At 71.7% G+C, this 92,844-nt stretch carries 90 protein-coding genes, 1 pseudogene and 1 riboswitch; of the genes and pseudogenes, 35 read left to right on the top strand and 56 right to left on the bottom strand.

The features are described from left to right. Positions 1-65: 65 nt before the first annotated feature. On the bottom strand, positions 66-1,475 hold the full coding sequence (locus tag AB0C84_RS28380) for an MFS transporter (protein ID WP_258941860.1): 1,410 nt from the start codon (positions 1,473-1,475) through the stop codon (positions 66-68). A gap of 106 nt (positions 1,476-1,581) precedes the next feature. Then, a complete protein-coding gene (locus AB0C84_RS28375; protein ID WP_361072346.1) occupies positions 1,582-2,286 on the bottom strand; it encodes a hypothetical protein in 705 nt (234 codons plus the stop codon). A 292-nt stretch (positions 2,287-2,578) separates the two neighbouring features. On the opposite strand from AB0C84_RS28375, the gene lpdA reads away from it, so the two are divergent. After that, the gene (lpdA, locus tag AB0C84_RS28370; protein ID WP_179846565.1) at positions 2,579-3,982 is read left to right on the top strand and encodes a dihydrolipoyl dehydrogenase; all 1,404 of its coding nucleotides are present in this window, start codon (positions 2,579-2,581) and stop codon (positions 3,980-3,982) included. A gap of 64 nt (positions 3,983-4,046) precedes the next feature. Here the strand turns inward: lpdA and AB0C84_RS28365 are convergent, their stop codons facing one another. From AB0C84_RS28365 to AB0C84_RS28355, 3 genes are all read right to left on the bottom strand, one after another. Continuing rightward, entirely contained in the window at positions 4,047-4,655 is a 609-nt protein-coding gene (locus AB0C84_RS28365; RefSeq protein WP_179846564.1) for a hemerythrin domain-containing protein, read from the bottom strand. 52 nt (positions 4,656-4,707) lie between these two features. Then, complete coding sequence (locus AB0C84_RS28360; protein WP_361072342.1) at positions 4,708-5,682, bottom strand: DUF2637 domain-containing protein; 975 nt, start codon at positions 5,680-5,682, stop codon at positions 4,708-4,710. 114 nt (positions 5,683-5,796) lie between these two features. After that, on the bottom strand, positions 5,797-7,035 hold the full coding sequence (locus AB0C84_RS28355) for an FAD-dependent oxidoreductase (protein WP_339155143.1): 1,239 nt from the start codon (positions 7,033-7,035) through the stop codon (positions 5,797-5,799). Positions 7,036-7,167: 132 nt separating this feature from the next. Here AB0C84_RS28355 and AB0C84_RS28350 point away from each other — a divergent pair, with 132 nt between their 5' ends. Then, positions 7,168-8,700, top strand: a complete 1,533-nt coding sequence (locus AB0C84_RS28350; protein ID WP_361072338.1) for a helix-turn-helix domain-containing protein — start codon at positions 7,168-7,170, stop codon at positions 8,698-8,700. 16 nt (positions 8,701-8,716) lie between these two features. On the opposite strand, the gene AB0C84_RS28345 is transcribed toward AB0C84_RS28350, so the two are convergent. Continuing rightward, a complete protein-coding gene (locus AB0C84_RS28345) occupies positions 8,717-9,376 on the bottom strand; it encodes a hypothetical protein (RefSeq protein ID WP_361072335.1) in 660 nt (219 codons plus the stop codon). A 145-nt stretch (positions 9,377-9,521) separates the two neighbouring features. Between AB0C84_RS28345 and AB0C84_RS28340 the strand changes: the two genes are divergently transcribed. Next, on the top strand, positions 9,522-10,526 hold the full coding sequence (locus AB0C84_RS28340; protein ID WP_361072332.1) for a DUF1259 domain-containing protein: 1,005 nt from the start codon (positions 9,522-9,524) through the stop codon (positions 10,524-10,526). Positions 10,527-10,587: 61 nt separating this feature from the next. Here AB0C84_RS28340 and AB0C84_RS28335 read toward each other — a convergent pair whose 3' ends face one another. Next, a complete protein-coding gene (locus AB0C84_RS28335) occupies positions 10,588-11,583 on the bottom strand; it encodes a hypothetical protein (protein ID WP_361072329.1) in 996 nt (331 codons plus the stop codon). A 246-nt stretch (positions 11,584-11,829) separates the two neighbouring features. Here AB0C84_RS28335 and ddaH point away from each other — a divergent pair, with 246 nt between their 5' ends. Beyond that, positions 11,830-12,669: a dimethylargininase gene (gene ddaH / locus AB0C84_RS28330; protein WP_361072326.1), complete on the top strand. Its 840-nt coding sequence runs from the start codon at positions 11,830-11,832 to the stop codon at positions 12,667-12,669. A 147-nt stretch (positions 12,670-12,816) separates the two neighbouring features. Here the strand turns inward: ddaH and AB0C84_RS28325 are convergent, their stop codons facing one another. Both AB0C84_RS28325 and AB0C84_RS28320 read right to left on the bottom strand, forming a co-directional pair. Further along, the gene (locus AB0C84_RS28325; RefSeq protein WP_361072323.1) at positions 12,817-14,052 is read right to left on the bottom strand and encodes an MFS transporter; all 1,236 of its coding nucleotides are present in this window, start codon (positions 14,050-14,052) and stop codon (positions 12,817-12,819) included. Positions 14,053-14,137: 85 nt separating this feature from the next. Next, positions 14,138-14,710 (bottom strand): XRE family transcriptional regulator, encoded by a 573-nt coding sequence (locus AB0C84_RS28320; RefSeq protein WP_179846552.1) that lies wholly within the window; start codon positions 14,708-14,710, stop codon positions 14,138-14,140. 64 nt (positions 14,711-14,774) lie between these two features. On the opposite strand from AB0C84_RS28320, the gene AB0C84_RS28315 reads away from it, so the two are divergent. Together AB0C84_RS28315 and AB0C84_RS28310 are read left to right on the top strand one after the other, a co-directional pair. Then, the gene (locus AB0C84_RS28315) at positions 14,775-15,701 is read left to right on the top strand and encodes an NAD(P)/FAD-dependent oxidoreductase (protein WP_361072319.1); all 927 of its coding nucleotides are present in this window, start codon (positions 14,775-14,777) and stop codon (positions 15,699-15,701) included. A gap of 148 nt (positions 15,702-15,849) precedes the next feature. After that, complete coding sequence (locus AB0C84_RS28310; RefSeq protein WP_361072316.1) at positions 15,850-16,839, top strand: hypothetical protein; 990 nt, start codon at positions 15,850-15,852, stop codon at positions 16,837-16,839. Between the two features lie 5 nt (positions 16,840-16,844). On the opposite strand, the gene AB0C84_RS28305 is transcribed toward AB0C84_RS28310, so the two are convergent. After that, positions 16,845-18,293, bottom strand: coding sequence for a wax ester/triacylglycerol synthase family O-acyltransferase (locus AB0C84_RS28305; RefSeq protein WP_361072313.1), 1,449 nt, complete (start codon positions 18,291-18,293; stop codon positions 16,845-16,847). A gap of 256 nt (positions 18,294-18,549) precedes the next feature. On the opposite strand from AB0C84_RS28305, the gene AB0C84_RS28300 reads away from it, so the two are divergent. Next, entirely contained in the window at positions 18,550-19,227 is a 678-nt protein-coding gene (locus AB0C84_RS28300) for a uracil-DNA glycosylase (RefSeq protein WP_361072310.1), read from the top strand. Between the two features lie 208 nt (positions 19,228-19,435). Here AB0C84_RS28300 and AB0C84_RS28295 read toward each other — a convergent pair whose 3' ends face one another. Next, complete coding sequence (locus tag AB0C84_RS28295; RefSeq protein WP_361072307.1) at positions 19,436-20,293, bottom strand: hypothetical protein; 858 nt, start codon at positions 20,291-20,293, stop codon at positions 19,436-19,438. A 133-nt stretch (positions 20,294-20,426) separates the two neighbouring features. Here AB0C84_RS28295 and AB0C84_RS28290 point away from each other — a divergent pair, with 133 nt between their 5' ends. After that, positions 20,427-21,224, top strand: a complete 798-nt coding sequence (locus AB0C84_RS28290) for a lysophospholipid acyltransferase family protein (RefSeq protein WP_179846546.1) — start codon at positions 20,427-20,429, stop codon at positions 21,222-21,224. Positions 21,225-21,298: 74 nt separating this feature from the next. Beyond that, the gene (locus tag AB0C84_RS28285) at positions 21,299-22,456 is read left to right on the top strand and encodes a DUF5925 domain-containing protein (protein WP_312879464.1); all 1,158 of its coding nucleotides are present in this window, start codon (positions 21,299-21,301) and stop codon (positions 22,454-22,456) included. Here AB0C84_RS28285 and AB0C84_RS28280 read toward each other — a convergent pair. Continuing rightward, entirely contained in the window at positions 22,453-23,634 is a 1,182-nt protein-coding gene (locus AB0C84_RS28280; RefSeq protein ID WP_361072302.1) for an aminotransferase class I/II-fold pyridoxal phosphate-dependent enzyme, read from the bottom strand. The two genes, AB0C84_RS28285 and AB0C84_RS28280, sit on opposite strands and share 4 nt — an antisense overlap. A 326-nt stretch (positions 23,635-23,960) precedes the next feature. Next, positions 23,961-24,743, bottom strand: a complete 783-nt coding sequence (locus tag AB0C84_RS28275; RefSeq protein ID WP_361072299.1) for a DUF2470 domain-containing protein — start codon at positions 24,741-24,743, stop codon at positions 23,961-23,963. A 66-nt stretch (positions 24,744-24,809) separates the two neighbouring features. Here AB0C84_RS28275 and rpsD point away from each other — a divergent pair, with 66 nt between their 5' ends. Continuing rightward, positions 24,810-25,415 carry a 30S ribosomal protein S4 gene (gene rpsD / locus AB0C84_RS28270; RefSeq protein WP_339155156.1) on the top strand — a complete coding sequence of 202 codons (606 nt, stop codon included), beginning with the start codon at positions 24,810-24,812 and terminating at the stop codon, positions 25,413-25,415. Here rpsD and AB0C84_RS28265 read toward each other — a convergent pair. From AB0C84_RS28265 to AB0C84_RS28220, 10 genes are all read right to left on the bottom strand, one after another. Continuing rightward, the gene (locus AB0C84_RS28265) at positions 25,412-25,900 is read right to left on the bottom strand and encodes a MarR family transcriptional regulator (RefSeq protein WP_361072295.1); all 489 of its coding nucleotides are present in this window, start codon (positions 25,898-25,900) and stop codon (positions 25,412-25,414) included. The two genes, rpsD and AB0C84_RS28265, sit on opposite strands and share 4 nt — an antisense overlap. Positions 25,901-26,038: 138 nt before the next feature. Then, positions 26,039-27,037, bottom strand: coding sequence for a hypothetical protein (locus AB0C84_RS28260; RefSeq protein ID WP_361072292.1), 999 nt, complete (start codon positions 27,035-27,037; stop codon positions 26,039-26,041). Positions 27,038-27,061: 24 nt separating this feature from the next. Beyond that, positions 27,062-28,354, bottom strand: coding sequence for an MCE family protein (locus AB0C84_RS28255; protein WP_179846540.1), 1,293 nt, complete (start codon positions 28,352-28,354; stop codon positions 27,062-27,064). Beyond that, positions 28,351-29,457 carry an MlaD family protein gene (locus AB0C84_RS28250; RefSeq protein ID WP_361072288.1) on the bottom strand — a complete coding sequence of 369 codons (1,107 nt, stop codon included), beginning with the start codon at positions 29,455-29,457 and terminating at the stop codon, positions 28,351-28,353. Before AB0C84_RS28250 ends, AB0C84_RS28255 begins: the two co-directional genes overlap by 4 nt. Then, positions 29,457-30,548: an MCE family protein gene (locus tag AB0C84_RS28245; RefSeq protein ID WP_361072285.1), complete on the bottom strand. Its 1,092-nt coding sequence runs from the start codon at positions 30,546-30,548 to the stop codon at positions 29,457-29,459. The genes AB0C84_RS28250 and AB0C84_RS28245 overlap by 1 nt, the downstream gene beginning before the upstream one ends. Continuing rightward, positions 30,548-31,570 (bottom strand): MCE family protein, encoded by a 1,023-nt coding sequence (locus AB0C84_RS28240; RefSeq protein WP_179846537.1) that lies wholly within the window; start codon positions 31,568-31,570, stop codon positions 30,548-30,550. Before AB0C84_RS28240 ends, AB0C84_RS28245 begins: the two co-directional genes overlap by 1 nt. Next, entirely contained in the window at positions 31,570-32,649 is a 1,080-nt protein-coding gene (locus tag AB0C84_RS28235; RefSeq protein WP_361072281.1) for an MlaD family protein, read from the bottom strand. The genes AB0C84_RS28240 and AB0C84_RS28235 overlap by 1 nt, the downstream gene beginning before the upstream one ends. Further along, positions 32,646-33,737 carry an MCE family protein gene (locus AB0C84_RS28230; RefSeq protein ID WP_361072278.1) on the bottom strand — a complete coding sequence of 364 codons (1,092 nt, stop codon included), beginning with the start codon at positions 33,735-33,737 and terminating at the stop codon, positions 32,646-32,648. Before AB0C84_RS28230 ends, AB0C84_RS28235 begins: the two co-directional genes overlap by 4 nt. Beyond that, positions 33,734-34,588 carry an ABC transporter permease gene (locus AB0C84_RS28225; RefSeq protein ID WP_179846536.1) on the bottom strand — a complete coding sequence of 285 codons (855 nt, stop codon included), beginning with the start codon at positions 34,586-34,588 and terminating at the stop codon, positions 33,734-33,736. The genes AB0C84_RS28230 and AB0C84_RS28225 overlap by 4 nt, the downstream gene beginning before the upstream one ends. Then, positions 34,588-35,391 (bottom strand): ABC transporter permease, encoded by an 804-nt coding sequence (locus tag AB0C84_RS28220; protein WP_179846535.1) that lies wholly within the window; start codon positions 35,389-35,391, stop codon positions 34,588-34,590. The genes AB0C84_RS28225 and AB0C84_RS28220 overlap by 1 nt, the downstream gene beginning before the upstream one ends. A 287-nt stretch (positions 35,392-35,678) precedes the next feature. Here AB0C84_RS28220 and AB0C84_RS28215 point away from each other — a divergent pair, with 287 nt between their 5' ends. From AB0C84_RS28215 to AB0C84_RS28205, 3 genes are all read left to right on the top strand, one after another. Then, the gene (locus AB0C84_RS28215; protein ID WP_258941830.1) at positions 35,679-36,257 is read left to right on the top strand and encodes a MarR family transcriptional regulator; all 579 of its coding nucleotides are present in this window, start codon (positions 35,679-35,681) and stop codon (positions 36,255-36,257) included. Positions 36,258-36,443: 186 nt separating this feature from the next. Continuing rightward, a complete protein-coding gene (locus tag AB0C84_RS28210; RefSeq protein WP_361072274.1) occupies positions 36,444-37,217 on the top strand; it encodes a lytic transglycosylase domain-containing protein in 774 nt (257 codons plus the stop codon). A 36-nt stretch (positions 37,218-37,253) separates the two neighbouring features. Then, a complete protein-coding gene (locus tag AB0C84_RS28205; RefSeq protein WP_361072271.1) occupies positions 37,254-37,925 on the top strand; it encodes a helix-turn-helix domain-containing protein in 672 nt (223 codons plus the stop codon). A 71-nt stretch (positions 37,926-37,996) separates the two neighbouring features. Here the strand turns inward: AB0C84_RS28205 and AB0C84_RS28200 are convergent, their stop codons facing one another. Further along, positions 37,997-38,572, bottom strand: coding sequence for a hypothetical protein (locus AB0C84_RS28200; RefSeq protein ID WP_361072268.1), 576 nt, complete (start codon positions 38,570-38,572; stop codon positions 37,997-37,999). A gap of 94 nt (positions 38,573-38,666) precedes the next feature. Here AB0C84_RS28200 and AB0C84_RS28195 point away from each other — a divergent pair, with 94 nt between their 5' ends. Further along, a complete protein-coding gene (locus AB0C84_RS28195) occupies positions 38,667-38,849 on the top strand; it encodes a hypothetical protein (protein WP_361072265.1) in 183 nt (60 codons plus the stop codon). Positions 38,850-39,277: 428 nt separating this feature from the next. Here AB0C84_RS28195 and AB0C84_RS28190 read toward each other — a convergent pair whose 3' ends face one another. The 6 genes from AB0C84_RS28190 to AB0C84_RS28165 all read right to left on the bottom strand — a co-directional run bounded on the left by AB0C84_RS28190 (position 39,278) and on the right by AB0C84_RS28165 (position 47,340). Continuing rightward, positions 39,278-40,570: a helix-turn-helix domain-containing protein gene (locus AB0C84_RS28190; protein ID WP_258941826.1), complete on the bottom strand. Its 1,293-nt coding sequence runs from the start codon at positions 40,568-40,570 to the stop codon at positions 39,278-39,280. Between the two features lie 251 nt (positions 40,571-40,821). After that, positions 40,822-42,021, bottom strand: coding sequence for a helix-turn-helix domain-containing protein (locus AB0C84_RS28185; protein WP_361072262.1), 1,200 nt, complete (start codon positions 42,019-42,021; stop codon positions 40,822-40,824). A gap of 313 nt (positions 42,022-42,334) precedes the next feature. Beyond that, on the bottom strand, positions 42,335-43,135 hold the full coding sequence (locus tag AB0C84_RS28180) for a hypothetical protein (RefSeq protein ID WP_361072259.1): 801 nt from the start codon (positions 43,133-43,135) through the stop codon (positions 42,335-42,337). Between the two features lie 492 nt (positions 43,136-43,627). Next, positions 43,628-45,739, bottom strand: coding sequence for a hypothetical protein (locus AB0C84_RS28175; RefSeq protein WP_361072256.1), 2,112 nt, complete (start codon positions 45,737-45,739; stop codon positions 43,628-43,630). 80 nt (positions 45,740-45,819) lie between these two features. Continuing rightward, on the bottom strand, positions 45,820-46,521 hold the full coding sequence (locus AB0C84_RS28170) for a hypothetical protein (protein WP_258941821.1): 702 nt from the start codon (positions 46,519-46,521) through the stop codon (positions 45,820-45,822). Positions 46,522-46,884: 363 nt separating this feature from the next. After that, positions 46,885-47,340, bottom strand: coding sequence for a hypothetical protein (locus tag AB0C84_RS28165; RefSeq protein WP_361072252.1), 456 nt, complete (start codon positions 47,338-47,340; stop codon positions 46,885-46,887). On the opposite strand from AB0C84_RS28165, the gene AB0C84_RS28160 reads away from it, so the two are divergent. Continuing rightward, positions 47,327-47,491 carry a hypothetical protein gene (locus tag AB0C84_RS28160; protein ID WP_361072249.1) on the top strand — a complete coding sequence of 55 codons (165 nt, stop codon included), beginning with the start codon at positions 47,327-47,329 and terminating at the stop codon, positions 47,489-47,491. The genes AB0C84_RS28165 and AB0C84_RS28160 overlap by 14 nt on opposite strands. 169 nt (positions 47,492-47,660) lie before the next feature. On the opposite strand, the gene AB0C84_RS28155 is transcribed toward AB0C84_RS28160, so the two are convergent. From AB0C84_RS28155 to AB0C84_RS28095, 13 genes are all read right to left on the bottom strand, one after another. Then, positions 47,661-48,212, bottom strand: coding sequence for a hypothetical protein (locus tag AB0C84_RS28155; protein ID WP_361072246.1), 552 nt, complete (start codon positions 48,210-48,212; stop codon positions 47,661-47,663). 19 nt (positions 48,213-48,231) lie between these two features. Next, complete coding sequence (locus AB0C84_RS28150) at positions 48,232-48,984, bottom strand: hypothetical protein (protein ID WP_361072243.1); 753 nt, start codon at positions 48,982-48,984, stop codon at positions 48,232-48,234. 19 nt (positions 48,985-49,003) lie between these two features. Continuing rightward, a complete protein-coding gene (locus AB0C84_RS28145; RefSeq protein WP_361072240.1) occupies positions 49,004-49,597 on the bottom strand; it encodes a hypothetical protein in 594 nt (197 codons plus the stop codon). Further along, the gene (locus AB0C84_RS28140) at positions 49,594-50,151 is read right to left on the bottom strand and encodes a hypothetical protein (protein ID WP_361072237.1); all 558 of its coding nucleotides are present in this window, start codon (positions 50,149-50,151) and stop codon (positions 49,594-49,596) included. Before AB0C84_RS28140 ends, AB0C84_RS28145 begins: the two co-directional genes overlap by 4 nt. Further along, entirely contained in the window at positions 50,148-51,398 is a 1,251-nt protein-coding gene (locus AB0C84_RS28135) for an MlaD family protein (protein ID WP_361072234.1), read from the bottom strand. Before AB0C84_RS28135 ends, AB0C84_RS28140 begins: the two co-directional genes overlap by 4 nt. Position 51,399: 1 nt before the next feature. Then, the gene (locus AB0C84_RS28130; RefSeq protein ID WP_361072231.1) at positions 51,400-52,704 is read right to left on the bottom strand and encodes an MCE family protein; all 1,305 of its coding nucleotides are present in this window, start codon (positions 52,702-52,704) and stop codon (positions 51,400-51,402) included. Continuing rightward, entirely contained in the window at positions 52,704-53,942 is a 1,239-nt protein-coding gene (locus tag AB0C84_RS28125) for an MCE family protein (RefSeq protein ID WP_361072228.1), read from the bottom strand. The genes AB0C84_RS28130 and AB0C84_RS28125 overlap by 1 nt, the downstream gene beginning before the upstream one ends. A 1-nt stretch (position 53,943) precedes the next feature. After that, complete coding sequence (locus AB0C84_RS28120; RefSeq protein WP_361072225.1) at positions 53,944-55,077, bottom strand: MCE family protein; 1,134 nt, start codon at positions 55,075-55,077, stop codon at positions 53,944-53,946. Continuing rightward, the gene (locus AB0C84_RS28115; RefSeq protein WP_361072222.1) at positions 55,074-56,132 is read right to left on the bottom strand and encodes an MCE family protein; all 1,059 of its coding nucleotides are present in this window, start codon (positions 56,130-56,132) and stop codon (positions 55,074-55,076) included. Before AB0C84_RS28115 ends, AB0C84_RS28120 begins: the two co-directional genes overlap by 4 nt. Then, positions 56,129-57,406 carry an MCE family protein gene (locus tag AB0C84_RS28110; RefSeq protein WP_361072219.1) on the bottom strand — a complete coding sequence of 426 codons (1,278 nt, stop codon included), beginning with the start codon at positions 57,404-57,406 and terminating at the stop codon, positions 56,129-56,131. Before AB0C84_RS28110 ends, AB0C84_RS28115 begins: the two co-directional genes overlap by 4 nt. 49 nt (positions 57,407-57,455) lie before the next feature. Further along, positions 57,456-58,292 carry an ABC transporter permease gene (locus tag AB0C84_RS28105; protein WP_179846518.1) on the bottom strand — a complete coding sequence of 279 codons (837 nt, stop codon included), beginning with the start codon at positions 58,290-58,292 and terminating at the stop codon, positions 57,456-57,458. A 1-nt stretch (position 58,293) separates the two neighbouring features. Continuing rightward, the gene (locus tag AB0C84_RS28100) at positions 58,294-58,995 is read right to left on the bottom strand and encodes an ABC transporter permease (protein WP_361072349.1); all 702 of its coding nucleotides are present in this window, start codon (positions 58,993-58,995) and stop codon (positions 58,294-58,296) included. Positions 58,996-59,150: 155 nt separating this feature from the next. Further along, a complete protein-coding gene (locus AB0C84_RS28095) occupies positions 59,151-60,140 on the bottom strand; it encodes an ATP-binding cassette domain-containing protein (protein ID WP_361072215.1) in 990 nt (329 codons plus the stop codon). A 474-nt stretch (positions 60,141-60,614) separates the two neighbouring features. On the opposite strand from AB0C84_RS28095, the gene AB0C84_RS28090 reads away from it, so the two are divergent. The 3 genes from AB0C84_RS28090 (at position 60,615) to AB0C84_RS28080 (ending at position 63,469) form a co-directional block, all read left to right on the top strand. Continuing rightward, a complete protein-coding gene (locus AB0C84_RS28090; RefSeq protein WP_361072212.1) occupies positions 60,615-61,823 on the top strand; it encodes a helix-turn-helix domain-containing protein in 1,209 nt (402 codons plus the stop codon). Positions 61,824-61,929: 106 nt separating this feature from the next. Further along, positions 61,930-62,577 (top strand): TetR/AcrR family transcriptional regulator, encoded by a 648-nt coding sequence (locus tag AB0C84_RS28085; RefSeq protein WP_179846514.1) that lies wholly within the window; start codon positions 61,930-61,932, stop codon positions 62,575-62,577. A gap of 103 nt (positions 62,578-62,680) precedes the next feature. Further along, the gene (locus AB0C84_RS28080) at positions 62,681-63,469 is read left to right on the top strand and encodes an NAD(P)-dependent oxidoreductase (RefSeq protein WP_361072209.1); all 789 of its coding nucleotides are present in this window, start codon (positions 62,681-62,683) and stop codon (positions 63,467-63,469) included. Positions 63,470-63,527: 58 nt separating this feature from the next. On the opposite strand, the gene AB0C84_RS28075 is transcribed toward AB0C84_RS28080, so the two are convergent. The 3 genes from AB0C84_RS28075 to AB0C84_RS28065 all read right to left on the bottom strand — a co-directional run bounded on the left by AB0C84_RS28075 (position 63,528) and on the right by AB0C84_RS28065 (position 67,001). Further along, positions 63,528-64,193, bottom strand: a complete 666-nt coding sequence (locus AB0C84_RS28075) for a PAS domain-containing protein (RefSeq protein ID WP_361072206.1) — start codon at positions 64,191-64,193, stop codon at positions 63,528-63,530. Next, a complete protein-coding gene (locus tag AB0C84_RS28070) occupies positions 64,190-65,365 on the bottom strand; it encodes a threonine synthase (RefSeq protein WP_361072203.1) in 1,176 nt (391 codons plus the stop codon). Before AB0C84_RS28070 ends, AB0C84_RS28075 begins: the two co-directional genes overlap by 4 nt. Positions 65,366-65,537: 172 nt before the next feature. Beyond that, positions 65,538-67,001 carry an NAD(P)/FAD-dependent oxidoreductase gene (locus tag AB0C84_RS28065; protein WP_361072200.1) on the bottom strand — a complete coding sequence of 488 codons (1,464 nt, stop codon included), beginning with the start codon at positions 66,999-67,001 and terminating at the stop codon, positions 65,538-65,540. An 83-nt stretch (positions 67,002-67,084) separates the two neighbouring features. Between AB0C84_RS28065 and AB0C84_RS28060 the strand changes: the two genes are divergently transcribed. Beyond that, the gene (locus tag AB0C84_RS28060) at positions 67,085-67,720 is read left to right on the top strand and encodes a TetR/AcrR family transcriptional regulator (RefSeq protein ID WP_361072197.1); all 636 of its coding nucleotides are present in this window, start codon (positions 67,085-67,087) and stop codon (positions 67,718-67,720) included. On the opposite strand, the gene AB0C84_RS28055 is transcribed toward AB0C84_RS28060, so the two are convergent. Continuing rightward, entirely contained in the window at positions 67,677-68,345 is a 669-nt protein-coding gene (locus tag AB0C84_RS28055; protein WP_179846509.1) for a TetR/AcrR family transcriptional regulator C-terminal domain-containing protein, read from the bottom strand. The genes AB0C84_RS28060 and AB0C84_RS28055 overlap by 44 nt on opposite strands. A gap of 125 nt (positions 68,346-68,470) precedes the next feature. Between AB0C84_RS28055 and AB0C84_RS28050 the strand changes: the two genes are divergently transcribed. From AB0C84_RS28050 to AB0C84_RS28040, 3 genes are read left to right on the top strand one after another with little or no spacing between them, the layout of a single operon-like run. Next, entirely contained in the window at positions 68,471-69,580 is a 1,110-nt protein-coding gene (locus tag AB0C84_RS28050; protein WP_258941803.1) for a ferritin-like domain-containing protein, read from the top strand. A 44-nt stretch (positions 69,581-69,624) separates the two neighbouring features. Further along, entirely contained in the window at positions 69,625-70,485 is an 861-nt protein-coding gene (locus AB0C84_RS28045; RefSeq protein WP_258941802.1) for an SDR family NAD(P)-dependent oxidoreductase, read from the top strand. 53 nt (positions 70,486-70,538) lie between these two features. Next, a complete protein-coding gene (locus AB0C84_RS28040) occupies positions 70,539-71,510 on the top strand; it encodes a diiron oxygenase (protein WP_361072192.1) in 972 nt (323 codons plus the stop codon). 328 nt (positions 71,511-71,838) lie between these two features. Here the strand turns inward: AB0C84_RS28040 and AB0C84_RS28035 are convergent, their stop codons facing one another. Next, positions 71,839-72,588 (bottom strand): hypothetical protein, encoded by a 750-nt coding sequence (locus tag AB0C84_RS28035; RefSeq protein WP_361072189.1) that lies wholly within the window; start codon positions 72,586-72,588, stop codon positions 71,839-71,841. A 123-nt stretch (positions 72,589-72,711) separates the two neighbouring features. On the opposite strand from AB0C84_RS28035, the gene AB0C84_RS28030 reads away from it, so the two are divergent. Further along, the gene (locus AB0C84_RS28030; RefSeq protein WP_361072186.1) at positions 72,712-74,271 is read left to right on the top strand and encodes an ATP-dependent DNA ligase; all 1,560 of its coding nucleotides are present in this window, start codon (positions 72,712-72,714) and stop codon (positions 74,269-74,271) included. Here AB0C84_RS28030 and AB0C84_RS28025 read toward each other — a convergent pair. Continuing rightward, a complete protein-coding gene (locus tag AB0C84_RS28025; RefSeq protein WP_361072183.1) occupies positions 74,261-75,400 on the bottom strand; it encodes a hypothetical protein in 1,140 nt (379 codons plus the stop codon). The genes AB0C84_RS28030 and AB0C84_RS28025 overlap by 11 nt on opposite strands. A gap of 81 nt (positions 75,401-75,481) precedes the next feature. On the opposite strand from AB0C84_RS28025, the gene AB0C84_RS28020 reads away from it, so the two are divergent. Next, positions 75,482-76,582, top strand: a complete 1,101-nt coding sequence (locus AB0C84_RS28020) for a PLP-dependent cysteine synthase family protein (RefSeq protein ID WP_361072180.1) — start codon at positions 75,482-75,484, stop codon at positions 76,580-76,582. Here the strand turns inward: AB0C84_RS28020 and AB0C84_RS28015 are convergent. Beyond that, positions 76,572-77,870 (bottom strand): site-2 protease family protein, encoded by a 1,299-nt coding sequence (locus AB0C84_RS28015; RefSeq protein ID WP_361072177.1) that lies wholly within the window; start codon positions 77,868-77,870, stop codon positions 76,572-76,574. The genes AB0C84_RS28020 and AB0C84_RS28015 overlap by 11 nt on opposite strands. A gap of 238 nt (positions 77,871-78,108) precedes the next feature. Between AB0C84_RS28015 and AB0C84_RS28010 the strand changes: the two genes are divergently transcribed. The 5 genes from AB0C84_RS28010 (at position 78,109) to AB0C84_RS27990 (ending at position 83,383) form a co-directional block, all read left to right on the top strand. After that, complete coding sequence (locus AB0C84_RS28010; RefSeq protein ID WP_361072174.1) at positions 78,109-78,456, top strand: hypothetical protein; 348 nt, start codon at positions 78,109-78,111, stop codon at positions 78,454-78,456. Positions 78,457-78,866: 410 nt separating this feature from the next. Further along, a riboswitch (glycine riboswitch) is annotated at positions 78,867-78,962 on the top strand. A gap of 167 nt (positions 78,963-79,129) precedes the next feature. Next, entirely contained in the window at positions 79,130-80,224 is a 1,095-nt protein-coding gene (gene gcvT / locus AB0C84_RS28005; protein WP_361072171.1) for a glycine cleavage system aminomethyltransferase GcvT, read from the top strand. A 72-nt stretch (positions 80,225-80,296) separates the two neighbouring features. Continuing rightward, positions 80,297-80,686, top strand: a complete 390-nt coding sequence (gene gcvH / locus AB0C84_RS28000; protein WP_179846499.1) for a glycine cleavage system protein GcvH — start codon at positions 80,297-80,299, stop codon at positions 80,684-80,686. After that, the gene (gene glyA / locus AB0C84_RS27995; protein ID WP_258941795.1) at positions 80,683-81,939 is read left to right on the top strand and encodes a serine hydroxymethyltransferase; all 1,257 of its coding nucleotides are present in this window, start codon (positions 80,683-80,685) and stop codon (positions 81,937-81,939) included. Before gcvH ends, glyA begins: the two co-directional genes overlap by 4 nt. A 70-nt stretch (positions 81,940-82,009) precedes the next feature. After that, on the top strand, positions 82,010-83,383 hold the full coding sequence (locus AB0C84_RS27990) for an L-serine ammonia-lyase (RefSeq protein WP_258941794.1): 1,374 nt from the start codon (positions 82,010-82,012) through the stop codon (positions 83,381-83,383). Between the two features lie 9 nt (positions 83,384-83,392). On the opposite strand, the gene AB0C84_RS27985 is transcribed toward AB0C84_RS27990, so the two are convergent. Then, positions 83,393-83,854: a nuclear transport factor 2 family protein gene (locus tag AB0C84_RS27985; protein ID WP_361072167.1), complete on the bottom strand. Its 462-nt coding sequence runs from the start codon at positions 83,852-83,854 to the stop codon at positions 83,393-83,395. Positions 83,855-83,943: 89 nt separating this feature from the next. Between AB0C84_RS27985 and AB0C84_RS27980 the strand changes: the two genes are divergently transcribed. From AB0C84_RS27980 to AB0C84_RS27965, 4 genes are all read left to right on the top strand, one after another. Further along, a complete protein-coding gene (locus AB0C84_RS27980) occupies positions 83,944-84,519 on the top strand; it encodes a TetR/AcrR family transcriptional regulator (RefSeq protein WP_361072164.1) in 576 nt (191 codons plus the stop codon). A gap of 35 nt (positions 84,520-84,554) precedes the next feature. Continuing rightward, positions 84,555-85,304 (top strand): SDR family oxidoreductase, encoded by a 750-nt coding sequence (locus tag AB0C84_RS27975; RefSeq protein WP_361072161.1) that lies wholly within the window; start codon positions 84,555-84,557, stop codon positions 85,302-85,304. Positions 85,305-85,351: 47 nt separating this feature from the next. Next, positions 85,352-85,723, top strand: a complete 372-nt coding sequence (locus AB0C84_RS27970; protein WP_361072158.1) for a MerR family transcriptional regulator — start codon at positions 85,352-85,354, stop codon at positions 85,721-85,723. Between the two features lie 75 nt (positions 85,724-85,798). Further along, positions 85,799-86,419, top strand: a complete 621-nt coding sequence (locus tag AB0C84_RS27965; protein WP_361072155.1) for a LysE family translocator — start codon at positions 85,799-85,801, stop codon at positions 86,417-86,419. A gap of 58 nt (positions 86,420-86,477) precedes the next feature. Here AB0C84_RS27965 and AB0C84_RS27960 read toward each other — a convergent pair whose 3' ends face one another. The 5 genes from AB0C84_RS27960 to AB0C84_RS27940 form a co-directional block, all read right to left on the bottom strand. Next, the gene (locus AB0C84_RS27960; protein ID WP_179846493.1) at positions 86,478-86,921 is read right to left on the bottom strand and encodes a helix-turn-helix domain-containing protein; all 444 of its coding nucleotides are present in this window, start codon (positions 86,919-86,921) and stop codon (positions 86,478-86,480) included. A 46-nt stretch (positions 86,922-86,967) separates the two neighbouring features. Then, the gene (locus AB0C84_RS27955) at positions 86,968-88,131 is read right to left on the bottom strand and encodes a thiolase family protein (RefSeq protein WP_361072151.1); all 1,164 of its coding nucleotides are present in this window, start codon (positions 88,129-88,131) and stop codon (positions 86,968-86,970) included. A gap of 377 nt (positions 88,132-88,508) precedes the next feature. Continuing rightward, positions 88,509-88,670 (bottom strand): hypothetical protein, encoded by a 162-nt coding sequence (locus tag AB0C84_RS27950; protein WP_179278653.1) that lies wholly within the window; start codon positions 88,668-88,670, stop codon positions 88,509-88,511. Between the two features lie 48 nt (positions 88,671-88,718). Next, positions 88,719-89,390, bottom strand: a complete 672-nt coding sequence (locus tag AB0C84_RS27945) for a response regulator (RefSeq protein WP_361072148.1) — start codon at positions 89,388-89,390, stop codon at positions 88,719-88,721. After that, complete coding sequence (locus tag AB0C84_RS27940; protein WP_361072145.1) at positions 89,387-91,081, bottom strand: sensor histidine kinase; 1,695 nt, start codon at positions 91,079-91,081, stop codon at positions 89,387-89,389. The genes AB0C84_RS27945 and AB0C84_RS27940 overlap by 4 nt, the downstream gene beginning before the upstream one ends. Before the next feature lie 305 nt (positions 91,082-91,386). Here AB0C84_RS27940 and AB0C84_RS27935 point away from each other — a divergent pair, with 305 nt between their 5' ends. Both AB0C84_RS27935 and AB0C84_RS27930 read left to right on the top strand, forming a co-directional pair. Then, positions 91,387-92,763 (top strand): cation:dicarboxylase symporter family transporter, encoded by a 1,377-nt coding sequence (locus AB0C84_RS27935; RefSeq protein WP_361072142.1) that lies wholly within the window; start codon positions 91,387-91,389, stop codon positions 92,761-92,763. A gap of 28 nt (positions 92,764-92,791) precedes the next feature. Next, positions 92,792-92,844: pseudogene (locus tag AB0C84_RS27930) on the top strand (hypothetical protein); the annotation flags it as partial.

Genomic DNA, 92,844 nt, shown 5'->3' with positions numbered 1-92,844 from the left:
ACATACCTCTCCCCCCCCCCGCGGCCGGCCCCGGGCCCGCCCCCCCGGCCCCCGGCGCGCTCCGTTCAGCTCCGCCGCGCCCCGGAACCCACCGGTTCCGGGGCGTCCTCTTCCCCGGCCCGCTCGATCGGCACCCCGGCGGTCTCCCGGATCTTGATGATCGGCAGCAGCGCCACCAGCGCGACGATCATCAGGTAGTAGGCCGGGACGGAGTTGGAGCCGGTGGCGTCGATCAGCGAGCCCACGAGCACGGCCGCCGTCCCGCCGAACAGCGACGTCGAGATGTTGTAGCCGATGGCGAAGGCCCCGTACCGGACCTTGGTCGGGAACATCGCCGGGAACGTCGCGCCGATCACCGCCAGCATCATCACCAGCAGCCCGCCGATGATCGCGTACCCGACCACGACCCCGGCCGGGTCGTGCGTCTGCATGAGCGCGAACGCCGGCCAGGACAGCACGAGGAAGCCGACCGCGGCGGCGATCAGCAGCGGCTTGCGGCCGATCCGGTCCGACAGCGCGCCGAGCGGGAGGATCACCACCATCATCGCCGCCTCCACGCCGATCGTGGTGAGCTGCGACGAGGTGTCGTCCATGTCCAGGAAGTCGACGAGGTAGGACGGCATGAACGTCAGCAGCGTGTAGACGGCGACGTTCAGGAGGATCACGATGCCGATGAGGTTCAGGATGGTGCGCCAGTGGTGCTCCACGGTCTCCCTGAGCGGCGACTGGGCCTTCCTGCCCTCCGCCTCCATGTGCTGGAAGGTCGGGGTGTCCTCGATCCGCGTCCGGACGTAGAGCCCGACGGCGCCGAGCGGCAGCGCGATGAGGAACGGGATGCGCCAGCCCCAGCTCTGCATCGCGTCCTCGCTGAGCAGGAGGTCGATCAGCAGCACGAGCCCGGCGCCCATGATGTAGCCGCCGAGCGTGCCGAACTCCAGGAACGCGCCGTAGAACCCGCGCCGGTTCGTCGGCGCGTACTCGGCGATCATCGTGGCGGCGCCGCCGTACTCGCCGCCCGTCGAGAAGCCCTGGACGAGCCGGACGCCGAGCAGCAGCAGCGGCGCGGCGAGCCCGATCGTGGCGTAGCCGGGCAGGACGCCGATCACGAACGTCGAGCCCGACATCAGGATGATCGTGGCGGCCAGCACCCGCTTGCGGCCGAGCCGGTCCCCCAGCGGGCCGAAGAACATGCCCCCGAACGGGCGGGCGAGGAACGCCGCGGCGACGAGCGCGAACGAGCGCAGCGTGGCGCTGCCGGACGCGTCCTCGGGGAAGAACACGGTGCCGACGATCGACGTCATCACCCCGGCGCTGAACACACCGAAGTCGAACCACTCGATGCAGTTGCCCATCGCCGACGCGGTCACGGCCTTGCGGACGGCGCCCTCGTCGGGCGCCGCGCCTTCCGGCGGTCCGGTGCCCTCGCCTCCGCGTCCCGGATCCGCTCCCTGCCGCGCGTTCGTCGAGTCGTTCACGGCTTGCCTCTGCCCGAAGATCAGCAAAAGTAACGCCGGGTTGGGACTCCGATGACTCTGCGGTAGAAGGCCCTGGTCAGGGCGGGGCAGGACGGGTGCCGACCGGTCAGGCCCTGCGGGACCGGCGCGGGGTGCGCGCGGTGTCCTCGTCCTCGTCGGCGCCGCCGAGGAGGTCGTCCGGCAGCGGGGGCAGGACGGTGGTGCGCTGCGGGTCGCCGTCCAGGGGATCGGCGGCGCGCCGCGGGGCCTTGCCCCGTCCGGGAAGCTCGTCGGTGGTCTGCGGGTCGCCGGTGGCCTGGGGGTCGCCGCCGGCCGGCGGGTCGACGGTGGTCCCCGGGTCGTCCGGCAGCTCGTTGGTGGTCTGCGGATCGCCGCCGAGCAGCTCGTCGAGGGACGCGGTGGTCTGCGGATCGCCGCCGAGCAGCTCGTCGAGGGACGCGGTGGTCTGCGGATCGTCCGGGGCGTCCAGCAGGTCGTCCTCGGGGATGGCGACGAGCGCCTGCGTCTCCTGCGCCTCCCGAGTGATCACACCGCTGGCGAGGACGGTGTTGCGGTGCCGCAGCGCGCCGTTCTCGCGGAGCAGGTTGTCGTTGTCGGAGCGGGCGCGGGCGATGCGGCGGCTCAGCCGGAGGTGCACGACGAGGCCCCCGGCGGCGGCGCCGAGGACGAACCCGGCGACCGGGAGGCCGACGGCCGGCGGCGCGAGCGTGGAGACCAGCGCGACCACGACCAGCGCGACGACGACCGCGAACGCGAGCAGGTGCTGTTCCACCCAGTCCAGGACGGTGTTGACGCGCTTGGGGATCCTCACTCGCCTTCTCCTCCACTCGGCTCGGAACGGGGACAACGACCGGGCCGAGGCGGGATGTTCCAGCGCCGCGGCACCGCCGTTCCAGGGGACGCCGCCGGGCTCCGCGGCCGGGACGGCACCGGGCTCGCGCCCTCGCGCGCCGCCCTGTCAGTCGACGGGCTCCCAGGGATCGTGACCGGAGGGAGACCTTGCCGAAACCCTAACAGGATGTCCCGGCCGCCTCCGACCCGGCGCCCCGCGCGTCGCCCGCCGGGATGCGAGCACAGGGTCGCGGCGAATATCGTCTTCGGATATGAGCGAACACTTTGACGTCGTGGTCCTGGGCGCGGGCCCGGGTGGATATGTCGCCGCGATCCGGTCGGCGCAGCTCGGGCTGAAGACGGCGATCATCGAGGAGAGGTACTGGGGCGGGGTGTGCCTCAACGTCGGCTGCATCCCCTCGAAGGCGCTGCTGCGCAACGCGGAGCTGGCGCACATCTTCACCCACGAGCAGAAGACGTTCGGGATCAACGTCGAGGGCAGCGTGTCCTTCGACTACGGCGTCGCCTACCAGCGCAGCCGCCAGGTGTCGGACAAGCTCGTCAAGGGCGTCCAGTTCCTGATGAAGAAGAACAAGATCACGTCCTACGACGGGCGCGGCACGTTCACCGACCCGAACACCCTCGAGGTGGCGAAGCAGGACGGGTCGAGCGAGACGGTCACGTTCGACAACTGCATCATCGCGGCCGGCGCGCACACCAAGCTGCTGCCGGGCACGTCGCTTTCGGAGCGCGTCGTCACCTACGAGGAGCAGATCCTCAGCTCCGAGCTCCCGGGCAGCATCGTCATCGCGGGCGCCGGTGCGATCGGCGTCGAGTTCGCCTATGTGCTGCACAACTACGGGGTGAAGGTCACGATCGTCGAGTTCCTGGACCGGATGGTCCCGAACGAGGACGCCGACGTGTCCAAGGAGCTGGCGAAGCGGTACCGCAAGCTGGGCGTGGACGTCCTCACCTCGACCCGGGTGGACGCGATCGACGACTCGGGCGAGAAGGTCAAGGTCACCGTCACCGGCAAGGACGGCGCGCAGCAGGTGCTGGAGGCCGACAAGGTGCTCCAGGCGATCGGTTTCCAGCCGAACGTCGAGGGCTACGGGCTGGAGAAGACCGGCGTCGCGCTGACCGAGCGCGGCGCGATCGACGTCGACGGCCGCTGCCGCACGTCCGTCCCGCACATCTACGCCATCGGCGACGTCACCGCGAAGCTGATGCTCGCGCACGCCGCCGAGGCCATGGGCATCGTCGCGGCCGAGACCATCGGCGACGCCGAGACGATGGAGCTCGACTACGTGATGATCCCGCGCGCGACCTACTGCCAGCCGCAGGTCGCCTCGTTCGGCTGGACGGAGGCGCAGGCGAAGGAGCAGGGCTTCGAGGTCAAGACCGCCAAGTTCCCGTTCAGCGCCAACGGCAAGGCGCTCGGGCTGGGCGAGGGCGACGGCTTCGTCAAGGTGATCAGCGACGCGAAGTACGGGGAGATCCTCGGCGCGCACATGATCGGCCCCGAGGTGACCGAGCTGCTGCCCGAGCTGACCCTGGCGCAGCAGTGGGACCTCACCGTCAACGAGGTCGCGCGCAACGTGCACGCCCACCCGTCCCTGGGCGAGGCCATGAAGGAGGCCGTGCACGGCCTGGCCGGCCACATGATCAACCTCTGATCCGCGGAACGGCACGAGGCCGCCGCCACGGTTCGAACGTGGCGGCGGCCTCGCCGTCGCGGGGTCAGGACGCCGGCCAGCGCTCCAGGGCCTTGTAGGCGGGCTGCCACTGCGTGTCGAACGCGGTGCGGGCCGGCGCGGGCAGGACTGACAGCGTGGTCGCGACCGTCTCCTCGTCCACGCCGTCGAGGAGCCAGGGCAGCACGCGCGGCGCGTCGGGGCCGACGTGGCGGCCGTGGGCCTGGCCGAAGGCCTGGAACTGCTCCGGCGTCAGGGTGGCGTCGATCAGCGGCAGCGCCTCCTTCTCCTCGTGCGCGAGGTGCGCGGTCAGGGCGGTGGCGAGGGCGTCGACGAGCTCGCCCACGGGTTCGGCGCCGGTGTCGATGGCCTCGATGAGGGGGTCGACGGCGGCGTGCTCGGCCTCCATCGCGTCCAGCAGGGCCAGGTCGTCGGCCTGCCCGGCGAGCGTTCCCCGCAGGACCGGCCAGAGGGCCTCGTCCTCGGCGGTGTGGTGGGCGTGCAGGGACACCTTGAACAACTCCCAGCCCGCGGCCGCGGCGAGGAGGCGGCGGGGGTCGTCGTCCTCGCGCGCGGTCACCTTGGCGAGATGCTCCAGTTCCCTCCTCAGCGCGTCGTGCATGACGTACATCAGGGTCCAGTCGTATTCGCTCATCGCTCCTCCTTCTTCACCGCGTTGACGGAGCGGCCGGAGGAAAGGTGACGGCTCAGGACGAATGCGTCGGCGCAGGCCGGTTGAGGCGGCTGAGGAGGCGCTGACCCTGGCGGGAGCTGATGTCGAGGCGGCGGGCGAGTTCCGCGCCGGTGATGCCGGGCTCGGCGTCGAGGATGGTGAGGGCGCGGGCCTCGTTGTCGGTGGCCACGCCGCGCGGGGCCTTCCGGGCCGGGGCTTCCTGCGGCGTCTCGGAAGGGGCCTTCTGAGGCGGCGCCTTCTGGGCCGGTTTCCTCGGGGCGGGCGTCGTCGCGGGCGGAGGCTCCTCCACGGGTTCCGGCTTCGGCGCGGTCAGCTCGGTGACGCGGGCGAGGGCCTGGTCGAGCATGACGCCGTCGGTGAGCATCCAGACGACGTCGGCGGGGGCCCTGCTCCTCCACCTGCGGCCGTAGTGGTCGTCCAGGAGGGCCAGGGCATGGCGGCGGCGCTGCTCGGCGGTCAGGGCGTGCGGGTAGGAGGTGATCTGCCACAGCACCATGCGCCGCCACAGCCGGAACGTCGAGAACGGGGCGAGCAGCCAGCGGGCCAGGGGGACGCCTTCGCGGACGGTCCCGGCGGCGATCCCGGCGCGGCGGCGGATGGCGTGCCGGACGGCTTCGATGAACGTGATGAACAGCACCGGCATCGCGGCGTGCATCACCATGCCGGTCGGGTCGCCGTGCGCGGCCGAGACGTTCAGCCAGACGGTGGCGGCGGTGAAGGCGAACGCCATCCAGCGCAGCGCCGGCATCGGCATGGCCAGCCACTCCAGCAGCAGCGCGACCGACACCAGCGCGAGGATGCCGAGGTCGACGCCCGCCGGGACGATCCACGCCTGGCCGCCGAACCAGGGCTCGGCCACGTCCCGGACGGAGGCGAACGACCCGTAGCCGCCGAGCCCGGCGAGGCCGGCGAAGAACAGGCCGCCGACCCCGGCCAGGACCCGCTGGGCCCGGGTCAGCGGCACGGCGGCCGCGCGCTGCTCGTCCATCGGCGCTCCTCCGTCACGGGGTCCGGATCACCCCGAGACGGTAGCGCCTCGCGACCGCCCGTCCGGACGAAAGCGCCATAACCACCCAGAAGCCGCAGGCTGACGGGGGGCGGGTCAGCGGAGCGGGTCGAACGGGTCCAGCTCGCCGGGACGGCGCCCGGTGGCGATCATCTCCGCGAGGAGGCTTCCGGTGGCCGGGCCGAGCGTGATGCCCCACATGCCGTGGCCGCCCGCGGCGAACACCCGCGGCGACCGGGTGGCGCCGATCAGCGGCAGGCCGTCGCGGGTGCAGGGCCGCGACCCGACCCACTCGTCCCGCCGGGCGTCGAGGTCGGCGCCGCGCAGCAGCGGGCGCGCGGCCTCGACGATCGCCCGGATCCGGCGCGGGTCGAGCGGCGCCTCGGGGCGGCGGAACTCCATCATCCCGGCGACGCGGAGACGGTCGCCGAGCGGCGTGCAGGCGACCCGCTGCGCGGGGAAGTACACCGGCCCGTCGGGGACGCGCTCCATCGGCACGCTGAAGCTGTACCCGCGGCCCGCCTGGACGAGCGCGCCGACCCCGAACCGCCGGGCGAGGCCGCCGAGCCACACGCCGCTCGCGAGGACCACCGCGTCGAACGTCTCGAAGTCGCTGCCGCCCGTGCGGACCGCCACCCCGCCCGGCTCGTCCCGGACGTCCGTCACGTCCGCGCCCGCGCGGATCTTGCCGCCGCGGTCGCGGACCGAGTCGGCGAGGGCGTGCACGAACACGCCCGGGTTGATGAAGCGCTGCCCGCGCAGCAGGATCGCCGCGCCGATCTCCCCGGACAGGGCGGGCTCCACCCGGCGCGCCTCGTCGCCGGTCAGCACCTCGTACTCCAGCTCCTGGCCGGCCGCGCGGATGTGCTCGATCTCCTCCAGCAGGACGCGCCGCTCCTCCCGCGTCCGGTAGGCGGCGAGGAACGACCCGGCCTCGCTGGTCTCCGCGCGGACGCCGCCGTCCAGCAGCGCGTCGAAGCTCGGCAGCGCCCGGCCGTTGATCGGCACCAGCGCCTCCATCGCGCGCCGCCACCGCGCCGCCGTGCTGTTGCGGGCGAACCCCGCGAGGAACCGCAGCAGCCGCGGGTTCGCGCTCGGCGGAACGTAGACCGGCGACGACGGGCTGAGCACCGCGCGCACGCCGTAGGAGAGGACGGCCGGTTCGGGCAGCGGGGTCGCCAGGCCGGGGGTCAGCCACCCGGCGTTGCCCCAGGACGCCCCGGCCGCGACGTCCCGCCGGTCGAACACGGTGACGTCGTCGCCGTGCTCCTGCAGGAACCATGCGGTGGACAGACCGACCATGCCGGCCCCCACGACGGCGACTCGGCGCGCCATGGCCTCTCCTCTCCTCGTGAAACGGGTCACTTCGATGGTGATGCGTCCGCGAGCCGATGCCCCTGTCGTGTTCGGACAATCGAGGAGCCCGCCATGATGCGAAGCGCACAATGGGGGGAGAGAGGAGAACGCATGATCAGCGTGAGCGGCCTGGTCGACGCGCTGGGCCCGGGCCTGCTGCGCCTGGTCGCGCCCGGCCGCGACGCGCAGGTGCACGACGTCGTCCTGGCCGAACCCGGCGAGGCCGCCGGGCAGCCGGGAGAGATCGTCCTCGGCGCCGGGGTGGCGGACCCGGACGCCGCCGTCGCGCTCCTGGAACGCGCCGGCGCGGCGGGGGCGAGCGGCGTCGTGTTCAAGTCGCCCCTCGCCGGCGCCGCCGAGGTGACCGCCGCCGCGCGCCGCCTCGGACCGGCCCTCGTCGAACTGCAGCGGGACGCGTCCTGGACGCACGTCATCTGGCTGGTGCGCGGCGCCGTCGACCGCGCCCACGCCCCGCTCCCCGGACCGTCCGGCCCGCGGGACGACCTGTTCGCCCTGGCCGACACGGCCGCCGAGATCGCCGACGCCCCGGTGACGCTGGAGGACGCGCGCTCCCGCGTCCTCGCCTACTCCGGCCGCCAGGACAGCACCGACCCGGCCCGCGTCTCCACGATCGTCGGCCGCCGCGTCCCGCCGCAGGTCATCGCCCATCTGCGCGCCTCCGGGGTGTTCCGCAAGCTGGCCCGGTCGAGCGACCCGGTCCTCGTCCCCGCCGGCCCGGACGGCATGCTGCCCCGCCTCGTCATCCCCGTCCGCGCCGGCGGCGAGTGGCTCGGCTCGATCTGGGTCGTGGCGCGCACGGCGATCTCTCCCGACCGCGTCCGGCGCCTGGCCGACCTGGCGTCCGTCCTGGCCCTGCACCTGCTCCGCCTCCGGGCCGAGGCCGGAGTCGCGCGCCGCCTCACGGCGGACCAGGTGCGCGCCGCCCTCCAGGACGGCTCCCGGCCCGTCCCCGCTCCGCCGCCCTGGCGCGTGATCGCGCTCGGGAACCGGGGCGGGACCGAGGACGTCCGCCGGCGCCTCGACCTCTGGGACGCGATCACCCGCCGCTACGGCTGGCACCGCCCCCTCCTCACCGACCTCGCCGGCACGATCTTCGCGGTCCTGGCGGAACCGGGACGCGACACCGCCGAGTCCGGAACGATGCCCTGGCTGCGCCACGTCCTCACCCGCGCACGCGCCCACGACCGCACCCTGTACGCGGCGGCGGGCGGCCCCGCCCACTCCCCCGCCGACCTGCTCCGCTCCCGCACCGAAGCGTCCGAGCTCGCGTCCCTCGTCGAGTCCGGCGGCCTCGCCCCCGGCACCGTCCTCCTGGAGGACGCCTGGGACGCCGTGGTCGTCGAACGCGCCCGCAAGGCAGTCGGCACCGACCCGCTGGGCGGCCCCCTCCCCGCCCTACGCGCCCACGACGACGAACACGGAACGTCCTACCTCCCGACCCTCGCCGCCTGGCTGGACCACTACGGCGACCCCAAGGGAACCGCCCAGGCTTTGGCCGTCCACCCCAACACCCTCCGCCATCGCCTACGCCGCATGAACGAGGTGACCGCGGTAGACCTCTCTACCCCCCACCGCCGCCTAGCCCTCCGCCTCCAACTCGCCGCCCTCGAAGCCCGGCCATAGCCCGCGAGTCCGTTCCTCAGCCGACGGCGCGCTCCACGTAGGGGCGCAAGGCCTTGCGCAACTTGGCCGCGTGCGGTTCCTGCCCGATGGAGGCCCGGTCGTCGAGCTCGACGCTCCCCGGGCACGCCGCGTCGCCGGGCACCGTGAAGCGGCCCAGCGGCCTGGCGGTCCTCGCCTCGTAGATCTCGAAGACGTAGGAGGCCTTCAGGAGCGAGATCTTGGTCGTGCCCCGAGCCCCCGTGCGCCCCGACAGCCGCCAGTCCAACCGCGCGACGGACTCGGGAAGGTACTCGCAGACCCGCGTCTCCTGTGCCGTCTCCTGGTAGCCGCAGGCGACGAGCTGGACCCGGGGCTTCGCGCCGGCATCGCTCCCGCCATCGTCCGCCGTCCAGCCTGAAGGGAACTCGCCGGCGTCCTCGCCGGTGTTGGCGTTCACGAACAGCAGCCTCACCGCGTGGGGGCCCTTGCCCCGGTAAGGCCCGGCGATCTCCTTGAAATACGTGTCGGCCCGCGCCCTGCCGCCCGGTTCGGTTGGGCAGAACATGTCCATGGTGTGCGGGGAGGGCGGCTCCGGAGGAGGCGGATCGGCCAGCATGCCGACGACCCCGACACCACCGAAGACCGCGACGATGCCGATGCCGAACGTCCACCATGCGATCCGATCCGACCTTCGCATGCCCACGATTCTGGACGATCGGCCCGCACTCCTCCACCGGGCCGCGCCTCCGCGCCTTTCCTTCCGGTAGCAATTCCATGATCTTCGCCCGCGTTCGCGCTTGCCCGTGCCAGGGGAGAGCTTGGAACGAACGGGGGAAAAACTCATGATCATAATCAGTTCATCGGAAACGGCGCGGAGGAGGACGGTCGGCCGGTTCTGCCGTGCCGCCGCGCTTCTCGCGGGCCTGGTCGCCACCGGAGTGGCGGCGCCCGGCGGGACCGCCACGGCCGCGGGCCCGGAGCGCCCGCGGGCGGCGGCATCGCAGACCAGAGCCGGGACGCAGCGGCTTCCGGTCAAGGCGATCGAGAAGATACTGCAAGCCGACGGGCAGGTGAGCAAAAGCGGAGTTCTCGAAGTCGACATCGACCGCAAGGACCTCCATGTCATCGGGGGCAATCCCCCGGTGAGATTCAAGGACGGCTTCCAGCTTCAGCACGAGTTGTTCTTCCAGTCGCTCGGGCGCGGAAAGGCGATCCTCAACGGCGATCTGACCCTGCGTCCCCAGGAGATCCAGCCGGTCATCGACGCGTTCATCGCCCACGGGCTGACGTTCCAGGCGCAGCACCAGCACCTGTATGACATGCGGCCGATGGTGTGGTTCGTGCACTTCCGTGCGATCGGTGACCCGATCCGGCTGGCCGGCGCCGCGCGCGCCGTCATCGGCAAGACGTCCACGCCGCTGCCGCAGCACTCGCCGCCGCATCCCAGGACCCCGCTTCCCGTGCGGAAGCTGGAGAGGGTCCTCGGCGGCGACGCGACGGTCGGGGAGAACGGGATCGTCACGGTGACCGTGCGGCGCACCGACAAGATCAGGCTCGGCGGTGTGGTCGTCGATCCGGACCTCGGGGTGTCCACCAACATCCAGTTCCAGCCGCTCGGGCGGGGCAGGGCGGCGGTCATCCCCGACTTCTCGATGACGGCGAGCGAGACGCAACCGGTCATCTCGGTCATGCGTCGCCATCGCTGGGAAGTGGGGTGCCTCTACAACCAGGAGACCGACGAGCACCCGCAGCTGTACTTCTCGCACATGTACCGCGTCGGCGACCCTGTCGAACTCGCCCGGCAGATCCGCGAAGGACTCGACCGGACGGCGGCCAAGCGCGCCTGACCCGCGGCCCACGGCATTCACGCTGAGGTGCGGCCGGCGGAAACCCTCGCCGGCCGCGCCCTCAGCGCGCCAGATGCTCTCTCAGGCCGGGTGGCCAGGCCTCGATGTCCCGGTTCACCAGCGACTCGGCGTGCTCAGGATCCCCTTCCACCCGGAACAGCACGATCCGTCCCTCCGGCTCCGGGGCGGCCACGGTACGGTGCGCGATCTGCGATGCGTCGAACGGGAAGTCCCAGTGCACCAGCCGGCCGTACACGCGGCCGTCGGCCACCAGTTCGGATCGCCACACCCACCGGGTCCGCGGGCTGCGCACCACCGCACGGAGCAGGAAGCTTCCCTGGTGCGTCCATCCCGGATCGTCCACGATCACGGCCGAACCCGTCCGCAGCCGCAGCGGCTGCGTGGTGGCCTCGGCCAGAGCCTCCCGCAGATCCTCGTCCGCGACGGTGATCCGGTCGAGCAGCGCTGCCGCCTCCACGGCGTCCACCTGGCCGTACACGTCGTAGAACGAACCCGTGAGGCCCCTGGCGAGCGCGGGATGCAGCGCCGGGACCTCGGCCGCCTCCCGGAACACGCCCCGCTTGGCGTCCCAGGGCACCGGACCGGCACCACTGATCAGGCACTCCCAGTGGGATCGCGGCATCTGGGATGCCAGCGCGGTGAAGACCTGCGACACCTCGGCCGATTCGAAGTAGTCGACCCAGAGCCCGTACTCGGCCGACTCGGCCACCGGGCCCGGGCCGTGCGTCAGCATCGCGGCGAGCTGGCGCACGACCCAGTTCTGGAGGACGTGGTCACCGTCCGACCAGCACATTCGCAGGTACACCAGGATCCCGTAGGACGGGAACCGCTGGTGCAGAAGGACCCAGACGGCCGCACTCTCGGCATCCGTCTCAAGTTCCAGGTCGTGCGGGTCGAACTGGTCGCCGGCGGCCACGGACTCCAGCGCTTGATCCACCCCGGCGTCGACCTGGGGCCGGTCCAGCCCGATGCCCGCGAGTTCCCGGTCCCAGCCGGGGGTCCCGATCGGCGGCGGAGGTGATGTCGGCTCTGACATCCCGCAACTCTAGGGTGCCGTCCGCGCGGCGGCAGGACCGTGCGGTGGGCGCAGGCGCCGGAGGGGCGGGGATCGGTGGCCGCGGGCCGGTGCGACGCCGCGGGGACGCGCAACGAATAGCGCGCAGCAGGCGGAAAGACGCAACGAAACGCCAGCTCAGAGCAAGGTTGACGCATTGGATTGCGCGTGGCTGGTTCTTAGGCTTTCGCTGAGTCGTTCGCCCTTCGGATGTCCTTGGAGACACGTATGACCGTCATGCCGGCGATGGAGCCGACCGCCGTCCGGACCGCGCTGCGGCGGCACTACCTGATGTGCCGTCCGGACCACTTCGCCGTCACCTACGCGATCAACCCGTGGATGGACCCGGTGGCCGGCGCCGAGGCGGCGAAGGCCGTGGCGCAGTGGGAGGAGCTGCGGGCGGCGTACGTCGCGCTCGGGCACGAGGTGAGCCTCATCGACCCCATCGAGGGGCTGCCCGACATGGTGTTCGCGGCCAACGGGGCGCTGGTGGTCGGCGGGCGCGTGTACGGGGCGAAGTTCACGCATCCGGAGCGGTACGCCGAAGGGCCCGCCTACGCCAGGTGGATGCTGGAGAACGGGTTCTCCGAGGTGCTGGAGCCGCAGCACACGAACGAGGGCGAGGGCGACTTCCTCACGCTCGACCACGTCATCCTGGCCGGGACGGGGTTCCGGACGGAGATCGCCGCACACCAGGAGGCGCAGGAGTTCCTCGGCCGCCCGGTGGTGACGCTGCGGCTCGTCGACCCGCGCTTCTACCACCTGGACACGGCGCTGTTCCCCCTCGGCGGCGACAACGTGGCGTACTTCCCCGGCGCGTTCTCCCCCGGGAGCCGGGCGGTGCTGGAGCGGCTGTTCCCGGACGCGGTCCTCGCGAGCGAGGCGGACGCGGCGGTGCTCGGGCTCAACGCCGTGTGCGACGGGCGCAACGTCGTCATCAACGCCGAGGCGCTCGGGCTGATCGACACGCTCCGAGTGCACGGGTACGAGCCGCTGCCGGTCGACCTGTCGGAGCTGCGCAAGGCGGGCGGCGGCCCGAAGTGCTGCACCCTGGAACTCCGCTCCTAGTCGGCCAGGGCCAGTGCCTGTCTCGAAGGGGCCTCGCCCCCGCGCGAACGCGTGAGCTGCCCGGCGGAGCGAAGCCGGAGGCGAGCGGAGCCGGGCAGATCGCGAAGCGATGCCGCGTTCGCCAAGGCCCGGTCGCGCAGCGAGCCGCTAGGCGAGCGAAGAGGGCCGGGACTTCGAGACGCGGCGGCGGGCGAGGGTGCGGGTGCGGAGGACGCCTGCGACGCCGATCGCCCAGATGCCGATCTGGACGGTCCAGGCCGCCCGGAACGCTCCAGGCGTGAACTCGCCTCCGGGTGACAGGGCGTCCAGGACGAACCCGATCAGCAGGATCGTGACGAGTGAGGCGACGAAGCCGCCGATGTTGACGATGCCGGTGGCGGTGCCCTGCCGTCCGGGCGGGTTGAACGTCCGGGCGTAGTCGAAGCCGATCATCGAGCCGGGGCTGCCGGGCGCGACGCACAGCACGAGCAGGACCAGCAGCCAGGGCGGCGCGGGCGGCGGCACGGCGAGGACGGCCGCCCACGCCGTCGCGTTGAGGGCGACGATGCCGAGGACGAGCCAGGACCGGCGCAGCGGGTAGCGGGCGACGAGACGTCCGATGAACGGGCCGGACACGACGTTGACCAGCACGAACAGCGTCAGCAGGGTCGAGGCGGTCGCGGGGCGCAGGCCCTGCCCGGACACCAGGTACGGGAAGCCCCACATCAGCGCGAAGGTGTTGGACGAGAACTGCGTGACGAAGTGCGACCAGAAGCCGAGGCGCGTGCCGGGGTGGCGGAACGCCTCGACGAGGTTGGTGCCGGTCTCGCGCAGGGACGGGACGTCCGCGCGGGCGGGGCCCCCGCGCAGGACGGCGACGGCGAGCACCGCCATGAGGGCGCCGAGCGCGGCGGCGGAGCCGAACGCGGTGCCCCAGCCGGGGCCGTGCAGGAGGGCGACCAGGGGGATCGCGCTGAGCACCTGGCCGAGCTGTCCGAGCTGCCCGGTGAGCTGCGTCACGACCGGGACGTAGCGTCCTGGGAACCAGGTCGCGACGATGCCGAGGACGCTGATGAACGTCATGGCGTCTCCGGCGCCGACCATCACGCGGGCGGCGACGGCCGTCCCGACGCCGGTGGAGACGGCCATGAGCGCCTGGCCGCCGGCCATGAGCAGCGCGCCGCCGGCGACCATCCAGCGCGGGCCGACGCGGTCGAGCAGGAGTCCGACGGGGATCTGCAGGCCCGCGTACACGAGCAGTTGCAGGACGGTGAAGGACGCGAGGATCCCGGCGGACGCGTCGAACCGGTGCACCGCGTCCAGGCCGGCGACGCCGAAGGACGTCCGGTGCAGTACCGCCACGGCGTAGGCGAGGACGCCGACGCTCCACAGCACCCACGCCATGGGGGCGGGCTTCTGACGGGCAGGGGTTTTCTGGGGAGTTTGGGCGGTCTGCACGTTCACCCAATGTATGTCACGCCCGTGGGCGTCATGACCGGCGGGGCTTCGCGCGCAGGTGCATTCGCTCACCCTGCGGGCCGAACAGGCTGAGCACCTCGACCGGCCCGCCCGCGCCGCCGAACCAGTGCGGGAGCCGGGTGTCGAACTCGGCCGCCTCCCCCGGTTCCAGCACCATCTCGCGCCCGGCGAGGTGCAGGCGCAGGCGCCCGTTCAGCACGTAGAGCCACTCGTAGCCCCCGTGGGTGCGCGGCTCGGGCGGCGGGATCCGCTCGGGCACGACCATCTTGAACGCCTGGACGCCGCCGGGCCGCCGGGTCAGCGGCAGCACGACCATGTCGTGCATCCGCAGCGGCCGCGGCCTGATCCGCGGGTCGCCGACGGCCGGGGCGCCGACCAGCTCGTCCAGCGGGACCTGGTGGGCCTGGGCGAGCGGGAGCAGCAGTTCCAGGCTCGGCCGCCGCTTGCCCGACTCCAGCCGCGACAGCGTGCTGACCGAGATGCCGGTGGCCTCCGCGAGCGCGGTGAGCGTGACGTTCCGCTCCTGCCGCAGCCTGCGGAGCCTCGGCCCGACCCCGGCCAGGACCTCCTCGGTCGTCTCCATGCCCTCATTGCAGGATCGGCAAAGAGGTTTGTCAAATCCGGAAGGCGTCGCGCACGCTCGGGGCATGACCGAACGAGACGTACTGATCATCGGCGGCGGGCCGGCCGGGCTGAGCGGCGCCCTCGTCCTCGCCCGCGCCCGCCGCTCCGTCACCGTCGTCGACGCGGGCGAGCCGCGCAACGCCGGCGTCGACCACATGCACGGCTTCCTCACCCGGGACGGGATGCCGCCCGCCCGCCTGCTGGAGACCGGCCGCACCGAGGTGCGCGGCTACGGCGGCGAGATCGTCGAGGGGACGGTCGCCCGCGCCGAGGAGGGCTTCGTCCTCACCCTCGGCGACGGCACCCGGTTGCGGGGCCGCCGCCTGCTGGTCACCACGGGCGTGACCGACGTCCTTCCGGACGTCCCCGGCCTGCGGGAGCGGTGGGGCCACGAGGCGCAGATGTGCCCCTACTGCCATGGCTGGGAGGTCCGCGACCAGCGGATCGCCGTGCTGGGGACGTCGCCGAACTCCGTCCACCAGGCGCTGCTGCTGCGCCAGTGGTCGCCGGACGTGACGTTCGTCGCGGACACCCCGCCGGCGGGCGAGGACGCGGCGCGCCTGGCCGCGCGCGGCATCCCCGTCGCGCCGGGCGGGGTGCGGCGCGTCGTCGTCGAGGACGACCGGCTCACCGGGCTGGAGCTGGCGGACGGTTCGGTGCTCGGCTGCGACGCCGTGTTCCTCGCGCCGACGTGGGTTCCCAAGGCCGGGCCGCTGACCGACCTCGGCTGCGAGACCGGCGAGGACGGCTTCGTGAAGACCGACCCCACCGGGCGGACCAGCGTCCCCGGCGTGTGGGCGGCGGGCAACGTCGTCGTCCCGTCCGGCCAGGTCGTCATGGCGGCCGCGGCCGGGGCGATGGCCGCCGCGATGATCAACGCCGACCTAGTCGAGGAGGAGGTCACGCGAGGCCTCAGCGTCTCGAAGTCCCGGCCCACTTCGCTCGCCTAGCGGCTCGCTGCGTGACCGGGCCTTGGCGAACGCGGCATCGCTTCGCGATCTGCCCGGTTCCGCTCGCCTCCGGCTTCGCTCCACCGGGCAGTTCACGCGTTCGCGCGCTTGACCGAGGCCACTTCGAAACCCGTCCTAGGCTCGGGGTGTGACGGATGAGGAGGCGTGGCGGCGGGAGCGGGCGGTGCTGAATGCCGGGCGCGGGTGGTTCGGCGAGGTCGCGGACGGGCTGTACCCGGACGTGCCGCGCGTGGCGGGCACGCCGCTGCTCTGCCGGGACGCCTGGATCCCCGCGGCTCCGATCCCGCTGGAGGAGATCCGGCTGGAGTGGGAGGCCCGCCCCGTCCCGCCCGCGATCGCCGACCCGGACGACGGGCTCCCGGACGGGTACCGGACGTACGCGGAGGCCGTCGCCGCCCTCGCCCCGCCGAAGATGTTCGAGGACCGTCCGAGCTACCGGCTGGTCGCGGCCGGACCGCCGGTGCTCCGGCTCGGCCCCGCCCGCTACTTCGACGCCGTCAACGTGGGCGAGTCCGTGGCGCACGAGCTGGCCGCCGGGGTGGCCGGGCTGCCGTTGCGCGACCGGATCGGCGACCCGTGCGACCTGTCACGCAGGCCCGCGCTGCCCGCCGTCACCACGGTCACCGTGACGACGTCCGGGCGGTACGTCCTGCACCGGCGCGACGCCGCGAAGGTGGCGCACGCCGGAGGGCTCTACCAGGTGATGCCGGTCGGGGTGTTCCAGCCTCTCGGCGACGAGCCGCCTGATCTGTGGCAGTGCATGGTCCGCGAGTACGCCGAGGAGTTTCTCGGCGCCGACGAGGACTACGGCGACGACTTCGTCCAGGACGACTGGCCTTTTCACCAGGCGATGACCGCCGCCCGCGACGAGGGACGCCTCCGGGCGCACTTCCTGGGGCTCGGTGTGGACCCGCTGACGTTCGCGCTCGACCTGCTGACCGTCGTCGCCGTCGACGACGGGCTGTTCGGCGGGCTCTTCGGGGACCTCGTCGCGGTCAACGACGAGGGCGAGGTGTCGATGGCGCCGTTCGGCGGGCCCGTGCCCCGGCCGATGCAGCCGGCGGGAGCCGCCGCGCTGGGCCTGGCGCGGCGGCACCGGGCGGCCCTCGGGCTGTAGCGGCCTCATTCGCGGCAGAGCGAGCGCAGCTCGTCGAGCGCGTCCACCAGGTGGTCGATGATCTCCGAGGGGTCGGGGATGAGGTCGCGGCAGGCGACGATGCCGACGTCCACCTTCCCGTCGTAGGAGAACACGGTGATGTTCAGGCCGCCGCTGACGTCGGTGATGACCGAGATCGGGTAGTAGCCGAGCACCTTCGCACCGCCCAGGTACAGCGGGAACTGCGGGCCCGGCACGTTGGAGATGACCAGGTTGATCGGGCGCAGCGACACCACCGGCGCGGCCTGCAGCGCGAGCCGCGTGACCGCCGCGGCGAACGGTGCCGGGAGCAGCCCGCTCATCTCCCGCACCCAGCTGCCCGACGAGCCGGTGAACCGCCGCTTCGCCACGTCCATGTCGCGCTGGACGGCGGTGTACCGGTCGGCGGGGTCGGGCAGGTGCGTGGCGAGCGGCGTGGTCATGATCGAGACCTGGTTGCCCGGCTCCGCGGAGGCGCCCGCGCCGCGCCGCAGCGACACCGGCACGGCCGCGACCAGCGGGCGCTCGGGCAGCTCGCCGCGCTTGTCGAGCCACTGCCGCAGCGCCGTCGCGCACAGCGCCATGACCACGTCGTTGACGCTGCCGCCGAGGGCCCGGCGGATCTCCTTGATGTCGGCGAGCGGCAGCTCCCCGCACGCGACCGCGCGGCGCCGGCCGATCGGATGGTTGAACGGCGTCGGCGGCGCGCTGACCCTCGGCGCCCTCGGCACCTCCGGACGGCCCAGCGCCCCCTGCATCCACGACGACATCCGCCCGACGCCCGGGAGGGACGACAGGCCCGGGACCTCGTCCAGGTAGGGGGCGGTGCGCACCGCCGACACCGCCGACCGCACCGGATGCAGCGCGGTGCGGAGAAGTCCGGTGCCGAGCATGCTCGCCATGCCGGGGGCGCGGGCCGGGACGGTCTCGTCGGCGGGCAGGTCGCGGGGCTCGGGCGTCAGGTCGAGGAGGGCGGCGAGCGTCTCGGCGGCCATCACGCCGTCGATGGCCGCGTGGTGCACCTTCACGTAGACGGCGGTCCGGCCGCCGGCGAGGCCCTGGATGAGGACCATCTCCCACAGCGGGCGGGACCGGTCGAGCGGCTGCTCGTGCAGCATCGCGACCAGGTTGGCGAGCTGCCGGTCGCTGCCGGGCTCGGGCAGCCCGAACTCGGAGATGTGCCGCTCGGGCTCGAAGTCGGGGTCGTCCTCCCAGTACGGGTTGTCCAGGCCGAGCGGCACCTGGACGAGCCGCTGCCGCAGCGGCCGCGCCGCGAGGTGCGCGCGGGAGCGGATCAGCTCGGCGACGTGCGGGACGGTGAGCCGGCCGCCGGGGCACGTCCCGGGGTCGACGATGCCGAGCCCGGCGATGTGGGCATGGGTCGTCGCGTTCTCGGCATGGAGGAAGGTGGCGTCCACGGTGGTCAGCTGGGTCATGCTCTCTCGTCCGTCCGCTCGTCCTGCGCCGGCTTACTCTCTAGGAGTTATGCGCTGGAAGTCCGCAGGTCAATGAAGGCCGCCAGGAAGTAACAGCGACTTAACGGGACGTTTCACCCAGTTCATCGACCACTTTTCTCGGCGCTGGAGAACATTTGCCCGCGTCCCGACCTGATGTGGTCAGAAAACTTCACAAGGCTGATCAAGCAGGCAATCATCCACCGACGCAAAGATCATCGCACTAGGCTCGTACCCCATGACGGCACGACCACTCTCGGAGATCGTCGAAGCGGGATGGGCGGCCGCGCTGGCCCCCGTCGCCGGGACGATCGCCGCCGCGGGCGACTGGCTGCGCGCCGAGGTCGCCGCCGGGCGCCGCTACCTGCCCGCCGGGAACCACGTCCTGCGCGCCTTCACCCAGCCCTTCGACGACGTGCGCGTCCTCATCATGGGGCAGGACCCCTACCCGACGCCCGGCCACCCCGTCGGCCTCAGCTTCTCGGTCGCCCCCGACGTCCGGCCGCTGCCCGGCAGCCTCGTCAACATCTTCCGCGAGTACTGCGACGACCTCGGCCACCCGCAGCCGTCCAACGGCGACCTCACCCCGTGGACGCAGCAGGGCGTGTGCCTGCTCAACAGGTCGCTGACCGTCATGCCGGGCAAGCCGGGCTCGCACCGCGGCAAGGGCTGGGAGGAGGTCACCGAGCAGGCCATCCGAGCCCTCGCCGCCCGTGACCGCCCCCTCGTCGCCATCCTCTGGGGCCGCGACGCCCGCAACCTCAAGCCGCTGCTCGGCCGCGTGCCCTGCGTCGAGTCCGCACACCCGAGCCCCATGTCGGCCGACCGCGGCTTCTTCGGCTCCCGCCCCTTCTCCCGCGCCAACCACCTCCTGGAACAGCAAGGCGCCCAGCCCCTCGACTGGAAGTTGGGTTAGCCCAGGGGGCGACCCGGTGACACAACGCGGGTCGAGTGGCCGGAAGGCGCTCTAGGCGCCTGGAGGTCGCACGGCCCGTCGAGCCGGGCGACCGCAGCGCCACGACGAAGACCCGCACGGGCACGGCAACCCGCACCGTGGCGTGAGGATCGCCCGGCTCGTGACGGGGGTTCCAGGGGGTCGCCCCCCTGGGAAGACGAGGCCTACTTCACTCGTGCGGGAGCTTTCGGAGGAAGAGGGCGAATTCGCCGGCGCCCTCGGTCGCGGCGTCCGGGGAGAGGGGCGTGAGGCGGCGCTCGCCGTGGCTCCAGTAGACGCCGGGGGCGCAGGGGTCGTCGGCGTTGGCGTGCATCTCGCGGACGACGTCGGCGAATATCGGCAGGACCTCGCGGACGGCCGTGGAGGTGATCGGGTACAGCAGCAGCGTGCTGTGGCAGGGGACGCCGACCAGTGCGCCGTGCTCGTTCTGCCTCGGCACGAACTGGTGGACCTCGCTCAGCAGAGCAGACACGTAGCGGCTGCCCGGCTTGCCGACGACGCGGACGTTGCGGCCCGGCAGGAGCGGCTGGTCGTGCACGGACACGTCGGCCAGCTCGCGGTCGTGGGTGTTCGTCATCACGTAGCCGAGCTTGTGCAGGCCGAGCAGGCCCGCGCGGGCCTTGGTGAGGGGGCCGCCGTAGCGGGGGTGCTCGATCATCACCATGGCGTCGAAGTGGTCGCCGGCGGGGACGACGACGAGGCCCTCGCGGTCGCGGGGGTCGAGCTTCGGCACGATGCGCAGGCGCAGCAGCTCGCGGACGTCGCCGAACAGCTCCATCTCGCCGACGGCGAGGAACGCGCGGTCGCCGACCTCGCGGACCCACTCGTCCACCACCTGCGGCCATGCCGAACGCGGCTCGCGGGCGCAGCGCTCCAGCACCGTCCAGCTGGAGGCGCGGGCCTCCGACCGGCCCACGGGCAGCACCACCTCGGAGGTGCCGTGATCGAACCAGGCGCTGGGCGCCAGGGCGGGCAGCACGTCGCGGATGAGCGCGTGCACGTCCGCCGCCGCGTCCAACGGTTCCATGGGGCTCATCCTCCCTCAGCCTTCGGCGGATCAGTTGCACACCCACCTTCTCAGAGTTGGGCCCGGTTGTGCGATGCATCGCGATCCCCGCCTCACACTCGCTGATCAGGAGTTGCTCAAGTACGGTGCCTACATGCGCGAACTCGTGTACCCACCGGTGATCAAGACGGCTCTCGGCGTGTTCAAGGCCCTGAACATCAGAATCCGTCTGGAAGGGACCGACCAGATCCCCGCCACCGGCGGCGCGGTGCTCGTCAGCAACCACGTCAGCTACCTCGACTTCATCTTCGCGGGCCTCGCCGCGCACCCCGCGGGCCGGCTGGTGCGGTTCATGGCGAAGAAGGAGATCTTCGACAACCGGATCGGCGGGCCGCTGATGCGCGGCATGCACCACATCCCGGTCGACCGCGACGCGGGCGCCTCCTCCTACGCGGCGGCGCTCAAGGCGCTGCGCGGCGGCGAGATCGTCGGGGTGTTCGCCGAGGCGACGATCAGCCGCTCGTTCACGGTGAAGGACATCAAGAGCGGCGCGGTGCGGATGGCGGTGGCGTCCAAGACGCCGCTCATCCCGGTCGCGCTCTGGGGCCCGCAGCGGATGTGGACCAAGGGCCGCAAGCGCCGCCTCCTCCAGCGCAACGTGCCCGTGACGATCATCGTCGGCGAGCCCATGTACCCCAAGCGCGGCGACGACTACGAGCAGGTCACCCGTGATCTGCACGCCCGGATGGCGGAGCTGCTGGAGAAGGCGCAGCGCGAGTACCCCGACGTCCCGCGCTCGGACGAGACGTGGTGGCAGCCCGCCTACCTCGGCGGCTCGGCGCCGACGCCGGAGGAGGCCGAGAAGCTCGACCTGGAGGAGGCCGAGGCGCGCAAGGCCGCCCACGCGGAGCGCGAGGCGACGCGCGAGGCCAAGGAGGGCGGCGGCTCCTGACCCGCGGGCCCGGCCCCCGCGTGCCCTGCTAATTCGGTGGACGCGGGGCGCCGCGGGGCGTGATCATCATTGCCATGACCATGTCGCAGGAGAGGCCGCAGGAGGTCCTGCATCTGATCGAGCCCCGGGAAGGCGCCGACGCGCCGGAGCCCGCGCTGCCCGTGGTCTTCAACCTGTCCGACAACAACTCCCCCGCCGACGTCATGGACGTCCTGTCGCTGCGCCCGTTCGCGTCGGGCGAGCAGCCCTGGTCGCGGTCGACACGGCTGGAGAACGTCCGGGCGGAGGCGCCGCTGCGCCCCGGCGACGCCAGGCTCGTGCGGGTCGCGCACGAGAAGGGCAAGGAGTCGGTGCTGGCCGAGGGCGACGGCTGGACGCTGCTGAGCAACCGGTGGAAGAGCGGCATCGCCTACGTCGCGGTGTCCGCCGTGACCGACGAGCTGGCCGAGACCGTCCTCGCGGCGTCGGTGAAGGACGCGACCGAGCCGCCGAAGGTGGACGAGACCAGCGTCGAGATGGGCTTCTGGCACATGGGGTCGCACGGCCCCGTCCGCAGCGAGCGCGCCATCACCGCCGACGCGTGGGAGGACATCCGGCGCAACTACACCGCGCCGGTCGCCGAGGCGCTCGACTCGGTGATGAAGCTCACCCGCGAGGAGGTCTCCGGGCGGCTGCTGCTCCTGCACGGCCCGCCCGGCACCGGCAAGACCACGGCGCTGCGTGCCCTCGCCCGCTCCTGGAACGACTGGTGCCAGTCCGACTGCGTCCTCGACCCCGAGGCGCTGTTCGGCACGCCGAGCTACCTGATGGAGGTCGCGGTCGGCGACGACGAGGACGAGAACCGCCGCTGGCGGCTGCTCATCCTGGAGGACTGCGACGAGCTGATCCGCGGCGAGGCCAAGCAGTCGACGGGCCAGGGCCTGTCGCGGCTGCTCAACCTCACCGACGGGATGCTCGGCCAGGGCCGGGACGTGCTGGTGGCCATCACCACCAACGAGGACCTCGCCATGCTGCACCCGGCGGTGGTCCGCCCCGGCCGCTGCCTCGCCCAGATCGAGGTGGGCCGGCTCACCCGCGCGGAGTCGCTGTCCTGGCTGGACGGCACGGGCGTGCCCGCCGCGGAGATCGGCGCCGACGGCGCGACGCTCGCCGAGCTCGCGGCGCTGCGCAAGGGCGAGAAGCGTCCCGAAGGTCAGGACGCTCCTTCCACCGCCACCGGCTTCTACCTCTAGGACGCCTTCCGCAGGGCCTGTTCGATGTCGGCCCAGAGGTCGTCCGGGTGTTCGAGGCCGACCGACAGGCGCACCGTTCCCTCGCCGATCCCGGCGGCGGTGAGGGACGCGGCGTCCAGCTGCCGGTGGGACGTGCTGGCCGGGTGCATGACGAGGGTCGCGATGTCGCCGAGCGACGGGCCCAGCGAGACCAGCTCGACGGCCTCGGAGAAGGTCCGGCCGGCGTCGCGGCCGCCGTTCAGCTCGAACGCCAGAACGCCGCCGTGACCGTCCGGCAGCAGCCTCCGGGCGATCTCGTGCTGCGGGTGGTCCTCCAGCCCCGGGTAGTGGACGCGGGTCACCGACGGGTGGCCGTCCAGGCGGCGGGCGATGTCGAGCGCGGACTCGCTCTGCCTGGCCACGCGCAGCGGCATGGTCGCGAGGCCCCGGACGGTCAGCCAGGAGGCGAACGGGTCGGGGGTGGAGCCCAGCTCGACGGCGTGCTCCCAGACCCGCCGGTGGACGGACGAGTCGGCGAAGACGGCGGCGCCGCCGATCGTGTCGCCGTGCCCGCCGAGGTACTTCGTCGTGGAGTGGACGACGATGTCGGCCCCGTGCTCGATGGGCCTGCACAGGAGCGGGACGAAGGTGTTGTCGACGACGGTCAGTACGCCCGTCCCGCGGACGGCCTCGGTGAACGCGGGCAGGTCCGTCACGTGGGTGGTGGGGTTGGCGACCGTCTCCAGGTAGAGGATCTTCGTGGTGTCGCGCAGGGCGTCGCGCACCTCGGCCGGGTCGTCGCCGGAGACGAAGGTGACCTCCACGCCCCAGCGCGCGGCGAGGTCCTGGAGCAGCGCGTGGGTGCCGCCGTAGAGGGCGGCCTGCGCGATGACGTGGTCGCCGCTGCGGAGCAGTCCCATCAGGACCGCGTTGATCGCACCCATGCCGGACCCGGTGGCGAGCGTTCCGGAGCCGCCTTCGAGTTCGGTGAGCGACTGCTCCAGGGCGCGGACGGTCGGGTTGGCCATCCGGGCGTAGAAGAACGCCTCGTCGGGGCCCTGGAACGCGGCGGCCAGCGCGTCGGAGGCGTCGAAGGAGAACAGGTGGCCCTGGTAGATCGGGACGCCGAGCGGGCGGCTGCCCTCGGGGACGATCACGGGCGGGTGGACGGCCCGGGTCTGCGGGTGATGTGCGGTCATGGTCCCAGCGTGCGGCGGGATCGGCCCGGCGGAAACGGCCAATCGCGACCAGTGGCCCGGTGCGCCCCCCGGCTCATGCTCGTGCTCGCACCGCGCCGGACCACCGATCCGGCCGGAGGGCCGGCTCCCGGGCCGGCCGGTACGGTATCGCCCGCCGGCTCGCCCACCCCGCAGGGGCGAACCGGCGGTCGAAGCCGTCCGGGCCGGGGAACAGAGAGCGGCGTCCCTCGACCGGAGACACGATCATCGCCCGCGGAGGGGCCCGCCCGCCATCCGGGGGATCACTGGCATTTCGCGGGGGCACCACGTACCGGCCGCCCGTCGTCCTACGGGGTGGCCCGGGCGAACAGCCTCCGGTACACGCGCCGCAGACCGTGGAGATCACTGACGGGCTCGGCGAACGGGAGCCGCACGTCGAACGACGACGGCGCGTCCGGCGGGGGCGCGGAGCAGCGCAGCCACATGCCGTACCGGTCGAGCCCGAGCGGCCGGACCGGCCCGGGCGGGACCGACCGCGGCAGCAGGCGCGGCAGCTCGCCGCGGTGGGCGGAGTCCAGATGCGTCAGTACGCCCGCCTCGACGGCGACGAACGGGTCGGGCGCGGCGGCCGCGTACTCCTCGGGCTCCAGGGTGGCGCTCCCCCAGGCGTCCTCGACCTCGACCTGGGCGGCTTCGAGGGCGAGGATCGTCCATTCGCGCCGGCCGTCCCGCTCGGCGCCGAGGTCGAGCAGTTCGGGACGCGGATGCGCGTGCGAGAGGCGCAGCGCGGCGGCGCGCGTCTCGCCGTCCGGCACCTCGCTCAGCCAGCCGTGCAGCCAGGCCCGGCCCCGGACGCGGTCCGGCAGCGGCACCGGGGCGACGTCGCTGATCCGCAGCGTGGCGGGCACGTCGTCCTCGCCGGCCAGGGCCGCCGCGATCGGCGCGTCCGCCCGGACGAGCAGCAGCGGCCTGCCGTCCCGGTCGGTGGTGTGCGCCGGGACGGGGGCGTAGGGGACGCCGGGTGCGACGAGCACGCCGTCCGCGACGCCGTAGGCGAGGGTCCGCGCGCGCTCCGCCGCCGTGGGGCCCTGGATGGTCTGCCTGGACTGCGTGGTCTCCGCTCGCGGCACCGTGCCTCCTTGACGTATCAGGTTAGGCTTACCTAACTTAGGCTTACCTAACCACCAAGGAGCGTGATGAACAACCCCCGTCCCAAGGTGCGGCTCTCGCGGGCCCTCGGCATCCCCCTGACGCCGAAGAGCGTGAAGTACTTCGAGGCCCGCCCCTACCCGCCCGGCGTGCACGGCCGCGCCCGCAAGCAGGAGAGCGACTACAAGGTCCGGCTCCGCGAGAAGCAGCGGCTCCGCGCGCAGTACGACATCCGCGAGGCGCAGCTCCGCAACGCCTTCGACAAGGCCGCCCGGACCGGCGGCAAGACCGGCGAGGCCCTGCTCGTCGACCTCGAACGCCGGCTGGACGCGCTCGTCCTGCGCGCCGGGTTCGCCAGGACGATCTACCAGGCCCGCCAGTTCGTGGTGCACCGCCACGTGCTGGTGAACGGCCGCCGCGTCGACCGCCCGTCCTACCGGCTGCGGCCCGGCGACGTCATCACGGTCGCCGAGCGGAGCCGCGCGATGGTCCCGTTCCAGGTGGCGGCTGCGGGCGGGCACGCCGCGGAGGTCCCGCCCTACCTGGAGGTCCGGCACGACGCGCTCGCCGCCCGGCTCGCCCGGCTGCCCGAGCGCGCGGAGATCCCGATCATCTGCGACGAGCAGCTCGTCGTCGAGTACTACTCCCGCTAGCGCAGGTCGCCGAGTTCCTCGCGGGCGGTGGTGCGCAGGACGCGCAGCGCGTCCACGAGGACGCGGCGCTGCTCCTCGGTGAGGGGGCCCGCGAAGTGCGCGCGGAGCGTCTCGGCGTGCACGCGCAGGGCCTCGTCCAGCTTCGCCGTCCCGGCCGGGGTCAGCGCCACGTTCTGGCGGCGCCGGTCGTCCGGGGCCGGCTCGCGGCGGACGAGCCCGGCCTCCTCCATGCGGTCGATGATGCGGGTCATGCCGCCGCTGGTCAGGATCAGCTCGCCGGCCAGCCCGCCCATCGACACCGCGCACTCCCCGCCCGCACGCGACAGCCTCAGCAGCACCTCGAAGACCGCGTGCCGGATGCCGCACCGGCGCTCCAGCTCGCGGCCCGCGATCCGCTCCAGCACCGACGCCGCGCCCAGCAGCGCGCCGAACTCGTGCACCAGCGCGTCCGGGACGGTCGTGCCCTGCCCATCCTGCTCCGTCACGATCGACATGATGCCCCGCCTCCGTCCCCGTGGCCCCGTCATCGGCACGACGCCGTCAACGGCATAACGCGCGAACGCCCCGCACGGCTTCCGTGCGGGGCGTTCGCTTCGCCGCCGGCGAGGCCGGACCTCGCGGCCTCAGTTCTTCGGCTTGCCGGTCTTCTCCGCCGCGGGCGACTTCGACGCGCCGCCGCTCGGAACCGTCGGCAGCTGGTTCTGCTGGTTCTGGTTCTGGTCGTTGACGCCCGACGCGTACTGCTTGGTGACCTTCCACGTCCCGTCGATCTTGGCGAGGGCGAGGCGGAGCAGCGTCGCGGGGGCCGCGGTCGCGCCGTCCTTGGTCCGGACGTCGATGTCGACCATGACGACGGCCGTGGCGAACCTGCCGTCCACGGTGCCCACGAAGACCTGGTTCGTCTTGGACGTCAGCGACAGCTCGGGGTTGTTCTTGAACGTCTCGCCGAGGCTCGGGAGCGTGGTGCTCTTGAAGCTCTCCAGCAGGTCGCCGCCCATGAGCTTCTGGGCCTTGCCCATCTGCGTCTGGTAGTTCTGCGCGTTGTAGTTGAGGGCCACGTCGCCGTAGGCGGACGCGACCTTGCTCACCGCGTCCCGCTCGTCCTGCTTGGACGACAGGGAGCTCGCGCTCGTCCACTGCCAGATCGCCAGGCTCGCCAGCAGGGCGACCAGGACGACCACCACGACCGCCTGCACCACGGTGAGACCGAAGATCCCCGGCCGCGCCTCCGAGGACGCCGCGGCACTCGGACGGGCCGGAGCCTTCTTCGGCGCCTCGACCTCTTCCTCCGCCTCGTCCTCCGGCGGTTCGAGGCGGGTCGGGCGCGGCCTGGGCTTGGCGGCCGGCTTGGCGGGCGCCTTCGCCGCGGGCTTCGCCGCCGGACGGGCCGGGGCCTCCTCGTCCGGGGCCTCCTCGTCTTCGGCGTCGAGCGCCTCCAGGACCTCGTCGAGGTCCTCGTCGTCGATGACCTCGATGACCCGCACCCGGCGCTTGCGCTTGGCGGCGGGCCGGGCGGGCCGCCGCGCGGCCTCCGGCTCGGCGGCCTCGGTCTCCTCGGGCGCCTCCTCGGCCGGGACCGCCTCGACCTCGTCGGACTCGCCCTTGGTGGTCTTGGCTGTCACTTCGGATACTCCTCGGGGTTGGGGTCAGTCCTTGCCCCGACGCAGTCGGGTAAGGCGGGACACCACGGGCACCGAGCCCATCATGACCCTGATCAGCACCAGAAGGGCGATGATCGGGGGAACGTACACCAGCCAGATCGGCGGACCGCCGGAAGAGTCGCCGGTGTTCGCGGCCTTCCTGGCCTGCACGTTCCGCTGCAAGGCGGGATCGTGGGTGGGGATCGTCTCACCCGGGTTCTTCGCCTTGTAGGGCTTCTGCTTGGTCACCGCCGGGGTCCGGCCGCCGGGGCAGGCCGGGATCCGGTTCACCGCCGGCTGCGCGCGCGGGTACTTGTACTCCAGCGTGGCGAGCCTCTTCAGCGTGACCTGGAAGACGACGTTCAGGACGGGCTGGCCCTGGTCCCTTCCGATCACGTTGTCCAGGACGACCTTGAGCTGCGGCGCCACCGCGAGCGTCCTGCGCAGGTCGTCGAGATAGTTGGGGTCGTAGCTCCCAATGCCCAGGTTGCCGAGCATGTCCACGGTGCAGCCGAAGTCGGGGCCGGTCTTGTCGAGCAGGTCGTTGACGGTCGCGAGCAGGCCGGGGCCGCGGTCGCGCAGCTCGGCGATCTGCCCGCGGACCTGGCTGAGCGCGGCGGTGAGGGCGGCGAGGTTGTCGATCCCGGCGCCGAGCGAGCCGCGGTTCTGGTTCAGCACGTGGGTGATGCGGCCGAGGTCGTTGGTCAGCCCGTCCAGCAGCTCGGTGTTCTGCGCGAACGTCTGGGTGAGGTCGTCGCTGCCGTTGACGATCTGGCGGAGCGAGTCCTCGCGTCCGGCCCACCCGGCGGCGAGCTCCTGGGTGAGCACCTTGGCGTCGTCGGGGTCGATCGCCTTCAGGGTGTCGATGACGGCGCCGAACAGGTCGCCGTACTTCGGCGGGACCTTCGTCTGCGACACCGGGATGACGGTGCCGGGCTTCATCGGCGGGGCGCCGGACCTGCCGGGCCCCGGCGTCAGCTCGACCACCGGCTCGCCCACCGCGGACTTGCGGGCCGCGGCGGCGGTGACCCCCTGCGGGATCCTGACGCCGCGCTCCATGTCCAGCCGGACGACGACCTTGTCCTTCTCCAGCCGCACCGAGTCGATCTTGCCGACCCGCAGGCCGAGGTAGTCGACCTCGAAGTTCGGGTGCAGGCCCGGGGAGGACTCGAACTCCACGGTGATGTGGTACGGCCGGTCGATGAAGTCGAAGCGGACGACGTTGTTGAACGCCCACACGACCATCACCGCGGCGAGCACACCGAACGCCGCCAGGTTGATCGTCAGCCGTCTGTTCATCCGCGCGGCTCCAGGATCTTGTCGAGGTCCGGCAGGGCGCCCTGGAGCTGCTTGGGGATCTCCGGCGCCGCGGCCTTCTTCTTCTTGGGGCTCTGGCCGAGGCCCGGGAAGATCGGCGTCCCGTCCGGCCACACGATCCGCAGCAGCGGGTAGAGCAGCAACTGGCCGTCATAGGTGGCCCGGGGCAGCTTGTCGGTGAACTCGACCAGGCCGTCCACCAGCGCCGTGAGCCGCTTGCGGTTGCTGCCGAGCTGCTCCAGGACGGGGTCCAGGTCGCGCAGCAGCGCCCGGAACCGCTGGATGCGCCCCTCCAGCACCTTGTCGTTCAGCTCGCGCGCCGTCATGGTGAGCTTGTCGACCATCTGGATGATCTTGTACTTGTCCTTGTCGAGCAGCCGGGTGGTGCGTTCGAGCTGCTCGGGCGTCTCGCCCAGGGCGTCGCTGCCCCTGGCGAGTGACCGGCCCAGCTGGGCGAACCGGTCGACCGACTCGCCGAGCTCGGCGCGCTGCCTGGCGAACAACCCCAGCAGCGCGCCCGCCTTCGCGATCGTCTTGTTGAGCTTCTCCCCGTTGCCGTCCAGGGCGGTGGCGCCCGCGTTCACGACCGTCGCGACGTCGTCGCCGGCCAGGGCCTGGATCAGCGGCCCGGCCTGCCCGACGACCTGCTCGAACGCCGGCTGGACGCCGGTGTCGGTGATCGCCGTGCCGGTGGCCAGGAACGGGCCGCGGTCCATGCTCGCGCCGGGCGGCATCTGCAGGTCGACGTAGTTCTCGCCGAGCAGCGAGGTCACCTTGATCTCGGCCCGGGTGCCCCGCGGGATCCTGACGTCGTCCTCGATGGACAGCGTCGCCTTCGACCGGTAGCCGGCGAGCTCGACCTTCGTGACGGTGCCGATCGTGATGTCGGACATCTTCACGCTGTGCCCCGCGACGAGGCCCTGCGCGTCGTCGAACGTGGCGGTCAGCGTCAGGCCGCCCTTCGGCGCGCCCGCCGTCTTGTAGGAGCAGCCGGAGACGGCGAGGGCCGCGGCGGCGACGAGCACCAGCAGCAGCCTGCCGCCGGCGGCCGCGCGGCGCCGTCCCGTGATGGCGAGCCTGCCCATCAGTTGCCTCCGTTCTGCCAGGGACAGTTGGAGTTGGGTGCGGGCAGCGGGCATTCGACGTCGTCGGAGTTCATCAGGCCCTTGAGCCAGGTCCGCAGGAACGCGTCCGTGGCGAACCGGATCTGCAGCGACTTGTTCTTCGGGTTGTAGCCGCCGATGAGCGCGTCGCTGATGCCCGGCAGCACGCGGATGAGCTGCGCCAGCTCCCTGGCGTTGCCCTTGAGGATCAGGGCCGTCCGGGTGAGGACCGCCAGGTCGTAGGGCAGGTTCCCCTTGTACTTGCGCAGCAGCTTGTCGCCGTTGCGCGCCAGCTCCAGGATGCCGCTGATCAGCTGCTGCAGCTCGCCGCGCTCGGAGCTCAGCACCTGGCTCGCGGTGCCGAAGTCGCGGATCATCGTGCCGAGGATCTGCTCGCGCCCGCGCACCACCCCGGCCAGCCGACTGAGGTTCCGCGCGACCTCGATGAGCTCCTGGTCCTGCCCGGCGACGTTCTCGACGAGGCGGGCGCTCTGCTCCAGGGTCGCGTTGAACTCCTTGCCGTTGCCCTTCACCGTGTCGGCGGCCGTGCCGAGCGCGCTCTGCATCTTGGTCGGGTCGAGCGCGTTGGCCAGGTTGGTGAACGAGCTGAGCGCGTCGTCCACCTCGACCGGCACGTGGGTGCGCTCGATCGGGATGACGTCCGCGGTCTCCTTGGCCTCCCCCGGCCTCCACGCCGGGTGCAGGACGAGGTTGCGCTCGCCGATCAGGTTCAGCGGGACGATCGAGGCCTGCACGCCCTTCGGCAGCGGGACGTCCCGGCGCAGGTGGAACGTGACCTTCACCCGGTCGCCCTGGTTCTCGACCTTGTCGACGAGCCCCACGTCGGCGCCCATCACCTTGACCTTGGACTCCTCGTAGAAGGAGCGGGCCTTCGGGACGTAGACGACCATCGTGCGCTCGCCGCCCGCGGACGGGGCGAGCGAGCAGCCGCCGAGCGAGGCCGTCATGGCGAGGCCGAGCGCGACGGCCACGCCGCGCAGCCGACCGCGCCCGGGGGCGGGGGCGGAGCCGGGGCCTTCAGGGGGCGGTCCCCCCGTGGCGTCGCCGCTCATCAGTTGCCTCCCTGCGGTCGCCGCGTGGAGATCGGACCGGCCGGCTGCAGCGGGCCGAGCCCGGTGAGGAGGCCCTCGATGTACTGGCCGTTGCCCTTGAGGTTGGCGACCTGCTGGAACGTCGGGCCGAGCAGCGAGAAGTCCGTGTTCAGCGCGTCCATGTTGGGCGCGAGCCTGGTCGTCAGCAGGTGCAGGTTGTCCAGCAGGGTGTCGAGCTCCTTCTGGTTCCTGGAGATCACGTTGGACAGCGTCCGGACCGTCTGGCTGCCCTGCCCGATCGCCGCCGCCAGCTCGTTGCGGCGCCGCACCAGCGACTGGAGCAGCACCTGGCTGGCGTCGATGATCTGGCGCAGCTCCTCGTCCTTGCCCGCCAGCGTCCCGGTGATCGTCTTGCTGTTCTCGATCAGCCGCTGGATCTGCGGATAGGAGTCGTTCAGCGTCCGGGACAGCTCCTGGATGTTCACCAGGATGCGGCGCAGCTTCACCGCGCCCGGCGACTTGATCTTGGTGATCTCGGTGAGCAGCTTGTCGACGCTGCGCTGGTCGAGCTTGCCGACGATGTTCTGCGCGCCCTCCAGGGCCTCCGGCACGGTGAACGGGACGCTGGTGCGCGACAGCGGGATCCGCCGCCGCGACTCCGGCACGTCCGCCAGGTAGGGCTTGGAGACCGGGCCGGACAGCCGCAGGTACCGGCCGCCGAGCAGGGTCGTCGTCTGGATCTCGGCGCGGGTCTTCGGGCCGAGGTCGATGCCGGCGTTCACGTGCCAGGAGACGATGACCCTGCCGTGGGCGAAGTCGGGCTCCACGGCGGTGATCCGGCCGGACTTCACCCCGGCGACCCGCACGTCCTGGCCCTTCTTCAGCCCGGCGGTGTCGCTGAACTCCCCGCTCATCGTGTAGCCGCGGTCGAGCAGGTGCAGCTGGCCGAGGGCGAACGCGAACACGCAGGCCGCGCCGAGCGCGGTCAGGGTGACGATCGCGACGACCTTCTGGTTGACGTCGCGGAGCGACTTGAGCGCCATCAGCCGCCACCCCCCAGCAGCATCTTCCTGAGCTTGGTGAGATCGTCCTTGCTCGGCTGGCCCGCCCCCGGCGACTTCGGCAGCTCCATCGGGAACGGGCAGGGGCCCTGCACCACGTTCAGGCAGAGCGCGTTGGTGCGCAGGTAGTGGCCGCCGTTCGCGGACGCGAACAGCTGCCGGAGGGTCAGCGGGAGCTGCTGCACCATCTTCTCCAGCTGGTCGACGTTCAGCCGGAACGTCTCGCTGAACCTGCCGAGGTTGGCGATGATGCGGGCGAGCTGCGCGTCGTTGCCGCCGAGCACCTGGTTGAGGTTGGTGGTGACGCCCGAGATCTCCACGACCGCGCTCTCCAGCAGCTTGCGGTTGTTCGCGAACACCCGGGTCAGCGACTCCAGGTTGTCGGCGCTGGCCGCGATCTGCCGGTCCCGGGTGGCGATCGCGTCGCTCACCGTCTCGTAGTCGTCGATCATCCCCTTGATCGTCTTCTTCCGGGCCGCGAACGTCTGGAGCAGCATGTCCAGGTTCTCGGTCAGCAGCGAGATGTTCTGCTCGTTGCCGTCCAGCGCCTGGGAGAAGGCGAACAGGATCTTGTTGAGCTGGTTCGGGTCCAGGTTGCGGGTGAGCGGGCCGAGGCTGTTGACGATGTCGCCGAGGTCCACCACCGACCTGGTGCGCGGGACGCGGTCGCCGTCGCCCAGCCTCCCCTGGCTCGACCCGGGCTCCAGGTAGACGACCCGCTGCCCCATCACGTTGCGCCAGCGGATCGCGGCGGTGGAGTCCGACGGCAGCCGGACCTCCCTGTCGACCGCCATCTTCACCACGGCCTTGCCGCGCACCACCTTGATGCCCTCGACCTGTCCGACGGGCGTGCCCGCCACCTTCACGGCGTCGCCCTCCAGCAGGCCGGTGACGTCGTCGAACGTGGCGGACAGCCGGTAGCGGGACTTGAAGCTCGTGCCGAGGATCTGCTGGCCGATGTAGAACGTGAGCAGCCCGGTCAGCGCCACGAACACCAGGAACTTCAGGATCGTGGAGTACTCGGGCCCGCGCGCGGTCTTGCCGCGCAGCAGCGGGCTCACGGCCGCGTTCCCGTCGCCGTGCGGCCCGGCCCGCCCGCGCCCGGGAGCGGGACGTCGAACGCGGTCGCCTTGGGCTTGACCGAGCAGACGTCGATGAGGATCTGGCAGATGTCCAGCGGAAGGTCGTCGCGCGCCTGGGCGATCAGGGTGCCCTCCGGGCCGGGGATGCGGATGATCTGCGCCAGCAGGCCGAAGAACCCGGTCAGGCTGTCGAGCAGCACCGGGACGTTGCGGCGCTGCCCGTTGAACACGCGCACCACCTCGCCGCCCGAGTCGATGATCCTTCCGAGGTTGCGGCCGTGCTGCTGCAGGTTCGTGCCGACCGTCTGGCCGAGCCGCGTCGACTCGTCCAGCAGCTGGGTGACCTTGTCGGGGCGCTCGTTGACGACCTGGGCGAGCCGGTTGAAGTCCCCGGCGAACCGGGTGAGGGTGTCGCCGCGCGACGCGAAGGTCCCGGACAGGCCGTTGACGTCGTTCAGCAGCGACTGGATCGCGGCCCGGTCGCGGTAGGTCGCGTCGATGACGATCGCGCCGTTGTCGATCGTCCGGCGCAGCGCCGGCCCCTGCCCGGAGAGCCCGGCCCCGAACGTGTGCAGGATCGTCGCCACGTCGTCGGGGTTGATCGCCCGCGTGAGCCGGTAGGTGGGCCAGGCCGTGTCCGACAGCTCCTTCGGGTCGTTGGTCTTCGCGATCCGGCCGCCGTCGTCGATGTAGGGGCCGGAGAGCTCGTGCGCGCCGAGGTCGAGGGCGAGGTCCTTCGGGCCGAACACCGAGACCGGCTCGACCGTCGCGACGGCCGTGTCGGCCACCTTGACGCCCTTGTCGACCCGGATCCGGACGGTGACCCTGCCGTTGCCGTCGAGCTTGACCTCCTGGACGTCGCCGACCGCGATCCCGCGGACCTTCACCTCCGACTTGCCCGGGTCGAGGCCCTGCCCGGCGCGGCCGAACGTCGCGTCGTAGTAGGTGGAGCCCGCGTGGGACGGCGTGGACCCGACCGCGACGAACACCGCGGCCGCCGCGATGACGCCGACGCCGACCAGCCCGAACATCGTCCGGCGGCGGGTGGACAGTGACTCGTCGCTCATCCGGTCAGCCTCACCGTGCTGCCGTGGCCCCAGAAGATGTACGACAGGACCAGGTTCATGAGGATCATCAGGATGGTCGACTCCCGGATGGCGCGGCCGGCGGCGACGCCGACGCCGACCGGGCCGCCCGCCGCGTAGTAGCCGCGGTAGCAGTGGATGAACATGATGATGAAGGCGAACACCGCGACCTTGATGACGCTGTAGAACACGTCGATCGGCGGCAGGTAGAGGTGGAAGTAGTAGTCGTAGATGCCGGGCGAGAGGCCGAAGTACTGGATCGTGATGAACCTCGTGGCGAAGAACGCCATGAACAGCGAGACCAGGTACAGCGGCACCAGGGCGATGACGCCGGCGGCGACCCGGGTGCACACCAGGTAGGCCAGCGAGTTGATGCCCATGACCTCCAGCGCGTCGATCTCCTCGGAGATCCGCATCGCGCCGATCTCGGCGGTGAACCCGGTGCCGACCTGCGCGACCAGCGCGACGCCCGCGATGATCGGGGTGACCTCGCGGACGTTGGAGTAGCTCGCGACCAGTCCGGTGAACGCCTCGGCGCCGATGCGCTCCAGCCCGGGGTAGCCCTGCAGGCCGACCATGGCGCCGGTGGCGAGCGACATCGTCGCGATCACGAAGATCATGCCGCCGCCGATGACGAGCGCGCCGACGCCGACGGTGATGTCGCTGACCTGCTTGGCGAGGGTCTTGCCGTACTTGCGCCGGATGATGATGTCGAACAGCAGGTGGTACAGGACGCGGCCGAGGAACACCGGCAGGTCGGCCGACGCGGCCAGGCCCGCGGTGCGGCCCCGGACGGCGCGGCCCAGCTTGCGGACGGGGGATATGGCGACCATCAGAACCTCGGGGGGAAGAGGACCTGGTAGATCATGGTGAGGATGTAGTTCGTCGCGAACACCACGATCGAGGTGACGACCACGGCCCGGTTCACCGCGCGGCCGACGCCGACGGGGCCGTAGTCGCAGTTCATGCCCATGTAGCAGGCGACGGCGGCGGCGATGAATCCGAACACCCACGCCTTGAACAGCGTGATCATCAGGTCCGAGAACTGCAGCAGGGTGGTGGCGCCGTCGAAGAACGCGCCGGGGCTGACGCCCTGCTGGATGACGTTGAAGTAGTACCCGCCGATGACGCCCGCGAGGATCACCACCGAGCAGAGCAGTCCGGACACCGTGCTCGCCGCCCACAGCCTGGGGGTGACCAGGCGGTGGATCGGGTTGATGCCCATGACTTCCATCGCCGCGAGTTCGTCGCGGATGTTGCGGGCCCCCATGTCGGAGGTGATGGCCGACCCGCCCACGCCGGAGACCAGCAGCGCCGCGGCCAGCGGCGCCACCTGCTGGATCATCGCCGCGGTGAGCAGCGCCCCGGTGCCCGACTGCGCGCCGAGCTGGCGGGCGATGTCGCCCACCTGGAGCGAGATGGTCGCGCCGAGCGGCACGGCGATGAGCATGACCGGCACGCTCGTGACGCGTGCGAGGAACCAGCACTGCTCGACGAACTCGCCCCACCACTGGCGCAGGTCCCAGGTGCGGCGCAGCCCTTCGAGAAGGGTCACGCACAGCAGTCCTGTCTCGTCGAGTGCTCTCCCGACGCGTCTGCGTGCCAGGTCCGGGGCCTTGTTCAGGCTCAGGGCCATCAGCCGGTGCCCTCCCCCGGGGCGGGGTTGAGAAGGGTCACTCCAGCCTCCTTCGTGCTCGGACGTCGGCGCCCATCCGAAACACCGGATCCTGCCGGTACCGCGGAGGCGCCCTCGTCATTGCTCGTTCGCGCGCCACAGCGGTCTCGGCCGAGACCGGTACCACAGGCGACTCCGCGCACCCTCCAGAGCACACGGGCTCCGCCTGTGATTTGAGGCACTCTATTGGAAGAAGGTCTAAGAAGCGAGTACTTACATCTGGTTTTGTCCGAAGCTACGATCAGCCGGTGCAGACCGAGGCGCGACGAGGCGTAGAAGACGAGATGGACGACGGCGTGGACCCGCTGGTCATGGGCGTGCGCGACCGCTGGGAGGGCCAGGGCCTGCTCGGCGATCCGTGGCCGTTCCTGGCGATCTGTTCGGTCGGGCGGCTCAACCAGCTGCTCAAGAAGGCCCTGGACGTGGAGCTGAAGCGGCTGGATCTCAGCCAGACCGGCTGGTTCCTGCTGACCACGCTCGCCCTCACCGTCCACGGGCGGGCCCGGCTGAGCACGCTCGGCCGGATCCTGATGATGCACCCCACGACGGTGAAGCTCACCGTGGACCAGCTGGAGGCGGCCGGGCTCGTCGGCCGGACCCCGCATCCCCGCGACCGGCGCGCCACGCTCGTCGAGATCACCGCGACGGGGCGCCAGCGGGCCAACGAGGTGAGCCTGGCGCTGGAAGCGCCCGGCGGCGCGCTCGCGGCGTTCGACGGCATGCACCGCGAGCTGTTCGAGGCGCTGCAGCCCGCGCGCCTGGCCGCGGGCGACGTGGAACTGCTGAACCCCGGCGGGGGACGCGGCCGTGGACGACGGGCCGGGTGAACCGGGTATCGTCCGGCCTGCGTACTTGCTCTTCGAGAGCACCACACCCGGGCGATAAGGCAGTCTTCTCCTATGCCACAGAGTCACGGCACACGCAGACGTCCCGCCGAGGAAGCCGGAGGCGCTCCGGGGGGCGCCGGGGGTCGTCGCGGCTCCAGGAGGGCCGGCACGAGGCGCGCCACGCGCGTGCCGGAGCCCCGCGAGTCGTCCGACGGCCACGGCCCGGGGGGACCCTACGGTCCGGAGCCGCCGGAGCCTGACGACTCCCCCGCCGCGTACGAGGAGCCGAAGGCGCGCGGTGGCGGGCGGCGCGTGCGGCGGGTCCTCACGAGCAACGTCACCATCACGATCGCGGCGATCGGCGTGGTCGGCGGCGCGCTGACGGTGGTCGACCTCGGCAGCTTCGTCGACGACGCCAGCAAGCCGCCCAAGGCCGCGAGCGCGGGGCTGTCCACCAACGACATGCTCGCGAAGCTGACCTCGGCCTCCGACATGGACAAGGTCGCGGCCGACGCGGTCGCCGTCGCCAAGGAGCGCGCCTACAAGGAGCACCAGCGGGAGCTCAAGCGCCTCAAGGAGAAGGCCAAGCGGGACGCGGCGGCGCGGGCGAAGCTCAAGGCCCAGCAGGAGCGCGAGCGGCTCGCCAAGTCGAACCCGAGCGCCGGCCAGAACAAGGCGTACGGCAAGAAGATGAACGAGCTCAAGGGATGGGGCCGCTGCTGGCCGTCCCTGCTGACGCTGTGGAACCACGAGAGCGGCTGGAACGAGCGGGCCGAGAACCCGTCCAGCGGCGCCTACGGCATCCCGCAGGCGCTGCCCGGCTCCAAGCTGGCCAGCTCGGGCCCCGACTGGCGCACCAGCTCCCCCACCCAGATCGCGTGGGGCCTCGGCTACATCAAGGCGCGCTACAAGGACCCGTGCGGCGCCTGGTCCTGGTGGCAGGCGCACAACTGGTACTGAGCCCGGCGGGGCGGCCCGGCCTGGCACCATGGGGGGATGCGGACGAGCAGGGCACGCCGCGCCGGCGACGAGCGGGCGAACGGCACGGGTGAGGGCGCCGGCGGCGAGGGCGGCGGAGGCCGCCAGTGGGCACGCGCCGACGCGACCCGCCAGGCGCTGCTGACCGCGGCGCTGCGGGTCTTCGCCGACCGGGGCTACGCCGACGCGGGCATCGCCGAGATCGTGGAGCGGTCCGGTATCAGCGTCGGCAGCCTCTACCACCACTACGGCGGCAAGGCCGGGCTGTACGTGGCGCTGTGGGAGGACCTCACCGCCGAGCAGGAGGCGAGCGCCGCGCAGGCGGTGTCGGCCGCCCGCAAGGACGGCGAGTCCGACCCGATCGCGCTGTTCATCGCGGGTGCCCGCGCCTACCTGCGGGTGTGCTGGGAGCGGCGCGAGGCGGCCCGGCTGTTCCTCGCCGGGGAGGGCCCGTCCGGGTCGTCGCTGATGCGCCGCAGCCGCGCCCAGCACTGGATCGCGCAGAACACCAAGCTGCTGCGCGGCCCGTCCGGCGAGGCGCCCGCCGGGCGGCCCGAGCAGGTGCTGAGCCTCGTGCTCACCACGGTGATCGGCGAGGCCGGGCGGGAGATCGCCACCGCCGAGAACGAGGCGGAGGCCGCCGAGATCATCGATGAGGTGTGCCGCATCCTGATCCGGCTGGCCCGCTGACCCCTTGGGCGCGGGGCCCTCCGCCGGCGCCATGGCGGACTCCGGAAGCCGTGTCCCGGCGGACGCGGCGGTCAGGGGCGGGCGGTGTGGACCCGGCGGACGGAGAGCCGGATCGGGGGGACCGGCTGGAGCGGGCGCGGATGCCGGGCGCGGGCGGGCTGCGGCGGGAGCGTGCGGAGCCGGGCCGCGGTGGGGCGCTTGTCCGCGACTCGCGAGCCGGCGGCGCGCAGGCGGCGGCGCGCGGCGAGCGGGACGCGGCCGCCGGAGCGCCGGATCAGCCGCATCCGGAGCAGCAGGAGCACCACCCCGGCCCCCAGGGCGGCAAGGAACCCCGCCTGGAGCGCGGTCAGCTCCTCGACGGTGAACGGCTCGGGGGGAAGCTCGCGCAGATTCGACACCGGGACGAGGGGCCCGGAGTCCGGCGCGATCTGCGGGGACTCCGCGGGCACGATCGGCGGCAGCGCCACCTGCGGCCCGGTCATGCCGGCCAGCGGGTCGAAGTCGGGCGGGGTCAGCGGCGGGACGCCGGGCGTCGTCGGGCCGAGCCCCGGCGGCAGCGCCCCGGACGCGGATGTGATGATCAGCTTGTAGCTGCGGAACACGCTCCTGGCATTGGCCGCCGAGACCGCCGCACGCAGGGTGATCACGCCGGGCTCCGCACCGGACGGGGCCCGCACGGTCGCGATCGCGGAGGCGCCACCGGATCCGGCACTGCCGAGGGATTGCGTTCGGGGACCGACCGTGGCGCCCGAGGCCGACATCCGCAGGACGATCCCGTTCGCGGTGGCGTTCGCCGACACCACCCGCACGGTCGCGGTGACCGAGCCGCCGGGCCGCATCGTCGCCGCCGACACCGTCAGCCCCAGGGACAGTACCGGCGTCCTGGGCTTGCCCGGGCCGGTCGGCGGACTCGTCGGCGGATGAGTCGGCGGCTTCGTGGGGGGATCGGTCGGCGGATTCGTCGGCGGGTCGGTGGGCGGATCGGTGGGCGGGTCCGTCGGTGGATCGGTGGGCGGATCGGTCGGCGGGTCCGTCGGCGGATCGGTGGGCGGATCGGTCGGCGGGTCCGTCGGCGGATCGGTCGGTGGATCGGTGGGTGGATCCGTCGGCGGATCCGTCGGCGTTTCGGTGACGGTGGTGGTCGGCGTTGGGGCCGGCTCGTCCGCGAGTACCGGATGGACGCCCACCATGCCGATGAGCGTCACCGCTCCGAATCCGGCCAGGAGCGAAGCCGATCGTGAACGCACCCCGAACGCACCTCCACCGCATTGCGACTACTCGACCGAATTGCGCTGGATTGGATGGAAGCATGCAGCGATTCGGGGAATCAACCCCGCAGGTCAAGGTTCGCTTCAGGTGCTCATATCGCGCCGATCGGATATTGGGCGATTATCAATCGGTGCTCGTTCCCGCGCGACGGCGCCATTCCATGCGACACCCGTGCCGGGCGGCGGGGCGGCGCGTTCGCGCAACCGCGTCGCACGCAGCACGGCCTCGATCGCGAAGCGCGCCTCGCGGTCGGTCAGCCGGTCGCCCAGGACCCCTTCGACCTGCCGCATCCGGTAGCGGACGGTCTGTGGGTGGATGCCGAGCTCCCTGGCGATGTCGTTGGCGGTGCCGCGGGTCACCAGCCAGGCGTACAGGGTCTCCAGCAGGCGGTCGCGCTGCCGTTGGCTGAAGCCGCCCATCTCACCGAGGTGGCGGTGCGCGAGCTGGTCGATGAGGGCCTGGTCGGAGAGCAGCCAGAGGGTGATGAGGTGCTCCTCGCAGTCGGTCACCGGGGCGTCCTCGATCACACCGGTCTCCACCAGGCCGAGGGCGCACCGCGCCCAGCGCAGCGAGTCGGCGACGCCCGCGATCGGCACGGTGAGGCCCATGACGAGCTGCCCGTCGGGCAGGACGCGGAGCAGGGATCGCCGGCGCTCCGGGGTCGGCCTTCCGGGAACGACCAGGAACGGCTGGGTGGCGCTGAGGTCGGCGAGCACGTCCTCGTCCAGGACGGTCCGGACGTACCGGGCGCCGGGAGGGGCCACGACGGCGGTCGCCTCGTCCGGCAGCGGCCATCCCGCCCGTTCGGCGGCCTCGGCCAGGACGCGGGACGACACGTCGCGGCGGAGCAGGAGCTCCAGCAGGCGGCGGCGGTGCGCCTCGGCCTCGCCGTCCGGGCGGGCGTCCAGGTAACCCTCCAGCGCGAGCGCGGCCAGTTCGTCGATGTAGGCGAAAAGTGCGTCGGCGAGCTGGGCCATCACCTCGGGCGACAGCCGCCGGCGCGGCCCGACCTTCATGATGCGCCGCCACGCGACCTGGACGCCGATGCGCAGCGCGGCCTGGAGGGTGTCGAGCGTCCGGCCCTCCTGGGCCTCGAAGCGGCCGAGCCTGCGGTAGGTCTCCCGATGGCGCGCGCTCGGTTCCAGCGGGTTGGCGATCCGGTCGACGAAGTCCGTCAGGGCACGGTCGACCCCGATGCGCAGTGCCTCGACGTAGGGGCCCTTGAGGGGCCGCCCGTACTCGGGGATCGACCGGCGCACCTCGTCGATGATCTCCCCAGCCAGGCTGGGCAGTTCCGGCCGCATCAGCAGGGCGAGCCGGCGCGGCAGCCGGCTCGGGCGACTCGCCGCCTCCCGCGTCAACGTCTGCTGTGCCATGGGGTCGGCACACCTCCAGACACCGCCATCGCGAACGAGGGGAATTCCGGGCGGGGCACCCGTTCGTACGGATGATCGGCCATATGGCGTCAAGACCGAGGGCACGCCGAGCGGGGACCCTGCGCACCCTCCGCATTCCATGAGCTGAAACACGTTGAACTTAGATCATACGAAATCCGGGAAGGTAAAGGGAAGGCAAATTCGGCAGGCTGTGGCCCTGTCGTCACTTTCAGCGCCCAATAGGGGCGGGTTCATTTCAGCACGGGGCCGTGCTCCCGCAACCGGTACGCGCGCAGCACCGCGTCCAGCACGAAACGCGCCGCCGGGTCGGCGAGCTGCCGGTCGAATTCCGTGCTGATCTGCCGCATCCGGTACCGGACGGTCTGCGGGTGCAGGCGGAGCCGCTGCGCCGCCTCCACCGCGTTCCCTTGCGCGTCCAGCCACGCGCACAGGGTTTCGGTCACGCGCTTACGCCGGGTCCGCGGCATTTCCGCCAGCGCGCCCAGTTCCCGGCGGGCGAGCTGCTCGAGCAGCGGTCCGTCCGAGAGCAGCCACAGCTCCAGCAGGTGCCGCTCGCACAGCGTGGGGCCGCCGTCCTCCAGACAGCCCGCCTCCACGAGCGCCAGCGCCCGGCGCGCCCAGCGCAGCGAGTCGGCCGCCTCCCCCAGCGGGACGGTCAGCCCCACCGCGTAGCGGCGCTCGGGCAGGGCGCGGCTCAGCATCGCCGCGCGCTCCGCGCCGTATCCGCCGGGGATGAGCAGGTGGGGCTCGGTGTCCGCGAGGTTGACGAGCACGTCGCGGTCCATCGCCTCCCGGACGCACCGCGCGCGCGTCGGCATCGCGACCATCGTCACCGTGCGCGGCACCGCCCAGCCGGCGACCTCGGCGGCCTCGCCGAGCGCGCCCCTCGCCGCGCCAGGCCCGAGGACCATGCGCAGCAGCCGCCGGTGGTCGCCGGGCAGCTCGTCGGCCGACGACCGGACCTCCAGGTATCCCTCGACCGACAGGGAGGCCAGCTCGTCGATGTAGGCGAACAGCGCCTCGGCCAGCCGCGTCGTCACCTCCGCGGGCAGCCGCCGCGTCCGCGCCACAGCCGCCACCCGCCGCCACGCGACCTGCACCCCGACCCGGTAGGCCGCCTGCAGGGCGTCCAGCGTGCGCCCCTGGTAGGCCTCGCCGCGACCGAGTTCCCGGCACAACTCGTCGCGCCGCTCGTAGCCGTCGACACCGCCGGAGACCTGGTCGACGAAGGCCGCCATGGCCTGCTCGACGGTGATCCGGTACGCGGCCGGTTCGGGCCTCCCCTCCTGCCGCGCGTACTCGGGCACCGACCGCTGGACCTCCTCGAGGATCTCCTCGGCCAGCGAGGGCAGCTCGGCACTCAGAATGGCGATGACCTGTGGCGGGAGAGCTCCGGGACGCCTCCCTCCCCCAACGAGGGCCCTCGTCATTCATTCCTCCCCTCGCACCGTTCTCAAGAAAGCCTCGACAGAATGTAACTCACACCACGGCCACCGCACATCATTACGGAAGAGATCCCGCGCCTGAATGGCCGCGATACTCACCGGCGAACAAAAATGGCCGGATTGAATGATCAATCGGAGACAATCCGGAGAAGCACCGCGCCCCGGCGTCGCCGCATCGAAACCCCGAAAACGAATACATCTCGCTCGGATCGGAGTGCTTCAAGGACGGGACGGCAGCACGGCGGTACCGGGCCCGCGGGGTCGCCGCGGGCACGGTACCGGTCGAACGGCCTCGGCCTCAGAGCTGGCTGTAGTTCTTCGACACGAGGTACTCGTTCTGGATCATCGTGTTCTTGCCGGCCGCCGAGGGGAACCCACCCACCTGGTTGACCAGCCAGTCAGCGACGCCGCCGCCGAACAGGCAGCCCTTGGCGCCGGGCACCGCGAACGAGTTGCCGACGTGCTTGGCCTGCAGCACCGGCGGCGTCGAGTCCGGCCGCGCGATCGAGAGACCCTCGCCGGTGATGGGCGTGTTGGGGGCCGGAGGGCTGGTGGTCCCGGTGGTGAGGTTCACCCTGATCGGGTTGCTGTTGGTGCCGACCGTGCAGTTGCTTCCGAGGAACGGGTTGATGAGCCGGACCTTCAGCCCGATGTTGATCTCGAAGCTGCTGCTGACCGGCATCTCGAAGACGCCGGCGTACTCGACCTTCGCGTACACGGCCGACAGGAGCGGGTCACCGAACAGGCCGGGCTGGACGAGCATCTTCGGGGCGTTGATCGCGCCGAAGACCGTCTTGGTCTCGAAGGTGCTGGGGTTGAAGGTGTTCGCCCAGGTGATCCTGATCGGCTCCTCGATCTTCTGGTCGAAGCTGCCGACCTTGAACGTGCCGCTGGTGACCACACCCACCCAGCACTGCGAGTAGTCCGGCGACGCACCGTCCGGGAGGGGCGGGCAGTCGGAGAAGCTGAAGCTCGACGGAATCGGGTCCGGGTTGGCCGCCGAAGCGGGGGAGGCCAGGCCGAGGCTGAGCAGCGCAGCACCGAGCACGGCGGGAAGCGCCAGCCGGGAACTGCTTCTCCGGAAACGAATGGACTTCACCAGTTCGTCCTTTCTTCTTGCTGGGAGAAACGGACACAGAGCGCCGGACAGCCACAGTGTGATCCCAGCCGACGCGGAACCGTGAAGCGGATCCCCAACGAGACAGATCCTCGATTCCCAATCGGAGAATAATACTGAAACAATGCCGTTTCAATACACCACAACGCACGAGCATGGAGATTTTCTCGCCTTGTAAGCGAATATCAATGACGGCGGCCCGGGAGTAGCCGGTATTGTCATCGACCGCATATCACTGGGAGCGCCGGCCCCTCCGCCCGGACCCCTTCGCCCGCCTGCTTCATATGGCGGGGAGCGAGAGGAGCCACCGTACTCGCCGCAGGCCGGCGACGGCCTGCAGCGAGCCGGCCTGGCCCTGCCGTCGCCCGGGGTGGTGCGGGCAACGATGCGACCAGTCCTGGAGGGCCCCGGGGGCTTCCGGCACGACATCAGATCGCGCCGGAACGAGAGGCCCATGGCGAGGGGAAGGTTCGGTCAGGGCGAGGTGATCCGCTGAGTCGGATGGAAGACGAAATCGCCCTTGTATGAATTGAAGACGCTGAGGAAGTCCGTGAACCCCGGGATCTCGCACGTCGACTTCCCCGACGGCTTCAACGTGTGCGAGTTCATGGAGAAGGTCCCGTTGTCATAGGAGCCTTCGAGAAGCCCGGGAACCTCACGCTGCCCCGGGAGGAAGATTCCCCCCAGGTTGTGGGATATCCGCAGCGTGCACCGCCCCCCTCCGCCGACGTCCACGGTCGCGTCGAGCACGACGCCGTTGATCCTCATCGCCGGTCGCCCGGTCGCCGCATCGATGGTCATGTTCAGCCACAACGAGCCGTCCTGCGTGACCTCGCCCCTCACCGGGTGGACGGTGCCGTCCGACGCCTCCACCTCGCAGCCGTGGAGGGACATGTCGCCCTTGCCCAGCCTGAAGCGCGACTGCCACCGTCCCCGTTCGAGATCGAGCCGCATGGTCGCCGACTCGCACCTGAACTCCGCGTTGTCCCCGGCGTATCCCAGGGTGAACGGCTTCGCGACCGCGGTGACGACCCCGCCCGGCGCCACGGTGAAGGTCTGAGGAAACGCCCCGGCGCCGTCCACGCAACGGTTGCCAGTGGTGACCTCGCACCAGAGTCCCGATTCGAGATTCGCATAGTTTCCCGCTCCGGAGACACTCGCGGTAAGGATCGGGCTGAGATCTTCGGTCACTCCGCAGCCGGAGAAGGAAGGGATCGTGACGTTCTGGGCGATAAGCGGCTGCCCGCTCTCGTACTGAGTCGTCCCTGTTCTCAGCGTCCCCATGAATCCAGTCGCGGAAAGCGAGGTGGGGCTGGTCATGCATTTGGTACCGAGATCGAGGGGAACTCCGTTGACCTCGGCCTTACCCGCTTTGATGCGCACGTATGCGCTGGCTTTGAGCTGTTGTCTGTCGACAGTCGGACCCGAGATATCAAGTTCAGTCGAAAGCTGCTGGAGAATCCGCATGTTGCCGGTGATCGGACCGGTCCCGCCGCCCCGCGGGGAGCCGACCTGAACAGCTTCTGCCACCGCGCGTGTCGGCATGAAGCCGAAACCCAGCATCGTGGCGGGCGTCGGATAGGTTCGGTTGATGAAGTATCCGCGAAAATCCGTCCAGTTCGGTCCGAAGAATATGTTCCCCATATAGCTTTCGGTCAGTGCCCGAACATTGTTCTCGAAAGCAACGGGAGCGGCGTTTCCAACTTTTTTGATGTTGAAGAACCCCGTCGCCTTGACGCAGTACATCAGTCCATCACCGGTGTCGGCGTTCAGGCCGTCCGGATTTGCCGGGGATTCGAAGATCTTCGCTAGTTCGGGATCGTCGCTGATGGCGTACCGCGGATCCTGCCCCCGCGCAGGGATCAGCTTGCACAATCCCTCCGGGAAGGCGGTGGGCTGACGGGGGGCCGCGCTCGACGCGCCGGGGATCACCGGCTCGTTCGCGCGCCGCACCCGCAGGCTTCCGAGCACCGGAGCCTTCTCCGCCGCGCAATGCAGCGCCAGTTCGGCCGCCTCCTTCCCCGTCGCCGCGTCACCCGGCACCAGCGACAAGTCGACCGCCCCGGCGGACCATGAGAGCTCGCCCGGCGCTTCGGGGACCACCGGCGGCGCCACCCCGCTGCCGGTCAGGTGCACGGCCCCCTCACCCCGTGACGGCGTGGCCGCCAGAGCGAAGGCCGGCCACCCGGCCTTCCGGTCGCCCCCTGGCCCGTGGAGCGCGACCTGGATCTCCGCGACGCCTCCGAGCGCGGGGGAAGGCGTTGACGAGGGGGAGGCGCTCGTCGCCGGTGGTGTCGACGCCCAGGCGGGGGAAGCCGCCGAGACCTCTTTCACCAACTCGGGCGGGAGACCGACGTCGATCTTGATCGTGCCCAGCTGGACCGGCTGGCCGACGGCCCCGGCCGACGGGACGGTCGTTTCGATCCGCAGTGCCACATCGTGCGTTCCGGACTTGCCGGAGCAGACGAGCCCCGTGTCGAAGCCGATGTCCGCGATCGCCGGTGGGACCGCCACCAATGCGCCGCCGCTCACGGCAAGGCCCGCGACCGCGGCGAGCCGCGCGGCGCCTCGGAACATCCGATGCATTTCACATCCTTGATCGACGGGGAACCGCACCCGGGCGGCGAGCGCCCGGGTGCGGCTTCGGTCAGAGGCGTGCTCTCACGTCACGTGCGGACGACGGTCGGGCCCTCCTTGGCGGTGGAGTTGACGCCCCTCAGCTTGATCACGCCGGCGAGCGTGGCCGTGTCACCGTTCTTGACGATGTTGGTGGGGCACGTCGCGGAGACGCTGGTCGCGACGAGGTTGTTGGTGGACCCGAACGGCAGCGAGAGGGTGCTGGCGGCTCCGGCGCTCGTCGGGTTGGTGTGCGTACCGTTGATGAATCCGTTGGTGCTGGTCGAGCCCTGGAACGTCGCGGAGCACGGGATGCTGGGGATGTTCACCACGATCCTGACGCCGCTCAGCCGGCCGGGGGTGACTCCCGAAGCGGTCACGCCCGTGGTGGAGAGGGACCACGGCAGGTTCTGAGGCGTCACCGTGGCGATCTGGCTGGAGACCGTGCAGTTGCTGAACGTCAGACCGGTCACCGAGCCGATGGGGTCCAGGACGCCGGTGCCGACCTTCACCGATCCGGTGGCCGTCAGGGCCTTCGCAGCGCCCGTGTCGACGCAGGTCAGGACCCCGCCGCTGCTACTGGCGGCCGCGACGGAACCGCTGTTCTCTCCGGTGACGGCCTGGGTGGAGGGCGTGGGCACGCCGGGCATGGTGACGTTGATACCGGCCGCCCAGGCGGGGGTCGTGGTGAGCGCGGCGGCGGTGGCCGAGACCGCGGTGACGGTCAGGGCCATTCTCGTGATCTTTCGCATGTCAGTCCTTTTTCCCTTCACGGGGGTGGTTTCTTCTTCTCGTAGGGACACTGACCGCGTTCTACAGGTCGAACTCCTCCAGGTTGACGAGAGCAGAACCCCGAAAGCCGAACTCCGTCGACTTCACCACAAGACCACCCAGTCCTGCCGTACTAATATCGAAATATACCCGCCAGTAGTGAACTTCTCAAGAGACTGGTCGACTTCCCCTTAAAGCACCCCGGCGACCCTTGCGAGATTTGTCATCGGATTAGTCTTCGATCAAGCCGGATTTATCACCGGATTCGGGTCTGGTGACGATTCAGGACTCGCGGCCGATCGCGGCGTCCCCTCGCTCGCACTCATTCGGCCGGCGGCGTGCTCTCACGTGATGGTCGGGCCCTCGTTCGCGGTGGAGTTGACACCCCTCAGTTCGATCACGACGCCGAGCACGACCAGGTCACCCCACCTGACGATGCTGGAGGGGCACGTCGCGGAGACGGCGGTCGCACTGAGGTTGTTGGAGGACCCCAACGGCAGCGAGAGGGTGCTGGCGGCTCCCGCGCTCGTCGGGTTGGTGTGCTTACCGTTGATGTATCCGTTGGAACTGGTCGAGCCCTGGAACGTCGCGGAGCACGGGATGGCGGGGATGTTCACCGTGAACTTGACGTTGCCCAGCTGAGCGGCTGTGACTCCGGAAAAGGTCGGGCCCGGGAGGGAGAGGGACCACGGCTGAGGCGTCACCGTGGCGGCCAGGCCGGAGATCGTGCAGTTGCTGAAGAACTGACCGGTCACCCAGCCGGTGGGCGGGGGGTCCGGGACGACGGTGCCGACCCTCACCGTTCCGGTGGTCGTCAAGGCCTTCGAAGGGCCCGTGTCGACGCAGGTCATGACCCCGCCGCTACTGGTGGCAAGCGCGATGGAACCGCTGCTCTTTCCAGTGACGGGCTGGGTGGAGGGCGAGAGCACGCCGGGCATGAAGACCCTGTGACCGTCCGCCCAGGCGGGGCCGCGGTGAGAGCGGCGGCGGTGACCGTGACCGCAATGGCGGTCAGCACCATTCTGGCGATCTTTCCGAGTAACACCGTTGACTCCATTCAAATCACCCAGTCCTACCATTCTTTAATCGGCGAACACCTGTCAGTAGCATGCTGCTCCTGTCACGCGCCGAGGGTGTCGATGGCGGTGATCTTCCATTTGCCGTCGGTGTACAGGGCGTCGACGGCGAAGACGGCGGCTGAGTAGCTCGTCTTGTTCGTGTCGGTCCGGGTGTTGCGCTGGTCGGCGAAGACGAGGAGGCGGGCGCGGTCGCCGGCCAGGGATTTCACCGCCGAGTCGGTGACCGCCGTGGTGAGTACCTGCTTCTGCTGCGGAGCCTGCTTGCGCACCAGGGCGAAAAGCTGGTTGTACTGCTGGACGGCCTTTCCGGTGAGCAGTTCCTGCGCCGCCTTCTCCGTCTTGGCCACGTCGGCGTAGTTGTAGGAGAACACCGTGTTGACGGCCGTGGTCACCTGACCCTTGACCTCGGCGGTACGGCCATTGTCGCTGAGGGCGTCGTTCTGCGCGGATGCCGCACCCGTCAGGTCGCGCTCCTGGGCGTTCGACCAGGCGGCCGCTCCGCCGAGCGCTATGGTCAGCGCCCCGAGGAGAATGACCAGCCGGGTGCGCGCGGTGCCGGGGACGAACCGTCCGGCCGAAGTGATCGCTGCCATGTCGTTCTCTCCTCCCCGATCAGGGCGTTCCGGTGGGGGCCTGGCCGAGCGCCGACAGTTTCCAGCCGTCCGAGGTCCGGGTGAGCTGGCCGGCGAACCGGCGGGTGTTGTCGACCGGCCTGCCGTCGGCACCGGTGATGGTGATGCGGACGGCGGCGATGACGGCCGCCTTGCCCGCGCGGGAGTCGAGTTCGGTCAGCCCGGATTCGAGGATCTTCGCCGTGCTGGTCGTCTTCGCCTCCTGGACCTCGGTCCTCAGCCGGGCCTGACCCTGGACGATCTGGTCGTAGAGCTGTGCGGTCGCCGAGTCCTGCCACACCTTGAGGCCCGCGTCGATCCGGCGGTAGTCGAGGGTGTTGAGGTTGACGATCTCCTGCCCCGCGACCGCGAGCACCTGGTCGCGTTCGGCGGCGTAGCCGATCGCGTCGTCGCCGGACGCGGCGTGGTACGACCAGCCGAACCACGCCGCGGCGCCGGCGGCGACCAGCGTCACGAGCGACGCGACCCGGATCAGCGGGTCCTTGGAGAGGCGGCGCCTGGACCGGTCGGCCGCGTCCTTCGCCGGCGGCCCCGCGGCCGACGACTCACCGGTCTCCTTCCCGGTCCCCTTCTCGGACGGCGACGGCTCCGGGTCCTCGGCGGCCCCCTCTCCCGCGGGCTCTGGAGTCTCGGCCGCGTCGTCCGCGGACGATTCCGGCTCGGACGCCGCGTCGGCCGGGGCCTCGGGCTCGTCGGCCGCCGGGTCGGCGGTCTTCGTCCTGGTCTTGGTCACCTGAATTTCCACCCTTCGTTCAGGCGGCCCGGAGGTCGCTGATGCGCCAGCCGTGGTCGTCGCGGGCCGTGACGATGAGCTGGGCCGCGACCGGCGAACCGGTCGGCTTCCCGGCCCGGGTGGCCTGCTGGTCGAGCAGGACCAGCAGGACCGCCGTCCCGTCACGGGAGAGTCTGATCAGCCCGGCCCTCGCGACCTTCGTGGTGAGGGCGAGCTTCATGACCGGTGCGTTCTGCTTCACCAGGCCGAACAGCTTGCGGTAGTCGCGGACCGCGCGGCCGGTGAGGACGTCGTTCGCGGCCCGTTCGGTGGCGGCCGGGTCGGTGTAGGTGAAGGTGAAGATCCGCGCGACCTTCGCCGAGACGTCGGCGACGACCGCACCGGTCCGGGCCTTGTCGAGGAGTGCGCGGTTGGCGGCCGGTGACCGCTCGCTTCGCCTGCCGGCCCAGCCGTCGACGGCGAGGGCGGACAGGCACAGCGCCAGCGCGAGGGCCAACGGCCACCCCAGCCCGGCAGCCCGCCTGAGTCCGGAGACGAGCGTGCGCCGGGCGGTCCCGCTCTTCTTCCGCGGGGCGGGGCCGCGGCGCGCGGGGCGCTCCTCGGTGATGCTCACGGGCCGCTCCCCCCGGGCGCCGGCGCCTTCAGCGAGCTGATCTTCCACACGCCACCGACCCTCCGCATCCCGACCTCGTAGCGTTTGCGCTGCTCGGTGCCCTGGGCGGCGTCGCCGGCGGGCTCGGTGAAGATCCGGACCGAGGCGAGGACGGTCGCCTCGCCCGCCGACCGGTCGAGTGCGGTGACGGCGAGTGCGGTGACCCGTCCGTGCGAGGGGGCCTTCTGCCCGGCGAACCTCGCGCGTGCGCCCGGGATGTCGCGTTTCAGTGCGTCGGCGAACGGGCCGGTGGCGACGTCCAGCCAGTGCGTCATGTCCAGCTCCGCCACCTTGGGGTCGATGCTGTTGATCAGCGCCAGATCGCGGACGGCGGTCCGGCTCACGTCGTCCCGCGCGGTGGCGAGGTCGTGGTCCGCGCCCCGCCCGGACTGGAACAGAGACCAGAGCGACAGCAGCAGGAGGACGGCGGCGGCGGCCGTGAGGGCGTAGCCGGCCGGACGGATCCACCGGATCATCCAGGTCGGCTTGCGCAGCACGGTCGCCGCGAAGGTCACCGCACACCCCCGAGCCCGAGCAGGGCGGCGAGGTCGCCGGGCGGCGCCTGCTGCCGCGCCAGCCCGGCCAAGCCCAGCGAGGCGAGCAGGCCGGTCGCCTCCGGGCCGCTCAGCGTGCCCGGCTTGGCCGGCACCGGGACGCCCTTGCGCGGCGCGTTGGCGGTGCCGCGCACGTTGATGCCGCTGCTCGGGCTCTCCGCGCAGTGCGCGCCGGTGTTGAACGGGGCGGGCGACAGGGTGAGGCCGTCGCGGTACCTGGTCTTGCCGTAGCCGCGCGTGCAGGGCTGCGGGTTGAAGAACGTGGTGACCAGGCCCATCCGGAGCTTGCCCCCGTCCACGATGCTGGGGCCGATCGCCGCGACCCGCGGGAGATTGGCCAGCATCTCCTCGATGGCGGCCTGGCGCGGCTCGGCCACGCGGGCGGTCGTGAGGAGGTTCGCCAGCAGCACGCCGAGGCTCGGGTCCAGGTCGTGGAGCAGGCCGGACAGCTCGGCCGCCGCGCCGGGACCGGCCGAGATCAGCTCGCGCAGATCGGCGTCGGAGTCGCGGAGCCGCCGCGCGAGCAGGCTGGAGTCGGTCGCGAACGCCTTGAACGCCCCCGACATCTCGTTCTGCGTCCGCAGCACCGCCTCCCCGTTGTGGATCAGAGCGCGCGTTTCGGGGAAAGCCGCGTCGGACGCCGCGATGAACCGGGTGCTCGTGTCGAGGAGCTGCTGGAGGTGCGGGCCCTGCCCGGCGAACGCCAGCCCCAGCTCGTCAATGAGGATCTTGGTGTCGTTCAGCGGGAGTGAGGCGGTGAAGTCGTTGACGCTCTTGAGCGTCTCGTCGACCGGCGCCGGGGTGGTGGTGACGCTGCGCGGGATCGTGGTGCCCTGGGCCAGATAGGGCCCGGCGTCGGCGCGGGGCCGCAGGTCGACGTACTGCTCGCCGACCGCGGAGCGGTTCGCGACGATCGCCTGGAGGTCACGGGGGATGTCCGGCGCCGAGTCGTCGATCCGGAGTTCGGCGATGACGCCGTCCCGCGTCAGGTCGAGCTTGCCGACCTTGCCGACGGTGACGCCCCGGTACGACACCGCGGACCCCTCGAAGAGGCCGCCGGTGCTGGGCAGATCGAGCCGGACGGTGTAGTACCCGCGCAGCCCGACGTAGCGGCCCACGTCGGCGTAGTTGACGCCGATGTAGGACACCACGACGATCGCGATCACGACGAACGCGGCGATCTTGATGCGGGTGACCAGGGTCAGCATGTCAGTTCCCCTCCCCGAGCGTCGGCAGCGGAAGGGCGGGCTCGCTGCCGGGGCCCTGGTTCCGCGGCGCCTGGCTCGGTGCCACCGGTAGCGGCGTCCCCGTGGTGGGGGTCCCGGGGGCCGGAGTCCCCGTGGTGGGCGTCCCCGCGGTGGGAGTTCCGGCGCCGGGCACGGCGGCTCCGGAGCCGCGGCCCGCCGCCGTGTCCGGGCAGGGCGCCGGCTGCGGGCCGGGGACCGTGGGCGTCGCGGCGAGGGCGCGCGCCCGCGCCCCCTCCTCGTCGTCGAGGCCGTCGAACGGCCCCTCCTCCTTCACCGGCGGCACGACGCAGTCGAAGCCGGCGGCGGCGATGACGGTGACGTAGCCGTTGAGGTAGTCGCCCTTGATCGCCTTGAGCGCCTCGTCGGTGAACGGGTAGGTCAGCAGGATCTCCAGGGACTTCGGCAGGTCGCGGCCGGAGTCGGCGAGCTTGCGCAGGACGACCGCCAGAGAGCGCAGGTTCGCGGCCGTGTCCTCCTTGCTGGCGTTGATCGTCTTGACGGCGACGTCCGAGAGCCTCTCCAGCCGGCGCAGCATCTCGACGAGCTGCCCGCGCTGCTCCTCCAGCACCTTCAGGCCGGGCGACAGGTCGTCCAGGACGGTCCCGACCTGCCCGTTGCGGGCTCTGACCGTGGACGACAGCCGGTTCAGCCCGTCGAGCGCGTTCACGATCGACTGCCGGTTCCGGTTGAGCGTGCCGGTGAAGGTGTCGAGGTTCCGCAGCGCGGACCGGACCTTGTCCTCGCGCCCGTTGAGCGCCTGGTTCAGTTCCCGGTTGATGGTCCGGATCTGCGGGAGCCCGCCTCCCGACAGCAGCAGCGACAGCGCGCCGAACACCTCCTCGGTGTCGGCGTTGCGCGTCGTCCGGGACGCCGGGATCACGGCGCCGTCGGAGAGCCGCTGCGGGGACGGCGCCGTCGTCGGCGCGGCGAGCCTCACGTACTTCTCCCCCAGCAGGCTCGACTGCTCCAGGTTGGCGGTCGCGTTCGCGGGCAGGTGCACGTCGCCGTTCACGACGAGCGTCACCTCCGCCTGCCACGCCCCCGCCGGCAGCGACACCTTCTTCACCCGCCCGACCGGGACGTCGTTGACACGGACGGCGGCCTGCGGGACCAGGTTCAGCACGTCCTCGAACCGCACCTTCACCGTGTAGGGGTGGTCGCCGAGGTCGGCGCCGCCGGGCAGCGGGACGTCCTCCAGCCGCACCGAGCAGCCCGCCGTCAGGAGGACACCGGCGGCGAGGGCCGCGACGAGCTTGGGCGTGCGCATCAGCGGTCCGCCTTCCCGCCGGTGCCGGCGTAGATCTTGCCCGCGGGCGGCAGCGGCAGCGCCGGCAGGCCGGTCTCCCGGGCCGGCGCCACCGCGACCAGCCCGCCCCTCTTCAGCCGGTCGCACTGCTCGCGGAGCGTCCGCGTGGCGGACGCCGCCGCGGCGCACACCGGCCGCTCGTCGGCGGCGATCGGGTCGACGCCCGGCTGGTCCAGGCTGCCGAACGCCTTGGTGATCTCCAGGAGGTTGCCGCGCGCCATCAGCGTCCGCGTCTTCGGGTCGTAGGCGCTCAGGGCGTTCTGCGTCACCAGCGGCGCGGTGTCGAGGAGTTCGGCGAGCGACGCCCGCTGGTCGACCAGGACCTGGGTGACGTCCGAGAGCTTGCCGACGTTCCGTTTCAGCGCCGCGCGGTTGTCCTGGATGAACCCCTTCACCTCGGCGAGCGCCCGCGCGAGGTCGCGCAGGGCCGCGCCGAGCTCGTCGCGGTCGGCGGCGAGGAACCCGCTCACCTCGGCGAGCTGGTTCTCGGCGAGGCGGATCTGCCCGTCGTTGGCGCGGAGCATCTCGCTGAACCTGTTGAGGTTGGCGACGGTCGCGTACAGGTCGCCGCTGTTGTCGGCGAGGGTCTGCGACGCCTTGCCGAGGTTGGAGATCATGGTGTTGAGCGCCTGCCCGTTGCCGCCGAGGTTGGCGGCGCCGACCCGGATGACGTCCGACAGGGCGCCCTGCGCGTTCACCCCCCGCGGGCCGAGGTCGCCCGAGATCTTCCGGACCGCGGCGTAGAGCTGGTCGAGTTCCAACGGGGTCGCGGTGTTGCTCACACCGATCGACGCGCCGTCGGCCATCTTCGGGCCGCCGTCGTAGGCGGGGTCGAGCTGGACGTACCGGTCCGACACCAGGTTCGGCGCGATGACGACGGCGCGGGCTCCGGCGGGGACGTCGACGTCGCCGTCCACCCGCATCTCGACCCTGACCTTGTCGCCGAGCGGTTCGACGGAGTCGATCGAACCGACCTTCACGCCGAGGACGCGGATGTCGGAGCCGGGGTAGACGCCGATCGCGGTGGCGAAGTACGCGGTGATCCGGTGCGTCGGCCCGCCGCCCAGGAAGGGGACCAGTGCGATCGCGACCAGCAGGACGAAGACCGTGATGAGCGCCTGCACCACCCGCGTCCGGTGGTCGCGGATCGGCGAGCCGAGCTTCGGCAGCTTCACGGGGCGCGTCGGGGGGGACCCCATGTCACCGTCCTCCCGTCAGGTGCGGCGGCTTGCAACGGTCCGGGTCCTCCGGTTGCCACCTGCCGTTCACCAGGTACTCCTCGGGGACGGTCCCGCACAGGTAGCCGTCCACCCAGCGGCCGTTGCCCGTCGCGTTGCCGAGGACGCGGATGTAGGGCGTGGCGGTCGTCAGGACGCGCTCCAGGTTCTTCTGGTTGCGTTGGAGGACGCCGACGACCCGTTCCAGGGACGCGAGCGTCGGGCCCAGCGTGCGGCGGTTGTCGTCGACGAGGCCGACCAGCTCCCCGCCGAGCCGCTGCGTGCCGACGAGCAGCGCGTGGATGGCGTCGCGCCGCCGGCGCAGCTCGCCGAGCAGCAGGTTGCCGTCCTTGAAGAGCGTCTCGAACTGGGAGTTCTGCGCGGCGATCGTGCCGGACAGCCGCTTGGTCCCGGCGAGCAGCCGGGACAGCTCGGCGTCCCGCGACGCGATCGTGGTGGACAGCGCCGACAGGCCGCGCAGCGCGACCCGGACGTCGGCCGGGGTGTCCTCGAACGTCGTGGAGATCGTCTCCAGGCTCTGCGCGAACTTGGTCGTGTCGAGCTGCTCGAACGTCCGGCCGAGGTCCTGGAACGCCGTCGTGACGTCGTAGGGGGCCACGGTCCGGTCGAGCGGGATCGGCTCCTTCGGGTTCTGCCCGCGGTAGCCGAGCGGGTCCAGCTGGAGGTACTTCGACCCCAGCAGCGTCTTGATCATGATGGTGGCGCGGGTCGCGTTCCCGACCCAGGTGTCCTTCACCCGGAACGTGACCTCGACCTTGTTCCCCTTGAGCGAGACGCCGGTGACCTTGCCGACCTTCACCCCGGCGACACGGACCTCCTGGCCGGGGTCCAGCCCGGCGGCCTCGGAGAAGTACGCGCTGTACGTCGTCCCGCCGCCGACGATCGGCAGCCGGTCGGCGCGGTAGGCGAGCGTGCCGAGGACGAGCAGGATCACGATGCCGACGACCGCCACCCCGATCGGGTTCCGGTCGCGCAACGGCTTCAGCCGCGGCCGGTCCCGCTTCGGGCGCGGCAGGGCGCGCGGCAGCGGCCGGGGCGGCCCGCCCGCCGGGGGGACGGGGGGCGGGCCGCCGGGGGGCGGGGTCGGGGGCGTCATCCGCGGCACCTCGCGTCCTTGATGGGCAGGCCGGTCGGAGGCGGCTGGTCCGACAGGTCGGAGCCCGCGTAGCTGACGCCGATCAACTTCACCTCGCACTGGTAGAAGTTCACCCACGAGCCGTAGGAGGCCAGGCGGCCGAAGGTCGCCATCTTCCCGGGCGAGCGCTGGAGGAAGCGCGTCAGCAGCGGCTCGTCGCGGTTGAGGTTGTCGCTGAGCCGGCCGAGCTGGACGATGTCGTCCTTCAGCGGGTCCCGCGAGACCTGGAGCAGCCCGGCGGTGGCGGTGGTCAGGTCGGCGACCGACCCGAGCGCCTCGCCGATCGGGACCCGGTCGGCGGCGAGGCCGGAGGTGAACCGGCGCAGCGTGGTGACCAGGTCGACGAGTTGCCGGTCCCGCCCGTTGATGGTCTGGACGACGCTGTCGAGGTTCGCGATGAGCTGGCCGATCACCTTGTCCTTGGCGGCGAGCGTGCTCGTCAGCTCTCCGACGGTGCGCAGCAGGCTCTCCACGGTGCCGCTCTCGCCCTGGAGCACCTTGACGACCGACTCCGAGAGCTTGTTGGCGTCCCCGGGCGACAGCGCCTGCATGAGCGGCTGGAACCCCTGGAACAGCTGGGTGAGGTTGAGCGTCCCGGCGGTGTGCTCGACCGGGATCGTCCCGCCGGGCCTCAGTACCTGGCCGGGCGAGCCGGTGCCCTGGCCGAGGGAGACGTACCGGCCGCCGACCAGGTTCAGGTACTTGACGGCGGCGGTCGCCGACGCGGGGATCCGCCGGTCCCGGTCGACGGAGATCTTCACCCGGGCGAGCCGGCGGTCGCTGACCTCGATCTCCTCGACCTGGCCGACCTCGACGCCCGCGATCCGCACGCCGTGCCCCGGATGGAGCCCGGCCACGTCGGTGAACTTGGCGTAGTAGGTGACGCGGTCGCCGCTGGTGGCGCCGGTGATGCTGGACGCCAGCAGCGCGGTCGCCAGCACCGTGACCACGATGAAGATCAGCGAGCTGACGAGCGGGAAGCCCATGCCCTTGATCCCCTGACCGGTGAGCCTCACTTCACCGTCACCTCCGTGCCCCGGTAGATCGGCCCGACCAGCACGCTGGACCAGTCCGGCAGCTCCTCGGGGACCTCGTCCAGCGGCGCCCCGGCAAGCTCGTTGACCAGGTCGTTCTCCGACGCCGAGTTCGCGGGGCCGAGGCCGCTGCCGGCCGCGCCGCCCTGGCCCGGCGCGCCGCCGGCGGGCAGCACCCGCACCCCGTCCCCGGTCCCGAGGTAGGGGACGCCCGGGCAGCGCGGGCCGCCGCCGCCGTCGTAGCGGGGGGCGTCCCTGCCCGGGACGTAGCGGCCCTTGCTCGTGACCGGCACGACCAGGCCGTGGACGCCGTGCTCGTTCGTCCCCTTGCCGAGGACCTTGTTCATCGTCGGGATGAAGCCGGCGAGCGCGCGGAACGTGCAGGGCGCGGCGGGGGCGTAGCGGCGCATCAGGTCCAGGCTCCCCCGGCTCTCGGTCGCGAGCGCGATGATGTTGCCGGAGTTGGCGCGCAGGAAGTCCTCGAGGTCGGTGGACGATCCCGACACCGCGTCGTAGAGGGTCGCGAGGGCGGTGCGCTGGTCGACGATCGTCCGGCTGGTGACCGTGAAGTCCGTGAGCGCCTGGAGCAGGTCGGGCGCCGCGTCGGAGGCGTGCTGGGTGAACGTCGCCAGCTCCTGGAGGTTGCGGGCGAGCGCCGGGACCTCCGGGTTCAGCCTGGTCAGGAACGCGTCGAGCTGCTCGAAGTTGCGGCCGATCTGGTCGCCGCGCCCTTCCAGCGCCCGCGCCATGGCGTTCAGCGTCGCGGAGAGCTTCGCCGGCTGGATCGTGTCGAGCAGGTCCATCGTGTGGTTGAGGACCTCCGACAGCTCCACCGCGTTCCGGCTGCGGTCCTCGGAGATCACGTCGCCGTCGGCGATCGGCCGTCCCGCCGACCCGGGCGGCGGGACGAGCGAGACGAACCGGGCGCCGAACACCGTCGTCGGCAGCAGCCGCGCCTGGACGTCCGCCGGGATCCGGTCGGTCATTCCCGGTTTCAGCGCCAGCTCCAGCTTCGCGCCGGCCCCGTCCGCCGTGATGGACCGGACCTCGCCGACGACGACGCCGCGGACCTTCACGTCCGCCATCGCGTGCATCTCGTGCCCGGCCGTCGAGGTGCGCAGCGTCACCGTCGTCGCGTCGGTGAACCGCTTGTCGTAGATCGCGATCGACAACCAGACCAGCAGCGCCGGGACGAGCAGGAACACCACCCCGGTGAGGCGCTGCCCGACCACGTGCCGGGTGGTACGCCGAGCCATGTCAGATCCACCCCATGTCAGATCCACCCCATGTCAGTTCGGCCCCATGTCAGCCCGTCACCTTCACGGTGGTCGTGGCACCCCAGATGGCGAGGCTGGCGAAGAAGTCCGTCACGCTGATCAGCACGATCGCGGTGCGGACCGCGCGGCCGACGGCGACGCCCACGCCGGCGGGGCCGCCGACCGCGCGGTAGCCGTAGTAGCAGTGCGCGAGCACCACCATCACGCTGAAGATCAGCACCTTGGCGAACGAGAGCAGCACGTCCTCCGGGGCGAGGAAGATGTCGAAGTAGTGGTCATAGGTGCCGGCCGACTGCCCGTTGAACCAGAGCGTCACCTGTCTGGAGGCCAGATAGGAGCTGAGCAGCCCGATGCCGTACAGCGGGACGATCGCGACGGTCCCCGCGATGATCCGGGTGGTGACCAGGTAGGGCACCGACTGGATGCCCATGCCCTCCAGCGCGTCGATCTCCTCGTTGATCCGCATCGCGCCGAGCTGCGCGGTGAACCCGGCGCCGACCGTCGCCGACAGGGCCAGCCCGGACACCAGGGGGGCGATCTCGCGGGTGTTGAAGTACGCCGACACGAAGCCGGTGAACGCCGCCGACCCGATCTGGTCGAGCGCGGCGTAGCCGGACAGGCCGACGACGACGCCCGTGAACACCGTCATGCCGATCATCACGCCGACGGTGCCGCCGATGACGGCGAGCGCGCCGCTGCCGAACGCGACCTCGCCGAGCAGCCGCAGCGACTCGCGCAGGTACCGGCGCAGCGCGCGCGGCGTCCACAGCAGCGCCCGGACGTAGAAGCCGAGCTGGTCGCCGGGCTGGTCCAGCCAGGAGACCAGCTTCACCGGGCGGAGGCGGCGAACCCCGGGGACCGCCATGTCACGCTCCCTTCGGGGGGACGACCTGCAGGTAGATGGCGGTCAGCACGAGGTTGACGAAGAACAGCATCAGGAACGTGATGACGACCGACTGGTTGACCGCGTCCCCGACGCCCTTCGGTCCTGGGTTCGGGTTCAGGCCGCGGTAGGCGGCCACCACGCCGGCGATGAATCCGAAGATCAGCGCCTTGAACTCGCCGATGTACAGGTCGGGCAGCTGCGCGAGCGCGGAGAACGAGGCGAGGTACGCGCCGGGCGTCCCGTCCTGCAGCAGCACGTTGAAGAAGTAGCCGCCCGCGACCCCGACGACGGAGACCAGTCCGTTCAGCAGCACCGCGACCGCCATGCAGGCGAGGACGCGCGGGACCACGAGGCGCTGGATGGGCGAGACGCCCATCACCTCCATCGCGTCCATCTCCTCGCGGATCGTCCGGGACCCGAGGTCCGCGCAGATCGCCGACCCGGCCGCGCCGGAGATCAGCAGCGCCACGATCAGCGGGCTGGCCTGCTGCACGACGGCGAGGACGCTCGCCCCGCCGGTGAGCGACTGCGCGCCGAGCTGCTTGGCCAGCGACCCGACCTGGAGCGAGATGACCGCGCCGAACGGGATGGACACGAGCGCGGTCGGCAGGATCGACACCGACGCGATGAACCAGAACTGCTGGACCAGCTCGCGGAGCTGGAACGGGCGCCGGAACGACATCGCCAGTACCGTCGCGGCGAGCGCGAAGAGCCGCCCGGTCTGGCGCAGCGCACCGGCGCCGGGAACGGCGGAGTCAGGTGCCGCCACGCGCGTCTCCTTCCTCGGGCACACGCGCGTCGCCGCGCGGTGCGGTCGGCTCGTCGGTTCGAGGGCGGTCAGTTCGCATCGGGGACGCCGCCCTCCGCCGCGTGCCTGCGGTTGGCGTGGATCGCCTCCTGCGCGCGGCGGGAGAGGCGCGGCATCATCTCGTCGAGGCGCCGCGCGTGCCGCAGCTCGCCCTGCCGGGGCGGCGCCCCGGGCGTGGGACGCAGCTGCGGCGGGATCTCCAGGGTGCGTTGAAGGGGTACGGGGCCGGCGGCCTCGGCGGCGAGCAGCGCGGCGTCCTTCTCCTCCGACATGCCGATCGGTCCGCGCGTGTCGCCGTGCAGGAACTGCAGGACGGCCGGCTCGTCGCTGGTCAGCAGCGCCTCGCGGGGGCCGAACGCGATGAGGTCGCGGCGGTACAGCATGCCGATGTTGTCCGGGACGGTCGCGGCGATGTCGATGTTGTGCGTGACGATCAGCATCGTCGCGTCGATCCGCGCGTTGACGTCGATCAGCAGCTGGGAGATGTGCGCCGTGCGGACGGGGTCCAGGCCGGAGTCGGGCTCGTCGCACAGAATGATCTCCGGGTCGAGGACGAGCGCGCGGGCGAGGCCGGCGCGCTTGCGCATGCCGCCGGAGATCTGGCCGGGCAGTTTGCGCTCCTCGCCGGTGAGGCCGACCATCTCCATCCGCTCCATCACGATCCGCCGGATCTCGGGCTCCTTCTTGCGGGTGTGCTCGCGGAGCGGGAACGCGATGTTGTCGAACAGCGGCAGCGAGCCGAAGAGCGCGCCGTCCTGGAACATCAGCCCGAACCGCTTGCGCGCCTCGAACACGTCGCGGTCGCGGTCGTTGACCATGTCGACCCCGCCGATGAGGACGCGGCCCTCCTCCGGCTTGAGCAGCCCGACGAGCGACTTGAGGAAGACCGTCTTGCCGGTGCCGGAGGGGCCCAGCAGCACGCTCACCTCACCGGGCGGGAGAGTGAGCGTGACATCGCGCCAGATCGTCTGACGGCCGAAGACTTTCGTCAGCCCCTCGACGACCACTTCAATTCCCACGACACCACCGCTCGCGCTAGGAAGGAGGTTTCGAGGACGTTACGGCGCACTAGACACAGTATTCAATAGGTGATCGCGGGCTCTTCGGCACAATTCGGTAAATGGCCTCAGAAATTTGTCACCGACTTAGCCTTCCCCTTCCCCGAAACCGTCACCAGCTGACTACCAGGCGGTAACATGGAGCGGGCGGGCGGCGCGATCCCCCTTCCAGGCAAGCGGTTTTGTCACCCGCCCAGCAACCGAACGTCGTTCTTGTCACATCGCGCGCAAAGATGCGGCGCCATGCGGCCGATCGAGCCGAAGACCCTTGCCACCGCCGACTGGCGACTTTATGTTCACGGTGTTATCGATCTCATTCCAGGGTGTTCGCCTCCCGTCCGGGCACACCCCGCCCAGCGCCGCCGGCAGGACGGCGCCACGGCGCCCGGCCGACTCGATGTGGAGGTTCACTTTCCCATGTCGCAGGCATTAGAATTGTCTGAACAAGACCGGAGTCAGACTGACTTCCAAGAATTCCTCGGCCTGCTGCGCGCGGAACTGTCCGACGTCACGAACGAGATCATCACCGAGATCAAGCGGAGCGTCCCGGAGTACGACCGGACGGATCCCGCCTACGACCAGACTCTCCGGCTCTGCGCCGACATCCTGCTGCCGACCTTCCTGGACCGGATCTCCGATCCGGACGCCTCCACCGACCAGCGCGACGAGACCTGCCGCTCCCTCGGCCGTTTCGAGGCCATCGAGGGGCGCAGCCTCGACCACCTCCAGGCCGCGGCCCGGATCGCCTTCCACGTCGCGTGGCGCCGGACCGCCGTCCTCGCCGAGCGCGCGCAGGTCCCCACCTTCGTCGTGTCCGCCGCCGTCGACGCCATGCTCGTCTACCTCGAGGAATCCGTCGCCCAGGCCCGCCTCGGCTACCAGCAGGCCACCGGGCACGCCGACCTGCGCCGCCGTGAGGAGCGGCGCCGGCTGCTGCACCTGATCCTGCAGCGGCCCGCCGTCGTCCCGGAGGCCATCGAGGACCTCGCCAAGTCCACCGGCTGGTGGCCGCTGCCGGCCGAGGCCACCCTCGTCGCCGTCCACCCCGAGGCGCCCTGCACCCGCTCCGCGCTCGACACCGACATCCTCACCGACCTCGACTCGGCGGAACCGTGCCTGCTCGTCCCCGGGCCGCTCACCGCCGACCGGCGGACCATGCTGCGCGCCGCGCTGCCGGACGCCAGCTGCGTCCTCGGCCTCACCCTGCCGCTGGAACGGGCCGCCCACTCGGTGCGCTGGGCCCGCCGCGTCCTCGACCTCGCCGAGGAGGGCGTCATCCCGGACGGCTCCCTCATCCCCTGCGAGGACCACCTGATGACCATGTGGCTGCTGTCCGATCCGCCGCTGGTCGAGGAGCTCACCCGCCGGCACCTGGAGCCTCTGCGGGACGTGTCGGACGGCCAGCGCAAGCGCCTCGTCGAGACGCTCACCGAATCCGTCACCACCCGGGCGACCGCCGTCGACATCGGCGAGCGCCTGAAGATCCACCCGCAGACCGTCCGGTACCGGCTCCGCCAGTTGGAGGGCTACCTCGGCGACAGCCTCGAGAACGCCGACGCCCGCTTCTCCCTCGACGCCACCCTCCGCGCCGCGAGTCTGTACAGTCGCCGGCGCGCCCGCCGGGGCCGGCCCGGCGCAGGGTGACCGGGATCCGCCAGGGGCGCGGGTGACGTTCGGGTCACAGGGGGTGCCGGAGGCCGTTATCCTGACCTCCTGGTTACCGGTTCCTGACGGAAAGTCGAAGGGGTCCATGCCGACGTCGACCTGGTTCCGCCTCAACGTCGCCAAGCGTGAGCGCGTGCTCGAAGTGGCGATGCGCGAGTTCGGGGAACACGGGTACTCGACGGGCAGCCTCAACACGATCGCGCGCGAGGCCGGCATCGCCAAGGGCTCGCTGTTCCAGTACTTCAGCGACAAGCTGGAGTTCTTCGCGTTCGTGTGCGACGAGGCGTCGCGCCGCATCCGCGAGGAGATGGAGCGCCGCATCGAGCGGATCGACTTCGACCAGTCCTTCGACGAGTGGCTGGTCGACGTCCTGTGCGACTGGACCGAGTACATGGCCGACCATCCGCTGGAGCGCGGCGTCACCGCGGCCACGAACTTCGAGCTCGACAACGGCGTCCGGTCCGTCGTCCGCGACACGGCCAACCAGCACTACCTGCTGGTCATCCATCCGACGCTGGAGCTGTGGAAGGGGCAGGGCGCCATCGGGGAGGACGCCGACCTGGAGGTCCTCGCCACCTGGCTGATGATGATCCTGCCGTTCCTGGCGCTCGCCCCCTACTACGACGGTCTCGACCCGATCCACGACCTGCGCGGCCGCACCCCGGCCCAGCAGCGGCCGGTGATCCGCCAGCTCGTCGCGGGCTTCCGCCCGATGTTCTCCCCCGCCAAGTGAGCCCGACGGGCCCTCAGGGCCGCCTGACGTAGTCGCAGACGGTGGCGTGACCCCGTCCCCCGGCACCGGCGGAGGGGACACCGGCGGATGGAACACTGTGCGCATGACTCTCGGGACGATCGTGCTGACCGGCGCCGCCGGACAGGTCGGCACCGCACTGCGGACGCCGCTGCGCGACGAGGCGGAGCGGCTCGTGCTGGCCGATCTCGCGCCGCTGCACGTCGAGGCGCCGAACGAGGTCGTGCACCGCGGCGACCTCTCGGACACGGCGCGGATCGTGCGGGGCGCGGACGCGATCGTCCACCTGGCCGGCGTCCCGGACGAGGCGCCGTTCCCCGACCTGGTCGAGGGCAACATCCTCGGCACCCAGCGGATCCTGGAGGCCGCCCGCGTGGCCGGGGTGCCGCGCGTCGTCCTCGCCAGCAGCAACCGGCTGACCGGCTGCTATCCGTCCACCGAGACCGTGTCGCCCGCCATGCCGCCGCGGCCCGACGGCCTGTACGGGGTCAGCAAGGTCGCGGTCGAGGCGCTCGGCCGGCTCTACGCCGACAAGTTCGGCATGGACGTGGTGTGCCTGCGCATCGGCAGCCTCGAACTGCACCCGACCGAGCCGCGCCACCTCGCGACCTGGCTGAGCCACCGCGACTGCGCGGGCTTCGTCCTCGCGGCGCTGACCGTCCCGTCGCCGGGGTTCCTCGCGGCGTACGCGGTGTCGGCCAACGCGCGCCGGTTCTGGGAGCTCGACGAGCGGCTCGGCTACGCGCCCCACGACGACGCCGCCTCCTATGGCATCCCCGACACGTTCGTCGGCGACGGCGTTCCGCAGGGCGGCGACTTCGCGTCCGCCCAGTTCACGCTGCGCCATCTGGAGGGGTCCGCGGGAAACGAGTGACGCCCGGGTCACGAAGGGTGCGGCAGGTTCTCCCCCGCGAAGTGAGCCTGACGGGCCGTCAGGGCCGCCTGGCGTAGTTGTAGACGGTGCTCCGGGAAATTCCCAGCAGGTCGGCGATGGCCTCGGTGGAACCCCGGGTGTCGAAGTAGCCGTCACGGTGCAGTCGCCGGACGAGGTCCTTCTTGGCGGCTCGGCCGAGTGCGCGCGGGGTGGCGGCCCGTCCGGCGGCGAACGTCTCGATGACCTCGCGCAACTCCCGCGCCGGGCGGTTCTCCAGGGTCTCCAGCGCCTCTTCCCGGTGCTCGACCTCGGTCGCCACCAGGTTGGCCAGGGCGAGCGTGAGGGGAGACAGGATCGACACGTCGAGGTTCAGGCAGAGCGCCGCGACGTAGCGGCCCTGGGCGTTCTTGATCCCGATGGACGTGCTCTTCACCGGACGGCCGTCGGGGAACCGGTTGGGATAGTTCTGGATCACGCTCGGGTAGTCCGGGTCCGCGATCCGGCGGAGCCCCAGTTCGGTGGCGGAGTCCCCCGCCCTGCGGCCCGACAGGTTGTTCTCGATGACGCGGATCGCGTGCTCCGGCCGGCGCAGGTCGTGGAGGACCACCTCGCAGAGGCCGGGGAACATGCGTCCGATCGCGATCGCGATCTTCTCGGCCTCGAGGAGGAGGTGCTCGTCGGGGTCGGCGGGGACGTCGGCGTCCTCGGGGACGTCGGCGGTCACGTGCGGCTCCTCCCGTCCGGGGCGCCGTCGTCGAAGACGGTGGCCATCGCCTCCGCCGACTTGAGTCCGGCGCCGGTGAGGACGACGACGGTGATCTCGCCAGGGCCGATGGTGCCGTCGGCCAGGAAGTGATCGAGGGCCGCCGCGGCGACGCCGCTGGTCGGCTCGGCGTAAAGTCCGCGCGAGGCGAGCTTGCGCACGGCCACGTGGATCTGGTCCTCGGTGACCGCCACCGCCGCCCCGCCCGAGCGGCGGATCGCCTCGACGGCCTCCGGGAGCCGGACCGGAGCGGCGATGGAGGCGCCCTCCGCGATCGTCGGCACCCGTGGCCCCCGGCTCCGCGGGTCGATCCCGTTCACCGTGTCGGCGATCGCGGCCCAGTGCTCCGGCTGGCCGACCAGAAGCCTGGGGAGCCGGTCGATCCGGCCTCCTTCGAGCAGTTCGCCGAATCCGATGTCGCAGCCGAGGACGTTGCTGCCCGCGCCGGCGACGAGCACGACGTTGTCCGGCGCCCTGAAACCGAGAGACTCCCACATCTCGTAGGCGATCGTCTTCGTGCCCTGCAGGAAGTAGGGGTGCCAGTTGTGGCTGGCGTAGAAGGTCTGCTCGGACTGGCGGATCGCCTCGTCGGAGACCTGTTCGCGGGTGCCCGCGACGAGCTCGATCCGGGCGCCGTACGCGCGGGCCTGAAGGATCTTGGCGGCCGACGTCGCCGCGGGAACGATGATCTTCGCGTCCATCCCGGCGGCGGCCGCGTAGGCGGCGACCGAGGAGCCGCCGTTGCCGGAGCTGTCCTCCAGGACGCGCGCCTCCCCCTGCCCGCGCAGATGGGAGATCATCACCGTGACCCCCCGGTCCTTGAAGCTGGAGGTGGGGTTGAACCATTCGAGCTTGAAGTGGACGCGCCGCCCGTCCCAGTCCAGCGGCGGCATGGGGGTGAAGCCCTCCCCGAGGCTCACACGGTGCCGGGCAGAGACCGGGATCGCGGACTGGTAGCGCCAGAGGGAGCGCTCGCTCGTGTCGATCCGGTCGGGTGCGGGCCCGGGCACCGGGCTGAGCGCGAGAGGTGAGCCGTCCTCACCGCGCCAGCGCCGGTCGGTGGACGCGTAGCGCCGCCCGGACCTGTCGTAGAGGAACAGGGTCTCCGTCAGCGTGCTGGTGGTGTCGTTCATGAGCCTCCGCAGGGAAGTCGCCGGCCCCTGTCGTCAGCCGGCCCGTCCGATCCGGCCACCCGTAATCCTTGGACAGAAATTGCAGAAATGCAAGATTCATCCAAATTTGGGCGTCGACCGTACGGGTCGTGAAGACGTGCGGCCCTGCGGCGGCGAGCACGCCGACGCGCGCTCAGCGGGTGAGGACGAACTCCTCCGGCCTCGCCTTGCGGGACCCGGCCCAGAACTCGAACGTGTGGCCCGGCCAGAGGGTGCGGTTCACGCCCTGGTCGTCGAGGTACCAGCTGTTGCAGCCGCCCTCGTTCCACACGGCGCGGCGCAGCCGCCGTTGCAGGCGGTCGTTGAAGCGGCGCGCGGCCTCCGGCTTCGGCTCGATGGTGTCGGCGCCGGCCTCCTGCATCAGGCGCAGGCAGCTCAGCACGTGCCGGATCTGCACCTCGATCATGAAGACGACGGAGTTGTGGCCGAGGCCGGTGTTCGGGCCGAGCAGCATGAAGAAGTTCGGCAGGCCGGGGATCGTCGTGCCGCGGTGCGCCTCGATGCCGTCCGCCCAGATCTCCTGGAGCTTGACGCCGTCCCGGCCGGTGACGCGCAGGTCGGTGAGGGCGTCGGTCACCTTGAAGCCGGTGCCGTAGACGATGCAGTCGACCTCGTACTCGCGCCCGTCCTCGGTGACGACCGAGTTCTCCCGCACCTCGGCGATCCCGGAGGTCTCCACCTCGACGTTCGGACGCGAGAGCGCCGGATAGTAGTCGTTGGACAGCAGGATCCGCTTGCAGCCGATCGTGTAGTCCGGCGTCACCTTGGCGCGCAGCTCCGGGTCGGCGACCTGGTTGGCGATGTGCCGGCGGGCGATCTTCTCCTGCGGGGTGGACAGCCGGGGGTCGATCGTGAAGCCGACGGCGCGGGCCTCCAGCGCCCAGTAGATGCCGCCGCGGAACGCGCGGGCGGCGCCCGGCACCTTCCCGAACGCCGCGCGGAGCGGCGCGGGGATGGGCAGGTCGGGCTTCGGCTGGATCCACGGCGGCGTCCGCTGGAAGACGACGAGCTCGCCCGCCTGCCGGGCGACCTTCGGCACGAACTGGATCGCGGACGCGCCCGTGCCGATGACGGCGACGCGCTTGCCGGTGAGGTCGTAGGAGTGGTCCCACTCGGCGGAGTGGAACGCCGTCCCCCGGAACCGCTCGACGCCCGGCAGGTCCGGGTAGGAGGGGACGTGCAGCGCGCCGATGCCGGACACGACGGCCTTCGGGGTGAGCACCGTCCCGTCGGCGAGCGCCACCTTCCAGCGGCGGGCGTCGTCGTCGTACTCCATGGAGTCGACCGCCGCACCGAACCGGATGTGCTCGCGCACCCGGTACTTGTCGGCGGTGCGCTCCATGTAGGCGCGGATCTCCGGCTGCGGCGCGAACATACGCGTCCACCCCGGGTTCAGTTCGAAGGAGAAGGAGTACATGTGCGACGGGACGTCGCAGGCGCAGCCCGGATAGGTGTTGTCGTGCCAGGTGCCGCCCAGCGCCTCGCTCTTCTCCAGCACGACGAAGTCGTGGAAGCCGGACTGCTTGAGCCGGATCGCCATGCCGAGGCCGGCGAACCCGGAGCCGATGATGACGATCGCCGGGGCGCGGTCGCTCATGCCCCCTCCTCTCAGATAACCTACTCGCAGTAAGTTACCGCGAGTAGGTTACTGACGGTAGGTCCAACAGAGGGGATTCTCCTGTGAGTGCCGCCACACCCCCGCCCCGCCGCCGCCGGATGTCGCGCGCCGAGCGCGAACGGCAGATGCTGGACGTGGCGGAGCGGGTGTTCGGCGAGCGCGGCTACCAGGCCGCCTCCATGGACGAGATCGCCGAGCGCTGCGGAATCTCCAAGCCGATGCTCTACGAGTACTTCGGCTCCAAGGACGGCCTGCTCGTGGCGTGCGTGAGCCGCTCCAAGGCCGAGCTGTTCGAGGTCACCCAGAAGGCGATGGCGGGCGCCACCACCCCCGGGGACATCCTGTCGCGCGGGATGGTCGCCTACTTCCGCTTCATCGACGAGCACAGCAGGTCGTTCGCGATGCTGCTGCGCGAGCCGATGGCCGCCACCCCGGAGGCCGCCCAGGCCGTCGACGACACCCGGCGGCAGCAGAGCGCGCTCATCGCCGGCGTGCTCGGCACGTTCGCGCCGTCCGCGCCGGCCGGCACGATCGAGGCGTTCACGCAGATCATCATGGGCGCGAGCGAGCGCCTGGCGCTGTGGCAGACGGGCCGCCCCGACGTGTCGGCGGAGGACGCGGCCCGCTACATGACCGAGTTCTGCTGGAACGGCCTCAGCCCGTACCTGACCGGGGAAGCGCGTCCAGCGCCCCGATGAGCAGGTCGAGGCCGAACTCGAAGTCGGTCTCGGCATCGACGTCGGCCAGCGCCGGACCGTAGGCGATGACGTGCGGGAACTCCTCCGGGTCGAGCCGCGACCACGCCTGGGCGCCCGTCTCGGCGAGGTGCCCCAGCATCTTCGCCATGCCGATCTCGCGCATCTGCGCGCCGAGCGCGTAGGCGATGAGCGCCCGCATGATGCGCACGGCCGTCTCGCCGTCGAACCCGGCCGCGTCGGCGAGGGCCAGGGCGCGCTCGGCCGGACGCAGCCCCACCGGCGTGTCGACCTTGTGGGTGAGGACGATCGACATGCAGCGCGGGTTGTCGTGCGCGACCTTCCGGAACGCCCGCACGAGGGCACGCGCGCGTTCCTGCCACGGCTCGGACGGGTCGTCGGGCAGTTCCAGGCCCGCGACGACGTGCTCGGCCACGCCCTCCAGCAGCGCGCCCTTGTTCGGGACGTGGTTGTAGAGCGACATCACGGCGACGTCCAGCTCGGCGGCGACCCGGCGCATCGACAGCGCGTCCGCGCCCTCCCGCTCGATCAGCTCGACCGCCGCCCGCACGATGCGCGCGCGGGTCAGACCCGGCCGCGGGGTGTCGGAGGTCACACGACTCGCCATCGCTCTGCGCTCCTCCTCGCCGTTGACACCCGCAAGTGTCCCATGACACGGTACGTACGCTGTACGTAAGACGTACAGCGTACGTACCAGCGGGCGGTGCGCGCCCGCGTTCGGGGAGGACGCCCATGTCGACCCACGACCTGTACACCGACTCCGTCCCGTCCGAGACCTGGACCGTGCCGATGACCGGCGACGCCAGGTTCACCTGGGAGTACGACGACGGCCGCGAACGCCTCCTCGCCCTCTACCAGAAGGGCAAGGACAAGCAGTGGGACTCGGTCAAGCGCATCGACTGGGACCTGGAGGTCGATCCGCACGACGTCCTCGGCGTCCCCGACCAGTCCCTCGCCATCTACGGGACGAAGTACTGGGACATGCTCTCGGAGAAGGAGCGCGGCGAGCTGCGGCGGCACTCCACGTCCTGGCAGTTCTCCCAGTTCGTGCACGGCGAGCAGGGGGCTATGGTCACCGCCGCCCGCATCGTGGAGTCGGTGCCCGACCTGGACGCCAAGTTCTACTCCGCCACCCAGACGATGGACGAGGCCCGCCACGTCGAGCTGTTCACGCGGTTCCTGCACGAGAAGGTCGGGATGGTCTACCCGATCAACACCAAGCTGCAGGACCTGCTGAACGAGACCCTCGGCGACTCGCGCTGGGACATGCCCTACCTCGGCATGCAGGTGCTCATCGAGGGCCTCGCGCTCGCCGCGTTCGGCGTCATCCGCGACGTCACCACCAAGCCGCTGCCCAAGCAGATCCTCGCCTACGTCATGCAGGACGAGGCGCGCCACGTCGCGTTCGGCCGGCTGGCGCTGCGCGACTACTACAGGCAGCTCTCGCCGGCCGAGCTCCGCGAGCGCGAGGACTTCGTCATCGAGGGCTGCTACCTGATGCGCGACCGCATCCGCGGCCGGGAGATCTGGACCAACTTCGGCATCGACCCGAAGGAGGTCGACGAGATGGTCGAGAACTCGCCGTACATGCGAATGTTCCAGAGCCTGCTGTTCAGCCGCATCGTGCCGTGCGTGAAGGACATCGGGCTGTGGAGCGACCGCATCCGGCGCGCCTATGACGACATGGGCGTCCTGGACATGTCCAAGGCCGACCTCGACGCCCTCATGCACCAGGACGAGGAGATCGCCGAGACGGTCGACGCCGAGCGGTTCGCCGCCGAGGAGACCGCCCGCAAAGCGGAGGTGGACGCCGTCATCGCCGACGCGGCGGCGGCGGGCTGAGTAAGTTCAGATCATTCGATCCGCCGCACACCTCGGAGGTCTGGATGCCCCTCGCGCACTTCGACGGAGCGCTCGCCGTCGTCACCGGAGCCGGCAGCGGCATCGGCCGGGCCGTCGCCCTCGCCCTGGCCGGGAACGGCGCCTCCGTCATCGCGGCCGACATCGACCTTCCCGCCGCCGAACGCACGGCCGCCCTCGCCAAGACGCTCGGCGCGGGCGGCACCGCCTACGAGGTGGACGTGGCGGACGAGGCCGCGATGGAGGACTTCGCCACGCGGGTGAAGGAGACCCACCGCGTCCCCGACATCGTCGTCAACAACGCGGGCATCGCCGTCACCGGCCCCTTCCTGGACACCGGCGTCGAGGACTGGGAGCGCATCCTCGGCGTGAACCTGTGGGGCGTCGTCCACGGCTGCCGGCTGTTCGGCCGCCAGATGCGCGACCGCGTGAACGCGCTGCCGAACAAGCCCGACAAGCCGAACCTCGGCGGCCACATCGTCAACATCGCGTCGGCGGCCGCGTTCGCGCCGTGGCGCGCCATGCCCGCCTACTGCACGACGAAGTCCGCCGTCCTCATGCTCAGCGAGTGCCTGCGCGCCGAACTGGCCGGCTCCCGCATCGGCGTCACGGCCGTCTGCCCCGGGTTCGTCAGCACCAGCATCGTCGACAACGCGATCCATCTGGAAGGCGACGCCGAGGCCAGGGCACGCCTGCGCGAGCGCGGGCAGCGCGCCATCAAGCTGCGCAACTACCCGCCGGAGAAGGTCGCCGAGCGGGTCGTCCACGCCATCATCAAGAACAAGCCCGTCGTGCCCGTCAACGCCGAGGGGCACCTTCTGCACGCCCTGTCCAGGGTGTCCCCCGCCTCCCTGCGCCTGCTGGCCAGGATTCCCGCCCGGGGCTAGCGCCCGCCGGGCGCGGTCCCCGACTCTCCCCCGCGGTGAGAGGAGAAGGTTCGATGCCCCCCGATGTCCTGCCGAGCGACGGCCGCCCCCGGAACCGGACGGCGCGGATCCGGTGCGGCGACGGCGACCACACGCTGGAGCTGACCCATCGGGAGGTGGTCGCCGAACGGCTGCTGCGCGCCTCCCGCAAGCACTCCTTCGACCCGGACGTGGACGTCGACTGGGACGCCCCGCAGGACCCGGACGTGTTCTACTTCCCGCCCCGGCTCACGTCGATCTACGAGACGCCGCTGTGGGACGGGCTGACGCACCGGCAGCGGGTGGAGCTGACCAAGCGGGAGATGTGCAGCATCGCCTCGTTCGGCATCTGGTCGGAGATGCTGCTGATGCAGTCGCTGGTGATGCACGCCTACCGGCACCCCTACGACAGCGACCATGTGGCCTACGCGCTGACGGAGATCGCCGACGAGTGCCGCCACTCGCGCATGTTCGGCCGGATGGTGCGCACGTGCGGGCTGCGCACCCACCGGCCGCGGGCGCTGGAGTTCCACTTCGCCAAGCTGTTCGGCGCCGTGTACGACCCGGTGCCGATGTTCGCCGGGACGCTGATCGTGGAGGAGCTCACCGACGCGTTCCAGCGGCTGACGTTCCCGGACGAGGCCGTCCAGCCGCTGATCCGCCAGGTCACCAGGATCCACGTCGTCGAGGAGGCCCGGCACATCAGGTACGCGCGGGAGGAGCTGAAGCGGCTGGTCGCGGAGATGCCCGCGGTGCGGCGGCGGATGGCGGCCTACTGGATGGCGCGGGCCACGCGGCTGATGGCCGCGCAGCTCGTCCATCCGTCCTGCTACACGGCGGTGGGGCTGGACCCGCGGCTGGCGCGGCGCGTGGCGGCGCGCAGCCCGCACCGGCGCGCGACGATGGCGTGGTCGTTCCGTAAATGCACCGCGTTCCTGGACGAGGTCGGTTTCCTGGACGGCCGGGCGCGCGGCGTATGGGTCGGGGCGGGACTGCTGGAGCCCTGACGGCCGCCATTCGCCCCAGCCTCGAACCGATTATTAGAAAATGGTTCGGCAATGGCGGGGTACTGGTCCGAGCACGGCATGCGAAAGGGCCGCGGAGCGGGGACCACTCCGCGGCCCTCAGGCGAGTAAGGGCTGCTAGCCCCGGATGTCACGCACCCAGGACACTCCGAACGATGGCATGGTCACGACGTCGACCCCCTCCTCCCCAGACTCGCTGCGCACCGATCATCATGCCCGGCGGGAAAGCTCGATCGGCGCACACCCTCCCCTTTACCGGTTCACCTTAGAAGGTGCCGCCAGAAGGGAAGCCATGATCGGCCGATTCAGGTCAGGAACGGTTCAGCGCGGCGAGGACTTCGCGGGCGACCGCGGTGGCGGTCTCGAGGCAGGCGCGCTCCCGGGCGTCCGCCCGTCCCCCGCGCGGCGCCTGCTCGCTGTAGCTGACCGTGAAGACCGCGTTGCGGATCCGGGCCGTGACCTGCCCGACCACGGTCGGCTGCCCCTCGTCGGTCTTGAACCAGCGGTACGCCTCGTCCCCGATGCCGTCCCGGCGCTCCAGGGTGACGGTCCGCACGAGCGGCGCGTCGTGCGCCTGGGCCCACTGCGCGTCGTAGTAGCCCTCGGCGTCCTGGACGGGCGAAGCGGTGTCGCCCGGCGCGTACAGATGCGCCTCCACGCGCAGCCAGCGGAACGCCGAGCCGGTCGAGGAGAACGTGCACGTCGTGAGCGTCGAGTTCGCGCTCTGCCGCCGCGTCGCCTTCGGCACGGCCCGCTCGGCCGTGGCCGCCGCGACCGTCCCGCACGGCGCCGGGAGCGCCTTGATCACCTTCTCGGGCGGGCCCGGCGTCCCGGACGGGCTGCCCGGCGGCGTCCGCGACGGGCCCTCCCGAGGCGCCCGCCGGGCGGCCTGCTGCTCGCTCCCCCCGGACATGACCAGGACGACCACGACCGCCGCGGCGGCGAGCGCCACGGCAGCCGCGAGCAGCGCGATCAGCCTGCGCGGGCGGCGTCCCGGGGCCGGCGGCTCCGGGCCGGAGTAGGGGCGGTGGAAAGGCTCGACCGGACGCTGAAGGCCCACGCCGCGCTCCTCACTCCCGTCCCGCCGACCGTTCCCGCCACCCGCCAACGTAACCAGGGCCGCCGCGCGTGACCAGGCCCCCTGGCGGTGCCGTTCGTCAGACCCGGTGGTCACAATGAAGGGATGCTGATAGCGGACATCGCGCGGACGTCGGAGGCGGTCGCGGGCACCTCGGGCCGCAAGGCCAAGGTGTCCGCGCTCGCGGAGTGCCTGCGCGCGGCCGACGCGGGCGAGGCCGCGACCGTGGTCGCCTACCTGTCCGGCGAGCTGCCGCAACGCCAGATCGGGGTGGGGTACGCCGCGCTGCGCGACCTCCCGCCGCCCGCCGCGGAGCCGTCCCTGACCGTCCCCGGGGTGGACGCGGCGTTCAGCGAGATCGGCGCCGTGTCGGGGCCCGGCTCGGTCGCCCGGCGGCGCGAGCTGCTCGCGGCGCTGTTCGGCCGCGCCACCGCCCCCGAGCAGGGCTTCCTCATCAGGCTGCTGGCGGGCGAGCTGCGGCAGGGCGCGCTGGACGGGGTGATGGCCGAGGCGATCGCGGCGGCGGCGGGGGTGCCCTCCGCCGAGGTCCGGCGCGCGTTCATGCTGCGCGGCTCGCTCGGCCCGGTCGCGACGACCGCCCTCGCCGAGGGGGTGGACGGGCTGCGCGCGTTCACGCTGGAGGTGGGCCGGCCGGTCAAGCCGATGCTGGCCGCCGCCGCGCCGTCGGTCGACGAGGCGTTCGCCAAGCTCAGGGGCGAGGCGGCCGTCGAGTGGAAGCTCGACGGCATCCGAGCCCAGGTGCACGTGTCCGGCGGCGGGGTCCGGGTGTTCACCCGGACGCTGGACGAGATCACCTCCAGGCTGCCGGAGGTGGTGGAGGCGGTGCGGGGGCTGCCCGTCCGCGAGGCCGTGTTCGACGGCGAGCTGATCGCCCTGCGGCCGGACGGCCGCCCCCACCCGTTCCAGGTCACCTCCGCCCGCACCGCGACCCGCACGGCGAAGGACACCGAGCCGGTGCCGCTGGCCGTCTTCCTGTTCGACGTGCTGTACCTCGTGGAGGCCGGCGACGCCCCTCCGCAGGGCGCGCGCGGCGAGGACCTGCTCGACGCGCCCGGGGCCGAGCGTTACGAGGCGCTCGCGCGGGTCGTCCCGGAGGAGCTGCGGATGCCCCGCGCGGTCACCGGCGACCCCGCGCGGGCCAAGGAGGTCTTCGACGAGGCCGTCGCGCGCGGCCACGAGGGCGTCGTGGTCAAGTCCCTCGACACCCCGTACACGGCAGGGCGGCGCGGCGCGGGCTGGATCAAGGTCAAGCCCCGGCACACCCTCGACCTCGTCGTCCTCGCCGTCGAGTGGGGGCACGGCCGCCGGCAGGGCCTGCTGTCCAACCTGCACCTCGGCGCCCGCGACCCCGAGACCGGCGGCTTCGTCATGCTCGGCAAGACCTTCAAGGGGCTCACCGACGAGCTGCTCGCCTGGCAGACGGAGAAGCTGCGCGCGCTGGCCGTGCGCGAGGACTCCTGGACGGTGCACGTCCGGCCCGAACTGGTCGTCGAGATCGCGTTCGACGGCGTCCAGCACAGCCCCCGCTATCCCGGCGGCATCGCGCTGCGGTTCGCCCGCGTCCTGCGCTACCGGCCCGACAAGTCCGCCGCCGAAGCCGACACGATCGACACGGTCCGGGCCGTCGCCCCCGTCATGGACTGAGCTCGGGGGCCTGCGCGGGCGGCTGCTCCCCGGACGGCGGCTCGTCGCCGTGCGCGCCGCCGCGGGCCCGCCGGGCGGACGCGGCGCGGGTCCGCAGGCGCGACCCGGTCTGCCCCCGCACGCGCGACAGGGTGCGGCGGCGCGCCCGGGCGGCGGCCTCCCGGTGGGCGCGGGCCGCGGCGTTGCGTTCGGCGCGCTCGACGGCCTCCCGCTGCGCCCGCGCGGCGGCGCGGCGCGCCGCCCTGCGCTCGGCCCGGCGCGCCCGGCCGCGTTCGGCCCGGCGTTCGGCCCGCCGCTCGGCGCGGGCGGCGGCGCGGGCCAGCTTGCGGCGGCGGGCCCGCTCGGTGGCCTCGGTGCGGCGCTGCAGCAGCTCGGGCGGGATGAGGTCGTGCCGGCCCGCGATGAACTCCTGCACCCAGATCTTGGCGCGGATCAGCGGCCGCCTGAGCCGCGTCTCGCGCCGGACGGCCCGCTGGTAGCGGCGCGAGCCGGGGTCGTAGCGCCAGCGCGACCAGGGCGAGCCGGGCCGCGCCACCCGGATCGCGCCGAAGATCAGCAGCGCGGGCACGAACAGCCCGAGCAGCCCCGTCCAGATCTTGCCCTTCAGCAGCGTGACCACGGCGAGGACGAGGTTGACCGCGAGGGAGGCGACGTAGACGCGGGTGATCAGTCCGGTGCCCGGGTCGGGCGCGATGCCCTCGTAGCCGAGGGGGCGGATGCCGAGCAGCAGCAGCCCGGTCACCGCCATGGCGACGAACACGGCGTCGACGGACGCGCGGCCCTTCTCCGTCCAGTAGACGTCGCTGAGGTGCAGGATCAGCGCGAACTCGTCCAGGACGAGGGCGGAGCCCATGCCGAACACCACCGCCGCCGCGAGGTCGAGGCCGACGTAGGCGTCCGGGACGGCGAGGCTCGCCACCCCGCCCATCAGCATCAGCACCACGCCGAACACGACGTGGTGGATGTGCACGTCGCCGGCCTTCACGTTCCGGAACCACCAGCGCACGTCCGCGCGGATCAGCCGGACGTTCACCCGCGTCAGCACGAAAGTGACCATGAACGCGACGAAGAAGCCGAACAGCGGAAGCCGCCCGGTCGCCACGATGCGTTCGTCGAACATCTCGATCATCTGCCCCCCGCCTCCTCAATGATGCACCGTGACATGCGCGGATATCGTGGGACCCTGCCGACGATCAAGGAGAGAACCGCCATGAGCCGCATCGTGGACCGCTGCGATCCCGGATACCGGGCGTGGATCGCCGAGGCGATCCGGCTCGTGGACGCCGACGCCAACCGCAGCGCCGACACGCACCTGCACGTGTTCCCGCTGCCGCCGGAGTGGGGCATCGACCTCTACCTGAAGGACGAGTCCGTCCATCCCACGGGTTCGCTGAAGCACCGGCTCGCGCGGTCGCTGTTCCTGTACGGGCTGGCGAACGGCTGGATCCGCCAGGACACGACGATCATCGAGGCGTCCAGCGGGTCGACGGCGGTGTCGGAGGCGTACTTCGCGCGGCTGCTCGGCCTGCCGTTCGTCGCGGTCATGCCCGCCTCCACCAGTCCGGAGAAGATCCAGCTCATCGAGTTCCACGGCGGCCGCTGCCATCTGGTGGCCGACCCGTCGGCGATCTACGAGGAGTCGCGGCGGCTGGCGGCGGAGTGCGGCGGCCACTTCATGGACCAGTTCACCTTCGCCGAGCGGGCGACGGACTGGCGCGGCAACAACAACATCGCCGAGTCGATCTTCGAGCAGATGCGGCTGGAGCGGTTCCCCGAGCCGTCCTGGATCGTGGTGGGCGCGGGCACCGGCGGGACGTCCGCGACGATCGGCCGGTACGCCCGCTACCAGCGGTTCCAGACGCGGCTCGCGGTCGTCGACCCCGAGGGGTCGGCGTTCCACGGCTCGTTCGCCGACGGCGATCCCGCCCGGACGGCGGCGGGCTCGCGGATCGAGGGCATCGGCCGTCCCCGCGTCGAGCCGTCGTTCCTGCCGACGGTGATCGACCGGATGATCCGGGTGCCGGACGCGGCGTCCATCGCGGCGATGCGCTGGACGAGCGAGGTCAGCGGCCGCGGCGTCGGCGGCTCGACCGGCACGAACATGTGGGGCGCGGCCGAGCTGATCGCGCAGATGCGGGCGCGCGGCGAGCGCGGCAGCGTCGTCACGCTCATCTGCGACGGCGCCGAGCGCTACGCGGGGACCTACGGGTCGGACGCGTGGCTGGCGCGGCAGGGCCTCGACATCGCCCCCTACCGGGCCGCGCTGGAGGGGTTCCTGAAGACCGGCACGATGCCGGACGTCACCCGGTGACGCGGATCGGGTTGAACAGGTCGGCGTAGATCAGCAGGCCGCCCATGACGATCAGGACGACGGCCATCACGTAGGTCACCGGCAGCGCCTTGGCGACGTCCACGTAACCCGGGTCGGGCCTGCGCAGGATCCGGGCGAACGCCTTCTTGATCGCTTCCAGGAGGGCGCCGGCGATGTGCCCGCCGTCGAGCGGCAGCAGCGGGATGAGGTTGAACAGCCCGACGGCGAGGTTCAGCGAGCCGAGCAGCATCACGAAGAAGGAGACCTTCTGCGTGCCGGTGAAGTCGTGGGACGCGGCGACCTCGCCGCCGATCCGGCTGACGCCGACGACGCCGATCGGCCCGTTCGGGTCGCGCTCGTGACCGCCGAAGGCGGCGTTCCACACGCCGACCATCTTCTGCGGCATGCGCACCAGCGCGCCGACGGTGCGCGCGGTCAGGTCGCCCATGGTGCTCGCGACCGCGCCGGGCCCCTGCCGCTCGATCCCGCTGGACGGGGTGATGCCGAGGAACCCGACGTTGACGACCTTGTCCTCGTCCTTGAGGTCGTACATCTGGTTGCGGGTGATGGGGACGTTCAGCCGCACGTCCCTGCCGTCCCGCCGGACGGTCATCGGGACGGTCTTGCCGCCGTCCTCGCGGATCAGCCGCTGCAGCTGCGGATACTCGTCGATCTTCTTGCCGTCGAAGGCCACGATCCGGTCGCCGGCCTGGAGCCCGACCTGCCGCGCCGGCGTCGGCGTCGCGTTCGCGGGGCACTCGGTGACCTTGGCGCTGGCCGGCACCATGCACTCGGCCACCTCCTTGATCACCGGCTGCGGCTGGCTGACGCCGATGCCCATCAGCAGGATCGCGAAGAACATCACCGACAGGAGCAGGTTCATCGCGGGCCCGCCGAACATGATGAGCATCTTCTGCCACCACTTCTTGGCGTAGAACACGCGGTCGCCGTCGCCGGGCCCGACCTCCTCCAGCGAGGCGCCCCGCGCGGACTCGATGAGTCCCTGCCACGGCCCGGTGCTGATCCGCCGCACCTGCCCCGGCGCGTCGCCCTTGCGCGGCGGCAGCATGCCGATCATGCGGATGTAGCCGCCGAGCGGGATCCACTTGACGCCGTACTCGGTCTCGCCCCTGGTCTTCGACCACATGGTGGGCCCGAACCCGACCATGAACTGCGTGGTCCGCACCTTGAACAGTTTCGCGAAGGTGAAGTGCCCGAGCTCGTGCAGCGCGATGGAGACCAGCAGGCCGAAGAAGAGGATCAACGCTCCAGCCAGGTAGTAGACCATGCGGCGTGCCCTCCGGGTCCGTCCACCCCGCACCCGGGGGTGATCTCCGACAACCAGTTCAGAGTACGTTACGGCCCGCGTTCCGGTTGAAGCGAACGCAGAAGCCGCACGCGCCGGAGACCGCTTTGATGCGCGGTGCTAACTCGTCCGCGCGTCATTGGCACGAGAACCCGTATCCACGGACAGGGCCGACCCCGCATCATGGGCGCCCCCACCCCGCCCCACGGAGGTTCTCACCTTGAAGCGCGGTCACATAGCGGCACTGGCGCTGATCCTGCCCCTGGCCCTGGCAGGCTGCGGCGGCGAAGACAACGGGAAGCCGACGAGCGCGTCCTCACCCCCCGCCCCGACCGCCGCGACCACGGCGCCGTCCACTCCGCAGCCCGGAAAGGGCACCGAGACGACGCCCCTTCCCCCGGCCCAGTCCAAGGCGGTCAAGGCCTTCAACGACTGCATGCGCAAGCAGGGCGTCCAGATGCCGACCCCCAACCCCACGAGAACCCCCGCGCCCGACGAGCTACAGAAGATCAGAACCGCCCTCCAAACCTGCGTGAAGTCCATGTCCACTCCCCCCACCCCCCAATAAGCAAAGACGCCCACCCCCAAACCGCCGAAGGCGACCCGAACCCCAACCCCCACAACGCCGAAGGCGACAGGAACCCCAGCCATCGTCCCGAGCCGAAGCGGGGAAGACCGCAACACCAACAAGGAGCGCAACAGTCGAGACGACCCGCACAAGAAAAGACCGAGACAGGCGCACCCAGCAGCACCGTCTAACGAAGCCACCTCAGCCGCCGGCTCAGCCCCGCGACAACCTCGACACTCGCGATCGCGTCCGAAGGCAGATCCGAGCGAAGCAAGGATCTGATCGCGAAGCGAGCCGCAAGGCGAGCCGGAGCGATGCAGCGATCGCACGCGTTTCCCCAGGGTCGGGGCCCCCAGGGCCCCGACCCTGGGGAAACGCAATAAACACTGCTAGCCTTCTGCGACAGCTGATGATCCCGTGCGGGAGAGTCCCTCGCAGCCGGTGGGGGACGCCGAAGGAGCAAATCCTCCCCGGAACCTCTCAGGCCCATGGACCGCACGGGCCAGGCGACCTCTGGAAAGCGGGGACTCCGGTCCCCCGCCGAAGGTGAAAGCCGGCCGCGTTGCGGCGGGTGAAGCTCTCAGGCGCCGATGACAGAGGGGGAGGCACCGATACGCCCGGTGCGCGAGTGGGACGATGGACCACGCGCGCCCGTGACGAAGGAGCCGATCCCATGTCCGCCGATCCGACCGCGAAGAAGACGCCGCTGCACGACGTCCATGAGGACCTCGGCGCGAATCTCGTCGACTTCGCGGGCTATCTGATGCCGCTGCGCTACGCGAGCGAGACCGCCGAGCACCAGGCCGTCCGCACGGGTGCGGGGCTGTTCGACCTGTCGCACATGGGGGAGATCTTCCTCTCGGGGCCGGGCGCGGGGGCCGCGCTGGACTTCGCGCTGGTCGGCAACCTGTCGCCGATGCCGGTGGGGAAGGCCCGCTACACGATGATCTGCGGGCACGACGGCGGCGTCCTGGACGACCTGATCGTCTACCGGCTCGCGGACGAGACGTGGATGGTGGTGGCGAACGCCGCGAACGCCGCCGTGGTCCGGGAGGCGCTGGTGGAGCGCGCCGCGGGGTTCGAGGCCGCGGTGGACGACCGGTCCGACTCGTACGCGCTGATCGCGCTGCAGGGGCCGCGTTCTCAGGGGATCCTCGAGGGGTTCACGGACGCGCCGCTGGGGGACCTGAAGTACTACGCGATCCTGGCGGGGCGGGTCGCGGGTGTGGACGCGCTGGTCGCGCGCACCGGGTACACGGGCGAGGACGGGTTCGAGCTGTTCGTGGACGCGTCCGACGCGGTGGGGTTGTGGCGGGCGCTCGCGGCGGTGGAGGGGGTCGTCCCGGCGGGGTTGTCGGCTCGTGACACGTTGCGCCTGGAGGCGGGGATGCCGCTGTACGGGAACGAGTTGACGGCGGAGACGACGCCGTTCGAGGCGGGCCTCGGCCGGGTCGTGAAGCTGGACAAGGCAGGCGATTTCGTGGGGAAGTCGGCTCTGGCGGCGCAGGCGCAGACCCCGCCGGGCCGTAGGCTCGTGGGACTGGTCGCGCGGGGGCGTCGCGCGCCCCGCAAGGGGTACCAGGTGGTCACGTCCGGCGGCGCGCCGTGCGGAATCGTGACGAGCGGCGCCCCGTCGCCCACACTGGGCACGCCGATCGCCATGGCGTATCTCGACAGCGGCGTCGAGGAGGCGGGCCTCGCCGTGGACGTCCGCGGCCGGCAGGAGCCGGTGGACGTGGTGGCCCTGCCGTTCTACAAGCGTCCCTGATCTGCAAGCGTTCCTGAACAAGTTGTCCGGCGGTGTGGGGCGCGCCCCCACAGTGGAAAGAGAGAAGTGATCGTGAGCGTTCCGGAGGAGCTCCGCTACAGCGAGGAGCACGAGTGGGTGTCGGGCCTCGGTGGCGAGGACGGCATCGTCACGGTCGGCATCACCGCGCACGCCGCCGACGCCCTCGGCGAGATCGTCTACATCGAGTTGCAGCCGTCGGAGGGCGACGCCGTCGAGGCGGGCGAGCCGTGCGGCGAGGTGGAGTCGACCAAGTCGGTCAGCGACCTCTACTCCCCCGTCAGCGGCGAGATCACCGCGGTGAACACCGCGGTGGTGGACGAGCCGAAGGTCATCAACGACGACCCGTACGGCGAGGGCTGGATCTTCAAGGTGCGGATCTCGGAGGAGCCGGGCGACCTGCTCGACTCCGCCGCCTACGACAAGCTGATCGAGGAAGCATGAGCCTGAACGACTCCCTCGCGACGGCCGATCCGGAGGTCGCCGAGGCCGTCGCGGCGGAGCTGCGGCGCCAGCAGGGCACCCTGGAGATGATCGCGTCGGAGAACTTCGCGCCCGTCTCGGTGCTGGAGGCGCAGGGGTCGGTCCTGACGAACAAGTACGCCGAGGGGTATCCGGGGCGCCGCTACTACGGCGGCTGCGAGTTCGTCGACGTCACCGAGCAGCTCGCCATCGACCGGGCGAAGGCGCTGTTCGGTGCCGAGCACGCGAACGTCCAGCCGCACAGCGGGGCGCAGGCCAACACGGCGGTGTACTTCGCGCTGCTCCAGCACGGCGACACGATCCTCGGCCTCGACCTCGCGCACGGCGGGCATCTCACGCACGGGATGCGGCTGAACTACTCCGGCAAGGTGCTGAACGTGGTGCCGTACCACGTCCGCGCCGAGGACGGCCTGGTCGACATGGACGAGGTCGCCTCGCTCGCGGCCGAGCACCGGCCGAAGATGATCGTGGCGGGCTGGTCGGCGTACCCGCGGCAGCTCGACTTCGCCGCGTTCCGGCGGATCGCCGACTCGGTCGGGGCGCTGCTCATGGTCGACATGGCGCATTTCGCGGGCCTGGTCGCGGCGGGGCTGCACCCGTCGCCCGTCCCGCACGCCGACATCGTGACGACCACGACGCACAAGACGCTCGGCGGCCCCCGCGGCGGGCTGATCCTCGCCCGCGAGGAGTACGGCAAGAAGATCAACTCGGCGGTGTTCCCCGGGATGCAGGGCGGCCCGCTGGAGCACGTGATCGCGGCGAAGGCCGTCGCCCTGAAGATCGCCGGGTCGGAGGAGTTCCGGGCCCGGCAGGCGGCGACGGTGGAGGGCGCGAAGCTGCTCGCCGAGCGGCTGCTCGCCGAGGACTCCGCCAAGGCCGGTGTGAAGGTGCTGACCGGTGGGACGGACGTCCACCTCGTGCTGGTCGACCTGGTGGACTCCGAGCTCACCGGGCGGGACGCCGAGGACCGCCTGCACGACATCGGCATCACGGTCAACCGCAACGCGGTGCCGAACGACCCGCGTCCGCCGATGGTGACCTCCGGTCTGCGCATCGGCACCCCGGCCCTGGCGACCCGCGGTTTCACCGCCGAGGACTTCGCCGAGGTCGCGGACGTGATCGCGCTGGCGCTGCAGCCGTCCTTCGACCGGGACGCGCTCGCGGCCCGGGTGAAGGCGCTGGCCGACAGGCATCCCCTGTACCCGAACCTGTGACGTTCCGGCGCCTCCTCCCCCGGCCGGGGTTCCCCTCCGGGGGAGGGGGCGCGGCTACAACGAGGTAGCTATGGCCATCAGCGTTTTCGACCTTTTCAAGATCGGTATCGGTCCGTCGTCGTCCCACACGGGCGGGCCGATGGCGGCGGCGCACCGGTTCGCGCGGGGCCTCCAGAGTGACGGGCTGCTGGAGAAGACCGCTTCCGTCGCCGTGACCCTCTACGGGTCGCTCGGCCTCACCGGCAAGGGCCACGGTTCCGACAAGGCCGTCATCCTCGGTCTGGAAGGCGACAAGCCGGAGCTCGTCGACGTCGACCGGGTGGACGAGCGGCTCGCCGCGATCCGCGAGCGCGGGGCCCTGCGCCTGTTCGGCGACCACGACGTCCCGTTCGTGGTCAACGAGCACCTGGTGTTCGAGCGCAAGGAGTCGCTGCCCGGCCACCCGAACGGGATGCGCTTCACGGCTCTGGACGCCTCGGGCGAGGAGCTGCGCGCCAAGGTGTACTACTCGGTGGGCGGCGGCTTCATCCTGGACGAGAACGCCACCGGTGCCGACCGCATCAAGCCCGACGACACCGTCCTGCCGTACCCGTTCGACACGGCCGCCGAGCTGCTCGAACGCTGCCGGGAGACGGGCCTGTCGATCTCGGCGCTGATGCTGGAGAACGAGAAGGCGTTCGGCCGCGGCGCCGCCGAGATCCACGACGGGCTGCTCGAACTCTGGGACGTCATGCGCGCCTGCGTCTCCCGGGGCTGCACCCGTGAGGGTCTCCTGCCGGGCGGGCTCAAGGTGCGCCGCCGCGCTCCCCAGCTGCACCGCCAGCTCTCGGTCGAGAAGGCGTCCGATCCGCTCCACGCGATGGACTGGATCACCTTGTTCGCGCTCGCCGTCAACGAGGAGAACGCCGCGGGCGGGCGCATCGTCACCGCGCCGACCAACGGCGCCGCGGGCATCATCCCGGCCGTCCTGCACTACTACGACCGGTTCATCCCGGGCCGGGACGACGAGGGCGTGGTGCGGTTCCTGCTGACCGCGGGGGCGATCGGCGTGCTGTTCAAGCAGAACGCCTCGATCTCCGGCGCCGAGGTGGGCTGCCAGGGCGAGGTCGGTTCGGCCTGCTCGATGGCCGCCGCCGGGCTCACCGAGGTCCTCGGCGGCACCCCGGAGCAGGTGGAGAACGCCGCGGAGATCGGGATCGAGCACAATCTCGGCCTGACCTGCGACCCCGTCGGCGGCCTGGTGCAGGTCCCCTGCATCGAGCGCAACGCCGTCGGCGCCGTGAAGGCCATCAGCGCCGCCCGGATCTCGCTGCGCGGCGACGGCCGCCACTTCGTCTCGCTCGACAAGGCCATCAAGACCATGCGCGACACCGGCCGCGACATGCTCGACAAGTACAAGGAGACCTCGCGCGGCGGCCTCGCCGTCAACGTCATCGAGTGCTGAGTTCCGGCGCTACCGGAGCGGGATGTCGAGGCCGTGCTCGTGCTCGGGGCGCGGGCCGTGGATGCGGCGGTCGGCCTCGCCGATCGCGACGTCGTTGATGCTCGCCTCCCGCCGTCGCATCAGGCCGCGCTCGTCGAACTCCCACAGTTCGTTGCCGTAGCTGCGCCACCACTGCCCGCCGGCGTCGTGCCACTCGTACTGGAAGCGGACGGCCATGCGGTTCTCGCGGAAGCCCCACAGGCTCTTGCGCAGGGCGTAGTCGAGCTCCCGCTCCCATTTCGCGGTGAGGAAGGCGATGATCTCCTCCCGTCCGGTGACGAACCTGTCCCGGTTCCGCCAGACCGAGTCGGGCGTGTAGGCGAGCGCCACCCGGTGCGGGTCGCGGGTGTTCCACGCGTCCTCGGCCGCCTGGACCTTCTGCCTGGCGGTCTCCATGGTGAACGGCGGGTAGGGCGGGCGGTCCTCGGGCACGGCGGCCTCCTCAGGTTGAGAACGAGCGTTCTCCATCACTGTCGCTAAGGTAGGGAACGATCGTTCTCAACGTCAAGTCAGGAGCGCCGATGCCGGCCGCGATCACCGAGGAGCAGCAGGACCGGGACCGCCAGGGGCTGCTGGACGTCGCCGAGCGCCTCTTCTACCGGCAGGGCGTCCAGGCGGTGGGCATGGACGAGCTGCGGACCGCCTCCGGCCTGCCGCTCAAGCGCATCTACCGGCTCTTCCCGACGAAGGAGGCCCTCGTCGTCGCGATGCTGGACCGCCGCGACCGCCGCTGGCGCGGGAGCCTGGCCGCCCACCTGGACGCCGAGCCCGACCCCCGGCGGCGCGTCCTCGCCCTGTTCGACTGGCTCGGCGCGTGGTTCGCCGAGCCCGGCTTCCGCGGCTGCGCCTGGGTCAACGCCTACGGCGAGCTCGGCTCGTCCTCCCCGGCGGTCGCCGACGCGGCCCGAGCCCACAAGCGGGCCTTCCACGACCAGGTCGTCGCCCTGCTGTCCTCCGTCGACGCGTCCGCCGCCGAATCCGTCTACCTGCTCGCCGAGGGCGCCATCGTGGTCGCCGGAATCCACGGCGACCCCACCGCCGCCGCCCGTGCCCGCACCGGCGCCGAACTCCTCCTGGGCCGGAACGCCCGGGGTTGACCCTGCCGTTGGCGGCAGGGTTGCACGCTGGCGCCATGGAGACGAACTCACACGACAGGGTCGTTCTGGTCACCGGCGCGGGAACCGGCATCGGACGGGCCACGGCCCGCATGTTCGCGGCCGAGAGCGCCCGGGTCGTGGCCGTCGGGCGGCGGCCCGAACCACTGGCCGAGACCGCGCAGGGACACCCCCGGATCGAGCCCCTCGCCGCCGACATCACCGGCGACGGCGCCGCCGAAGAGATCGTGCGCAGGGTGACGGACGCGCACGGGCGGCTGGACGTGCTGGTCAACAACGCGGCGATCGTCCAGAGCGGAACCCTGGAGACGCTCACCCCGGAGGCGATCGCGCCGCAGCTCGCGACGAACCTGGTGGCGCCCGTCCTGCTGACCCAGGCGGCGCTGCCCGCGCTGGACGGCGGCGGGGTCGTCGTCAACGTCAGCACGTCCGTCGGGCAGCGGGGCTGGCCGGGCAACGCGTTCTACGCCGCCACCAAGGCGGCGCTGGAGACGCTCACGCGCAGCTGGGCGCTGGAGCTCGCGCCGCGCGGCATCCGGGTGGCCGCCGTGGCGCCCGGTGCGATCGCCACCCCGATCGGCGCGCACCAGGGCCTGTCCGCCGAGCGGCTGGCGGCGTTGAGGCGGTGGCAGATCGAGCACACCCCGCTCGGCCGCGTCGGGCGTCCCGAGGAGGTCGCATGGGCGATCACGCGCCTGGCATCGCCGGACGCCTCGTTCGTCACCGGGGCCGTCCTCGCGGTGGACGGAGGGGCGGTGGTCGCCTGAGCCGGCGGGCCCGCCGCCTGGTAGAACCGGGGGCGGAGGTGGTGGCGGTGCGGATCGGCGAGCTGGCGCGGATCACCGGGACGACGCCGCGCGCGCTGCGGCACTACGAGGAGGCGGGGCTGATCACGTCCCGGCGGGCGGACAACGGGTACCGGATCTACGACGGGAGCACGGCCGTGCGGGTCCGCAACATCCGGGAGTTGCTCGCCGTCGGCCTCACGCTCGACGACGTGCGCGCGTTCTCGGTCTGCCTGGACGGCGACGTGGCGGCCTCGCCCCCGTCCGAGCGGGGCCTCCGGATCGCCCGCGACCGCCTCGCCGTCCTCGACGCCCGCATAGCCGCCCAGACCAGGGCCCGCGACCACCTGGCCACCGCTCTCGCCAAGGCGGCCGGCCGCCGCCCCGCGCCGGCCCGCTGACGCGCGCCCGCCGGCGGGTGTCCCGCCTGGAATATCCGGTTCCGCCGCTCCCCGGAACCGTGTGAGGATCACCGCATGCCGATCGATCCGCACCTGCTCGCGCTGTTCTTCGTGACCTCCGTCATCGCCATGGTGATCCCCGGTCCCGACATGCTGTTCGTCCTCGGGTGCGGCATGCGCGGCGGGCCGCGGGCGGGGCTGCTCGCCACGGCCGGGGTCGCGACGAGCGAGGCCGTCCACGTCGCCGTGGCGGCGGCGGGGCTGGCCGCGCTCTTCGCGGCGGTGCCGGTCGCGTTCACGGTGGTCCGGGTCGCCGGGGCCGCCTACCTGATCTTTCTGGGCGTGCAGACCCTGCGGCACCGCAGGGACGTGGACGCGGCGCCGGCGGGGGTCTCGGGGCGGCGGGCGTATCTCAACGGGCTGCTGACCAACCTGCTGAACCCGAAGATGGTCACCTTCACCATCGCGTTCCTGCCCCAGTTCATCGATCCCGGGCTCGGGCACGTGTGGGCGCAGTTCGCGATCCTCGGCGCCGTCCTGATCGCGCTGGAGTTCCTCGTGGACGGCACGGTCGGCGTCCTCGCCGGACGCATCGGAGACTGGCTGCGCCGCCGGCACACCGCCCGCCGGCGACTCAACGCCACCGTGGGCACGCTGTTCATCGGCCTCGGCATCCGCCTGGCCGCCGAGCGCTGACACCGCACCGCCACACCCCCGCACCGCCACACCCCCGCCCCGCCGGTAGCGGGCGGGGTCAGGGGCGGGCGCCGCGGCCGGTCGGGGAGTGGGCGCCGCGGCGGGCCTCGCCGCCGCAGTGGCGGCAGACGACCTGGGGGCTGACGGCCTCGCCGCAGGAGTGGCGCCAGCTGACGGGCGGGTCGTCCGGGTGCAGATGCCGGTCGCCCCAGGCCATCAGCACGAGCAGCACGTCGCACAGCTCCATGCCCGCGGGGGTGAGGCGGTACTCGTAGCGCACCGGGTGGTCGCTGTAGCGCTCGCGGCTGATGATGCCGTTCGCCTCCAGCTTGCGGAGGCGGGCGGTGAGGATGTCGCGGGACGCGCCGGTGTTGCGGACGATCTGGTCGAACCGCCGCACCCCGTAGCTCAGCTCCCGGATCGCCAGGAGGCTCCAGCGCTCGCCGACCAGGTCCAGGGTGTCGGCGATCGAGCACTCGCGCGGATCGGCGTCCTTCGGCATACCGGGAAGCCTAGAGCCTGTCTCGAAGTGGCCTGGGCAAGGCGCGTCAGAGCCGCTCCACGATGGTGGCGTTGGCCAGCCCGCCCGCCTCGCACATCGTCTGCAGGCCGAACCGGCCGCCGCGGTCCTCCAGGGCGTGCAGCAGCGTCGTCATGAGGCGGGCGCCGCTCGCGCCGAGCGGGTGGCCGATGGCGATCGCGCCGCCGCGCACGTTGACGCGGGCGAGGTCGGCGCCGGTCTCGCGCGCCCACGCCAGGACGACCGGGGCGAACGCCTCGTTCACCTCGAACAGCTCGATGTCGTCCAGCGTGAGGCCGCCGCGCTCCAGCACCCGCGCGGTCGCGGGGATGATCGCGGTGAGCATCAGCAGGGGGTCGTCGCCGGTCACGGCGAAGGCGTGGAAGCGGGCGCGCGGGCGCAGGCCGAGCCGCGCGGCGACGTCGGCGCCCATGACCAGGACGGCGGCGGCGCCGTCGTTGACCGGGGAGGCGTTGCCCGCGGTGATCTTCCAGCCGATCTCGGGGAAACGCTCGGCCGTCCGCTCGTCGTGGTAGGCGGGCTTCAGGGCGGCGAGGGCCTCCGGCGACGTCCCCGGGCGGACGGTCTCGTCCCGCTGGCCCGTCCAGGCGACCTCCCGGTCGAACTCGCCGTTCTTCCACGCCTCGGCGGCGCGGCGGTGGGACTCGAAGGCGTAGGCGTCGAGTTCCTCCCGCGACAGGTCCCAGCGGGCGGCGATCAGCTCGGCGCTGATGCCCTGGCCGACGAGCCCGCCCGGGTAGCGGTCGGGGAGCAGCGTCCCGAACGGATCGCTGCCCGGCAGGACGCTCGATCCCATCGGGACCCGCGACATCGACTCGACCCCGCACGCGATGGCGATGTCGTAGGCGCCGCTCTGCACGCCCTGCGCCGCGATGTGCAGGGCCTGCTGGGACGAGCCGCACTGCCGGTCGACCGTCATGGCGGGGACGCTCTCGGGGAACCCGGCGGCGAGGACGGCGGTGCGGGTGAGGTTGAGCGCCTGGTCGCCCGCCTGGGTGACGACGCCGCCGATCACGTCGTCCACGTCCGCCGGGTCGATGCCCGCCCGCTCGACCAGGGACGCCAGCGTCCGGGCCAGCAGGTCGGCCGGGTGGTCGCCGTGCAGGGCGCCGCCGGCCCTGCCCTTGCCGAGCGGCGTGCGCACGGCCTCCACGATCACCGCGTCGCGCATGGAACCCACCTCCGTTGCGTTTTCCAACTCACTCCGGAAGTATCCGCTCGGCGAACCGGGGAGCACAATCCACCGCGAAGGTGAGTTGGATTACACAACTAAGCAGGCGAAAACCCGGGGGCCGTAGCAGATCGCCACGACCCCCGGGTCTTCGGGCCGCTCAGCGGGAGGGGCCCATGCCGTTGTCCGTCTGTACCCTCCATGCGTCGAAGAGCCCCTCGGTGGAGCCGCCCGAATGTCGTCGGTCGGACAAGCGTGCCTCCTGATCTCCTCGACGTCGCGTTCCCTTTGGACATTAGCCCCACAAGCCGACATAGACCCAAAATGGGAACTCAAGCCGCCGTCAAGCATCGGGGCCGCCGACCCGACGCGACCGTCTAGCCCTTGTACATCTCCCGCATCTTGCGCGCGGCGTCGCCCGGTTTGCGCTTCGGCCCCTTGCCCGTGGCCTCCTCGCCGCGGCGCGGCCGCTTCTCGCGCTCCGGTTCGGACTCCGCCTTGCCCGTGGGCTTCCCGGGCTTGCCAGGCTTGTCGTTCACGACAACTCCCCCGATGTCGTTCCAACTGTCGGTCCATAAGTACCCCGTCTAGCGGGGATAGAAGCGCACCTCCGGGCGGCCGACCTGGCCGTAGTGGGGGCGGCGCTCGGCCAGCCCGTTCTCCGCCAGGTACTCCAGATACCGGCGCGCGGTGACCCGGGAGACGCCGGTGAGGTCGGCGGCGGCCGCGGCGGACAGTCCGTCGGCGGACGACGCCAGCACGTCGGTCACGGCCTGGAGCGTCTCGCCGCTCATCCCCTTGGGCAGCGCGTGGTGGTCGGGGGTGCGCAGGGTGGCGAGCATCCCGTCCACGTCCGCCTGCCCGCTGACCTCCCCCGAGCCCACCGTCTGCTCCCGGAACCGCGCGTACCGGACGAGCTTGTCGCGCAGCGACGCGAACGTGAACGGCTTCAGCAGGTACTGGACGATGCCGACCGCCACGGCGGTGCGGATCACCGCGAGATCCCGCGCGGACGTCACGGCGATCACGTCCACGTCCCGTCCCCCGGCGCGCAGCGCGCGGCAGACGGTGAGGCCGTGCGTGTCCGGCAGGTAGAAGTCCAGCAGGACGACGTCGACCTGCGTCCGCTCGCAGAACCGCAGCGCGTCCGCCCCCGAGTGCACGACCCCGGCGACGGTGAACCCGGCGACCCGCTCGACGTAGGTCCGGTGCGCCTCCGCCGCCACCGGGTCGTCCTCGACCACCAGCACTCTGATCACGCTTCACCGTCCCCGCGCCGGGACCCGGCCGCTCGCGCCGCCAGGGGCAGCCGGACCGTGAACACCGCGCCGCGGCCGGAGCCGCTCGCGCTCACCCGCACGTCACCGCCGTTGCGGCGGACGGCCTGGCCGACCAGGGCGAGGCCGAGGCCGTGCCCGACCGGGCCGCCGGACGCCTTCGTCGTCCAGCCGCGCCGGAACATCGCGGGCACGGCGGACGGGTCCACGCCCGGCCCGCTGTCGGACACCTCCAGCACGAGCGCCCCGTCCTCCTCGCGGGCACTGACGCCGACGCGCGGCGGCCGGTCGGCGGCGCCCTCGATCGCCGCGTCGACCGCGTTGTCGATGAGGTTGCCGAGAATGGTCACCAGGTCGCGCGGCTCGACCGCGCCCTCGATCACGGTGTCCTCGCCGATCACGAGCTCCACGCCGCGCTCCCCCGCCTCGGCGGACTTGCCGAGCAGCAGCGCGGCCAGCACGGGCTCGCCGACCGAGCCGACGACCCGGTCGGTGAGCCGCTGCGCGCTCGCCAGCTCGGCGGTCGCGAACTCCACGGCCTGCTCGGAACGGCCCAGCTCCACCAGCGACACCACCGTGTGCAGGCGGTTCGCGGCCTCGTGCGCCTGCGAGCGCAGCGACTCGGCGAACCCGCGCACCGTGTCCAGCTCGCCTGCCAGCGCCTGGAGCTCGGTGTGGTCCCTCAGGGTGACGACGTTGCCCATCACCCGGTCCCGCGACCGGACGGGTGAGGTGTTCACCACGAGGACCCGCGTGTCCCCCACGTGGATCTCGTCCGACCGCGGCACGGCCGACACCAGCGTCTCCACCAGCTCCTCCGGCAACCCGAGGTCCGCGACGTCGCGCCCGTGCGGCTCCCCGGCGGGCGCCCGGGACGGCGCCGCGTCCCCGCCGGCCGCACCGGACGGCCCGGCGTCCAGGTCGAGCAGGTGCCTGGCGGCGTCGTTGCAGAGCACGATGCGGCCATTGCGGTCGAGGATGAGGAGGCCTTCGCGGACGGCGTGCAGGATCGCCTCGTAGTACTCGAACATGCCGCGCAGCTCGCCCGGGGCGACGCCCCGGGTCTGGCGGCGGAGGCGGGCGGAGACGAGGTAGCTGCCGGCCATCCCGACGGCGAGGACGGCCGCGGCGACGGCGCCCAGGGCCACCAGGCGCCGGCGCAGCTCGGCCGAGATCGCCTTGACCGTGATGCCGACCGCGACCAGGGCGACCACGCGGTGGTCGTCGCCGAAGACGGGGGCGACGGTGCGCACGGACGGTCCGAGCGTGCCGGTGTAGGTCTCGGTGAACGTCCGGCCGGCGAGCGCGGGGGCGGTGTTGCCGACGAAGGTCCCGCCGATGCGCGACGGGTTCGGATGCGTGTAGCGGATCCCCGCCGGACTCATGATCGTGATGAAGTCGACCCCGGTGTCGTGCCGGACGCGCTCGGCGTAGGGCTGCAGCAGGCGGCTCGGCGCCGGGTCGGCGAGCGCGGCGCGGACGGTCGGGGCGTCGGCGATGCTCACCGCGACCGCCGACACCGTCTGGGTCGCGCTGTCGTCGACGGCGCGGCCGGAGTCCAGGAAGGCCAGCGCCGCGCCCGCCGCCACGAGGAGCCCGAGGACCGCCGCCTGGAGCGCGAGCAGCTGCCGGGCCAGGCTCCAGCGGCCCGGCGCCGTCCATCGAGGACGCACTCCGTCCCCCCTCCCGCCTCGGCCCCACCGCGTCTCGGTGTCACCGCATCGCACCGTGCCGTGAACGAAATGTACACAAGGGTGACCCCGGTCACAGAACCGCGCACACTCATGTGCGGACAGACCCCCAGCCCCCGCCTGACCTGCGAGCTCACCTCCAGTGCGGCGCCCACGGTGTGCATGCTCCGGCCCCGGCCGGAGGATGGGCGCCGCCGCGGGGCGGCGGCCCGCCCGCGGATCCGACCGGACCGGGCGGGCGCCGCCCCTCGCACCGAGGCCGGGGTCCTGAGCCGAGGAGGTCCCCCGTGACCCCGCCCGCCTCCGAGCCCTCCCGCAACCGCGTCCACTACCTGTACCTCGCCGTCGTCGCCGCCGTGGTGGCGGGCGCGGTGGTCGGGCTGCTCGCGCCGGACTTCGCGCAGGAACTGAAACCGATCGGCACCGCGTTCGTCAACCTGATCAAGATGATGATCTCGCCGATCATCTTCTGCACGATCGTGCTCGGCATCGGCTCGGTCGCCAGGGCGGCCGAGGTCGGCCGGATCGGCCTGGTCACCATCGCCTACTTCCTGGTGATGTCGACGCTGGCCCTCGCCATCGGGCTGGTGGTCGGGAACCTGCTGCACCCGGGCGCCGGGCTGCACCTGGACCCCTCGTCGGTCGCCGAGGCGAAGTCGCAGGCCGAGGGGGGCGAGGGCACCACCGACTTCCTGCTCGGCATCATCCCGGACACGCTGGTGTCGGCGCTGACCGAGGGCCAGGTGCTGCAGGCGCTGCTGGTCGCGCTGCTGACCGGCTTCGCGCTCCAGGGGCTCGGCCCGGTGGGCGCGCCGATCCTGCGGGGCATCGAGCACCTGCAGAGGCTGGTGTTCCGCATCCTCTGGATGATCATGTGGGCGGCGCCGGTGGGGGCGTTCGGCGCGATCGCGGCGGTGGTCGGGTCGAGCGGCTGGGACGCGCTGAAGAGCCTCGCGGTGATCATGCTGGGCTTCTACGCGACGTGCGCGGTGTTCGTGTTCGCGGTGCTCGGCGCGGTGCTGTGGGCGGTCAGCCGGATCAGCGTGTTCGCCCTGCTGCGCTACCTGGCCCGCGAGTTCCTGCTGATCCTGTCGACGTCGTCGTCGGAGTCGGCGCTGCCGCGGCTGATCGCCAAGATGGAGCACCTCGGGGTGAGCCGCCCCGTCGTCGGCATCACCGTGCCGACCGGGTACTCCTTCAACCTCGACGGCACCGCGATCTACCTGACGATGGCGACGCTGTTCATCGCGTCCGCCCAGGACCGGCCGCTGTCGGTCGGCGCGCAGATCCCGCTGCTGCTCTTCATGATCGTCGCGTCGAAGGGCGCGGCGGGCGTCACCGGCGCCGGCCTGGCGACCCTCGCGGGCGGCCTCCAGTCGCACAAGCCCGCGCTGGTGGACGGGGTGGGGTTCATCGTCGGCATCGACCGGTTCATGTCCGAGGCCCGCGCGCTGACGAACTTCGCGGGCAACGCCGTCGCCACCGTGGTCATCGGCACGTGGACGAAGGAGTTCGACGCCGAGCGGGCCCGCCGCGTCCTCGCCGGCGAGGACCCGTTCAACGAGGACACCCTGCTGGACGACCACGGCCCCGCCGCCGAGCCGTCCGGGACGCGGGAGGGGCCGCCGGTGCCCGCCGCCGGGGGCGCGCCCGCGATCGGCTGAGTGGCGTAAGAGCAGCTACAGCGGCGGGACGGGCGGTGAGTGTGTGGAGCTAGCCGCCGTGTCGGGGCGGGTTCTGGTTCG

The sequence above is a fragment of the Actinomadura sp. NPDC048955 genome, assembly GCF_040649435.1.
GTDB classification, from domain to species: Bacteria; Actinomycetota; Actinomycetes; order Streptosporangiales; family Streptosporangiaceae; genus Spirillospora; species Spirillospora luteofluorescens.
Note: the sequence above shows the minus strand (reverse complement) of the source record. Positions and strands in the feature narration are given on the sequence as shown.

Excerpts from the sequence above, each read along its gene's own strand:
- AB0C84_RS28110 (WP_361072219.1), bottom strand. The coding sequence starts at position 57,406 with ATGGCTCGGCGTACCACCCGGCACGTGGTCGGGCAGCGCCTCACCGGG.
- AB0C84_RS28250 (WP_361072288.1), bottom strand. The coding sequence starts at position 29,457 with ATGGGCAGGCTCGCCATCACGGGACGGCGCCGCGCGGCCGCCGGCGGC.
- rpsD (WP_339155156.1), top strand. The coding sequence starts at position 24,810 with ATGAACAACCCCCGTCCCAAGGTGCGGCTCTCGCGGGCCCTCGGCATC.
- AB0C84_RS28225 (WP_179846536.1), bottom strand. The coding sequence starts at position 34,588 with ATGGTCGCCATATCCCCCGTCCGCAAGCTGGGCCGCGCCGTCCGGGGC.
- AB0C84_RS28205 (WP_361072271.1), top strand. The coding sequence starts at position 37,254 with ATGCGGACGAGCAGGGCACGCCGCGCCGGCGACGAGCGGGCGAACGGC.
- AB0C84_RS28340 (WP_361072332.1), top strand. The coding sequence starts at position 9,522 with ATGATCATAATCAGTTCATCGGAAACGGCGCGGAGGAGGACGGTCGGC.
- AB0C84_RS28175 (WP_361072256.1), bottom strand. The coding sequence starts at position 45,739 with ATGCATCGGATGTTCCGAGGCGCCGCGCGGCTCGCCGCGGTCGCGGGC.
- lpdA (WP_179846565.1), top strand. The coding sequence starts at position 2,579 with ATGAGCGAACACTTTGACGTCGTGGTCCTGGGCGCGGGCCCGGGTGGA.
- AB0C84_RS28015 (WP_361072177.1), bottom strand. The coding sequence starts at position 77,870 with ATGGTCTACTACCTGGCTGGAGCGTTGATCCTCTTCTTCGGCCTGCTG.
- AB0C84_RS28280 (WP_361072302.1), bottom strand. The coding sequence starts at position 23,634 with ATGACCGCACATCACCCGCAGACCCGGGCCGTCCACCCGCCCGTGATC.
- gcvT (WP_361072171.1), top strand. The coding sequence starts at position 79,130 with ATGTCCGCCGATCCGACCGCGAAGAAGACGCCGCTGCACGACGTCCAT.
- AB0C84_RS28345 (WP_361072335.1), bottom strand. The coding sequence starts at position 9,376 with ATGCGAAGGTCGGATCGGATCGCATGGTGGACGTTCGGCATCGGCATC.
- AB0C84_RS28350 (WP_361072338.1), top strand. The coding sequence starts at position 7,168 with ATGATCAGCGTGAGCGGCCTGGTCGACGCGCTGGGCCCGGGCCTGCTG.
- AB0C84_RS27975 (WP_361072161.1), top strand. The coding sequence starts at position 84,555 with ATGGAGACGAACTCACACGACAGGGTCGTTCTGGTCACCGGCGCGGGA.
- AB0C84_RS28190 (WP_258941826.1), bottom strand. The coding sequence starts at position 40,570 with ATGGCACAGCAGACGTTGACGCGGGAGGCGGCGAGTCGCCCGAGCCGG.
- AB0C84_RS28185 (WP_361072262.1), bottom strand. The coding sequence starts at position 42,021 with ATGACGAGGGCCCTCGTTGGGGGAGGGAGGCGTCCCGGAGCTCTCCCG.
- AB0C84_RS27965 (WP_361072155.1), top strand. The coding sequence starts at position 85,799 with ATGCCGATCGATCCGCACCTGCTCGCGCTGTTCTTCGTGACCTCCGTC.
- AB0C84_RS28105 (WP_179846518.1), bottom strand. The coding sequence starts at position 58,292 with ATGGCGGTCCCCGGGGTTCGCCGCCTCCGCCCGGTGAAGCTGGTCTCC.
- AB0C84_RS28255 (WP_179846540.1), bottom strand. The coding sequence starts at position 28,354 with ATGAACAGACGGCTGACGATCAACCTGGCGGCGTTCGGTGTGCTCGCC.
- AB0C84_RS28320 (WP_179846552.1), bottom strand. The coding sequence starts at position 14,710 with ATGGAGACGACCGAGGAGGTCCTGGCCGGGGTCGGGCCGAGGCTCCGC.
- AB0C84_RS28040 (WP_361072192.1), top strand. The coding sequence starts at position 70,539 with ATGCCCCCCGATGTCCTGCCGAGCGACGGCCGCCCCCGGAACCGGACG.
- AB0C84_RS28050 (WP_258941803.1), top strand. The coding sequence starts at position 68,471 with ATGTCGACCCACGACCTGTACACCGACTCCGTCCCGTCCGAGACCTGG.
- AB0C84_RS28080 (WP_361072209.1), top strand. The coding sequence starts at position 62,681 with ATGACTCTCGGGACGATCGTGCTGACCGGCGCCGCCGGACAGGTCGGC.
- AB0C84_RS28085 (WP_179846514.1), top strand. The coding sequence starts at position 61,930 with ATGCCGACGTCGACCTGGTTCCGCCTCAACGTCGCCAAGCGTGAGCGC.
- AB0C84_RS28335 (WP_361072329.1), bottom strand. The coding sequence starts at position 11,583 with ATGTCAGAGCCGACATCACCTCCGCCGCCGATCGGGACCCCCGGCTGG.
- AB0C84_RS28240 (WP_179846537.1), bottom strand. The coding sequence starts at position 31,570 with ATGGCGCTCAAGTCGCTCCGCGACGTCAACCAGAAGGTCGTCGCGATC.
- AB0C84_RS27990 (WP_258941794.1), top strand. The coding sequence starts at position 82,010 with ATGGCCATCAGCGTTTTCGACCTTTTCAAGATCGGTATCGGTCCGTCG.
- AB0C84_RS27980 (WP_361072164.1), top strand. The coding sequence starts at position 83,944 with ATGCCGGCCGCGATCACCGAGGAGCAGCAGGACCGGGACCGCCAGGGG.
- AB0C84_RS28120 (WP_361072225.1), bottom strand. The coding sequence starts at position 55,077 with ATGACGCCCCCGACCCCGCCCCCCGGCGGCCCGCCCCCCGTCCCCCCG.
- AB0C84_RS28220 (WP_179846535.1), bottom strand. The coding sequence starts at position 35,391 with ATGGCCCTGAGCCTGAACAAGGCCCCGGACCTGGCACGCAGACGCGTC.
- glyA (WP_258941795.1), top strand. The coding sequence starts at position 80,683 with ATGAGCCTGAACGACTCCCTCGCGACGGCCGATCCGGAGGTCGCCGAG.
- AB0C84_RS28355 (WP_339155143.1), bottom strand. The coding sequence starts at position 7,035 with ATGGCGCGCCGAGTCGCCGTCGTGGGGGCCGGCATGGTCGGTCTGTCC.
- AB0C84_RS28025 (WP_361072183.1), bottom strand. The coding sequence starts at position 75,400 with ATGATCGAGATGTTCGACGAACGCATCGTGGCGACCGGGCGGCTTCCG.
- AB0C84_RS28245 (WP_361072285.1), bottom strand. The coding sequence starts at position 30,548 with ATGAGCGGCGACGCCACGGGGGGACCGCCCCCTGAAGGCCCCGGCTCC.
- AB0C84_RS28170 (WP_258941821.1), bottom strand. The coding sequence starts at position 46,521 with ATGCGAAAGATCACGAGAATGGCCCTGACCGTCACCGCGGTCTCGGCC.
- AB0C84_RS28360 (WP_361072342.1), bottom strand. The coding sequence starts at position 5,682 with ATGGACGAGCAGCGCGCGGCCGCCGTGCCGCTGACCCGGGCCCAGCGG.
- AB0C84_RS28055 (WP_179846509.1), bottom strand. The coding sequence starts at position 68,345 with ATGGCGAGTCGTGTGACCTCCGACACCCCGCGGCCGGGTCTGACCCGC.
- AB0C84_RS28100 (WP_361072349.1), bottom strand. The coding sequence starts at position 58,995 with ATGTCGTTCCGGCGCCCGTTCCAGCTCCGCGAGCTGGTCCAGCAGTTC.
- AB0C84_RS28065 (WP_361072200.1), bottom strand. The coding sequence starts at position 67,001 with ATGAGCGACCGCGCCCCGGCGATCGTCATCATCGGCTCCGGGTTCGCC.
- AB0C84_RS28305 (WP_361072313.1), bottom strand. The coding sequence starts at position 18,293 with ATGACCCAGCTGACCACCGTGGACGCCACCTTCCTCCATGCCGAGAAC.
- AB0C84_RS28295 (WP_361072307.1), bottom strand. The coding sequence starts at position 20,293 with ATGGAACCGTTGGACGCGGCGGCGGACGTGCACGCGCTCATCCGCGAC.
- AB0C84_RS28290 (WP_179846546.1), top strand. The coding sequence starts at position 20,427 with ATGCGCGAACTCGTGTACCCACCGGTGATCAAGACGGCTCTCGGCGTG.
- AB0C84_RS28045 (WP_258941802.1), top strand. The coding sequence starts at position 69,625 with ATGCCCCTCGCGCACTTCGACGGAGCGCTCGCCGTCGTCACCGGAGCC.
- AB0C84_RS28285 (WP_312879464.1), top strand. The coding sequence starts at position 21,299 with ATGACCATGTCGCAGGAGAGGCCGCAGGAGGTCCTGCATCTGATCGAG.
- AB0C84_RS28315 (WP_361072319.1), top strand. The coding sequence starts at position 14,775 with ATGACCGAACGAGACGTACTGATCATCGGCGGCGGGCCGGCCGGGCTG.
- AB0C84_RS28020 (WP_361072180.1), top strand. The coding sequence starts at position 75,482 with ATGAGCCGCATCGTGGACCGCTGCGATCCCGGATACCGGGCGTGGATC.
- AB0C84_RS28325 (WP_361072323.1), bottom strand. The coding sequence starts at position 14,052 with ATGGCGTGGGTGCTGTGGAGCGTCGGCGTCCTCGCCTACGCCGTGGCG.
- AB0C84_RS28130 (WP_361072231.1), bottom strand. The coding sequence starts at position 52,704 with ATGCGCACGCCCAAGCTCGTCGCGGCCCTCGCCGCCGGTGTCCTCCTG.
- AB0C84_RS28300 (WP_361072310.1), top strand. The coding sequence starts at position 18,550 with ATGACGGCACGACCACTCTCGGAGATCGTCGAAGCGGGATGGGCGGCC.
- AB0C84_RS28125 (WP_361072228.1), bottom strand. The coding sequence starts at position 53,942 with ATGGGGTCCCCCCCGACGCGCCCCGTGAAGCTGCCGAAGCTCGGCTCG.
- AB0C84_RS28365 (WP_179846564.1), bottom strand. The coding sequence starts at position 4,655 with ATGAGCGAATACGACTGGACCCTGATGTACGTCATGCACGACGCGCTG.
- ddaH (WP_361072326.1), top strand. The coding sequence starts at position 11,830 with ATGACCGTCATGCCGGCGATGGAGCCGACCGCCGTCCGGACCGCGCTG.
- AB0C84_RS28070 (WP_361072203.1), bottom strand. The coding sequence starts at position 65,365 with ATGAACGACACCACCAGCACGCTGACGGAGACCCTGTTCCTCTACGAC.
- AB0C84_RS28030 (WP_361072186.1), top strand. The coding sequence starts at position 72,712 with ATGCTGATAGCGGACATCGCGCGGACGTCGGAGGCGGTCGCGGGCACC.
- AB0C84_RS27955 (WP_361072151.1), bottom strand. The coding sequence starts at position 88,131 with ATGCGCGACGCGGTGATCGTGGAGGCCGTGCGCACGCCGCTCGGCAAG.
- AB0C84_RS28135 (WP_361072234.1), bottom strand. The coding sequence starts at position 51,398 with ATGCTGACCCTGGTCACCCGCATCAAGATCGCCGCGTTCGTCGTGATC.
- AB0C84_RS28230 (WP_361072278.1), bottom strand. The coding sequence starts at position 33,737 with ATGAGCGACGAGTCACTGTCCACCCGCCGCCGGACGATGTTCGGGCTG.
- AB0C84_RS28155 (WP_361072246.1), bottom strand. The coding sequence starts at position 48,212 with ATGGCAGCGATCACTTCGGCCGGACGGTTCGTCCCCGGCACCGCGCGC.
- AB0C84_RS27960 (WP_179846493.1), bottom strand. The coding sequence starts at position 86,921 with ATGCCGAAGGACGCCGATCCGCGCGAGTGCTCGATCGCCGACACCCTG.